This is a genomic window from Dyadobacter sp. AC419, from assembly GCF_979253085.1.
In genome coordinates this window covers 402,136-517,478 of record NZ_CEEDCD010000027.1, presented here as the reverse complement: position 1 = coordinate 517,478, position 115,343 = coordinate 402,136, and the positions used below count along the sequence as shown (strand labels likewise).

The window sequence follows — 115,343 nt, the reverse complement described above, 5'->3', positions numbered from 1 at the left end:
AACCGTTGCCACAAGCTTTTTTCCACTGCGCGATGAGATCAAACAGCAAGTAGGCGTACAAAATGTGACGGTTACCAACGCAGGGCTTTTCAAGGGCTATAATATGTGGTTTACCAAAAATCTCACAACCCAAAAGGATGTTGGCGTTGCTAACATGGTCACTGACAATCAATTCATGGAAACCCTGGGAATGCAGTGGAAAAATAAACTCGCTGCGGGTGTGATGAAAAACCGGAATCACGTGCTCATTAATGAGGCTGCGGTCAAAGAACTCGGCATACAAGGCGATCCCGTCGGACAATTGATTGGTGAAAAAGATGAGATTGCGGGCATTGTAAAAGACTTTCATTTCACCTCTTTGCAAGGCGGCATTAAGGCAATGGAATTGTTCATTGTTAGCGATACGACCAACATTCTCAACTTTCCCGGACAACGCGGCGTGCTTTACGCGCGACTCGATCCCAAAACCGACATTCAGGCGAAAGTAGCGCAGATCGGTGCAATCTTTAAAAAATATGATAAGGAAAAGCCATTCGAATATTACTTCCTGGACGATGCCTTTAACGAGACATTTAAAACGGAGATAAGGATGTCAAAAATGTTTTCCGTTTTCACCGCATTGGCCATTTTTATCGCTTGTATGGGCCTTTTCGGGCTGGTAACATTCACAGCTGAAACACGGACCAAGGAAATCGGGATTCGTAAAGTGCTTGGCGCTTCTGTCGCCGCAATCGTTGCATTGCTTTCCAAAGATTTTGTTCGGCTCGTGCTGGTTGCCATCGTGCTCGCAATGCCTGTCGCTTACTATTTTATGGAAAACTGGTTGCAGGATTTTACTTATAAAATTCAAATGCCAGTTTGGATATTCGCTGCGTCGGGCTTGATGGCCATTGTGATCGCACTGGTTACCATTAGTTTTCAAAGTGTGAAAGCAGCGTTAATGAACCCGGTTGAGTCTTTAAAAAGTGAATAGTTCAGTTTTGTGAATTTATCATAAACTAAAAGGGCTCACAGCCGATCGCTGAAAGCCATTTCTCGAACCATGTTTAAAAACCATCTCAAAATCGCTTTGCGGACCATTATGCGTTACCGCAATTATTCGATCCTGAATTTAATGGGCCTTTCGGTTGGTGTTGCGGCCTGTCTGTTGCTTTATGTGGTCTATTCGTATGAGTCCGGATTTGATAAATTTCACAGCAAATCTGATCGCATTTACCGCATTATCAGAAAAACGGATTATCCGACCGGGCAAACCGATTTTACGCCCGGCACTCCGCTTCCTTTCTACGCCGCGTTGAAAGTCGATATTCCGCAATTTGAAATAATAGTCCCCATTTACGGCACGCTGGATCCGCAGATAACAGTGCTCGGACGAGATGCCAAAAGTCAGGCTTCCGATAAGAAGTTTTATGAGGACGATGAAGGTTTGCTCACCGTTCCCGAGTTTTTCGAAATCTTCGACTTTACATTTTTAGCAGGCTCAAAAGCGGTGCTGAAAGATCCCAACGTAATCGTGCTGTCACAAAGGAAAGCTGAAAAATATTTTGGTAACTGGCAGGAAGCCGTAGGGCAGTTTGTGAAAATCAACAATAAGACGGTGATGAAAGTTGGAGGCATCCTGGTTAACCCGCCTTTAAACACCGACTTTCCAACCGACATTGTAATCTCCTATGAATCAAAAAGGCAGCAGCCAATGGCATTCGGTTTTGGAGGTTTCGAAAGCTGGGGAGGCACGAGCAGCAGCGATCAAATGTTTGTGCTTTTGCCCGATAATGTTACGCCTGCCAGCATTGATAAGCTTTTGGTCAAATTCGTTTCCAAACATTATAATAGCAAAGCAGATAATTTCAAGATAACGCATTTCCTGAGCCCGCTCGCCAATCAGCATTACGACAGCCGGCTTCCCAATTATTCGAATCACGTTATCGACAAAAAAGTGCTTTGGACATTGGTCGTAATCGGCATTCTGATCATTTCAATGGCTTGCATCAATTTTATAAACCTTGCCACGGTGCAGTCTGTACGGCGTTCCAAAGAAGTTGGCGTGCGAAAAGTGCTTGGAAGCGGTCGTGCTGAACTTATGCGGCAGTTTTTAAGTGAAACCGTCCTCATTGTTGGCTTTGCGGTGGTGATAGGCGTCGTCATCGCCATGCTAAGCATGCCGCTGTTAGGTAAAATTTCGCGTGTTCCCGCCGAACTTCCCGTTGTTCAGAATCCAAAGATCTGGTTCTTCATTGCCGGGCTTGCGATTGTGGTCAGCTTTGTAGCTGGCTTTTATCCTGCGGTTGTCATGTCAGGTTTCAGGCCCATCGAAGCCATTAAAAGTAAAATTGCAAACCGGTCATTGGCCGGAATTTCTTTGCAAAAAACGCTTATTATCGTGCAATTCGGGATTTCTCAGATCTTGGTTGTAGGCACCATTGTGACCATTATGCAGATGAAATACATTAGTAATCTGGATCTTGGTTTTGTGAAGGAAGGCGTTTATTCCGTCAATCTGGATGAAGCATATAAGAGCCGGTTCGAGACATTTCGGAATGAGATTTTGCAAAATCCGGACATCGCATCAGCAAGTTTTTCGTCCGACGCTCCGTCTTCTGATAACAACTGGTCAGGCAATTTTGCATTCGATAACAGGGGGAAAGATGAAGACTTTCAGTTGTTTAACAAATTTGCAGACGAGCATTATTTCAAAACTTACGGACTGGAATTTGCAGCCGGCGGGCCTTACGTAAAAGGTGATTCTATTGGATCTTGTGTGGTCAATGAAACATTCCTTCGCAAAGTCGGCTTGAAGAATGCGGAGGACGCCATTGGTAAAAACATCAGCATTGGCCGCGGCAAATGGCAGCCTATCGTGGGTGTGGTGAAGGATTTTAAAGCCAATTCTGCGCGTGAAGCAGCCAAGCCGATTATAATCCAGCCTATGCCGGAATATTACTGGTTTGCGGGGATCAAGATAGAGACAAAGAATGTGTCCCGGGCCGTAGCCGAAATTGAAAAAACCTATGCACGAGTTTTTCCGGAAGTGACTTTACAAGGACAATTTTTCGACCAGACTATTGAAGAGTTTTACAACCAGGAGCGCCAGCTGAGCCTGCTTTACCAGATCTTCGCCGGACTTTCGATCTTTATTGCCTGCCTCGGATTATTCGGTCTGGCCACATTTATGGCGCAGCAGCGCATGAAAGAAATCGGTGTCCGAAAAGTGCTTGGTGCTTCGGTTTCCAGCATTGTCGGCTTGTTATCGAAAGACTTTTTAATGCTCGTGTTCATTGCCATTGTGCTTGCGTCACCCGTTGCCTGGTATTTTATGGATAAATGGCTGCAAGATTTTGAATATAAAATTGCGATCAGCTGGTGGATGTTCGCCATTAGTGCGGTGCTTGCCATAGTGATTGCTTTCACAACCGTAAGTTTTCAAAGCATCAAAGCAGCATTAATGAACCCGGTGAAATCTCTGAAAAGTGAGTGATAGGCCTCGTTTGAGGGAATAATTGGTAATCAGGCATTTAGTTTGATATTTCAAAGGAAATTTTGTAATATTTGCTACTGCTTAGTTATAGTTAGTCACCTCAAACTACTATTCATATGCGCCGCAAGCTCTATTATTTCTCCGTAATGCTGTTGTCGTTGTTTGCAAATGCCTGCGTGGATCATGACCTCCCGGGCACTCCGCCTCAATTAGAAACGCTTAACATTACATCTGGTGTCTGGAAATGCAGTGTCACTTTCAATCTGGACATTAAGGATGTCGGGACGATTCCTGTGAAAGAATATGGGATGGTTTACAACATGCAGGGAACGGGAAATCCGCGCGTAGGCAACCCGGTTGTAGGAACCGATTATAAGCAAATCTTTCCAATGCCGTTCTTGCCAGGCAAAAGAACCCTGCTAAACAGCGTCAGCAATACGTGCGGGCCGTTTTTATACTACAGAGCTTATGCTATTATGGAAGACAATTCTGTCGTTTATGGCCAGGAGATCGCATTTGAAAATATTTGATTCGTTATTCTGAATGTTCAGTTAAAAAGCCAGTTGTTCGATTTCGGACAACTGGCTTTTTATTATTCGGCTGTAACTTATTGATTTAAAGGTAATTTGCTGCCCATATCGGACTTGGCATATTAGTTTTAAAATTGCCTCTGCATGCCATAGATACACGTTAACCAACAATCCTTGCAGCCTCGCCATGTTAAAAAACTATCTGAAAATTGCCATCCGCAATTTGTGGAAACACAAAATCTTTTCTTTCATCAATGTTATGGGACTGACCGTTGGGATGTCCGCATGCTTTCTGATCTCGCTATACGTTCATTTTGAGCTCAGTTACGACGCTTTTAATACAAAAGCCGACCGCATTTATAGGTTAGTAACAGACATCAAAACGCCTTCCGAAATCATCAATGCAGGCATAACTTCCTGGGCATTTGCTCCTAACATTAAAAGTGATTTTCCGGAAGTGGAAGCGTTTACGCGGGTGAGCAGCGGCAGTTTTTTGGTAAGAAAAGGTGACATCAAATTTCAGGAAGAGAAAACGCTTTTTGCTGACTCCTCACTTTTCCAGGTTTTCGACTTTAACCTAATTAAAGGAGATCCAAAAACAGCATTAAAAGATCAGTTAAGCATTGTTTTTACAGAAACGGCTGCAAAAAAATACTTTGAAAACGCCGACCCGATCGGGCAGACATTGCTTTTATCCGGCGAGGGATTACCAGCAAAAGTAACGGGAGTAATCAAGGACATTCCTGAAAATTCTCAGATCAAAGGCGATATGATCGTGTCGATGACCACCATGACGCAACGCTTCAATAAAGGCCTGGATGAGCAGTGGGGCAACTTTGGTGCCATGACTTACTTGCTTTTAAAGCCAGGCACAACCGCGGCAGGACTTGAAAAAAAGTTTCCGGCTTTTCTTGAAAGACGCGCAGGAAAAACCATGAAGGAGTCGCAAATGTTCTATACATTGTTCCTGGAACCGCTGCGCGATGTCTATCTCAGATCGACGCGCGATACGCAGGAATCGGGGAGCATGAACAACGTATATGTGTTCTCCGTTGTCGCAATTTTCATCCTGCTTATTGCCTGCATTAATTTTGTAAATCTCACCACAGCACGTTCGGTCGAGCGCGCGAAAGAAGTGGGCATAAGGAAAGTTGTGGGAGCTCCTAAAATGCTCGTAGCCAGACAATTCATCAGCGAATCCATTCTGATATGCATGATTGCATTTGTATTTGCCATTGTCCTAACAGCAGCTTTAATCCCGTTGTTCAATAATCTTTCCGGAAAAATAATCAGCACCGGCATATTTGATAACCTTCCATTTGTAGGCGGCATGTTCATTGCGGCTATATTAATCGGCATTATTGCAGGCACTTATCCCGCTTTGGTGCTGTCTTCATTTGAGCCTGTTGTGGTGTTAAAAGGCCGTTTTACAACCAGTGTGAAAGGGATTTTGTTAAGAAAATCATTGGTAACCATCCAATTCGCCATTTCTATTGCATTGATTATCGCGACGATCGTCGTTTACATTCAGATGGATTTTATGCGCAACCGCGACCTGGGTTTCAGCAAAGATCAGATGATGATCGTGAACTCGCAGGGTGATCCGAAAAAAGATGCATTTAAACAATCGCTGGCTGACATTACGGGCGTAAAATCAACTGCGGCTTCATCAAGCGTGCCCGGAAGCGGCAATCCGGGAGCTTATTCCGAAATTGAAAACAAAAGCGGTGACTTGCAAATCGCCAATCTGGACCTCTACTTTGTCGACTTCGATTTTATCCCGCAATTTGGATTGAAAATGGCTGCCGGCCGACCTTTTTCACGGGAGTTTGGCACGGATACGACGCAAGCCATGGTGGTCAATGAAGCTGCGGTGAAGCTTTTCGGTTACAGCTCACCTGAGCAAGCAATCGGGCGCAGGTTTAAGCAATGGGGTCGTGAGGGTAAAATCGTCGGTGTGATCAAAGATTTCCATTTCCGGTCATTGCAGGAAAAAATTAAACCGCTTACCATGCGCATTGAGCCCGGTGGAAGTGAGCTTGTGTCTATTAAAATTGATCGGCGGCAACATTAAGGAAGCCGTTGCAGCCATTGAGCAAAAGTGGAAAGTGATCTTACCGGAACGACCGTTCAGTTATTATTTTATGGACGAGTTTTTCGACCGCCAGTACAGAAGCGAAGAACGTTTCGAAAAGCTATTTTTTAACTTCGCAATCCTTGCCATTTTCATCTCGTGCCTCGGCCTGCTTGGACTGGCATCTTACAGCACAATGCAGCGCACGAAAGAAATTGGCGTCCGCAAAGTGATGGGTGCATCAACGGGCAGCATTGTCGGGCTTTTGTCAAAAGATTTCCTGAAACTGGTGTTAATCGCGTTCGTTATCGCTTCACCCATAGCGTATTACGGAATGTATCGCTGGCTGGATAACTTTGCTTACAAGACAGACATTTACTGGTGGATCTTCGCCGTTGCTGCATTTTTATCCGCAGCAATTGCGTTTGCAACAGTCAGTTTCCAAAGTATACGCGCTGCATTGATGAACCCGGTAAAAAGCCTCAGAAGCGAATAAAGCCCAAACTTATGTTCAGGAACAATCTCAAAATCGCGTGGCGCAGCCTTAGGAATAAAAAGGCTTTTTCGGCCATCAATATCTTTGGCCTGGCCATTGGGTTGTCGACTTGTATGCTCATTATGCTGTTTGTACAGCACGAGCTGAGTTACGATCGTTTCAATGAAAACGCGGACCGCCTCGTCAGGATGACGATGCACGGAAGTCTGGGCGGTAAGGAGCTCAACATTGCGGTTGCTCCGGCCCCGGCTGGCCCTGCACTGAAAAAGGATTATCCTGGCGTGGAAGCATTCACACGGATTTTCAGAGAGGGCACATTTGTAGTTAAATATGGCAACGAGCAGTTCAAAGAGGATGGTGTAGCATTTGTAGATTCCAATTTTTTCAAAGTCTTCACTCTTCCGTTGGTCGAAGGAAGCGTTGAGAAAGCCGTTGCTGAGCCAAGAACCGTTGTTATCACGGAAACTACTGCAAGGAAATATTTTGGCGCCACCGATCCAATCGGAAAAAGCCTGACACTGGGGACGCGCGGATTATTCCAAGTAACAGGCGTCGCGAAAGATGTTCCTTCCAATGCGCACTTTCATTTTGGTTTTTTTGCCTCGATGAGCTCCGTGCAATTGGGTGAAAAATGGCTTTCCAGTGGCGCTAACACTTATTTGTTGTTGCGGAAAGATTTTACCCCGCAACAGCTTGCCGCGAAAAGCGGTGAAATTGTAAAAAACTACATTGGCCCGGAGATCAAGGAGTTTCTGGGCATGAGTTATGAAGAATATTTGAAAAAAGGCGACAGTTTCAGCTTCCAATTCCAACCGGTTACAGACATTCATTTGCATTCTAATCTTGAAAATGAGCTGGAAGCCAATGGAAACATTAAATACGTTTACATCTTTTCAGTGATCGCAGCATTTATTCTGCTCATTGCCTGCATCAATTTTATGAATCTGTCCACAGCCGGATCCGCTGGTCGTGCCAAGGAAGTGGGCGTTCGGAAAGTGCTTGGTTCTGTGCAACAGCAGTTAGTCCGCCAATTCCTGACTGAGTCGGTGCTGCTGACTTTCTTTGCTTTCATCATCGCCCTCATTTTGGTAATGCTGATTTTACCCAACTTTAACCAGCTGGCGGGCAAGCAATTCAGCCTGGAAACAGTCCTGAACATTCGCACGGTTTCTACTGCATTTCTGGGTTGCCTTATTGTGGGTGTGCTTGCAGGAAGTTATCCTGCATTTTTCCTTTCCGCCTTCCAACCGATCGCCGTGCTGAAAGGCAAAGTGCAGAGTGTAAAAAGCGGTTGGCTTCGCAACACGTTGGTTACCATTCAGTTTGTGGTTTCCATTGCCATGATTGTCGGAACAATGGTGGTTTATCAGCAACTACAGTTTATTCAAAATAAAGAAGTTGGTTTCAAAAAAGATCAGGTTTTGATCTTGCAAGACACTTATTTGCTTGGCGACAAAGCGAAAGCATTTAAATCCGAACTGGAAGGGCTTTCGCAAGTTGGGGATGTAACAATGGCCGGTTACATGCCTGCCGGAGATTCCAATAATGGTGTCGACGGTTTTCTTCCTGAGAATGCAGACAACAGCATCACGCCGTCACGCATTAAAACTTATCAAATCGACGAAAACTATCTTAAAACGCTTGGAATCAAATTAAGTGCTGGACGCAACTTTTCGAAAACATTTGCGTCGGATAGCGTATCCGTGCTTATTAATGAAGCTGCCGTGAAGCAATTTGGCTGGACGAACCCGATTGGTCAGCGCATTGCCACAATTGGCAATGGGACGCCAGAAAGCAAACGAAAATTCACTGTGGTGGGCGTCATCAAGGATTTTCACTTTAAATCCATGCATGAGACCATTGCGCCGCTCGTGATTTACTATGGCGAGGACAATTATCAAATGGCATTGCAGATCAAAACAGCTGACATTCCCGGTTTGTTAAAAGTCATTGAAAAAAACTGGAAGGCGCAAACTGACAATCCATTTTCCTATTCATTTCTGGACGAGCGTTTTAACCAAATGTATCAGTCCGAACAGCGAGTAGGGCAGCTGTTTGGGGTTTTTGCGACATTGGCGGTCATAATCGCTTGTCTCGGACTTTTTGGCCTGGCCGCGTTCACAACCATTCAACGGACGAAAGAAATTGGTGTCAGAAAAGTGCTTGGCGCTTCTGTTTTTAGCATTGTTGCTTTGCTTTCAAAAGATTTCGTGCGCCTGATCATTGTCGCAATCCTCATCGCAACGCCACTCGCCTGGTATGGCATGAATCAATGGCTGGCCGATTTTGCTTATAAAACTGACATTCACTGGTCGGTTTTTGTGCTTGCAGGGCTTTTGGCAGTAAGTGTTGCATTGCTTACCGTTAGTTATGAAAGTGTCAAAGCAGCATTAAGGAACCCGATTAAGAGTTTGAAGACGGATTAAGGATAATCAATTGTCGGCTTTATGCTTAGAAATTACTTCAAAATCGCATTGCGGAACTTGTTGAAAAACAAGCTTTATTCGGGAATCAACATTGTTGGGCTGGGCATTGGGATGGCTGGCGCAATCATTATTTTCCAGCTGGTAAGTTATCATCTTGGCGTGGACCGGCATCACAAAAATGCGGATAAAATCTTCCGCATGGTCGTTGACCTGCATCTCGAAGACGGTTCTGTTGAGCACGAAAGAGGCTCGTCTTTTCCTTTGCACACGACGCTCAGAAAAGAGTTTGCCAATGTTACGCACGCAGCCTATCTCGCGGATCGCGAGTTGACAATCAGCATTGATCAAGCTAAGGAGTCAAAGAAGTTTTTTGAAAAATCATCAGCCGCCTTTACAGATTCCGAGTTCTTTAAAATATTCGATTATCAATTTCTTGCAGGCAATGCAGCGGTTTTGGACCTGCCCAATCAGGTGATTATCACGGAGCAATATGCGCAAAAATATTTTGGAAAGTCCAATCCCATAGGCCGTCTTATCCGGCTTAACAATGCTGAAAACGCAACCGTCGGTGGTGTGATAAAGGATATTACCGAGCAAACGGATTTCAAAAAAGATGTGTTCGTTTCGCTGCCAACATTAAAGAAACTGGTTCCTGAATATGGATATGAAGACTGGACATGGATAGACAGCAACCGCGAAACATTTGTGAGCTTGCGGACAGCCGAGGATCAGAAAGTTATTGAAAATCAGCTGATCGCTTTTGCCAAAAAAATCCACGGACCCGATAACAACATTTTTCGCTATCACCTGCAACCGCTTTCAGACATTCACTTTAACATTGCCTACGGCGGCAAGATCAAATATTATACGATCATCATGCTGGCCACAGTCGGCTTACTGCTGATTCTGATCGCGTGCTTCAATTTTATTAACATATCGACTGCGCAGTCTTTCAAGAGGAGCAAGGAAGTTGGGATAAGGAAAGTCCTGGGCGTGTCGCAATGGCAGGTTTTCTGGCTCTTCATCCACGAAGCGGCTTTGTTCACAGTTACATCATTTCTTTTATCCGTGCTGCTCGCAAAAGTGCTGGTTCCGATGCTTAGTAACTGGCTGGAAATCAACTTAGAGATAAATGCGTTTTCCGATTTTAAATTGCTTGCGTTCAGTGTGCTTTTGCTGTTCTTTGTTGTCTGCGTAGCAGGAATTTATCCCGCGTTGGTTATTTCGAATCTCAATCCGGTCAGGGCAATTAAAGGGCTTGCAATGAACAGTGAACGTGGTGCTTTTTCTGTCAGGAAAGGGCTTGTTGTCGCTCAATTCAGCATCTCCTTTGTTTTAATTGCCGTTTCAATGGTAATCATTTTGCAATCGCGTTATTTGAAGAATAAGGATTTGGGACTAAATAAGGACCTTATTTTGCACGTCAATCTGCCCGATGCTGAAACCGGAAAAATTGAGGCGCTTCGCAATGAAATCCCACGCATTAAGGAAGTCGCAAGTATTTCTTTTTTCAGAAATCCGCCATCTTCGCAGGCAGGAAATGGTGGCAGCATTAAGTTTGAAAATCGCGATTGGGAAAAGTTTGTAGCAAGATCAAGAGTTGCTGACGATAATTACGTGCGCACTTATGGGTTGAAATTGCTCGCCGGCCGCGCACCAGTGAAATCGGACACGCTTCGAGAGCTGCTCGTCAACAGCAAACTTGTAAAAGCGCTCGGCCTGAAATCACCGGATGAAGCTTTGAATAAGCGGTTAACCGTGGGCGATATGGACAATAAAACCGGCATAATCGTCGGCGTGCTTTCCGATTTTAACAATGCAGACCTTTATTCAGCCATCGAGCCTACGGTCATTTATTCCTCGCGTCGACTTTACCGCAGTGCCGGAATTAAGTTGCAAAATATCGGTTCGTCCACGATCAATGACATTATGAATGTCTGGCAAAAACAATTTCCGGAATATGTGTTCCAATATAATTTTTACGACGAAGAGATCGCAGGTTTTTATAAAAGAGAAGAGCTTGCTTCCAATCTGACCTCGTTATTTGCCCTTTTGTCTGTGTTTTTGTCCTGCCTCGGTTTGTTTGGCCTCGCCCTTTTTTCCATCGAGCAGCGCACAAAAGAGATTGGCATACGCAAAGTGTTGGGTGCATCCGTAGCAAGCATAACTGCTTTGTTATCAACAGATTTTCTGAGATTAGTTATCATAGCGATCGTGATCGCCAGCCCGGTTTCATATTATTTCATGCATCGCTGGCTGCAAGATTTTGCCTATCGCATCAGCATCGACTGGTGGATTTTCGCTGCATCCGCATTGCTGGCAATTTTCATTGCATTTCTTACCGTTGGTTACCAATCTGTTAAAGCCGCGCTGGCAAATCCTGTCAAAACGTTGCAGTAAACATTCCGCTTTGCCCGCAATCGTTTTTGAAAGCATTATACGGGCATAACAGAATCCAGCAACAAGCCTGCTAAGCGGATGTCAACCGTTTTCTAAAAATCTTTGAAATACAATAATGGGTTGAAAAAACTTTGTACAAAGGTCTTTATCTTGCACACAGATCCTTCATAAAAGTGCATTATGTTCAGGTTAAGACCGATTTTTTACATTAGTGCTTGGTTTTGTTTGCTCCTTTCCCTGTCCGTTCAGGCACAGGAGGGAAGCAGTTTGGTCTCCGATGTTCATGCTGCATTAGAAACGGGAGCTTATATTTCTTCTCCCAAAACAACTCCATTTTGGTTGCGGACCAATCAGTTTGGCATTGTTCCGGGAACCACGCCAGCCGGACAATTGCAAGCGAGCGCATGGAAACCTTACGTGTTCTTCGACACACTCACCAACCGCAGAAAAAAGACGGACTGGGGATTTGCCGTCAATCCTGTGCTGACGTATAATGGTAACGATCAGTTTAAAGTGCTGCTCCCAGAAGCGCATGTGAAGGCGCGTTATAAAATGTTGGAAATTTACGCAGGCCGTAGGAGGGAAGTGATGGGATTGGGAGACACGACGCTCTCTTCCGGATTTTATGCCGGATCAGGCAACTCACTTCCTATTCCAAAAGTGCAGATCGGGACGGTAACCTTTGTGCCGCTGAAATTTACTAAAAATTTCCTGGCCATTCACGCTGGTTTCGCGCACGGCTGGTTCAATGCTGACTACATTCAGGGAATAAGGCTGCACCAGAAATTTCTGTATTTCAGACTGGGCAAACCGCAATCAAAAAGCAAATTTTACTTTGGGCTTAACCATAATGTGCTTTGGGCGGGACATTCGGAAGAACTGAAAAAACACCCTGAGCTTGCTTTAAATGGCAAATTGCCGTCAGCCTGGAAATTTTATCCCAATGTTGTATTGGCTTACACGTCCAAAAACTGGTTTGAAAAGAATGGTTACGGCGCTTTTGACAGTTATCGGCTTGGTAACCATTTGGGCAGTTATGATTTTGCTTTTGAAACCAAACTGGATGATAAAAAGCTCTTCATCTATCATCAGCACCCATTTGAAGACGTGTCGAGTATGCTCTTCAAGAATATACCCGATGGATTGTACGGCATTAATCTGAAAATGAACCGTTTGGGAAGTGATGCGGGGTTTGTCTTTACGCACGTTACACTTGAATTTTTATCGACCAAAGACCAGTCCGGATCTACATTTTACATTCCGGGAAGCACATATCAAGGCGCGGATAACTATTTTAACCATTCTCAATATGCCGAAGGCTGGTCTTATCAGAATCGCACGGTCGGGACGCCGTTCATTGTGCCGGGCCGGGACATGGATAAGTCTAAGCCATTCAGTGGCAGATATTTTCCAAGCAATCGTGTGAACGTTTGGTATGTAGGCGCACAGGGAAAATGGCGAAATGCACTTTCTATGACTTTGCGGGCATCTTATAGCCGTAATTTTGGCATTCCGGGCGAGCCTATAATCCCTGTTCGCGGCCAATTATCGACATTACTAGGGGCGCAATACGATTTGCCATCGATTAAAAGAACCAGTTTGATCGTGCGGTTTGCTCTGGATAATGGCGACATTTTCGTCCATTCCGCAAGCGGTTATATCGGCATCAGAAAGAGCTGGTAAGCAACTGAAAATAAAGCTGTCCATAGCCGAACAAAGTTGTCCGTTTTCGGACAACTTTGTTTGTTTTTAGCCGTTTAATAAATTGACTATCAGGATGTTGTTTTTGTTGGCATAAAATTGTTAATGCTGATTTCCATCCATTCTCCATCCTGATATATGTTCAAAAACTACCTGAAAGTTGCTTTTCGCAATATCTGGAAAAACAAAGTTTTTTCCGGGATCAACATTGTCGGGCTCGCAATCGGAATGGCGTCATGCATTCTGATTATGCTTTTTGTTTTTTACGAAAAGAGCTTTGATAAAATTCACTCCAAAAACATTTACAGGCTGGATGAAGTCCAGAAATTCAAAGGCATGGTTGCGCCGCAAAAAGTAGCGCTGTCCATGTTTCCCATGGGCCCGACATTGAAAAATGAATTTCCTGAGATTAAAAATTTTGTCAGGATCCGGAATTTTGAACGCGTTCCTTTACTTTATCAAGATAAGAAAGCGGAGTTGCCAAAAGCATTGTGGGTGGATCCCAATTTCTTTCAAATGTTTGACTACGAGCTGCTGGAAGGACAAAAAGGGAGCGTTTTAAAAGATCCGAATGCAGTCGTCCTTTCTGAAAAAAGCGCTGCAAGCATCTTTGGAAAAGAAAACCCAATTGGAAAAACGGTCATACATTATGGCGAGGACACGCTGACATTTAAAGTAACCGGGATTATGCGCAATGTGCCGGCCAACTCACACCTGCAATTCGATGCGCTGTTCTCGTTCAGCACCATTACGCGGCCGGATTATATAAACAATTGGGGCGGCAACTGGCTGGTAACTTACCTCGAACTGGCGCCTGGAACCAGCACTTCGGCATTAGAAAAGAAATTTCCTGCCTATCTCGGCCGGCACATGTCCAAGGAAGGTGCGGCTAACTACGAATTGTTTCTGCAACCCCTGGGCGACGTGCACGCCAAGTCAACCGAAATCACCCACGACTATATCAATTTCCAAAAATTTGACAGAAGTTACACATACATTTTCTCTGTGATCGCAATCATTGTGCTCATCATTGCTTGTGTCAATTTTATGAACTTGTCTACGGCGCGCTCCACAGGCCGTGCAAAGGAAGTGGGCATCAGAAAAGCCATTGGTGCGCAACGGTTTCAGCTCGCCGGGCAGTTCATTGGTGAGTCCGTTTTGCTAGCGCTTATAGCGCTCATTTTGGCTGTCGCAATGGTCAAGCTGCTGCTTTCTTCCGTTAATAATTTCAGTCAGCGCGAACTCGATTTCTCGCTTTTCAGCAGACCAGGACTTCTGTTGGGAATTTTGGGCGGAACAATCATTATCGGCATATTTTCAGGTTTGTATCCGGCAGCGTTTCTGTCTGCATTTCAGCCTATTAAGGTTTTAAAAGGCGCCATTCGCACAGGCAAAAGCGGTTTTCGGAATGCGCTCGTTATTGTCCAGTTTTCCAGCGCTGTTTTTCTGATCATTGCCACAGGCTTTGCCGTTAAACAGCTGCGTTATATGGAGCAAAAAGATCCGGGTTTTGATAAGGAACAGGTTCTCATTATTCCGCTTGATTCCAAGTCAGGGCCTAAATATCAAGCAATTAAGCAAGAGCTTTTATCGAGCTCATTTGTTGCCGGCGTCACGGGATCTCAGCAGCGGTTAGGGAATAATCTGCACCAAACAGGCGTCACATTTCACGGCGACGGGCCTATTAAAGAGATTGCCTCATCTCAGGTTGTCGTTGATCCGGATTATTTGTCTTTGTATAAAATCAAAATCATCGCCGGTCGCAACTTCAGGGACGATGCGGCTGACAATGCCAAGTCCTATATCATCAATGAATCTCTGGCAAAAGAACTTTTGAAAGATCAGCCTAAAATGACCATTCAGTCATTGATCGGGAAACATTTCGGGTTTTCAGGCATGGATTCGACCGGCACCATTGTAGGCGTAGCGCAGGATTTTAATTTCAATTCCTTGCATCACAAAATCGAAACGCTTTGCCTTTTTAACCAAAAAGATTGGGGTTATGAAGAAATGTCTGTGCGCATAAAAGGCAAAGATGCCAAGCAAGCGATCGCGGCGATTCAGGGCACGTGGACTTCGCTCGTGCCGGACCAGGAATTCAAATATTCGTTTCTGGATGATCATTTTGCAACATTATACAAAGCGGACAGCCAGGTGAGCAGCATTGTTGGGATCCTTGCAGCGCTGGCCATTTTTGTGTCTTGTCTCGGCTTGTTTGGCCTTGCATCCTATTCAGCCGAAAGGAGGATCAAAGAAATTGGTGTCCGCAAGGTGATGGGTGCTTCCGTGGCGGGCATTGTTGCGCTGCTTTCCAGGGATTTTCTGAAACTCGTGCTCGCTTCTATTCTCATCGCTTCGCCCGTTGCATGGTGGGCAGTAAGCTCCTGGTTGAAAGATTTCGCTTATCGGATCGACATTGAATGGTGGGTTTTCGCGCTGGCAGGAGCATTGTCCATTGTCGTTGCATTGCTTACGATCAGTTTCCAAAGCATCAAAGCAGCATTGACCAATCCGGTTAAATCATTGCGAAGCGAGTAAGTCAAACAGCATCAATTCCCCTCATTAACCTTGCATTAAATTGACTTTTAACCCAATTATCAACCATGAGCCACATCGCCATCCCTATCCCGCCGCTTCAAGGAAAGCAGGAGATCAAAGTTGAAGTCACCATCAATGGAATTAAGCAAAATTTATTTTACCGGGTTGAGCTCTTTTATTGGGAAGATTGCTCTAACCCGGTTGCGCACCGCGCCGATTGCATCAGCGAAATGCTTTCACATCACGATCCGGAATGGACCGTTTATTACATAGGCGCACCGAATGACGATTTTGTGCCGATCACTTTTGTGAAAAAAGAAAGTCGTAACCTCATGCGCGAAGCACTGGCATAACAAATTTACAAGAACAGATTTACAAAAATCTTTATTTGCATCATTGTTGCATTATTGAATCGACTGGTTCTATATTTGCATCATTGTTGCATTTAAAGATTTTTTCATGAAAAAGCATTTATTAAAAACACTTTCCACCCTTGCACTAAGTTTCGCAATCGTATCCTGCGATAATGACAAAGAAGAAATCGTCGCGCCAGAGGCAAACAAAGAATTCCAATTCATCCGGATCCTGGTGAATGATGAAGTGACGAAGGAATTGTCGCTCGTAGATCCGGTCAAGTTGTCTGTTGAGAAATTCGAGGCGCAGTTTCCCAAGTCCGCGTTGTATGGAACGCAGGCTGGGCGTTTCGGTGCGCTGGTGAATGGTGCCAACAATTTCGTGCAGATTTTCGACACCGGTTTTGAAGGCCACGGAGATCACGTTGACGTAAAAGGGACGCCGAAATTCGGTGCATTAACCGGCACTGGCAACAAACCAACCCATTTCAAAAGCAAAGGAGAGGAGATTATCACATTCAATGATGGCGACGGAACGCTGTCAATCGCCAAAGAATCAGACTTTCATGTTGCCGGCGCCAAGATGTTAAACATTAGCACGGGCAATGTGGCGCACCACGGCGCTATGACCAAGTTCAACAACGGAACTTATGCAATCACAGAAAAGGACGGATCGGTTGCAGGCTCGTTGCCTGAGCGTGTCCGGATCATTAATGCTTCTGGAAAAACACTTTTTGCGTCCACAATCCAGACGAAAGGTATTCATGGAAATGCGACGAATGGTGCCGTGTCATTATTCGGATCGGCAAGCGGAATCCTTGTCGTGGAGCCCGGCGGTTCGCAGCGGCTTATTCCACATCCCGCCGACTTCGGTGACGCATGGTTCGGCTCGATCCTTGAAGCGAAAGGCGCAGGGAAATTTATTGGTTATACGGCTGCAAAAGGCGCTTATCTCATTGATATTGCCGCTAACATAGTAACGCCGATCATCGCAAATGCTGACATTATGCAGGCGAAAGTGGATTATGCCGGAAACAATCTTTTGGTTTTACTACACAGCGGCGAAGTGCGCATTTACGATTTGAAAACAAATGCAGTCGTGAAAACGGGCAGCATCATTCCTGCTACGACCAAAGAAGAAACGCAAAAGCCACAACTCGAAGCGACTTCGCGGTTTATTTACATTACACAACCTAAAACAGGCGAATTACTGCGCATTGATGTCGCGGATCTGTCAAGGGTTGAGCGGATTAAAGTGTCTGCGACGCCGTATCGATTGAGCGTGCTGGGCATTGAATCGGACGAAAGCCATTAATGTGCATTACTTTCCGGACGAAAGTCCGGAAAGTAATCAAAACCAAAATTGATCGGAAGCTTGCTGCGGTTTCCACTTGCTTTTCGGCTCAAAATGTTCCCAAATGATCGCGGACAATTTCCGGATCAGCACAAACCCCTCATTGCTTTGCAGCCAGGATTGATCTTGCTGGTTTTTGGTGGCAATGCAAAACACATAATCGCCGTGCGGCGCGTGGACTACATTCACTTCTGATCTTGCCTGATTCACGGCGCCAGTTTTTGACGCAATTTTCACTTGTGGAGGAACCTGCGAAATGGCTTCGCCGTCCCAGAACTGCATGCCCAGATAGCGATACATACGCTCACTTGCCGCCGGGCTAATCGCCTTTCCGTCGCGGATCATTGCAACAAGTTCAGCCATTTCTCGGGGCGTGGTTTGTCCCCAGCCGTATTTTGCTTGTCCGTCTTTCCTTCCGGGCGTTCTGGAATTGACCTTAATGTTTGAAAAACCATTGTTTTCAAGCCATGCATTGATCGCTGAGCCGCCTCCGGCCAGAGCCTGCAACCACAAACTTCCCGTGTTGTCACTCTGAGAAATCATCAGATGAACGACTTTTGGCAAGGCTATTTTGGTGCTGTCCCGAAACGAGCCAACGATGCCGTTATCATATTTTAAAGAGTCGCGGTAAATCAGTTCCTGGTCAAACTTGACCTCGCCACGATTTATTTTATCAAAAATCCCGCACATAATCGGCACCTTAACCATGCTCGCTGTTGGGAAAATGGAATCCGCAAGAACGGCTGCAATGCGGTTGGTTTTGAGATTTCGGACATAAATGCCCGCATCGCCTTTAAAGCCAGCCATCGCCGCTTCGAGTTTTTTGACCAGCTTCTGATCAACAGCGGTTTTTCCCACGGCTGCCGGCTGGGCAGGGGCAGCAGTTGTTAGCAAGATTAAGGCGAGAAATCGAATGCATTTGAACATGATAGGAGTGATTTGAGTGAGTTTTTATCGCGACATTTTTCGTTTGCCGGATCTAGGGTCGTTGAATTGCAAAAAGCCCCAATGTTCGGGAAAATGCATGTTGATAACACCCTGCGGCGACCAGACCCAATTGTATTCCGGCATTGCTTTGCCTGTTTCCGGATTCCGCTTCCGCGCATATTTGCCTTCCTCGTTAACCTCATGATTCCAGTTTACCCGAGAGAAGTTGATCCGCCATTCCGAACCGGCGGTCGGAGTAATGGCAGGCACATTTTCCGTAGAAAGTGATGCGAATGGAATGGCAATTTCAAGGGTCCACCGCTTGTCCTTGTCTTTTGAAACATTCATTGTGCCATCGATGGAAACGGCCGATCGCAGCTCTTTAATGTCCCAGCGCAGATTAGCGCGGCCTCCTTTTTTGTAGGTTTTGGGAAGAAAAAGGTCAAATGTATTGTTGGCCGCATTGATTTCCAGCTCGTAGTAATTCTCAGTATCACCATCCGGATCAATAAAGACTTCAAAGTCATTTTCCAGATATACAATCTGGTCTTTTTTAACCTGATATGCCCAGATATCCGTCTCTTCCATCACGGCCGCAATGTACAAATGAGTGTCGTCCCACAGCATTTTGGCTTGTGTATGCTGGTAAGGAAGCGGTTTTTTGTCTCCTTCAATGTCCACAAACCGCGCCGTCCAGTCCGCCTTCTTCCAGGCGCCTTCCAGCTTTCCGTCGATTTGGATCGGTTTGTCGGTTTTGTTGCAAATGTATTTTCTGGGAAGTGTTTCTGTTTGTGCAAAGCTGGTTTTTACAGCTCCGATCGTGACAAAAAGAATGAGCAGGTTCAGGGTTTTAAAGGTTGATTTTTTCAATGGGTTTAGCAGGATTAATTAAAGTTCGCGCTCAAAAAAAAGCACATTTTCAAGAGGGCTGACATTATAAGGGGTGGTTTCCTTAAAGCCAAATGACTTGTAAAGGTTGAGCGCAGCGGTCATTTCAGCAACCGTGTCAAGTTTGATCGTTTTGTAACCCAGCGCGCCGGCTTCTGCGATGATTGCTCCTAATAAGGCCTTTCCGATGCCTCTTCCCTGGTGCCCCGGACGAATGTACATGCGCTTCACTTCGCATGTTAAGTCATTTTCAATGCGCCGCAACCCGGCCGCGCCAATGAATTCGCCGTCATTTTGGACCAGAAACAATGCACCGGTTGGTGGCCCGTACATTTGCGGAAGCTGCAACAATTCGTCGTCAAAGTTTTGATAGGATAATGCAAAGCCAAGCGAGTTGGCGTATTCCTGAAACAGCGCGCCGCCAGCCTGATATTGTTCCGGCGAGGCGGCTTTAATGATTTGAAATGTCATGTAATGTTACTTTTTAGTGCCCTTCAAAAGGTCGCTGGCTTTAATCGGAGTGCTTAGCAGCTTTTCAAAAGATTGCCAGCGTTTGGCTTCGTCCGAACTAGCCTGACCTTCAATGTAATTCTTAACAATGTCCTGCCCGTAATTATAATTGATCACATAACTGCGGTATTTTCTGATAAAACGCAGATAATCGACGGCTCCTTTTTCAGACAAAAGGCAGTAGTCTGTCAGCCAGCGAAGAGCTTCTTTGTCGTCCATGGTTTTGCTAAAAAGCCCTCTTGCCACTTCATTACGGGCATAATTCAGTTGCGATCGGATTTTTAATGCATTGAAATAAATATTGAATCCAGTGGTGTCCAATCCGGCGAGCGGAATGAGCACTTGCTTGCAATATTGCTTTGGCGAATCGCCCGGGAATGCGACAGAAATGCCATAATTGGCACTTCCTTCAGCAATAAGCGACTGCGGACTGAAAAGCGGGTAAAGCGAAATTTCCTGCAAACCTCTGTCCCGGTAAATGTTTTTTTCCAAAAGCGCATTGAAAACGTGATGGCCCGGATAACCTTCATGACAAGCCAGATCGATTGCCCGTTCAATGTAAATTGGCTGACTAATGTTGATCTGGATAATGCTTTGGTAATTTCCTTTATACCAATTGTATCCCGACCAGGGCTTATCTGTCACATATTCCAACTTAAAGTTCTCACCCTCAGGCAATGTATAATGCTGCAATGTGCGTTTCCTCGCCTCCGCAATTGCAACCAGAAACACGGTGTCAATTTTGTTTTTTGGAATGATAAATCGCTTTGCGAGTTGTTGAAACCGATCCGGAAGCGCTCCTTTGCCGGGTAAAATGCTGTCCAAAGTTGCTATAAGTGATTGGAAATGTTGTTCCGGAAAAACAGGCGCAACTGCATCAAACAATTCCTTTGACTCCAAATCAAATGGAGCGTTTTCGCCTGCAAATATTTTAATGCGCCTTTCAAAAGCAGTCAGTTGCGCATTAAGCCATTCCGCACGGGCACGGGTAGAATCATTTTTTGTGGAAGTGATCAGGGAATCAAGCGCGTTTTTCAGGCCGGAAACGCGGAAAAGCAGGCTGTCTTTCGGAAAGTTAGCGGTGTCCGTGCCAGCTTTGGGTCTGAGCGAATCGGGACCATAATAAGCGTCAACGAAATCCGGATCAAACCGGCCGATGTTTAATCCAAGCGTCACATATTCCCGCCCGACCCGGTTCAGCTTTTCGGTCTCATTCAAATGCCCATTTTTCGAACGGCATGCAAACAGGAAAAAGAATAAAATCGCGATTATGGCACTTTTAAAGCTCATTTTTGTGCAGAATTTAGAAAAATCCAGTGTTCCCATATAGGGCGTAAATTACACAGATTGATGCTAAACATAAACTGGAATGGTATTAATATAAGAAGTTTGTCCAGTGCTTAACCTGGAATGAACCCCGAAAAATAGTGTAACATGACTGCCAAGTATACCTTCACTGAGCAACAGTTGATTTCGCTTCTAAAAAGTAATGACAGGGTTGCATTTGAGTATTTATATGATCATTACTCAGCTGCGTTATACGGCATCATCGTTAAAATAGTAAAGGATGAAGAACGCGCCTGCGATGTTATGCAGGATACATTTCTCAAAATCTGGAAGGGGATTTCAAGTTACAATTCTGAAAAAGGGACGCTTTTTACATGGATTCTCAACATTGCCCGCAACACAGCCATTGATAAGCTGCGGATGGAGGTTAAGAAAGAAAATGTGATTAAGCTGGATTCCTTGCATGATCGCGATCTTTCGGGTGCATCCATTTTCACACCCATTCCTGCCACTATGGACGTCCGTTCGATCGTGGAACAACTGCTTCCCGAGCGCAAGCTGCTCATTGATATGGTTTATTTTCAGGGTTACACACACGAAGAAGTGTCTGAGCGCCTGAGTCTTCCATTGGGAACAGTGAAGTCGCGGATCCGCAAAGCTTTACAGGAATTGCGCGACGTATTTTCCGTGACAACTCCCGATGCTGTCTTCGCTTAATAATTTCCGTCACAAATTTCCGATAAGATCTTGCTTTCGCTTCGCAGCCTTTCTCAAAAGATTGGCTGCTAGAATGATGCAGATCACGCGCCCGCCAATGCAGTGAAAGTCCGTTTCGGCTTTTATTCAAGTGGCGCTTATTTCAAGGTTGATGTTGCCTGCATGAGCATTTCCGGTCCTCCGCTTCCCGTTACATTGTCCGCATTTAATGTAAGCAAAGAAGGTTCGGCGGCAACATTGGCGTGGTCCACAACATCAGAAAGCAATTCGGACCGTTTTGAAGTGCAGCACAGCGTCGACGGCAAGCAATGGGACGTGCTGGCGACCATCGCGGCAAAGGGCGAAAGCAAAGAATTAGTGTCTTACAATTTCACCCATATAACTCCTTCCGCCATTAATCTTTACCGGCTCAAAATGATTGACCGCGATGAAACATTCGCATTCAGCAGCATTAAAAGTCTCAATTTTGAAGGCGATTCACAGATCAGCATTTACCCGAATCCGACGACCGATCACATTGTCGTTAGCAGTGATGCAGCCATATCAAGCGTAAAACTTTATGATCAGAAAGGGGTGCTTGTGATGAACACATTACCCGACGCATCCAATGCGGTTGACCTCAAAAGACTTGACAAGGGAATCTATTTCGTTAAAATCAATGACGGCAGCCTGACAAAGCGGATCGTGATTGTGAAGTAATTTTCAGGACATTTCAAAAGTCCTTCATTCGTAATTATCGGATGAAGGGCTTTTGTTTTATAATATGTTCATAACTTTCAGGCTCGTAATCCTGTAAAGTGCCAAAGGACTTGGATTTTAGTAAAGAAGATTTCGGAGCTGATTTTAGCTGGGGCGTCGCCACGGCAGCTTATCAGATAGAAGGTGCTGTGGATGTTGACGGTCGCGGACCTTGCATCTGGGATAAATTTGCGAGTAATAAAGGCAGGATAAAAAACGGTGATCGCGCTGACATTGCTTGCGATTTCTACAACCGTTACGAAAGTGACATTGCACACGTGCATGCACTGGGCTTCAAGGAATTCCGGTTTTCTATTTCGTGGTCAAGGATTTTTCCAAAAGGTTTTGGTGAGATCAATGAAAAGGGCATTGCGTTTTATAATAAGGTTATCGATCAATGTCTGGCGCTTGACATTGTTCCCTGGATCACGTTATATCACTGGGATTTGCCGCAGGCTTTGGAAGACCTGGGCGGATGGAAGAACCGCAAAATCATCGATTGGTTTACTGATTATGCCACGGTTTGCGCTCATGCATTTGGCGACCGTGTGAAAAAATGGGTGGTTTTGAACGAGCCAATGGCCGTAGCCGGTTTGGGTTACACGACTGGCTTGCATGCGCCGGGACGCAAGAGCATAATGAACTTTTTGCCCGTCGTTCACCATTTAGCCATGTGCCAGTCTGCGGGCGGCCGTGTGATCCGGGAGCTGGTTCCGGATGCTTACATTGGAACGGCTGTTTCCTGTTCTTACGTGCATGCTGCAAGCAGCAGCATACGCGACATGCAGGCTGCAAAACGTGCGGATGCGCTTATGAACCGGCTTTTTATAGAACCTGCATTAGGCCTCGGTTATCCATCCGACGCATTTGGTTTTTTGAATAACATTAAAAGATACATGCTGCCCGGCGATGTGGAAAAACTCCCATTCAACTTCGATTTTGTGGGTGTGCAGAATTATTTCAGCGTTGTGGTAAAGCATTCTTATCTGGCGCCCGTGGTTTGGCTAAAAGAAGTGCCTGCGAAGCTTCGGAATGTGCCGATCACCGCAATGGGATGGGAGGTGAGTGGCGATGGAATGTATCGTATTTTAAAGCAATTCGCGGCGTATGATGGCATTAGGGAAATTATTATTTCCGAAAATGGGGCCGCTTTTGAAGACACATTAACAGATAACTCCGTTCATGACGATGCCCGAAAATTGTTCTTTCAGGAATATCTTGCCGCCATATTAAAGGCGAAAAATGAATTGGGGAAAATAAAAGGTTACCTGGCCTGGACCTTGATGGACAATTTCGAATGGGCCGAAGGTTTTGCAGCCAGGTTTGGACTGATATATGTCGATTTTGAAACGCAGGAACGCACCATTAAGGATTCCGGAAAGTGGTTTGCGTCGTTTTTAAAATCCTGACTCGTCTCAAAAAAATCAAATCTCAGATCACAAATTGAGGATGTTTTTTGCTTCCTTTTCTGAGTAAAAAGGGGCTAATTCTGCTTCATCGATCATTTCCTGAACTTGCTCTTCCGATGCTGGTTCCGGTTTATTGTCGGCCTGATCGGTTGTGTCCGTAAAATCAATCATTCCTTTTTGTTTAAGGCTTCCGAGAACTTGGGTAATCAATTCCTGCTCAGATTCTTTTACTACTTCAATGTGAAAGGTTTTCATATACGTCTATTTTTTATAAATATTATTTATTCAAAAATCATACCGCCGATGCAACCTCATGTCCTGAATAAACATCATTCCTTAAAACCTAATCAAATTAGAGCATGAAAACGAAACAGTTACTATTCCTGATGCTTACGCTTTTTGTGTCTGTTGCTGCAAAAGCGCAGGACGAGGACAAGCCTTACGTAACCAAAAATTTTACAAATACTTCGCTTAAAGAACTGGAAGTTGAGACTTCCGGCGGATCCATAACGGTCACAGGCGGCCAGGGCAGCGGATTTAAGGTTGATATGTATGTCAGGCCAAACAACTGGAATGGCAAGCAGGAGCTTTCGAAAGAGGAAATTGAGGACCGTTTGGAAGACTATGACATCCTGATCGGAACAAGAGATAACCGGGTGGTGGCAACTGCAAAGCGGAAAAATAATGTGAAATGGGATAACAAAAAAAGCATTTCCATTGGCTTCAAAGTGTCGGCACCGCGTAATACAGCCACAAATCTCAAAACGAGCGGCGGAAGCATCCACATTGCCGCATTATCGGGTGAGCAGTATTTCACAACGAGCGGAGGAAGCCTGAAAATAAACGATTTGGATGGCATTATCCGCGGCAGGACTTCGGGCGGCAGCATTGATGTTGCCAATTGCAAGAAAGACGTAGAGCTTCACACCAGCGGCGGGAGCATCAAAGCAACCGAATTGAATGGTAAAATCGTCTTGGAAACTTCGGGCGGAAGCATTGCATTAAATGGCCTGGAAGGTGACATTAAAGCGCACACAAGTGGCGGAAGTGTTAAGGGTGACGGCATTACAGGTTCTCTGGATACAGGCACTTCGGGCGGATCGGTAAGACTTGCCAATGTGTCAGGAAGTTTGAGAGCGAGCACCAGTGCAGGGAGCATTGAAGTAGAAATGAACAAGTTAGGTGACTACGTGGACCTTTCGAGCTCGGCGGGAAGTGTGCGCGTGACAATGCCTATGGACAAAGGTGTTGACCTGAACCTGAAAGGCAACAAGGTGAACATTGCGCTGAAAAACTTCGACGGCCAGGCAGAGAAAGATTACGTGCGTGGTAAAATGAACGGCGGCGGCATTCCGATAACATTATCAGCCAGCAGCGGAAGCGTTTCTGTGAACCAATAATGTTTACAATTGCCTGATCAGGTCATTGAAAACAAATTTTGTTTTCAATGACCTTTTTTTGTGACCGATTCTGAAAACCTGCGTCAAAGCATAAATAATCGCTTTGTCCCATGTTTAAAAAAATCACAGAACAGCTTCAGGAATTCTTTGGCATTTCAAAAAAAGAGGCGAGAGGCGCGTTGGTGCTGATGATCATTTGCCTTTTCCTGCTTTGGGCACCATTCGTTTTTCGCAGATTTATTCTGCCCGTTTTGCCCATCGCCCGCGAACCTATCGATTTCAAAAAGTTCGACAGCATTGCCGTTGAACTTGAAAAGGAGAACCAATCTAAGTTCAAAAAGTATAAGCCTTTTCCCAAAAAAGCATATGCTAAAAAGTCGGTTAAGCCGGTCAGGCTTTTCGATTTTGATCCGAATTCCGCCTCATTAGCGGAGCTTGAAACACTGGGTATTCCTGCGTTTTTGGCCAGGCGCATTGATAAATTTCGTAGTAAAGGAGGGAGGTTCCGGAAAAAAGAAGATCTGCTGAACATCTATGATTTTCCTTCGGAGCTTTTTGTAAAGTTGGAGAAACACATTGTTTTTGCTTCTGTTTCCGGATCGTCAAATTCTCGTCCGTCATCCGATTCTCGTTCGTCGTCAACTTCTCGTTCGTCATCCAATTTTCGTGAACGTCCCGGGGTTGAAACCCCGGGGAATATTGCGTTTGATGTTAATGTTGTGGATACTTTACGACTTGTGCGATTGCGGGGAATTGGCAGTAAACTTTCTATGCGGATTCTGAAATATCGCGATGCATTGGGCGGGTTTCACTCCGCGAGTCAGTATGCCGAAATATTTGGACTGGATTCGCTGGCATTATCCGAGCTCAACCGATATGGTAAGATCAGCAGCAACATTAAGAAGATCGGCATTAATAATGTAACGGCTGAGGAGCTGGGGCGGCATCCTTATCTGAGAAACAAAAGGATCAATGCAACAGTCGTGAATTACAGAGCACAACACGGCGCATTCAAAACAATGGATGACTTGCGGAAAGTGAAGGTTTTAGATGAAGATCTGATCAAAAAAATAGAGCCTTATCTCTCGTTTGAATGAAATAAGGCTCTTCAAATTCACGCTCTAATCAGAAGTTGGGTTTCAACAGATATTTGTTGTAGAAGTTATCAATCACTTTTACAGCTTCGTCCGGCGTGTCCACAATGCTGATCAGTTTAAGATCTTCGGGGTTAATGTTTCCTTCGGTAAGCATTGTTCCTTTGATCCAGTCGATCAGTCCGGCCCAGTAACTGCTGCCGACAAGCACAATCGGGAAGCGCCCGATTTTCTTGGTCTGGATCAATGTCATCGCTTCAAACATTTCGTCCAATGTTCCAAAACCGCCCGGCATTACAATAAAGCCTTGCGAATATTTGACAAACATTACCTTGCGGACAAAGAAGAAATCGAAGTTAATGTTCTTGTCCGGATCAATATAGATGTTGCTATGCTGCTCAAAAGGCAATTTTATGTTCAAACCCACCGACTTGCCACCTTGCTCATGCGCGCCTTTGTTACCCGCTTCCATAATCCCGGGACCACCGCCGGTGATGACGCCATAACCGTGTCTTACCAGTTTTGCGGCAATGTCTTCGGCTGTTTTATAATGCGGATTGCTGGAAAGTGTCCGGGCCGATCCAAAGATGGAAACGCACGGGCCAATTTTTGCCAGCTTATCAAATCCTTCGACGAATTCGGCCATTACTTTAAAAACGACCCACGAATCCGCACTTTTTATTTCATTCCAATTTCTATCTTCAAAGGCTTCCTTAATCCGCTTTTCATCTTCGGGAACCGCGGGATTCATCAGCGAAACGTCTATTAATTCAGCGTTTGTTGGTTTCACTTCTTCACTCATATTCGGGTATTCGATTTAGTTGTTGTATGAGATAATCGTAACTTTGCGTCCGGCGTTATCAAAAAAAATAATATTAACTTTAACCATAACCGGTGCACCATTGCATGGTTACAAATAACAAAAAAGTAATGAGAAAAATTGCTATCGGTTCGGATCATGCGGGTTTTCCTTACAAGGAACCGGTCATCAACTGGTTAACAACCAATGGTTTTGAAGTAAAGGATTTTGGCACTTACAGCGCTGAATCTGCCGATTATGCAGACTTCGCGCATCCGGTTGCAAGCGGTGTTGAAAGTGGAGAATTTGAAAAAGGTGTGTTGCTATGCGGCAGTGGACAGGGCGTTTGCATTACGGCCAACAAGCACCAGGGCATCCGCGCTGCATTGGTTTGGGATTTGCCATTGGCAGCACTGGCGCGTCAGCATAATGATGCCAATGTGATTTGCCTGCCCGTCAGGTTTATTGAGCTTGAAACGGCGCTTGCCAGCATCAGCGCATTCCTGGCAACAGAATTTGAAGGCGGAAGACATCAGACACGCGTAGATAAAATTGCGTGCTAGATTTTACGCTGATAAATGCCTTTCCACTGGCTTAGCTCGTATTGTTTCTTCAATGCCGGAACGCGATAAAGTAGTTTCGGCATAATGTTGACCTTATCGATGACATAATCCGGCGGATCCTTTTTGAAGTTGTCATACACATGGATCACGCTGTCAAAATTATCCAGGTTGCGTAAATCGTAGCTTGCCAGTTCCCAGTTAAGATAGGGTGTGGCTGTATAATTATTGATATATTCTCCCGAGTGCTGCCCCAAAACAAGCACCCGCTTATTCTGGATCTGCTCAGGAAGCTCCGCTTCTTTTGCCCGCAGATTTTCCAGCTTACCCATCGAAAGTCCCGGAATAATTCCCCGCAATCCCTGATATTGGATCAAAAGGATCACTGCGCCCATGATCACAAATTGCAGCTCGTCGGCAAGGCTCTTCTTTTTAAAGCTTTGGAAATAATGCGTTGCGAAAAATGCCGCCGGCGGGATGAAGATCACAAATTGCATCGGCGCCATAAATTGCATCAGCGGAATCGTAAAAACCGCAACAATGAACCACAAAGCCATAACCTGCTGAATGCGCGTTTGATAATTGACAAAACGCAGCGTCGTGAAAATCCGCATAAAACCCATTACACCAAAACCCAGCGGCAGCAATAGTGAGGCTATTAAGGACGCAAAGTCATTCAGATTGTATTGCTTAACCTGAAAAACAGAGGTTAGCAGATTTCGGTTGAGACTTTCAATGCCATTGTTCAAATAAAAGAAGAGCACAACCATTAATAAGGGAAACACAGAGCCGAAAATGCCTAACAAATGGTGACGGACTGTGGAACCCGTGTAAAACAAGAGCGCCAAAAACGCCCAGACCATAAACAAAGACGCAGGCAGATAAAACAGCGTCGCGATCCCGATATAAAGCCCCATTTCGAAAACCTGCGGCGTCACTTCCCGTCTGACAAGGATTTTCACAATTGACCCGAATGCAAAAAGCAGGAATGTGTTGGCCATGAGCATGGGCGAAAGCGTGCCCATATCAAAGGAAATGTTCAGGAAAAGCGCATACAATGCTCCCGGCAGGAACGTGCGCTCGGGAAAAACTTCTCGTGAATGTATAACGTAATTGAAATAGAGGATCTGAACAATGGAAACGATGATCGCGGCAAGCTGATAAAACCATTGCGTGCGTCCGAAGAGTGTGTCAATGAGCCAGTAAGTGAGTCCGGAAAAAGGACTGACATTGTCCCACACATCCCGATAAAGCATAAAACCGCGGCCCATTTGCTCGCCAACCAGCATCCAGCTCAGTTCGGGGATAAGCAGCGGTGCGCCACCCAGGAAAAATGGAAGGCGAAGGAGTAAAAAAAATACCACCAAACTGATCGTCTGATACCGTGCGTTAACGCGAAAAAAACTTAGCAAGAAGTATGTGGATTATATATCTTATCAGAATAACTTTCACGAAATTACAACTCCGCATTCTACAAAAACAAAATAAGTCCGGATATTTGTACTTTTGAAACATGGAATCTAAAAGACAACAAAAAGTAGGGAGGCAGATACAGAAGGATCTTGGAGAGATATTCCAAAAGGATGCGCAACATTTGACCAATGGCTCTTTTGTGACGATTACAGCAGTCCGCGTAACGCCTGACCTGAGCATTGCAAGAGCATATTTAAGCTTTCTGCCTGATAAAAATAAATCAATTTTACTGGAAACCATTCAGGAAAACACCAAGTTCATACGCCAGAAACTGGCTGAAAGGGTGCGCCACCAGCTTCGGATCGTTCCTCATTTACAGTTCTATATGGACGACACGGCTGAGTATGCGGCGAAAATGGATCTGCTTTTCTCGGATATTGTAATTCCTCCCGCAGAGCCGGAAGAGGACGAAGATTCCAAATGATTTAAGCATTTCCCAAATGGATCTTTCGTACCGGATTGCCGTCCGCTATTTTTTCTCCCGTAACAAACGCAGTTTCATCAGCGTAATCGCACGCATTGCGATGGCTGGCGTAGCTGTGGGCACAATGGCCATGGTTGTGGTTTTATCCGTTTTTAACGGAATGGAGGACCTTAACCGCAAGATTTTTAAGACTTTTGACGCCGATATTAAGATCACGCCAGCCGAAGGCAAGCGCTTTAAGGTGGATGATGCTTTTATTCAAAAAATCAAGTCGGTTGAAGGTGTCAGGCTCATTACGCAGGTGGTTGAGGACAATGCATTGGCGCAATATGGAAATCAGCAGATAATCGTGCGGCTCAAAGGTGTGGATAGTGCTTTTGAACAACAGGCGCAGCTGGACACTGCATTGATAGAAGGCTCCCTGCATTTGTATGGCAAAAACGGAACGCCTTATGCGATCATTGCGGAAGGCATCCGGAACGCGCTTGCCATTTCATTGGAAGACATTCTCACGCCATTGCAACTTTTGTATCCCAAAACCGGCACCAAAACAATCGCAGTAAATCCTTCGGAGGCATTTAATGAATTGTCACTCAGGCCGGGGGGCGTTTTTTTTATAGAAAGCCGTTACGATGATTATGTGATTGCGCCTGTGGCTTTGGTGGAACAATTGATGGAATATCACGGCGAAAGATCATCATTGGAAGTCAGGATCTTGCCTGGATTTAAGGAAGAGCGGGTCAGCAAGGTGCTTGCACGAAAGTTAGGCACTAAATTTGTGGTGAAAGACCGCGATTCACTCAATTCAGATTTGTTGCGGGCGATCCGGCTTGAAAAACTTTTTGTAGCTATAACCTTGTCATTCATTATTTTAGTAGCTGCAATTAACATTTTCTTCTCGCTAAGCATGCTTGCAATCGAGAAAAAGAAAGACGTTTCCATGTTGTATGCATTAGGCGCAACGCCGAAACTGATCCGAAAAATTTTCCTTGCAGAAGGAGCCATTGTGGCGCTCTCGGGGGCGCTTTTCGGACTTTGCGCTGGTGTTGCACTCTGTCTGTTGCAGATCAAATACGGGTTTGTCTCGATGGGAATGGCGACATCGCTGGTGGATGCTTACCCGGTCAAATTAATATGGGCAGATATATTCTTTACAGGCATCATTGTCGTTATCATAACAATGCTGGTGTCCTATATTCCGGCCAGAAGGGCGGCTGATGCCGGACAAACATTGCCGGTCTGATATTTATTCGAATTAGCGAACAACAAAATACTAACTGAATCATTTTGACTTACTTCCACACAACCAGCTTGAAAAGATTAATTGACAGCCACAATAGAGGGCTTTTTTTGGGCCATTTCTTTTATACATTTTGCGCAGCATTATTCTTGTTGTCTTTCAGTGCAAATGCATCGGAAGTTGCTGATACACTGAGGAGAAGAAACCCGGGAACCAACTCTTCACAGGGCCCTTACCGTCCGGAAAGACAGAAAAAAAGCGACATTTTGTATACGCGTCTGGATGTTGCCTTTGACTGGGAAAAGCAGCAGGTTCCGGCCTCTGCGGTGCTGATGTTCAAATCGCATTTTTATCCTCAAAACACGCTGGAACTCGACGCAAAAGGTTTTGATATTAAAGGCATCGCATTGCTTGACACGGTGGGCGATTATGGAGTTTTATCCACTGAAGAAATTAATGGTAAAGTCAAAAAGAAGCTGGAATACACTTATGACAAGCGCAAGCTGATCATTAAATTAGGACAAAATTATTCAAGAAAAGATACTCTTTTTGTCAAAATAGATTACGTAGCGCGTCCCAATGACATTCCACGCGATAAACCGGGCGACAATGCTTCCGAAAAAGGTTTGTATTTTATCAATGCAGACGGAATGGAAGAAGGCAAGCCTAAGCAAATCTGGACGCAAGGTGAAACGGAGGGAAGCAGCTGCTGGTTTCCGACGATTGACGCACCCAATCAAAAATTTACCCAAGATATTTACATTACGGTTGACAGCACTTATAAAACATTGTCAAACGGCTTATTAATCGCTCAAAATGAGGGCAAAAAAGGCACGCGCACCGATCATTGGAAACAGTCATTGCCCCACGCGCCTTATCTGACGATGCTGGCAGTGGGCGACTTTGTCATTGCAAAGGATATGATGCCGAACGGCCTGGAACTGAGTTATTACGTTGAGCCTAAATATGGTGCCGATGCACACGCGATCTTCGGCAGAACGCCAGAAATGATGGGCTTTTTCTCCAATGTTTTTGGCATGGATTATCCCTGGGAAAAGTACGCACAGATTGCAGTAAGGGACTTTGTCGCCGGCGCGATGGAAAATACAACGGCAACGGTGCATGAAGAAGGCGTCCAGAATGATGCCCGTTCATTGGTCGATGGCAATTCGGATGCTGTGATTGCGCATGAGCTGGCGCATCATTGGTTTGGTGATTATGTGACTGCCGAAGAATGGGGCCAATTGCCTTTAAATGAATCTTTTGCCAACTATTCCGAATATTTGTGGAGCGAATATAATAATGGCAAATACGAAGCGGATTGGCAGAATTTGCAGGAATTGAAAGCCTATCTTGCCGAATCGGAGACAAAACAAGTCCCTATGATCCGCTATTTTTACAAGGATCGGGAAAATATGTTTGACAGCCATTCTTATGCAAAAGGCGGCCGGATCCTGCATATGCTGCGTAATTATGTTGGCGACGACGCATTTTTTGCTTCACTTCAAAATTATTTAAAAATCCATGCATTCGGCACCGCCGAGATTGACGATCTGCGCATGTCGTTTGAGAAAACCACAGGTGAGGATTTGAACTGGTTTTTTGACCAATGGTTTCACAAGCCCGGACATCCTGTTATCAAAATTCAGCAGGAATATGCGGCCGCTTCCGGCAAAGTGTTGTTGAAGTTGAAACAAACCCAAGACACATTGGCTTCGACTGTTTACCGTCTGCCATTGAAAGTGGATGTTTGGGTGAACGGGAAGAAAAATCAGTATAATGTGTTGGTGGACAAAGCTTCACAAACGCTAGAATTTCCTGCCGCTAAAAAGCCGGATCTGGTTGTTTTCGATGCTGATGCACAGTTACTTGCCCAGGTGGATCACGAAAAAACCCGCCGGGAAATGGAATTCCAATACGCAAACAGTGATCGTTTCCTGCATAAATATGAGGCGCTCGCTTCGCTTGAAGGCACACTGACAGACACGGTTTCAAGGGTTGTGCTGGTTAAGGCGATGACGGATGATTTCTGGAAGCTGCGTCAAATGGCGATCAGTAATTTCTCGGAATATGACGGGACAGGTTTTGCGGAAATTGAAAAGATCATTCAAAGCCGCGCCCGCATGGATCCGCATCCGCAGGTGCGTTCGGAAGCCATGATCACTTTGGCGTCGTTTGGTGATAATAACAGCGATTCCATCTTCCGCGAGGCGTTAAGCGATAGCTCATATCAGGTGGTTTCGGTCGCGACGGAAAAATATCTGATGGGCCAGCCGTCAGACGCGAATGAGATCGCTGCGATGTTCGAAAACAGTCCAAATGATGCCATTGTAACTTCGGTGGGCAACTATTATGCAGGACTTGCGCAGCCAGAAAGATTTGACTGGTTCCTGGATAAGATGAAGCACATGAAGCCGACGGAGAAATATAATTTCTTGCAGGTTTTTGGAAAATATCTGATCAAATCAAAACAGGATGTGCAGCGCAAAAGCATTCCGGTGCTTGAAGGTCTGGCGCGCGATAATCCTTCTTACTTTGTTCGTTTCGGTGCATTCCAGGCACTTGGTTTGTTAACAGACATTCAGGGCGTGGCTGCACTTCGGAAAGACATCAGGGCTAAGGAAACTGAACCGAAACTGAAAGAAATGTACAGCCAGTTTGGTGACTTGTAGTCCGAATGTCATTCGCCGGTCATTGCGGATCGAGATAATAATCGAGGTTTTCCTTTGTAATAATGTCTAAGGGAAGAAATTTGATCGGCTGAATATCCTTCTTGAAAACAAGATGATTGGCAAGCTGGTGAATGCCCCAGTAACCTTGTCCCAGCGGATTTTGATTGATCAGGAAATTAATGATTTCCTTGTTCAGATAATGCAGGTTCGGCTTTAACAAGTCGTAACCGATCAGCTTAATGTGTTCAAGTGATTTCTTTTCCAGATAGGAAGCCACTTCAAATGCTTTGGAATTGGTCACATAAACGCCCTTTAAATCAGGTTCTTCTTCCAACAATGCATCCAGCTGGTCATCCAGCGTTTCACCATCAGGAAAGTTGATTTCCCGGCTGATCACTTTCATCGCAGGGCTTTCTTCGCCATTGTTGAAGTAATCACGAAATCCGGCTTCTTTTGTGATAAGGTGGGCTGAATTTGAAATATCCTCATTTACATGCGCAACCAGCACAGTTCCAGTGGATTGCAGACCAAAGCTCAGGATCTTCGCCGCCAAACAACCGCTTCTGTACGAATCCTGGCCAATGTAGCAAAGCGGGTTAACGTGCTCTATTTGGGTGTTGAAAAGCACATAAGGAATGTTCAGTTCTGCCCATTCTTTGAAAAACGGCAACGCTTCTTTGTAAAAAACCGGTGCGATCAGAAGTCCGTCGGGATGCTCTTTTGAAACTTCCTTTGCCTTGGCAATAAACGATTGCTCTTCGTGTGAATTGAAGATAAATAAGCTAATATAAACGCCATATTGCCGCAATTCCTTTTCCGCCTTTTCCAATCCAATCTTCGGCGCTTCCCAGTATGAATCCGCATCCGGGTCTGGAATAAGGACAGCTAAATTAAATGTGCGCTGTGATTTTAATGACTGTGCAATGAAATTAGGCTCGTAGTTAAGCTCCTTAATGATGGCCAAAATGCGCTCACGCACGTCGTCTGCAACTCTTCCCCGGTTGTGCAGGACGCGGTCCACGGTTCCCTTCGATGTTTGGGCTTTCTCTGCTATATCTTTTATTCTGACTATTCTTTTTTTCACTTTCCGTCGTTATTCAGCTTTCTCATTTACAGTTCGTAAGGCGAATATCAAATTTTTATTTGATGGTTAAGCCCTTTCAAACAAACTAATGCAATCGGGACAACATTTTTCGAATTTTTATTATAATAAATTTGAGATTGTGGCAGATAGAAATTAGTTTTACTACAATTAATCACAAAGTCGCCAGGAAGATCGGGTACGAACACGATTGAGGAAATTCAGTGTGTGCTCGAACACTTTTTCGGATTTTCGTTGGATTAATCAATTTTACAATTAATTTTGTAATCAACAATTAACGTAGAATAATATTCTACATTCCTCGTCCTAAACACCTGATAGAACCTAACCTTTAACCTTTTCCAAAATAAGATTTAATTCACTGCTGATTCCTAAATCCAAAATAAAGCGTATGAAGTCAAATTCATGCGCTTTTTGCTTTTTATAGCTACGGAATGTCGACGATCACATTGTCCGAGTCAACATAAGCCGAGCAAGTCAATATCCAGCCATCTTTCAAATCCCGGTCGGTCAGCACTTCGTTGACGCTCATATGCAGGGATCCGCTTTTGCAAATGCCTGCGCACGCTGCACATCTGCCGCCTTTGCAACTATATGGAAGTTGAATTCCTGCCGACAGGGCCGCTTCCAGAATCGTGGTGTGCGCCGGAACAAACAAGTCGTGCGCTTTTCCTCTAAAATTCAGTTTAACAACATGCGGATATGAAACCGGCGGCGGAGGCGGTGCCAGCGGAATCACGAAATTCTCCTTCCTGATCTGCAAAGATGAAAAGCCCATATAATGCAATGTGATCTCCACCGAGCGCATGAGCTCATAAGGTCCGCAAATGAAAAACCGTGCATGCTGCGGTGTGAAATGCAACGATTTACTCACTAGCTGTTCTAGTCGCGTGTTATTAATGCGGCCGCGCATGCCGTTCCAGTCATCCGTTGGCTGGCTGTGAATGTGAATTGACCTAAGTCTTTCTGGAAACTTTTGCTGCCACTGGACGATCTGATCGTGAAATAGGGCGGATTTGACATTTCTGCTTGCGTAAAGCAACGTGACTTGCGTTTCAGATTCAATGGTAAGCGTTTCCTTTAAGATCGAAAATAATGGCGTGATGCCGCTTCCCGCGCCGATCATAACAATGTCCCGCGGCAATCCCAGTGACTCCTCTAATGTAAACCTTCCCGAAGGTGGCAACACGTCGAAATGGTCGCCAATCTTGACCGTATCAATCCAAAATCGGGAAATTTCACCATTGGGAACGTGTTTTACGGTGATCGCCGGAAATTCGTCGACACCCGGCGCTGAACTCATCGAGTAGGAACGCCTCACTTCATGGCCGTGCAATGGAATAAGAAATGTCAGGAATTGTCCTGCTTTATAGACGAATGGGAGCTTGTTTGTTCGCTCGAAAACAAATGTCTTTGCATCAGCGGCTTCGGAAATGATGTGCTTTACCTGCAAGGAAATTGTGGCTTCGGACATGGCAAAAGTCTGTTATTCAATGAGAACCTAACAAGAACTTTCCAAAGAGTTGTTCCAAAGCGTTTCATATTCAGCCAAAAGCGTCCAGCAGTGTGCTTCGCAAATCCAGTGCATATGAAACAACGGGCTGATGGCCAGCTTATAAAGCAGCGGATTTTCGTATGCGGTTAACAGACCTGCTATGAAAAAATAAAAGCCATGAAAATCTTGATTTGTGAAATTTTCGACTGCTATCCGCTCCGTTTTTACGTCTAATCTTATTAACGAGGAAGAAATGATCACCTTATCCATTGCGTTCGTTGACTTTTCCAGAATCGCTTTTGCATCATTAATCAATTTCTGCTTAATGGGTTGCAATGCAACCGGATCGAAGGTGGCAATGAAGCGTGCGACGTGGTAAATGATCAGTGGCGTGCGCGGATACTGGTGCGCGCAACGGAAGGGAACATCAATGTAACGATTAGTTTCAATGACAGACTTGATATAATTCAGGCTGTCATAATCATGCTCATTAAGCGGTAAATTGTAATTGAAAATGCAATACATGAGATTGCTGAGCACACAAACGTCAAACTCCACATACATGTTTTTTCCAAACCATGTGGAATACGCTTTCAGGTTTCTGTATTCTTCAAATGTGTTGCGAACATTTAGTTTCGTGCCATTGGCGTGAAGCGCCAGTTTGTCTTTAAGCGAATGCAGCTCAGCGTGATTTGTCTTTGTGGTCAGATAAATAAACGACGTGTCGTCCACATCATCGGGAATCCGGAAATGCTCAAATCGGTTGAAAATGTATCCGTTTGGGAAATGTTGTGAAGGTCTGGTTTTCCAGAAATTATAGGTTTTCAGGCCATCCTTATTCTGAAAATCCGGATAATTCTTAATGACAGCATTGCAGATCTTTTCCATCGTTTTTTGCTGTTCAGGCTCAGCATATTTTGCAATGGATTGCAGCGTAAAGCAAATAATTGTTGAAAAAAATATGGTCGTGTCAGGCCGCTTATAGCCGATCATTCCGTTTTCTCTGTGCGCGGGAAAAATGCCTTCCGGAAAATAACGCCCGCCATTGGACTGTAAACTTTCAATTTGATCCAAAAAAAATTGCAGCGGTTGCTTCATGTGCCGAAACTAACAAAAGGGCATAAAAAAAGAAACCCCGTCGCAAAGGACAGGGTTTCGTAATAAGCTTCATTTTAGACTTTTAGACACCTTCCGCAACGACTTCTTTCACATTTGGAACCATGCGGGTTAGCAAGTTTTCAATGCCGGCTTTCAATGTTAATGTAGAAGACGGGCAGCCGCTGCACGAGCCTTGCAGCAACACTTTCACAACGCCTGAATCCTCATTGAATGAATGGAAATTGATCGCGCCACCGTCTGATTCCACAGCCGGACGAACATATTGATCCAAAGCTGCTTTAATCTGTTGAACAGTGTCAGAATCTCTCGAATCAACGATTACGGTGTTTTTATCAATAGTTTGCTGAGCAAAAACGGGGCTGATTTTCCTCGAAATAAATCTTGATAAATTGCTTCGTATCAACGCAAAACATCTTCCCAAGCCGTTGCTTCATCCTTAGTAAGCGTTACGCAATTGCTTGCGATAAAAACGCGCTTTGCATGCGGAAACTGAAACAGATCTGAAGCAAGGGGAGAAGCTTTTCCTTCTTCCAAAGCAGCTTCCAGTGAAGGATAATCAAATGAAAGGCCGTCTGGCACCAATTCGAAATTGAGTACAAACTTCATCGAATTCGGGTTCGGACTTAATTCCGTATATACAAAAAACCGGGCGTGTTAGCATTTTAGTTCTTTGGTAAATTCAAAGAGGTAAATCTGTTCTACGATCCTGGGTAAAGCAATAGCAAACGGTTGTTTTGGTTTGAATGTGCCTCCGCAAGTGCATAAAAAAACCCGATGGATGTAAATCCAACGGGTTAATGTCTTCATTTTCAATCAACTGAATGACTAAGCTGCTGCAACTGCAGATTTCAGCAGGAGCTGCAACAGCGATCGGTTCAATGTGAACGAAAGATTTGTTTTCACGTGTCTTGCGGAAAACTACATGACCTTCAACCAAGGCAAATAAAGTATTGGTCACGGCCGATGCCTACGTTTTTACCAGGATTGTGTTTTGTGCCACGCTGACGAACCAGGATATTTCCTGCTTTTGGCATGCTGGCCACCGAATAATTTTACTCCAAGACGCTTGCTTTCCGATTCACGTCCGTTTCTTCGAGCTACCTACACCTTTCTTATGTGCCATGATATCTTAACTATTAATGTTAATTTCTTTATTTAAAACTGATTAAGCTACGATTTCGTCAATGCTGATCTTTGTCAAATACTGACGGTGACCATTCTTAACTTTGTAACCTTTACGTCTTTTCTTTTTGAAGACGATCACTTTTTCACCTTTAAGGTGTTCAAGGACAGTTGCTTTAACAGAAGCGCCTGCTACTGTTGGAAGACCTACCTGTACTGTGCCTGCGGTATCAACCAGAAGGACTTTGTCAAACACAAGAGCAGCGTTCACGTCACCTTCAAGCCTATGCGTGAAGATTCCGAGACCCTTTTCAACCTTAAATTGCTGACCTGCGATTTCTACGATTGCGTACATGTTAATAAATTATGTAAAACTGATTTCTAAAATGAGGTGCAAAGATAGGCAGCTGAATGCAGAATCACAACGCTTTAACGGAAATGTTACCCGATTTCCGGCCAAATATTTCGGTGCGTATAGTTAAAGTTTGACAAACCGTTACCTTTATATGATTACCGGCCTTCACGGCGTTGAATCGTTGAATTAACAAAACTTAACAATCCGATCTGTTACTTTATTCCATATTTTGTGTCTTAATGATAGCATGTGTACAAAAAACAGGAAAATGAAAATTTGGTTATGGGTTGCAATGGTTTTAGTTGTGGGATTGGCTGCCAATGCAAATGCATTTGAAGATAAGATCGCGCTCGTTGAAGTCAAACAATCCGGTGGTTATCAGGTAGGGGATGCAGCAGCAGGTTTCCGGTTGAAAAATACGGACGGCAACATGGTTTCGCTGAATGACTTTAATAATGCAAAAGGCGTCATCATCATATTTACCAGCAACCATTGTCCTTTCGCTAGGGCTTACGAAGACCGGATCATTGCATTGAACAATAAATTCGCGTCACAAGGTTATCCGGTTATTGCAATCAATCCGAGCGATCCGGGCACAAATCAGGACGATACATTTGAAAAAATGAAGGAACGGGCTGCTGCAAAAAACTACGGTTATCCCTATCTGGCCGACGAGTCGCAACAAGTTGCCAAGGCATTTGGCGCCGGCCGAACACCACAGGTTTACATTCTTCAAAAAAGCGGTGGCAAATTTACCGTGCGTTATATTGGCATGATCGACGATAATCCGCAGGATCCGGCTGGTGTAAGCAAATTGTATGCAGATGAAGCCGTTAGCAATCTTTTGAGCGGTAAACCGGTCGTTACCACTGTGACAAAACCGGTGGGCTGCGCTATCAAGTGGAAAAATTAGTGAACTTTCGATTTTCTTGTCATGAATAAATATTTCCTCCTCCTCACTTTCTGTTTTGGTTTAACATTAACCGTTTTTGCCCAAACCAAAAGCAAGAAATTCTCCACCGAAGGCGAGTTTACCAGCAACTGCGAAGGTCCGGCCGTGGACAGTGATGGCAACGTATATGCAGTCAATTTCGCGCGGGACGGGACAGTTGCAATCATGAGTAAAAAAGGAAGCGCGAGCTTTTTTGTGACTTTGCCAAAAGGGAGCACAGGAAATGGGATTCGTTTTGCAGATAAAAACACCTTTTATGTTGCTGATTTTACAGGTCATAATGTCTTGAAGGTCAACTTAATTACGAAGGATATCTCAGTTTTTGCCAACGAGCCCAAGATGAACCAGCCCAATGATCTGGCAATCACGGCGACGGGCCACGTTTTTTGCTCGGACCCAAACTGGAAAGAAGGAACGGGTCAGATCTGGCATGTTTCTCCCGACGGAAAAACGCGGCTGGTTGCTGAAAACATGGGAACGACCAATGGCATTGACATTAGTCCGGATGAAAAAAAGCTTTATGTAAATGAAAGTGTCCAACGGAATGTTTGGGTTTTTGACCTTGCTCCGGACGGCACTTTATCCAACAAAAAACTCCTGCATCAATTTGCAGATGGCGGAATGGACGGCATGCGCTGCGATATCGCGGGTAACCTGTACATTGCCAGACATGGCAAAGGAGAAGTGGCAGTGCTTTCGCCGGAAGGCAAAGTGATCCAGACCATTACGACCATTGGTAAAAAGGTTTCCAACATTTGCTTCGGCGGAAAAAATGGCAAAACCTGTTACATTACTTTGCAGGACCGCGGTTGCCTTGAAACATTCAAAGCCGAAACGGCAGGTCGGGAATGGGCGATGATGAAGGCTTACGAAGCGGGAAGCAAAAAATAATCCTATCCATTTACTGAAATTGAGTCGAGTCCATTGAAAAGACCATTCAGATTTATTTACTTTGTAATTCAAAGTACTTTAAACTAAACGGTTTTAACATTGGAAAATTTAGTACGCTACCTGCAAGGCAATCAGAAAGTCGCGCTTCTTGCGTTTGTTTCGGCCTCCGCGATGACATTACTGTTGTTCAGAATGCTCATTCACAATTGGGATTTCATTTTTCTAGCCTGGAATCTGTTCCTGGCTTGGGTGCCGCTGATCTTTATCAAGTTTGTTTGGGAAAAAGAGTCGCAAAAACAGCTGCCATTCGGTGTATTAATGGTTTTATTGATCATCTGGCTGCTTTTCTTTCCCAATGCACCTTACATTATCACAGATCTGAAACATTTGAAAGGCGCGCCAGAAAATATCATTTGGTACGACGCGCTGATGATCTTCACATTTTCCGTTGCGGGTTTTTTAACGGGCCTTTACAGCATTCGCATTGTGCACCGCATCATCACGCGCCGATGGAACGAGCGACTTGCCTGGCTGGCGATCCTGATCTCCATGGTAATGAGCGGATTCGGTATATTTCTTGGCCGTTACGGACGCTGGAACAGTTGGGACATTGTCACGCAGCCCGGTGCGCTGGCGAGGGGCATTTTTAAGAGTATGCAGGATCCAATGGCCATAAAACACACTTTGACGTTTTCGTTCGTCCTGATGTTGTTGTACTTTGCGTTCCATATTTTCGCAGAACTCAAACAAAATGAACGGACCCATAGATTTTCTTAAAGCCGCGCGCAGTTTTCGCTTTGCGGGTGTGGGTATTTACAATTTATTCCGCTACGAGAACAATGCACGGATCCACCTGATGGCCTGCATCCTGGTCATTATGGCCGGCGTCTTCTTTGATATTTCAGCAATGGAATGGTCGCTGATTATCATTCAGGTTGGGCTTGTTTGGGCTGCTGAGGCGTTTAACACGTCTATTGAAAAGCTTGCAGACCTGGTCTCGCCGGATTATCACCCGATCATCAAGATTGTAAAAGACACGGCCGCAGCAGCTGTTTTAATTCTGGCCATTTCCGCTGTTTTAGTGGGGTCCATTATTTTTATTCCAAAGCTTTTGCTCCTTTTCTCATAACGCATTTTCGCCACCATATGAATCCGAATGAGGACTCTCTGCATACATTAAATGAGATCCGCAGCCTGATGGAGCGGTCTTCCAAATTCTTATCACTAAGCGGGTTAAGCGGCGTTTTCATAGGCATTTTTGCGCTCATAGGAGCGGGAGCAGCCTATGTAAAATTCAAAACCGATTGGCTCGCCGACATTGCATCGCCAGTTGCTCCTTATGGCAATGACAGTCAGCAGGAGGTTGCCCGGTTTTTGATTCTGGACGGCTTTTGTGTGCTTTTGTTTTCACTGGCAGCAGGCATTATTCTGACTGTTCGCAAAGGAAGAAAACGAGGGCTTACCGTCTGGAACGGAAGCTCAAAAAGACTTTTGGCAGGAATGCTTGTTCCGCTTTTGACCGGTGGCATTTTTTGCCTGGCCATGCTGCTTCATCACCGCATGATCTGGATTGTATTTCCGGCGACATTGATATTTTACGGCATTGCACTGGTGAATGCCAGCAAATTCACTTATCCGGAGCTTTTTTACATGGGCATCTGTGAAATTGCGCTCGGCGGCCTAACCCTTTTTCTCACAAATTATTCGTTGCTCTTTTGGTCGCTGGGCTTTGGCGTGTTGCACATTGTTTACGGACTTGCCATGTATAACCGCTACGAACGCGAGAAGATCAGCACCAATAAAACAGTCACAAAAGGGCTTATGTGCATCGGGTTGCTAATGTTTTCGTTGGCTAGCAACGGCCAAACGGTTTCCGACAGCGCGGTGGTGATGGCTAAGAAATGGTATGACAAAGAGACGATTTACCTGCAAAGTGGAAACAGTTTTGTGAAAGGCAATGTGTTATACCGGGGACAAAAAGCGCTCAGGAACGAGTTTGTTCTTTCGCCCGGCGGAATTGAACTTTATAAAAAGTCCAGACGCACGAGAGGCGTTGCGTTTGTGTTATCCATGGCAGGCGTGATTGGCTCCGTCAATTCGCTCGTCTCGGGAAACAGGAATAGTGTCAAGACCTTTTTCTGGGTTTCGTTAGGCACCGGGTTTGTTTCAACATTGCTTACGACCCGCGCCAACAATCAACGCGATCAGGCGGTGTGGCTGCGTAACCGGGATGCCATGCTTTTTATGGAGCTCAATAAATAGAATGTTGCTGAATATGGTTAATGAGCCGGTTAAAATGGAGTGGTTAGAGAAGTTTAATAAAGTCTTTGAAAGTAAAATCAGGCTTGGGCTCATGTCTGTGCTCGTGGTGAACGACGCCCTGAGTTTCAACGAATTGAAAGAACTTCTGCAACTAACCGACGGCAACCTGGCATCACATTTAAAAGCATTGGAAGAGACAAAATACATTGAATTCCAGAAACAATTCCTCGGGAGAAAGCCATTAACAACTTATAAAGCAACCGAAGCGGGCCACAAAGCATTTACGGACCATCTGCAAGTGCTGGAAAACATGATCCGTCAGAACTTGTAGCAAAGAAAAAGGGCAATCTCCATCCGGAAATTGCCCTTTTCTTTGTGTTATTAACATTTAGAACTTCAAAGGAACCGAGAAGCCCGCTTTATCCCATTGGAAATCAAGTGACGTTGCCGTTGATTTGAAGGTAAGTTTTTCTTCTGATGTTGAATAAGTTTTGCTTGGCACAGTTACTGTCAAAACATCCTTGCCTTTATTTTTCTCGTAATCATATGCGCCGGATTGTCCCAAAACGCTGTTTAAAATGACTGTCCATTCTTTTTCACCAGGAATTGTGAAAAGGCTGTAAGTGCCTGCTTTCACAGCTTTGCCACCAAACATTCCGTCTTTTTTGAACGTAATTTCAGTGGAAGCATTAGCGCCGGTTCTCCATACTTTGCCATATTTTTCCAAGCTTTCGCTTCCTTCTTTGCCAAATAAAACCCGTCCTTTTTTGGCAGGCTGGCCATATGCAATGCTAACATTCGGGCCATCAGTTGTAACTCTCGGGCTTTGTGCTGCGGCCCATGACAATGCGATTAATGAAAGGAAAAGCGTCAAAAATGTGGTTTTCATACTACTCAAATGGATTATAGGTTGTGGATTAATTAAACTGAGGCGAAATACGCAATTCAAAAGTTGTTAACCAAGCCGCGTAGTTCCAAAATTGACATAATGCAGTGACATTAACGTTGATTAACATATCCAACAATTGTAATCATGGTTTTTTGCGATTTCAAGCTATATTTGAATAATGACTTCTGATGCAAACCCCAACGTAAAGACCCGCTTTTTTGATACTAAAATTGAGTTTCTCAAAGGCGTAGGCCCGCAAAAGGCAGCCCTGCTCAATCAGGAACTGGGCATTTTTACCTTTGGGGATCTTATCCAGCATTATCCTTTTCGACACGAAGACCGGACGGTTTTTCATAAAATCAAAGACCTGAATGAACAGCTTCCTTCGGCGCAGATCAAAGGCCGGCTAAGGGAGTGGACGCTGACAGGTGAGGGGAACAAAAAAAGGCTCGTCGCTTATTTCACGGACGGCACCGGCATGCTGGAACTCGTTTGGTTTCAGAGCATTGCATGGTATGAAAAAAATCTGCGTCCGAATACAGAATACATTGTTTTTGGAAAACCCGTTGCATTCGGTGGCCGGTGGAGCATTACGCATCCCGAGCTGGACCTAATAACGCCGGAGAATGAGCACGGCGGTTCCTGGCAACCGATTTATCCGCTTACCGAAAAGCTGCGCAGGAAATTCATAGAAAGCCGCGCGATAAGCCGGATGATGAAATCGCTGCTCGAAATAGCCCGGCCGCACATTCGCGAAACACTTCCTGAAACGCTCGTTCAAAAATACAGGCTTGTTTCGAAGGCTGATGCATTGTGGAATTTTCATCTGCCGCAAAGTGCGCAATGGCTGCATCAGGCGCAGCGCAGACTGAAATTTGAGGAGCTTTTTTATAATCAATTCCGGCTTATCAAGAATAAGCTGCTGCATAAAACGGAATATCCGGGGCTTGTTTTTGGTCATACAAATCTTGTCAAACAGTTTTATGAGCATCATTTGCCCTTCACGCTAACGAATGCGCAGAATACGCGTGCTTGCCGAAATCCATGCTGATCTTAAAACGGGGAAGCAAATGAACCGGCTGCTGCAAGGCGACGTGGGCTCCGGAAAGACGATCGTGGCGTTTATTTCAATGCTTTTTGCATTGGATAATGATGCGCAGGCTTGCTTAATGGCACCGACAGAAATCCTCGCAGATCAGCATTATCAGGGTTTGAGAAAATTTGCCGATCTGCTTGGTGTCAACATTTGTAAACTGACTGGCTCGACCAAGAGAAAAGACAGAGAGTTGATCCATAAGCAATTGCTGGACGGTTCTATGCACATTATTGTCGGAACACATGCGCTGATCGAAGACATTGTCCAGTTCAAGAATCTCGGGCTTTGCATTATTGATGAGCAGCACCGTTTCGGGGTGGCGCAGAGAGCCAAACTTTGGGCTAAAAACAGCCACATTAACCCGCATATGCTGGTAATGACAGCGACGCCGATCCCACGCACATTGGCCATGACGCTTTATGGCGATCTCGACATTTCGGCGATTAATGAGCTGCCGGCAGGACGTAAGCCGATCAAAACGGTTCATCGCTATGATGCGCACCGGTTATCAGTTTTTGGTTTTTTGAAAGATGAGATTGCCAAAGGCAGACAGATTTATATGGTGTATCCATTGATCGAAGAATCCGAAAAAATGGATTTGAAGGACTTAATGGACGGCTATGAAAGCGTGTCGAGGGCATTCCCCGATGTTCCGATCAGCATTCTGCACGGCAAAATGAAGTCTGCCGATAAGGACTTTGAAATGGCGCGTTTTGTGCGTGGAGAAACCAAAATTATGGTGGCGACAACTGTTATCGAGGTTGGTGTGAATGTGCCTAATGCCTCTGTAATGGTGATTGAAAATGCTGAAAGGTTCGGTTTATCGCAGTTGCACCAGCTGCGCGGCAGGGTAGGGCGAGGCGCTGAGCAATCTTACTGTATTCTGATCACCGATTACAAAATCAGCAAGGAGACGAAGCTGCGAATTGAAACCATGTGCAGAACCAATGATGGATTTGAAATTGCGGAAGTGGACCTTCAATTGCGCGGACCGGGAGACTTGTCAGGGACCCAGCAAAGCGGACTTCTGGACTTGTTGGTGGCGAATTTGGCGCAGGACGGCGAAATCTTAAAAGCGGCCAGGCAATCGGCGGAGGAGATTCTGAATGCAGATCCTGATCTGCTCCAACCGGTTAATCATCCCATTCGTGCGCATATTGAGCATATGGGAAAAGAAGCGACCAATTGGAGCAGGATCAGTTAGCTATTAAGGCTTGATCTCATAAATTTCTTTTGAAAACTCAAATGTCTGCGGACAGCGTCACGTGCAATGCTGCCCCCAGCGAAGTTGCGTAAGGCAGATCGGTTGCATACACACTGTGGTTCGGATAATTTGCAGCAATCAGCTTTGTGAAAATCTCGTTTCTGGCAAAACCCCCGTCAATGTAAATCGCCTGGACATCATTCACAGCGATCAGATCCAATGAAACAAACAGCAATGTTGTCAATCCCTTTAAAAGATGGTGATAAGCATGTTCTGCGGATACAAAAGCGCTGATTTGCCATTCCTGAGGGCTTGGTTCAGGAAACGGCCCGTTTCCAGTCATGCATGCTGTGTAAAATGGCGGCGTATCTGCTTTTAATATGTCCGCGTCGTAGGCAACATTTTTGTAAAAATCAGGCTCTACGCGGAAATATTCTGCAATCCTGGCGACCTGATAATCGTGTTCTCTTCCCAAAAACAGACGTGAAGCTGTAACTCCGCTCCCTTCCGGCGTAAGATAATTCATGCAATCGCGTTCCAGCTGATAAGAAGTCATCGGCTTGGAAGCGAAGGAGTTGAAATTGATACACCATGTTCCGGTCGATAGCAGCACAAATGGCTTTTTAACCGCCATACGGTAAGGAATCAACGCAGAAGAACTGTCATGCAATCCGAAACCGGACTGAATGCCTTTTTCATTATGTCTGTAAATAAATGAAGACGAAGCCAGAACGGGTGCCAGCTTTTTATGGATGCCTTCGTCCTTAACCCAATCATGATAATCCCACATTTCAAAACTCCATAGCGCAGTATGACACCCAAGCGACGTGTAATCGCTCACTTTTCGGCCCGTAAGGAGATAAAGGATGTATTGCGGTAAATGTAATGTGGATACAATCTGCTTGTAAATGTCCGGTTTCGTGTGTTTCAGCCAATATAACTGCATACCCGAGTTCAGCATGCCCATCGCAGGTGAGCCGGTCTGAAGCGAAAGCCTTGTCGGGTCGCCGTATGTGCTGTAAAACTGTCTTAAAAGATCCTCAGGGAATGGTTTCAAATAAGAATACAGAGGCGTCAAAGGCTTATTTGAAGCATCCAGATGCACTAAACTTGCTCCGTATGCGGCAACATTGACGGCCTTAATGTCGTATTGCGGATTGTCCAATAATGCAGCCCAGCGATCCTGGACCCAATTTGTTAGCAGTTCAATATCTTCGGTCGGGAACCCGTCTTCGTCGGTTGTCTCCGGAAGTGACTCTGAAAATTCATCTATAATCTGATACTTTTCGTCAAAAAGTATGTACTTTTTATTGGTCCTGCCAATGTCAAAAACCGCTGTTACCTTCATTATTTGAATGCGATATCATTTTTTTATCCGGAAATGTATTTTTCGGTTAATATAGTGACTTTACGTTAAAACCAATACCCTTACCCGTTCATTTAAAATCTTGCAATCACTACGTGTTAGCGGTTTTTTCTAAACTGCTTTTTCGAGGATTGGTTTGAAAACCTTTGTCCATCGACGGTAACCTTCTTCGTTCATATGAAGGCTGTCGCTCACGAAAATGCTGCCGTCGGGCCTGCCATTTTTGATCATAACCGGCCACACATCTATATAATGATGTTTTTTGTCTTTCTTAATGTAATCCTGGATCAGCTGATTGGCTTTTATCACATTGTCTTTTTTAGCCCATCGGGAAGGAGAAGGTTTCAAAGACACAAAATACAGCTGCACATCGGGAAACTTCGCACGCACGAGTTTGACAAACGTTACATATTCGTCTCTCACTTGTTCGGGTGACTTCGGTTTCTTGCCAAACATGTCGTTTTCACAATAAGTCACAACTGTTTTGGGATTGTATTTTAACACATTGCGCGGCGCATAATGAATAACTTCCGGGAATGTAGAACCGCCGAAGCCACGGTTGATAATGGGCAGAGGAGCCAGATCTTCGGATGCGGTTTGCCATTTGGTAAATGAGGAACTTCCCGTAAAAACGATCCCGCCCGGAGCAGGCATTTTCTCTGCATCTTTCTTTTCGAATGCTTCAATCGATGCCTCAGATCTTTTAATGTCGTAATCCGGCTGCCAGGGTTCGCCGAGGTTTGCCGTATTGGGTTTGTGACAAGCGCCTAGCCAGACGACAGAAAGAAGCAGGAAGTATTTTTTCATTCAGAATTAAAAAAGTGGATATACCAGAGAAGGCATATCCACCATATTTTTAATGTAAAAACTCGAAAAAATTAGCTTTCAGACCAATTCAGTTAGCTAAAAAATAGCGTAGTCCAAGCCCAACGCTGGGGAATGTGAAGGAAGGGGACAACTGGTAACTTACTTGATTAAATTTTGCTGTAATCTCGGACGCCACATAGTCGCTGTTCGTCTTAATATAGCCGACGGAAATTGGACTGGCGAAACCCAAAGTTGCATCAAGCCACCACTTTTCTGACAACTTATAATATATGCCTGCATTTACTCCAAGGCCCAGTGTTGTCGTATATGTCCGTTTATCAATTTCATATCCTTGTTCGCTCAACCGTTCTTTTTTGTAAAAGAAATTAACGTTTACATTAGGTCCGGCGTAGATTCCTATTTTCTCGTTAAAGTGTTTGTAAAATTGCCAAAACCTGGCAACGCCGCCGCCATATTCATTGATTCCGCTATCGGTCTCGCCCTGGCCATCGACGTAACGCAATGATTTTCCTCCTCGTAAATATCCATTCAGATTCCAGCCCGCAGCTCTGGTCTGGGTCTTGAATTTTCCAATTCCAATGTTGATATTTCCACCGAAGTTATGAGTGGCTTCTGTCATATCAGGATTGTTGTTTTGAAAATTTAAACGAATTCCGCCTGAAATAAAACGCCTTCCTTCAAGCTGGGCCATTACGGCAGTTGCCGTGCAGATCCTGAAGTAACAGAATGAGTAAAGTTAATTTTTTCATGTCGCCAATTAATTAGATTTTTGAATGTACCATGCTGCCCTCACCGTAAAATACTGCTGAATTTCAGATCTCAGCCCGGTCTGAAAGCTGACAGCGTTGTTATCGTTTAAGTTTTGATAAGAAAGGTTTAGATTAAAAACACTGACGTCCGATTCCAGCCAGAATCGCGGTGTCAGCCGATAAGCAATGCCGGGCACAATGTTAAGTCCTGCTCCATAGCCGTTCTCGTATTCAGATTCTCCATCATTGGTGACTTTTGTTCGCACATAATTCAGATTGACTCCGGAATGTACATATAGCAACCATTTTGGGCTAAGCGACTTGTATTTCCTTAGATATGGAGTCAAATTCACAGCAATGCCGTTGTATTTATATTTATTTTCTGCCCCGGACAAATTGTTTTTTCCCTTGGAAAAGCTGATGGAGGGACTGAGATCAATGCCGAACATTGTATTATCCTTAAAAAACCAGCCGGTTCTCAGGGACGGATAAATGTTTACAGAGCTGCCGTCCTGCTTGTAAGACGACTGGTAATCTTGGTTGTATTTCTCTCCATTCGAAGCGATTGTCGCACCCCAGTATCGAGTACCTTTTTGAAGCTGCGCCTGCACCGTGCCGACCAGGCACATTGTGCCTAGCGACATTAAGAGGATAGTTTTTTTCATATAGCTGATGTTTTTAGTTAGTGAAAGCAAGATAATAATCTTTATGTAACCAATTAGTTATTTAACTTTATTTAAAGGAATATTACAAAAAAAGAGGCGGTGATAAGTCACCGCCTCTTAAATATTACCGATACCAAATTTAACCTAACAATCTTTTATATCTTAAAATACACCCGTCCAGTTGCCCTGGCGGTAATATTGCAATAACCGCTGCTGCATTAAATAATCATATTTGGCCTGAATGGCATTGGCCTGCGCTTTCGCAAGATTTGCCTTGGCAAGCGAGTATTCAAAAATATTTGCAATTCCTGCATTCAACTTGCTCTCCACAACTGCGAAACTGGCTGTTAAGGATTCCACTTGCCCTTCCGCGGCGGCATGCTTATCGGCCATTGCAGCCAGGTTGAGCACCGCAAGTTCAATGGCTTGTCTCAACTGCTGATTGGTTACATCCAATGTGTTCTGCGCCTGACGTTCCTGCACTTTGGCCAGTTCAACGCGTGGCCGCGTCACCCAGCGACCCATAATTGGAATGGTAAGACTTACGCCAACGGCCCCGTTACGCGTGGCATTCAGCTGTTTGAAGTAATCGAGATTGGTGTTGGTAGAAGCGTAAAATGCTCTGATATTTGCGCCCAAACTAAGGGATGGATAATTGTCTGCTTTAATGCTTTTGACCTGATATGCAAAGCTTTGTCGGTAAAGTTCAGCGCTGCGCAGTTCTGGAAAAGTTTTTTGCGCATCTTCGTAAATGGCCACTGCGTTGTCAGCTTGTGAAACGGTTTCTTTGGGTGTTAATGGCTCAAATTCAACCTTGTCATCGGGTGTAATATTGATTCTTTGAAACAAAGCGAGCCGCGCCGTCCGGTAATTGTTCAATGCAGTCACCTGGTCAAATTTATCATTTGCAAGCTGCGCCTTAATCTCGTATAATAAATTAGATCCGATGGTTCCGGCGTCCACTTGCTTGGAAACGCGGTCAACTTGCTGAGCGGAGGATTCTACTTGTTGGTTTGCGGCTTCGAGCAATGCTTTTGTTGCCAACACATTCACATAACCCTGCATGAGTAAAACCGTTTGCGCATTCAAAACAGCAGTGCGATTTTCGGCCGCAGATTCTTTCAATAAAACACCCTGACGAATCTGATTTTGTAATTTAAAACCCTGAAAAATCGGAATGTTAACACCCGTTCCAAGCGCATTATAGCTGTAAACCTCATCTATATACGCATTGGTATATTGGTCAATGCTGCGACCGATATTTAAGCTTTGATCGGCTGTAATTGCAATTTGCGGTAAGATCTGCGAGCGTGTTTGGCGTAATTGAGCCTGTGCTGCCTCTGCTTGCAAGCTTCCCTGACGATAAGTTAGGTTGTTTTTTACCAGCAAGTCCACACATTCGGCGAGACTCAGCGTCGATTGCGCCTTTCCGAAAACGGGAAGAAGGCAAAAAAGCAAAATTAAATGTTTCATGGCTAATAAATTGTTAGGCTAACCACCCGTCTTTCAAGCGTACAACCCGGTTTCCGTAACCGGCATTGACTTCGGAGTGGGTTACCTGGACGATGGTGACTTTGTCTTCCTGGTTAAGTTTTTGAAATAATTCCATAATCTCGATGGATTGCTCCGAATGCAGGTTTCCTGTTGGTTCGTCGGCAAATATCACTTTTGGGTTATGAACAATGGCACGCGCAACGCCTACTAATTGTTGCTGTCCGCCTGAAAGCTGGTGCGGAAAAAGATCCTTTTTTGCAACCATATTGAACCGGTCCAAGCAACTCGGCAACTCTGCTTTTCCGCTCAGAACCAGATGTTCCTTTGTATAGAAGCGGAGTTTCAATGTTTTCATAAACAGTTAGTTCGTCGATCAAATGGTAAGCCTGAAATACAAAACCAATGTGGTGACGATGCAATTCTGTGCGCTTTTTTTCAGTCAATTTTTGAACAGGCTCATCTAGGAAAAGATACTCGCCTTCCGAAGGCTCTTCGAGCAAACCCAGAATATGTAATAAGGTCGATTTTCCTGAACCGGACGGCCCCATGATCGATACAAATTCTCCTTCTTTAATGTTTAAATCAATGTGGCGTAAAACATAAGTCTTGCCAAAACCTGCCGGATAATATTTGGATATCTTTTCTAACTTAATCATAGAATTTTTAGGTTTGAGATTTTTGGTATAATTACAGACTAGCTATTTTAAAAGCAAATGCCTACACCGCCGTCTCTTATGCCAATCCTATTTTAAAAAGCCTTGCCACGCGGGTAAGAACCTGGTTTACAGTTATCTTTGTTTTGTTTTAAAAGGCAATCGTCCGAATTCGTACAAAATGTGTACGGTATCGAACGATCTGGAATGACCATCAAAAATGACTGGAAACTACGACTCAGAACGGAGTGAAACGACCGGATTTTTCATCGCAGCGCGAAACGCCTGACCAGAAACGGTAACGATTGTGATCGCAAAAGCCAAGGCGCCGGCCAATGCAAACATCCACCAAGACAAGTCGATCCGGTAAGCGAATTCCTGTAACCACAAGCGCATGAAATAGGAGCTTGTAAAGCAGGCAATGGCAAAAGAGATCGAAAGAATTCAGGGCAAATTCCCGTGAAAAGAGCATTGCAATCTCGCATGCAGTGGCGCCCAAAACCTTTCGTATTGCTGTTTCCCGGGCTCTTCTTGCTGTGGATAAATGTGCCAATCCGAACAAGCCGAGACAGCAAACAAATATGGATATGGCAGCTGCAAAGGCAATGATCTTTTGCCAGCGCATATCATTTTGATATTCCAATGCATTTTGTTCATCTAAGAAGCGAAAGTCGAACACCGCACCAGGATTTACTTTCTTGAATGTGCGTTCCAATAATGCAATTGCCTCCGATTGGTTTACTGTTTGGAGCTTAACCCAAATTGCATCACCGCCATAATGTTTGCTCATCGGCATGATTATCGGCTGAATACGCTGCCTGAGCGATCCATAATGAAAGTCCTTCAGGACGCCTACGTATCGTCAGCCGATTCCCGAAATAAGAGTCTGGCTTGATCTGCATGCCAATCGGATTTTTCAAGCCTGCTGCTTTTACAAATGCCTCATTAACGAGGATGCCTGACTGCATATCGAATTGGGAATTCTCTGAGAGATTTCTGCCTTTGATAATCTTAATTTGAAGAGTGGTCAGATAATTTGCGTCAATTGTCCGGTAATACGAAAGTGTCTTCCGCCCATTCATTTCCGCGTCACGAAATCCGAATTCTCCTGCGAGTGAAACGTCTTTTACTGACGGGTTATCTTTCAGCTCAAACCTGAAATTGTCTGTAATCTGCTGCGCATTCCGCAGGCCGGAAATACTAATTTTAATCAAATGATTGGGATTGTAACCCAGATCTTTCTCATTGATAAATCGCATTTGAGTGTAGAAAACCAGCGTCGCAATGCCGAGTGAGATGGCAATGACGAATTGAAAAATGATCAAACTCCTGCCCAACGTATTTTTTTGAGGATAATGTCTGACGCTTGTAAAGTGCCTGAATGGGATCAAAGTTGGAAAGTAAATAAGCCGGATAAAGACCGGAAATCAGCGTGTTAGCAACAAAAACCAATGTTAATGACAACAACAATGAAGGTCTGGCAACTTGTAGTAATGTGAGCTGTTTGTTCGCCAATTGATTGTAAACGGGCAAAATTGCAATTGCCAAGCCAACAGCGAGGATGAGCGCAAGAAGGTTGAGCACAGCAGATTCTCCCATTAATTGCAGAATAATGCCTCCTTTTCCGCCGCCTGTTACTTTTCTAATCCCGACTTCTTTTGCGCGCTTCATTGCGTCGGCAATGCTGAGATTGATGAAGTTAATGCTCGCCATCAGCAGGATAAAGCAAGTTATGCCAAGAAAAATATAGCCGTAAATCGGTTTACTGCCATTAATGACACCGCCTTCCCGGTTTTGATTGGAAATTTCTTGTGGATTGAGGTGGATATCAGTGATCCGCTGTAAATCGTAAGTGATAGATCCTTGATTTCCTTGTGATGCGAGCAATTCCGATCCGGAATTCAGCTTATGAATCTGATTAAACTTACTTATAACGGCGTTCCGGTCCGCAAGCGGATGCAGGACTACGAATGTGCCCAGGTAAGCGTTCAGCCAGCTTTTATCTTGAAAAGAAAGTTGTAAAAACTGAAATGGTGAAATGATGTCAAACTGGATCGAAGAATTGGCAGGCGGATTTGCCACCACAGCCGAAACGACCAGTGGCTTTCCTATACGCAGAACAGATGGATCGGAGTCCATTTGCAGCGTCTTTCCCACCGCATCGGTCTGATTAAAGAGTCGGAGTGCAGTCTTTTCAGTCAGGACAACTGCATTTGCAACATTCAACGCCGTTCTCGGATCGCCATGACTGATTTTGAAAGTAAAGACGTCAAAAAATGATGAGTCTGCAAAAAGCTGCTGCACTTTCAGCGCCTTGTTTCCTGCGCGCACATCTGTATAAATGTCTCCACCCATCAAGCGAACATAGGATTGTATTTCTGGCACTTGCGACATGAACATTGGTCCCTGAACCTGACCTGTGCCACCAGTGGTTACGGTTTGCTCTTTGGTCGCATTTGTCGTTGTGATCCTGTATAAATCAGGATTATGCTGATGGAAGTCGTCATAATTCCATTCGTCGGCCATGTAAATAGTCGCCAGCAAAACGCAAGTGGTGCCGACTGCAAGTCCGGTTAAGTTGATAATGGCATAGAGTCGTGTTTGCCATAAATGGCGAAACGCAACTTTCAGGAAAGTTTTAAACATAGATCAGGAAGCAATTTCCATTTTGTAACCGACGCCGTGAACAGCAGAAATTTTGACTGCGGGTTCGTGCGCAAGGAGTTTTCGGAGCCTCGAAACAAATACATCAACACTTCGGCCAACGATCACGCCTTCATCTTCCCAAACCGATTTGAGGATGAAATCACGGTCCAGCACCTGGTTAATGTGTTTAGTAAAAAGCGCAAGCAGTTTGGTTTCACGATACGTGAGCTGGTGGAGCGAGCCGCCGGAAGCTAATGTTTGGTTGGTCACATCAAATGTTGCGTTGCCGATCAGAATATGCGGTTTGATTGGTTCCACCTTTGGCGTTTCAACTTTGGATTCAGATTGTTTGGTGTGCCTGCTTTTTTTCCAAACAATGTAGCCAAGTCCCGCCAGCAATGTTCCGAAAGGCAGCGCCCACCAGTTGTTTCCGGTAGACGCTTCCATTTTTTCAGGCAAAAAACTGATCTGCAATTCATAGCAACCTGGTTGCCGGGCGCGCCCGCGACAAGGCACGCCACCTTTCTGGTTCAGGTCGAGGAAGTTGTAACCAAGCTGTAAATCACCGCTTTTGCAACTGACAACGGCAACATTATAACCACGCTCAATCTGCTGCATTTGCAGCGACTCTTTCAGCAGTTCAGGGAGATTTTCATAGTCGAAAACATGCTCCATGCGAATTGAAAATGTATTGGCATCCAGCTGTTTAACTGGCGGGATCATTGATGTGGAGTCGCCGTTTCTGGCCAATAGCAAATGTGCCGTCCGCCTCAATGCAATGTTCGCTTTTTCTGCAAACCGGAAATTTTCATTGTTTGCAATGGCGAAATTATTGGCGAGGCAAATGGTAAAAATGATCAGTAAGAAACTGAGTTTCCTAGTCCATCTCCATTTTTCAAATTCCTGCATTTGCATGAGAATCAGCGTCATTATTGATTAAATAAATTTCTTGCAATCCAGTCAGGATCAGCAGCCACCTTTCTTTTTTATTGAAATTGAACCATATAAATTGCGGTGTAAGCTGACTGCTTTTTACGGTTATGACCCGCCGTTCGATCGGATCGTTTTTGTCAGCAGGTTCAATGATGATTTGGTCGCCTGCCTGCGCTGGTTTCAAAAGTTCGTAAATGTCCGATTCAAAAACGGGATTCTTATGGGCATAAGCCTCGCCATTCACAATTCTTCCGTCCCGTTTCAGATAAATTAAAAACGGGATCTTGGAAATTTTCTCAGTGCCTGGATTTGCTTTTATTAAAGACAATTTGCCCGCACGCGCCGACGAAAGTTCTGCCGGGCTTACTGAGCGGCCATTTAACACAAGCGGACTGCTGTAAAATCCATCCAAATATTCCTTTGGCAATGCAACCGATGGAGACAGCGAAAAAAGCAGCGTTAGCGCGGGGATGAAATTCCAGATCTTGTTTTTCATGATGCAATTGTCTTGTTTTTGATAAATTTTTGAACTGCATCAAATGTATAATAACCTGAAAATGCCTTGATTAAATGCCTGTAAAACATTGTAAATGAAATGTAAAAGTTCGAGATGTAGTCGAAAATGCTGGCCGATTGTATCCTGACAATAATTTACATCAATTTTTACCCAAAACAGAACATTATCGCGCTTCAATCGTGTTACGAAATTGAACACCACACCATTGATTTGAAAACAGTCGCTTCCCAAGATCCCTACGCAGCACTGCGCTATTCCGATTTCAGGTTTTTTATATCCAATTCCTTTCTTTTTTCTGCCTCAATTCTTATTCAGGAGGTTATCGTGGCTTATGAGCTTTACAAACTCACGCACGATCCGCTGGCGCTGGGATTGATCGGGCTCGCGCAGGTTATTCCGTTTGTGATCACGTCGATTTTTGGCGGTTATGTCGCTGATCAGAAGAATAAAATTACCATTATGCACATTAGTCTGGTGGTCATTTTGCTTGGTTCCGTAATCCTTTATATGGCGTTTCAGCCATTCATTTACGACGCACTTTCACAGACGCCGCATTTGATTGTGATATATTCAGTTTTCGCGCTAATCGGTTTTGCAAAAGGCTTTTATTCACCGGCTTCCAGTTCCTTGAAACCGTTTCTCGTGCCGAGAGCAATCTATCATAATTCGTCCACTTGGAGCAGTTCGTTCTCACAAGCCGGCTCCATTACCGGGCCAGCAATCGCCGGTTTCCTTTACGCTTACATGGGTTTGACGGACACATTACTGATTGTAATCGGGAATTTCGTTGTCTGCTGGATTTTATTGGGAATGATCAAAACGCTGTCCTGAAATGCCGAAAATTTCCGCGCCGATCATGGAAAGCCTCAAAGAAGGTTTTCGGTTTGTTTTCCGCACGAGGATCGTCCTATATGCGATTTCACTTGATCTTTTTTCCGTGCTTTTTGGCGGCGTAGTTGCTATTTTGCCAGTCTTTGCAGAAGATATTTTAAAAGTCGGTCCGGAAGGGTTAGGCTTGCTGCGCGCGGCTCCGTCCATCGGCTCGCTCGTTACATTGTTTGCAATGGCTTATTATCCGCCCACGCACAATGCCTGGCGCAATATGCTGATCGCGGTGGCAGGATTTGGGGTTTTTACGATTGTCTTTTCGTTGTCAACTAATTTTTTACTGTCTTGCGGCGCATTATTTGCAACCGGCGTTTTTGATAGCGTGAGCGTAATTGTGCGGCAAACTATCCTGCAAATTTATCCGCCTGATGAAATGCGTGGCCGGGTCGCGGCGGTCAACGGAATATTCGTGAGTTCCTCCAACGAGCTCGGCGCTTTTGAATCCGGCGCAATGGCAAAAGCCTTCGGAACAGTGCCGTCCGTCATGGCCGGCGGCATCCTCACCATCATCGTCGTCACCTACATTTATCTGCATTCCAAGGATCTGTTTTCCGTCCGGCTGAGTTAGTGAAGCATTTGTTTTTTTATTAACTTGGCCTATATATCAATTGTTATACACGGTGTCAAATTCCAAACGATCACATGAAAATAGTCGGCTGAGCAGTGTGCAAATCAGCTTATTGCGGCTTTTCGAACAGGGCATCAGCGAGTCTGAGGAGCTTGAAGTTCGTAAAATGCTCATGGATTATTTTGACCACGGGCTACAAAAAGAATTGGATCAGGTTTTAGACCAAAAAAAGTACTCAACTCAGGATTATCATAAGATGCTTTCGGATGACAATTTCAAGACCCGCCTAATCACTCGCTCCGCAAGCTCTTTACCGGGTCCATTAATGCTGCTTTTGTCGTTTGCAAACATACGAGCACGGTGATAACAATGGTGAAACCCAGTCCAACCAGGGCGAATGTTTGCCAGGTCATTTCAATGCGATATGCGTAGGTTTCGAGCCAGCGTTTCATGGCGATGAATGCTAATGGGAAGGAGATTAGCATGGCTAAAAACATGACCAGCAGGAATTCTTTCAAAAACAGCATTACAATTCCAGCTCCCGAAGCTCCCAGGACTTTCCTGATGCCCAGCTCCCGTGTTCGGCGTGCGACGCTCAGCGAAACCATTCCCAAAACACCCAACAAGACAATAACAACGGACAGCACTGTCGCAACTTGAGACGCTTTTTTCAATTGCGTTTCGGTCTGATAAAGCCTTTGCAATGTATCGTCCATGAACGAATATTCGAATGGCGCGTCCGGCATAAGCGTTCGCCATTTGTTTTCAATCGCCGACATTGATTCACCCAAATTAGAAGGATTAAGCCTGAAAGTGAGAAACCGGAATGCGTTGCCGCTTTTTACATGGAAAAAAGCGACTGGTTTAATTTCCTGATGCACCGATGCGAAGTTGAAATCCTTGCAAACGCCATCAATCGTGAGCGTCTCCGGAATGTTGTCCACCCGCACTTGGGCGCCAACCGCACTTTCAATGTTCTTGAATCCCAAGGCTTTAACCGCCGTTTCATTCAAAACAATCTTATCTGGCTGGTATGCGCTTTGTCCAGCATTGAAGAATTTGCCAGTTAACATTTTGATCTGATAAGTGTCCGCATACTTTTCGTCGGTGCTCAGAAATTGGGTGTGCACCGCCTGCGTTGAGTCCTGTCCCGACTTGTACAAACCAGCATGCCCGCCGTTGTTTCCGTTGGGGATTTCATAGGACAAACTGACATTCTTCACTTCTTTTAGCCGTGAAAATTCATCTCTGATCCCTTCCATTTTGGCCAATCCTTCGGGCGTCCAGTCGCGTGGGACGGCAATGTTCACGAGTGATTCCTTGTTGTAACCCAGATCTTTACTGAAAAAATAATCAACCTGACCGGAAATGATCATGGCGCCTGCAAAAACAAAAAGTGCAATTGCGAACTGAGAAGCAATAAGAATCCGCCTTAACCGAACATTCTCTTTGATGGATTTCAATTTACCTTTCATCGAATCGACGGACGATATGCCCGAAAGTACAAACGCCGGATAAGCTCCTGCTATCAAGCCGATTAGCAAAGCACACAACACAGGCATTGCGACTGAATAAGGAAATAAGGACAATGTTGACGCCAATGGTTTTCCCAAAACATCAGCAAAGGGCGAACGCGCCATTTCGTAAAAAACGACAGAAAGCAACATTGCAAAAAGCGCCAAAAGGACTGATTCAGCCAAAAATTGCCCTATAAGCTGCTTTTTCAAACTTCCCAACACTTTTCTCACGCCGATCTCTTTCAATCGGGAAGATGATTTGCCGATAGAAATGTTCACAAAATTGACAATCGCCATCAGCAGTATAAAGAGCGTTACGCCCGATAACGTAAGAATCATTTTGCGGACTAATCCATCATTAACCTCACGATAATAATCCACTAATGGCGTGAAATAAACTTGAAGATTAGCACGCAAGTTCGCTGATGCGTGTGTTGCGAGTGTTTGCGCGAGCGGCTTTTTGAGGTCATTAATGTCAACGCCATCTTGCAGCTCAATGTATGAGATCATGTACGGAAAATCCCAGTTGTCTTCTGCGCCTTTCCGGCCTTCCAGACTGCTTAAAGGGATAAAAACACCAACTGGTTTTGGAAGTAATCCGGTTACCGAATTGTTCGGCAAATCTTTTAATATGGCTGTAATTTCAAACTCTTGCTTGCCGCCAATGAAGTTATGAAGCGTCAATGTTTCACCAATTACGTCGCTTTTTCCAAAGTATTTTAATGCTTTCTCCTCTGTTATCGCAACGGAATTCACACGGTTTAATGCAGTGCGGGCGTCGCCATGCAAAAGTGGAAAGCCATACATGGAAAGTAAGGTCGAATCGCCCGTCTGGATCTCTTCCCGGAAATGTTTGTCGTTTTTGGAAACTGCCACAGTAATGCCATCATAGCGATAGAAGTTCGCAACAAGGTTCGGATAGTCGGTTTTCAAAGTTTCACCCAGCGGCCCGAGCGTTGCCATATCGACGCCCATATCCGGATTTTTCCATTTGCTGCGAATAATGTATTGATTTTCCGCGTTGCGCAGGTCTTTATTGACTTTCAGCTCACCCCATACATAGCTCATAATGAGGAAAGTAAAAGTCATACCGACGGAAAGGCCAAAGATCATGACGAGAGAATAGAACTTGCGTTTAAGCAGGTTGCGCCATGCGATTTTGAAGTAGTTCTGGATCATTCTCAAAACTAGGCAAAAATCTTAGCGCCAGGTTTTGAAAATGAGCCGTTTAACTATTTTTAACTAATAGGAGCCACTATTCGCCGCGCAATGAATCCACGGGATTGGCCAATGCAGCTTTTAATGCCTGGAAAATAACGGTTGCGAGCGCGATGATCATTGCGATCAAACCCGAAAGTGCAAAAATCCACCAGGATAGATTTTCCCGATATTCAAAGTTCTGAAGCCACGATTGCATGGCATATGCAGCAACAGGAACACCGATTATTATCGCAATGAGCACAAGTTTGAGGAAATCTGCGGATAGCAGCATTACTACATTCTGAACGCTTGCCCCCAGCACTTTTCTGACGCCAATTTCCTTTGTTCTCGCTTCGGCAGCATATGCCGCAAGTCCGAACAAACCAAGGCAGGCGATGATTACAGCCAGCGCTGCAAATGATAATAATATGCTTCCCTGCTTCTGTTCAGCCTGATATTGGCGGGAAAAGTTTTCATCCAGAAAGTGGAATTCCAGCTTGGCCTCGGGATCAAATTTCTTGAACGAATTACTAATGTAAGCCAACGCTTCCTTGGTTTTTTCGGGTTGAATCCGCACGTAAATGTTGTCTTTGTCCTCCGAATCAGGCATTTGTATTACAAGCGGTTCGATTTTATGCTGCAAAGAATAAGTGTGAAAATCTTTGACTACACCGATCACTTTTGCTTCCCTGGTCGTGCCTTTATCGTCAATCATATATTTTATTCTCTTGCCCAAAGGATTATTCCAGCCCTGCTTTTTCACCGTCGCTTCATTGACCAGCACTGCTTCAGACAGATCGGCTGGTGAATCTTCGCGGAAGTTCCGGCCTTCTTTTAACTTGATTTCCAGGGTTTTTAAATAATCAGCATCGGCTAAAAATCTCTGAAAAATCTGCGTTGAAGTAGGCATTTCACCACTTTCGGTTTCGGCAAACAATGCACCGCCGCCCACATTATTATTTCCCAACGGATTACTGGCCGCCGCAACGCTTTCGATAAACGGACTTTGGTTCAATTTTTCCTTAATCGCCCTGATTTGCTTTCTTGGCTCATCATTATCCACATGAAAAGTGACGACCTGATCTTTATTGAAACCCAGATCTTTATGATTCACATAATGAAGTTGCCTGTAAACAATGCCCGAGCAGGCGATCATGATAACGGTTGCCGCGAACTGGAAAACAACAAGCGATTGTCGCAATTGCACGCCGCCAATCTGTCCGCCCAGGCGTCCTTTCAAGGCCTCAACCGGCCGAAAGCCAGAGAGCATGATGGCTGGATAAACCCCACTCAGCAGCCCGATAAGAATGATGAAAAGGGCTGCTATGGAAACATTGAAGAAGCCATTTCCACTGTTAATGCTAAGCGTTTTATCCGCAAGTTCATTGAAATACGGCAAAGCTAAGACGACGATCAGTGTGGCTAGAATGCCAGCCAAAAGCGTCATCAGAAACGATTCCGTCAAAAACTGTCCCATCAACTGCGACCTCCGCGAGCCAACTGCCTTGCGCACGCCCACTTCCCGCACGCGTTTCATGGAACGGGCGGTGTAAAGGTTGATATAATCAATGCAGGCAATGATGAGGATAAGCGCGGCTACGACCGAAAAAATGTAAATCGTGTTGATGTTGCCATTGCTGCCCAACTCATATTCCAAATGCGAATGCAGGTGAATGGATGTCACGGGTTGCAGCGACATTTTGTACTCGGCGTCGCCAAATTCTTTTTTAAGATATTTTGGAAAAAAGCCAGCTAATTTCCTTTCAAGATTGTCTGGATCAGCGCCTTTTTTCAAGAGAATGTAGGTGTAAAGATTCGATTCCTGCCAGCCGGTGGTGAAATTGTCGGGTAACGAACGCAAGGCGCTAAACCGAATGTGCGAATTGGCAGGAATGTCCGCGATCACGCCTGTGACTGTGTTTGGATAGTTATTTGAAAACAAAACCGTTTTGCCCAACGCTTTCGAAGCGTCACCAAATAGTTTTTCGGCCAGCGTTTTGGTGAGAACAATTTTCTGAGAACCCTTTAAAGCGGAAGTGCGGTCGCCATATAAGATAGGGTAGGAAAAGACGTCAAAAACAGTGGCATCGGCGAAGAAAATGTCGTGTGCCTCGATTGCTTTCTCGTTAAATGTAATGGTGCCGCCGCCCTCGGGACTAATCCGCACTGTTCTTTCAATATCAGGATAATCGTTTTGCATTGCAGCCGCATACGGAGCCGAAGTCGGAGCAAGTTTAAAGCCGCCTGTCGCCCACTTAGCCTCATGCACGACCCGGTAAATGCGATCGGCTTTTTGATAAAAACGGTCATAACTAAGCTCCTCCGCAACGTACAAAACCATCAGCCAGACCGCCGCCATGCCGATAGCCAATCCAAATATATTAAGGCTGCTGAACAGCTGCTGATTGCGAAAATTTCGAAGCGCGATTTTGATGTAATTAAGGAGCATTGTATCGAAAGTTATTAGTTAGGAACGGAACAAGCATTCGACGATCATTGATAAATCACATGCCATGCCTCCTAGTTATTGATAGTCAAATGTTTACATCCGTGCTGCGCGTTACGGTCTGTTCGCAATCGAACATTGGTGTCTGGTTTTGATAAAATGTAAATTCTGCAAAAACCTACCGTTTGTACGCTCATAAGTGCCGCCAGGTAATTGCGCTTCCGTTTCCAGTTATTTCCAAAACAATGTCGAATATATTGCCAAAGAAAGTCCCGCCCCGAGATTGGCGTCGGAAGGGCGGGACGACAAGCGTTCAAATAATCTTTCACTATTTAAACCGTATGAATTTATGAAATTAATTTTAAAGCGGGCGGTTGTTATTGGGTTTTCGAGCCTTGCTTTTTTGTCCTGTAACGAACCTGATGCAGACGTAAAAGTGGCTCCGGTGACAGCAACGGAAGTTATTGCTTTCAAAGGAGAGCGAGTCGTCATTCCGGCAGATTTCCCGAAGGAGTTATTTGATCAGACACAGGAAGAGTTTGATCTTTACTATGAGCGGCTCTCGCAAGCAAAGCATGCAAAGACCTCTGGTAAATCGACCGGCATCACTTATGAAGAGTTACTGCCAATTCTGGTGAAACACAACGCCAACTATCCTGTCATCACTTCTGAGGAAGGAATTTTGGAAAAGGATTTGGAGCGGGTCTTAACAGATTTTCCCAACATTGAAACGCTGGAAGAAGCAAACGAAAAGCGAGCGATCGTCTACGATTTTTACCAAACACTATGCAAGCGCGAAGTCGTTGCTGAGGTGGTTGCTTTTGAGCGTTCAAAGGCTGAGCGTGGTAAAATTTTAGGGCCCGACTCGGGTGGCCTAACTACACCGGAAAAGAATCATCTACTCTTAAATCCCGGTTATGCCCAATGGTATGTGCAGGCAGCAAAAGACGCTGATGCCATGGCGACCGCATCTTTCGGAAGCGCAGGAGTTGGCAATAAAGGAAATGCCTTTAAGCACTCAATTTGGAATGCTTTATCCATTCGTTTCATTTTAAAGGGATCGCCAGCGAGCGAGAATCAAGCTGTTGATTTTACTCAGGATGGATGTTCCAAACATGAATTAACGAATGATGGCAATCAAATTCATGATAAAGACGCGGCCATGGATCTTCATAACAACATGTCGGCTAGGGAATGGATGTCGAACGAGACCTCATGGGGATTTGGCCCTTTCAGAAGTATGCCAAGTGTCAATGACATTCTAAACAACATGTTGAATAAAGCTAATTCCTGTGCAATGCACAGCATGACAGATATTTTGAACTGGCACGGTGGAGACAATTCAGTTACATGGAACAACCTGTATAACAATTTATATAGTCCAAACCAGCATTTGGTACATGTTGTCCCTTGATTATTGTCACTTCTTGAAATCAATTTACAGCTCATCCAATGAAAAAAAAGTCATTATATTTTTTGATATATACAGCGTTGCTTTTAGCTAGCTGTCAAAAGACACCGGATTTCGACGTTGTGTCATTGTATTTGGACGGAGATGACCGTGAGAAAGAAAGGGCTGAGGCAATTCCAAATTTGTATGAACATTACATGAATAGTAATAAAGACAGGTCGGTTTACGAGGTCATTGCGAAGGGAAATGCAAGGTTTGTCATCAATTACGTTCCGGGGCTGAAACTTTTGACCCTGTCCAGTGATCCGGGAAGTGGTTGGTCTAGTCAGTTTAGAGAGGTTGACGAGCTAACATTACAGAAGCTGGTTCATCAGAAACTACATTTTTCTGATATAGACGACATAGGAAGTATCGGAAGCAAATACGATAGTCTCTTAATTCTAAACCGCCCAATCTATGACGTGAAAACGAACAGCATTGTTGGAAATTGAACGACAGATGACACATCAATTGCCGGCAGAGCGATTTGCCGGCAATTGAGTTTTCGTTTATCCAGGTGAAGACAAGCGGCAGTCCTTCGCTGTAATTGACTTGGCAAACCTTGGAAATTCTAAAAATTGCCACCTTCCTGCCGCTTTGACGTCAAATTCCCTAATTTTGCCAATTACCTGATTTTAGTGGAATCAATTGTCGTTTTTAATCGATTTAAACAAATAGAATGAACCAAGCACCTGCTACTTCTTTACAAGACATTGTTGGGCATGCCAAGGAATACGGTTTTGTGTTTCCCTCTTCTGAAATATATGATGGATTGCAAGCTGTTTATGACTACGGTCAGAATGGTGTTGAATTGAAAAATAACCTTAAAGCGGCTTGGTGGAAGGCCATGACGCAGTTGCACGACAACATTGTCGGCATAGACGCGGCCATTTTCATGCACCCGCTGACTTGGAAAGCTTCCGGTCACGTGGATGGTTTTAATGATCCGATGATCGATAACAAGGATTCGAAGAAAAGATATCGTGCGGATCAGTTGCTGGAAGGCAAAGCTGAGCAATATGAAGCCGAAGGTCAGCCTGAAAAAGCGCAAGCATTACTGGCTGAAATGGGCCGGTTACTGAGTGCGGAAGATTTGAACGGTGTTCGAGAGCTGATCATTGCCGAAAATATAAAGTGTCCGGTTTCCGGAACAGCCAACTGGACAGAAGTGCGTCAGTTTAACCTGATGTTCAGCACGCAGGTGGGTTCTGTTGCTGAGGATTCTAACCTGATTTATTTGCGTCCGGAAACGGCCCAAGGGATTTTCGTTAACTTCTTGAATGTTCAGAAAAGCGGACGGATGAAAATCCCTTTTGGTATCGCTCAGATTGGTAAAGCATTTAGAAATGAGATCGTTGCGCGCCAGTTTACATTCCGTATGCGGGAATTTGAACAAATGGAAATGCAATTTTTCATTCGCCCTGGCACCGAAATGGCTTGGTACGAAAGCTGGAAAGAGGCCCGGATGAAGTTTCACAAGGCGATCGGTCTGCCTGCTGAAAAATTGAAATTCCATGACCATGAAAAGCTTGCGCATTATGCTAATGCAGCGGTTGATATCGAGTATCAGTTCCCATTTGGTTTCCGAGAAATGGAGGGAATCCACTCCCGGACAGATTTTGATTTGAGGAATCACCAGGAGCTTTCGAAAAAGAAGCAGCAGTATTTTGATTCGGATCTCGATGAAAATGGCAAGCCTTACGGAAATTATATTCCTTATGTTGTAGAAACTTCTGTCGGTGCGGACAGGCTTTTCCTTGCCGCTTTTTGCAATGCATATACTGTTGAAACAGTGGGTGAGGGCGATAATGTGAAAGAAAGGACTTATCTGAAATTGCATCCCGCACTGGCACCATTTAAAGTTGCTGTGCTTCCTTTGGTTAAAAAAGATGGATTAGCCGAAAAAGCGCAGACGATTGCCAATTCTTTAAAGTCATCTTTCAGAACAACTTATGATGACGGTGCGGCGATCGGAAAGCGTTACACCCGTCAGGATTTGATCGGAACGCCGTTTTGCATTGCGGTTGATTACCAGACGATGGAAGATGACACCGTTACGATCCGCCATCGTGATACAATGGAGCAGGAGCGTGTCGCGATCAGCGAATTGAAGGAAAAAATCGGATATCAGGTTGCTATTGAGCGCATTCTGGAAGCAATTTGAAAGATCATTATATAGAAGAAAGGGCTGTTTCTGTGAAGAAGCAGCCCTTTTTTGTAATTGATTCATTTGCGCATCTTACTTCGTTGTATGCAGGCGCACCAAATCTTCGGAATTTTCATTAATCAGATCAACTACATCCACACCCAAAATTTGAGCAATTTGTATCAACCGCTCTAATGTCAGGCGCGTGTAACCCAACTCTATTTTACTGTAAGCATTTTGGGAAATGCCTAGTTTCATTGCGAGATATTCCTGCGTGTAATTGCGAAACTCTCTGATCTTACGAATGTTATGAGCTACCGATCTGATTTTTGCATCGATTGTTTGTGTCATGAAGCGTTGGTTTAGTTTGCCGGTTTAATGACAGCTTTAACAAAACATACGAATTTGCAGGTCATTCCAGATCTTCAAGACTAGACATAGTCGGGATTTTTTCCTAAATAGTTGGTTCGTTAACACCAAAAAGCGCGCATGATTAACAAGTTATATGACACATCACTAAGCTTACTGACTGATCTTTACCAACTTACCATGGCTTATGGCTATTGGAAAGCAGGTAAGGCAGAGCAGGAAGCCGTCTTTAATCTTTATTTCAGGAAACATCCTTTCCAGGGCGGTTTCACCGTTGCCTGCGGTTTGAGCAGCGTAATTGACTATCTCAACGAATATCGATTTAGCGAGGCAGATCTGGAATACATTGGATCATTAACGGGCACGGATGGTTCAAAGCTTTTCGAACCTGGATTTCTGGAATATTTGCGGACCATGAAATTGGAATGCAGCATTCACGCCATTCCGGAAGGAACCGTGGTTTTTCCAAATGAGCCTTTAATACGCATTCAAGGGCCTATTTTGCAATGTCAATTGCTGGAAACGCCACTTTTAAACCTTATTAATTTTCAATCATTGATCGCCACAAAAGCAGCTCGCATGCGGCTTGTCGCAAAGGAGGATGCATTGCTGGAATTCGGTTTGCGGCGTGCACAGGGGCCGGATGGGGGAGTAACCGCCAGCCGGGCCGCTTACATTGGTGGTTTTGATGCGACTTCCAATGTTATTGCCGGCAAAGTTTACGACATTCCGGTGAAGGGCACGCATGCACACAGCTGGGTCATGTCATTTGACAGCGAACTGGAAGCATTCGAAACCTACGCTGATTTTATGCCGAATAATGTAACCTTGCTCGTGGATACATATGATTCGCTCAATGGTGTAAAAAATGCGATAAAAGTTGGGCAGCAGCTCCGGGAGCGAGGTTATGACCTTAATGGAATACGGCTCGATTCAGGAGATTTGGCCTATTTAAGCATTGAAGCCAGGAAATTGTTAGACGAGGCTGGATTCGAAAAAACGAATATCGTTGCCAGTAACGACCTGGACGAGCACATTATGGACAGCTTGAAAATTCAGGGCTCAAAAATCAATGTCTGGGGAATCGGGACGAAGCTGGTTACCGCATATGATCAGCCTGCATTGGGAGGCGTTTATAAATTGGCGGCCATCAAAACAGCATCAGGAGACTGGGATTATAAGCTCAAACTTTCCGAGCAAGCCATTAAGGTTTCCACTCCCGGCATTCAGCAGGTGCGCCGATTTCGGGATGATAAGGGTTTTGTTTCAGATATGATCTTTAACATTGAAACGCCCATCGATGCCAAACCGACAATGGTCGACCCATACGATTTTACCAGAAACAGGTCCTTTTCAGCAGAAATGCGCTTTGAGGATTTGCTTGTGCCTGTTTTTGTGAAAGGAGAGTTGGTGTATACATTGCCGTCTGTGCATGAAACACGCGCGCGCGTTCAAGAGCAACTCCGGCACTTTCACAAAGGGATCAAGCGGTTTGTCAATCCGCATACTTATCCGGTGGGACTTGAAAAAGGCCTGTTTGATATGAAAACGAACCTTATTATGCAGTTCAAGAGCTGCGAACCAATCTTAAACATTCTTTATATGCAAGAAGCCCCATTGCCGGATCCGGCATTATTGAAAGAGCTGCTTCAATACAAAATGCCTTTTGGCAAACACAAAGATATGCTGATCGCCGACTTGCCCGTGTCTTACCTGGAATGGTTTCAGCGCCAGGGATTTCCTGCCGGAAAACTAGGCATGCTCCTCAGCACAATGTATGAAATCAAGATCAATGGCTTGGAATCACTGCTATATAAACTGCGCAAAATGAGCTAAAATAAGCGACTCCCAAAAAAGCATTGCCTTTTTGGGAGTCGCTACAATTACTTTTTCTCAGGCATCAGCACCACTTTGATCATGTTGTCATCACTGAAATATTTTTCAGCAGCGGCTTTTGTGCTGGCAACCGTGATCGATTTGAGTAACTTATCTTGCAAGAAGATCTCGTTCAGGTCATCTCCCAAAAACGTGTTATCATCCAGGTAATTGAGCCAAAAACTGTTGGTTTTCAAAGCAGTTTCCATCTTACGCTGCGATTCTGCAACGAACTTCTCAATGTCTTTTGAATCAGCACCGTTCTTCTTTATTTTTTCGATTTCCTCATTTGTGCGCTTAACAAGCTTGTCCACATTCTCAGGCGCGCATCCGAAGCCTACACTAAACCGATAATGTCCTGATGGGAATTTTTCTGTTGCTTCTGAGACACTTACGCCGTAAACGCCACTTTCCTCTTCGCGCAGCGCCTCAATAAGTTTGATTTGCAGCACTTCCTGCAATGCCTCAATTTGAATGTTGTTTTCCGGGTTATATTCGTATTCTCCACTAGCAACCAACGTCACGCGACTCTTTGGTTCCAGCCCTTTATAGATCGTTTTTTCGATTTTACCTTTTGGTGGAAAAATGTTCGGATGTATAAATGTGTCGTCACGGTCTGTCGATGGAAGTCCGCCCAGATACTTTTCCAGTAACGGCTTGATTTCCTCATTTTTGAATGCGCCCACAAACGTGAACACGAAATCCGACGTGTCCGCAAACCGGTCTTTATACATTTCCACCGCTCTGTCCAGGCTTACTTTATCAATGCTTTCGGCCGTAAGAGGCTTACGCTTAGGGTTATAGCTGGTAAGAACCGCATTCAGCGAATCGGAGTAGACTTTCTCTGGTGTAAGCGTTTTCTGCATATTTTCCAGATAAGCCTTTTGATTTGCCAGAATGCCGGTTACGACATCCGCATCTTTTCTGGGCGCCGTGAAATAGGCGTAAATCAATTGTAATGTTGTTTCCAAATCCTTCGGGCTTGTGCTGCCGCCGATCCCTTCTGTAAGTTCGCTCAGATACGGCCCTGCGCTGGCTGTTTTCCCCGCAAGAAATTTTTGAAGTTGCGTCTGATTATAAGGTCCAACGCCGCCGGATTGTATCAGATAACTTGAAAAAACGCCTGTTTCGCGTTCGTCTGGGAACAAAGAATAACCGCCCTTTCCGGTTGCCTTGATGAGTATTTCGTCGTTTTTGAAGTCAGTTGGTTTCAATAGCACTTTTACGCCATTCGAAAGAGTAAGCTCTGTTACGCCCAGTTTTTCCAATGCTTTCTCACCAGTGACCTTGCCCGGTTTAGGCTCCGCAGGCAACAATGGTGCGTCCACAACATCATCGACATAAGCAGTTACATCTTTACCCGCTTCAATCAAAAGCTGACGGATTTCAGCTTCCTTAGGCAGCTCGTCCTTGCTCTTTTCGGGGCCCATAACCACCACGGCCCTGTTTTTGTCTGTAATGTATTTCTTAGCCAACCCATTAATCTCGGCTAATTTTACACGGTCCAGGTGTTTTTTGACAAACTCAAAATAGGCCTCGGGACCCATGAACGGATTTTCATGCAAGAAATGATCAAGATATTCCTGAACATGATTTGCCGATTTCGTTTTGTCCCGCTCCTTATAGTATTGCTCGATTGATGTGTAAAAGTCTTTCTTCGCCCGATCGAGTTCAGGTTGCGTGAAGCCGAATTTTTGAACCCGCACATTCTCTTCTAGCAAAGCAGTTAATGCCGTTTTCATTGAAGCCGCGTCTTTGGCCAAGGCTACGGAAGTGTAAGAATCGAGGTCTCCCAGGAAGTCGCCATATTGACTGTCACCATATAAAAACGGTGGATTGGCTTTCTGCGTCAATTCCTGCATGCGCTGAGCCATCATGGAATTGTACAAGGCCTGAGCAAAGTTGTCACGGACGTCTTTCAATGATTTTTCCTTACTATTCGGCTGCTTATAAATGAGCTGAATCAGATTTTGTGGATACTCAGGATCTGTTACAATTGCAACTTGCGTAGATCCGTCAAGCGGAATGTCATATTTAACGTGTTTTTTGGCATTAACAGGAACAGGAATTGAGCTGAATTTTTGCTTGATCGTCGCTTCGACTTTATCCACGTCAAAGTCACCCACCGCAATCACAGCCATCAAATCAGGTCTGTACCAATCTTTGTAAAATGCTTTAATCGTTTCTGGCTTAAATGTGCTCAGAATGCTGTCCTTGCCGATCGGAAGTCGCTCGGCATAGCGGGAATTGTTAAGGATTACTTTTAGGAATTTGTCACGCATCCGTTGCTGAGCACCACGTCCCATTCTGGATTCTTCCAGAACAACGCCCCGCTCTTTTTCTATTTCAGCAGGATCCAGCAATGCGCCATGAGCCCAATCTTCCAGAACTTGTAAACCTTTATCGAGCAATCCAACAGAGTCCGTTGGAATAGGAAGCATGTAAACTGTCTCGTCAAATCCGGTGTATGCATTCAAATCAGCACCAAATCGCACGCCCGTTTTTTGAAGAAAATTCACCAGCTCGTTTTTTGGGAAATTGGTTGTTCCGTTGAAGTTCATGTGTTCCATAAAATGCGCCAGTCCCTGCTGCGCATCGGTTTCCAGCACCGAACCCGCTTTTACAGCCAGCCGCAGCTCTGCTCGGTTCTTAGGTTCCGCATTCTTTTTGATATAATAAGTGATCCCGTTTTTCAGCTTTCCAATGCGGACGGATGGGTCAAGCGGGATTTTCTGTGTTGATAAATCCTGAGCAAAAACATTGCTGAGCGGGCAAATTCCTATTCCGGCAATGCACAAAGCAATAAGCGCCTTTTTCATTTGTTGTTACATTATTTAATATTCGCGACGGCGAAAGTTATTTAAAAACCTGAACTTTTCCCGGTCAATTGCAATCGACGGCTTTAAATGTCAAGCCGTTATCAAAGTTAAGTTTCGACCTGTCTTTAAAATGCATTGCACCTTGCTTTTCTTCCACGGGACCAAATCCTTCAACCCAATCATTTCCCTTTTTCAAAAATGCCGCTTCACGCGTCGATTCCACGCCTTCGGACATGAATTTATAATTGACAAGCAATGTGTCGCCAATCAATTTTCCGTCAATTGTCCCCTTATTCTTGTCTTTTTCCGCGAGTGCATAAGATAAGTCGCCAGCGACAACGCCGTCAGTTATCGTCATTTTCATGAAAGCAGAGTCACCCTTCTCTTGATATGCAAAACAGTTGGCATCGTTTTCAACATTCACGGATTCGCTTAAAGCCGTCGAATCGGCGTCCGTGTCTTGATTTTCCTCCGTTTTTTTAGCGCATGCGCTGAGCACAATTACTGCCAGGAGCATTATTTGAATTTGCTTTTTCATTCTTTTTTTGATGAGTTTAAATTCAATATGATGCTTTTTTAGGAATAAATGCACGTTCACTTCATTTCACTACCGCATTGCCGAATCCATCCTCGTAATTTCGATCACTTCGATGGTCAAAAAGCCAAACTCTTCCATAACGACGCCACGTATTTTATAAACGCCTTTTACAGCAAAATTAAATTTTGCAGCCACTTGCGGAAAATGCACTGTGTCTATAAAATGGCCTTCCTGATCCAGAAAAGTCCCGAATTGCATGGTTTCGCCTTTTGAGGTGCGCGTATTTTTTACAGCAACCAGATAACCATATTGAACAACCTCGCGGTTAATGTAATGATGCAAATCTTTGCTCATCACACTTTTCGGCAACCCGTTTTTAAGCATATCAAACGGACTGCAAAGCGCAAATCCAAGCAGTTCTATCTGATCATAAGCATCGTCAATGGGCGAAGAATGGAATGTTGGCAATTCATAATCTTTCACCTCAGTATGGAATAACTGCTTTTGAGGCACTTTTGCGGGTGTTTTGCTCAACCTGAAATGTGCTTTCCAAAGCAATGTCTTTTTATTAATGCCCGAAAACCGGAACGCATCAATGCGGATCAGGATTGTCAGCTGCTCAATAGAAATCGGCACGCGATCTATGAAATTGTTCAGAGAGGTAAATTCGCCATCCTGTGCGCGTGCAGCCAGAATTTTATGGATCGTCTTTTCTTCGATTTCATTCAAAAACTGCAATCCCAGGTAAATGTCTTTCCCTTCGATCACCGCTTGCGCATGGCTGTGGTTCACGCATGGTGCAAGGATCGTCGCACCCATCATCCGCGCTTCGTGTAAATAGAGCTCCGGACTATAAAAACCGCCGCCATTGTTCAACACCGCAACCATATATTCCAATGGATAGTACGCTTTTAAAAAAAGCGTCTGATAACTTTCAACCGCATAAGAGGCGGAATGTCCTTTGGCGAATGCATATCCGGCAAAACTTGCGATCTGGTTCCAGATTTCCTGCGTAGTCTGCGGCTCGTAACCCAGGTCTGCACAGTTTTTAAAATATTTCTTTTTAACCCGCTCGAATTCGTCACGACCACGGAATTTTCCACTCATCCCGCGGCGGATCACATCTGCCTCGCCTAGGGTGAGTTTTGCGAAAAAGTGGGCAACCTTGATCACGTCTTCCTGGTAAACCATAATGCCATAAGTTTCAGGCATCAGTTCGAGCAGTTTTGGATGCGCTTCGCTTATTTTTTCTGGATTTTGATGGCGTAAAATATATTCGCGCATCATGCCGCTTTTGGCCACGCCTGGCCTGATAATGGAACTTGCGGCGACTAACCCCAGATAATTGTCTACTTCCAGCTTGCGCAAAAGCATGCGCATGGCGGGAGATTCCACATAAAAACACCCAATGCATTGCGCCTGCTTGATGAGCTCATTAATCTTCGGATCTTTCTTGAATTTCTTAACATCATCAATGTCAATCGGTGGCTCTTCCGGGCGGTTGTAACGAATCACTTCCAGCGTTTCCTTGATTTTTGCAAGTCCTCGCTGCGCCAGAATATCATATTTATTCAGTCCCACATCCTCAGCAATCACCATGTCAAACTGGGTCGTAGGAAACCCTTTTGGAGGTAAATCCGTCGCTGTGAAATAATGTATCGGCCGCTCCGAAATCAGGATCCCACCGGCGTGAATGCTCAAATGATTCGGCTGATTATTTTCTTGGAGGTAACCCGCATATTTCACAACCAGACTGCTGATCTGATCCAGTTTTTTGGGATCAAACTTTCCATTGCTTAAAGTGTCAATTTCATAAGCTGGCAATCCGAAAACTTTGCCCAATTCACGAACCGCTGCACTATGCTGGAAAGTGCTATAAGTGGCGAGAAGCGAAGTCTGGCCGTTTTTACCGAATTTTTCGAAAATGTATCTGGTCACATCTTCGCGGTCACGCCATGAAAAATCAATGTCGAAATCGGGTGGATTTTTCCGGTGTAAATTAATGAAACGCTCAAAATAAAGATCCAGCTCAATCGGGTCCACATTGGTGATATTCAGCAAGTAAGCCACAATGCTGTTGGCGCCACTTCCCCTTCCGACGTAGTAATAACCTTGCTGGCGGGCATAACTGATAATGTCATGATTGACCAGGAAAAATGGCACGAAGTTCTGCTTCTGGATCAGATCAAGCTCCATGGCAATTCGGTCGAAAATATCATCTGTCACATGATCACCATAACGATAGCCCAATGCCTGATAACTCAAAGACGAAAGCCGCTGATAATCATCTCTTTCACTTGCCCCGTAAATCCGCAGGTTTTGATGCTCGCGCTCGTCGCCGAAATTGAATTGAATGCTGCATTCTTCCATCAATTTTTGCGTGTTGTGAATGATGAAATCAAAATCTTTTTCCTTGAAATGATATTCAAGCACTTTCAAAGGAACGATCTTGTTCGGATTCTTCGGCAAGTGTCTGTCGCGGGCAGCTTGCTCAGGAGCGTATTGCAATCAATGGAACGCAGCAACCTGTGCATGCTAAAATCACGCTTGTTGCGAAAGGTCAGCGGCTGCAAAACGACCAGCTTATTCTTTAATGCTTAAATATTGGGGGAGAAGCGAATCCTGTTTAGATCTTTGATGCCAACGCCCACGTATTCGTTAGGCAAAAGCTTTTGTCTTTTTGCCAATGACAATGTTTCAAATGGATAAATAAAGGCTACGTTTTCAAGCTCGGGAGCTTCGTCCGGAAATGCTACTTTTTGGTGAGAATGTTTTGATAAGTAAGTGTTTAACTGCTGAAAACCTGCATTATTCTTTGCCAGCCCGACAAACTGCTGGCGCGCACCATTCCTGAAATCAATCCCAACAATGGGTTTAATATCATATTTGGATGCCATCCTGATAAAATTCAGGCACCCCGACGTATTATTAATATCGGTCAGGGCGATGCAGCCGTAACCATTTTCCCTCGTTAACTGGAAGCAATTCCTGTTCCGGAATCGTCCCAAAGCGAAGGCTGAAATAAGAATGACAGTTGAGTAGCATGCGATTAAGGAAACAAACTTTTTTACTTACTTTTGACGTTACTAACGCACTACGGTATGATCTTGAATTTTTCGTCTAAAAACACTGAGAAAATATGGCTCGGGGAAACAGTCACAAAAATGCCGTTCGAAATTCAGGCGATAGGCCGCAGAAAGCTGAGAATGTTGAATAATGCTCAAAATCTGACTGATCTACGAGTTCCTCCTGCCAACCGCTTGGAAAAGCTTTCGGGCAAAACGAAAGATTTTTACAGTATAAGAATCAATGATCAGTGGCGAATCGTGTTCATATGGCTGGACGGAAATGCATCTGACGTAAGCATTGTAGACTATCATTAAAATCAGCGTAATGGAAAAACTTAGTAATATTCATCCCGGTGAAATCCTTGCCGAGGAGTTTTTAATTCCAATGGGCATTTCTGCTTATAAACTAGCCAAAGACACCGCTATTCCCCAAACCAGGATCAGCGAGATTATCAAAGGCCGCAGGAGGATAACTGCGGACACTGCACTCCGTTTCAGGTACATATTCCGGAACATCGGCCAAATTTTGGCTTGGCTTGCAAGATGACTTTGACTTGGAAGAAGAGCAGCATTTGATTTTTCAGGATTTAGAAAATATAAAAACACTTGAACAGCAGGCAGCATGAGTTGTATATTGGCAATCACGCGTTCCTGTGCGCGGGGATGATTGGGGGATCGCCGTTGAAGGGGTTTCCCATGCTGGAAATGTTTGGAATGCCGATTGTTGTGCCCCAGCTCAGGATTGCATTTCCACGTTTGTCGGTTCCGTATCTGTTTCTTATATAGTCCATTGCCTGATAAAGATTTAGCTTTTCCTCAGAATCGTCGAACATATTAATCTGGTGATTACCGGTCACCAGATCACTGAAATTTACCCCGACTCAGCCTCACCATCCATTTCTCCGGTTATGAAGCTGGTCAAATAACCGCTCGATTTGCGGGATCAGCACATGATCGGCGGAAGCGTAGGGGATTTTTACCTGTTTCGAAAATGTGTTAAAGTCGGAATAGCGGATCTTGACAGAAACACATGATGTCAATTTATTGCCATTACGCAGTTGATAAGCCAGATTTTTCCCCCATTGCCCGAAGCATTTCCCGCATTCTTTTCACGTCACCCGTATCTTTTCCAAAAGTCCGCTCATTAGAAATTGATTTTCGCTCGTGGAAGGGAATGATAGGGGAGTTGTCCAGGCCATTTGCTTTATTCCAAAGCATTATGCCGTTTTTGCCTAAAATTTCACCCATCATTTCAACGGGCATTTCCTGAATCGTTTTCACATACTTGATCCCCATGTTATAAAGGATCTTGTTTGTCTTGTCACCCACCATCGGGATCTTTTGCACATGCATAGGCGCCAAAAAGCTCTTTTCTGTTCCTGCATCCACCTTTTTGTGGTTATCAGGTTTTGCCTCGCCGGTTGCAACTTTCGATACAACCTTGCTCGTCGAAAGTCCGCAGGAGATAGGAAGTCCGCTTTCCTTTTTGATCTGCTCCCGAAGATTCGTAGCAAGCTGATAAGTCCCGAAAAACTTGTCCATCCCCGACAGATACTTGCGTAAAACTCATCAATGCTGGCTTTCTCAAACACTGGAACCGTCTGACTGATAATCTCCGACACGACTTTCGATTCCGTCGAATATAACCCTGCATCACCACGGATAATCGTTGCTTCGGGGCATAGTAGTCTGGCCATTTTCATGGACATTCCCCGAATGGACGCCGAATGGCCTGGTTTCGTAACTGCAAGCTGCCACAACGCCGCGATCGCCCGTCCCGCCAACGAGCACTGGCCTGTTATTCAGTCTGCTATCGTGCTTTCGCTCAACGGATACAAAGAATGTATCCAGGTCGAGATGTAATATTGTTCGCTCCATGATTTGGAATTTTTACAAATTTATGGATTATTTCCAAATATATGGAGCATGTCCAAAAATAAAAAGGAAATATTCCAAAAAAATTCGTATGTTTGCCATTCATAAGGAGTTAACATTTTTTTGACTTGATTAGCCGGACATGCAGATCGACGAAGAGTTCAAGCGCTTTAAGCAAATAAGGGAAGAATTGAATATGACCCAGTCTGCATTCGCAGAGGAATTGGGCATCAGCGCCACAACCGCTGACATTGAAAGGGGCAGGACGCGGATTCCAGGACAGGTTGTTAAGGAGCTTTTAAAGAAATATCACATTAACCCGCTTTGGTTCGTTCGGCGATAGTAAGCAAAAATATTTGCAGGCCGAGCAGATTTCTATGAGCCCGAAAGTGGTTACTGTGGACAACGCGGGAAAGGATAACATAGTGCTGGTGAGCGCCAAAGCCGCCGCGGGTTATCCTAATAACATCGGCGATGCGCAATGGTTTGAAACATTGCCTGCGTTCTCAATTCCTTTGCCGGAATATCGCAATGCTACGTTCCGTGGTTTTCAGGTGGATGGCGACAGTATGATGCCCGTGCTGCATTCGGGCGAATGGATTGTTGGGAAAGCGTTGGACGATTGGGAAGATCTCAATCCGAAGCAGATTTATGTCGTGGTGACGGTTGACAGTATTTTGGTTAAAAAAATACATAAGGAAGCTGAGTCAACATTCATCAATCTAATTTCGTCAAACCCTGAATACAGCCCAATCCGCCTGGATCGGAACGAGATAAAAGAAATCTGGATCGTCAATAGTAAGCTGACATTCGACCTCGAAGCCGACACAAAACAAGTTAGCTTGCTAAGCCTGCACACGGAAATGAAGGAATTGAAAGAGGAGATGAAGAAGTTGGTGAAAGCTCAGTAACCCCTAAGCCTCTTCCGCAACAAGCTGCTTTTCGTACAATTCCTTGTAAGCCTTATTGAGGGCCATGAGTTCGGTGTGGGTGCCTTGTTCTATGATTTTGCCTTCGTCTAGGACAACGATGCGGTCGGCTAGTTTGGCGGACGATACGCGGTGTGAAATGATCACGGATGTGCGTTGATCCATGATGCGTTTCATGTTGTTTAGGATAATGTTCTCTGTGTTTGTGTCGACAGCTGATAAACAGTCATCCAAAACCAGGATTTTGGGGTCGCGGGCGATGGCTCTTGAAATCGAGAGACGTTGCTTTTGACCGCCGGAAAGGGTGATGCCGCGCTCACCAAGCATGGTTTGATAACCCTGCGGGAAATCAATAATGTTGTTGTAAAGGTCCGCATCTTTAACAGCTTGCTCAATCCTTTCGAAAGGCATATCCGTTGTTCCGAAACGAACATTGTTCTCAATCGAATCAGAAAAAAGGAACACGTCCTGCGGCACATAACCAATTTGTCGGCGATAGGCGTGCACGTCATAATCACGCATTGGAATGTCATCGATCAGAATTTCCCCTTCGGTCGGATCGTAAAGTCGGCATAGCAAGTGCGCGAGGGCGCTTTCTTCCGGAACCGGTTGTTCCTAGTATGGCAACAGTTTCGCCTTGCTTTACTTCCAGATCAAAATCATGCAATGCTTTGATGCCTGAATCAGGATAAACAAATCCGACAATTCCTGAAAGTGATTTTGCCTTCAACAGGTTTTTGCAGATTCTTCACAGAAACCAATGTCGTTTTTTCATTCAAAAACTCATTAATACGCGTTTGTGACGAAGCTGCACGCTGTATTTGACTCGTGGTCCAGCCAGTGCTGGCCACCACCGGCCAGGTCAGCATATTGACATACAGAATGAATTCAGTAATATTTCCAGGCGTAAGGTTTCCGTTGATAATCTCCTGACCGCCAACATAAATAACGAGCACATTGCTGAACCCGATCAGCAGCATAATGATCGGGAAAAAGAATGCGTCCACACTCGTCAGACTGAGCGATTTGTTTTTAAAATCTTCGGCCTCTTTTTCGAAATTCGTAAATGAATGCTTTTCCTGCACAAACGATTTAATCACACGAATTCCTGAAAATGCTTCCTGCACGTAAGTTGAAAGTCCGGAAAGCTGCTTCTGTATCAGGCCTGTGAGCGTTTCATGATGCATCCTTCTTATCACCACATACACGCTGATTCGAAAGCACGGGAAGCGGCGGCAAAACAAAAATTGTGAGCTTGGTGCTTACCGAAAGCATGTAGGAAATGACGAGGAAAAACAGCACAATCAGGTTTGATTCCATACATGAGCGCAGGGCCCAGATAAATCCGCACATTGCTTACATCTTCTGAAATACGGGCCGATTAAATCTCCGGTGCTGGTGACGGCGGAAAAACTGGCGGGTAAAGTCTGATAATGTTGGTAAATGTCGTTTTTAAGCTCGAACTCAATGATGCCGCGACATTACTCTGATAATGGTCTGGCCGCACGAGGAATAGAGAAAATCCCTTCCAGAGTGCGCCATCAAGCAGGATCAGCAAGCCATAAAGCAGAATGCTGAATGCGAAAATATTGTACATCTCACTTTGCAGTGAAGCACCATTGAAGAGATAGTAAATGTCAAGCGTCTCGATCACCAGATCGAGTGCATACCGCACAAGCTGCGCTGGTATAATGCCAAAAAGGTTAGAAATAATTGTAAAAATGGTTCCGAGGATCAGATACCATTTGTATTTCCATAAGTACTGGTTCAGGTACTTTAATGCTTTCACTATATATTATTTTAGTCTGCGGATCTCCTAAGCTTGACGGGGAATAACTAACCAACATCCTATCGTTTCAAATCGTTGCAAAATTAAAAGACGGCATTTCATTTTTTCGATTCTAAACAAAATAGTCTATTTTTGCGGTCAATTTTAAACAAAAATGCAGGGTTCAGCATCAAAACAACCTTGCTAAACGCAGATCACGTTCTTTGATTTACTGTACCTTTTATCCAATTAGTGTTCCGGCTTATGCTGAATAGAAGATTATTAAGAACTAAGGCCGTTCAGGCACTTTATGCCCGTCAGCTTACTACGGATGCCAACCGTTTACTGGCCTTGGATCACATTGAAGCCGCTTTTCAACCGGACCTTAACTCAATGGAGCCGCAGAACCGGACGAAGCTTGCGGGAATGAGAAAGCTCAGGAATTGCCCTGGATGAATTTATTAAAAACGGGAAACTTAACGAAGACAAGAGGTTCCTGAGCAAGTAATTAAAGTTGCAAGAAGTGCTTTTGAAGCTTTCAGGAGACAAACGACTTCGGATGGCGAGAAAATGGTCCGTCGTGTTTTGAATGAGACGGAATCCATTTATGTGGATTTTATAAGGGTTCTTTCCATGCTGATCGAATTGTCGCATCAGGCAAAAATAGACCGTGAAAGACGTTATGATGATCCGGAAGCGCCTTTTCCAAAAGATGGCGGCTTGGATACTAACCGGGTAATCAAAGTTTTGGTTGCTGATAAAACACTTGAAGAAGAAATTATCAGGAACGGGATCAATTGGAGCAATGAAATGAACCTGGTCCGCAAAACTTACCGCGAAGCATTGCGTAAGGATGAAACATATGAAGCTTATTGTAAAAGTGCTTCACACACGCCGGAAGAAGATCAGGCCATTGTGCAGCATGTTTTGCGTCAGATAATATTGAAGCATGAAGTGCCGTTGGATTATTTTGAGCAGCGCGACCTTTACTGGGTTGATCACAGTGAGCTGATCAGAAGTCTCTGCTATCAAAACATTAAGATCAGCGGATGACGGCGCATCTTTTCAGCTGTCGCCTTTGACCAAAGATTGGGAAGAAGATCGGTTTTTCGTTGAAGAGCTTTGCCGAATCGTAGTAGAAGAAAGTGATCAATATGACGTTTATCTGGATGAGCACCTTAAAAACTGGGAGCTTGACCGGATAGCATTGGTCGATTTGATCATTCTGAAAACTGCATTGGCCTGAGCTGATCCATTTTCCGGGAATTCCAGTGAAAGTGACAATCAACGAATTCATTGAAATAGCAAAAAGGTACAGTACGCCAAAAAGCGGTAAGTTTGTGAATGGCGTCCTCGACGTGCTTTCTGTTAAGCTCGCAAAAGAAGGCGTAATCAGAAAAAGCGGCCGGGGATTGATCGACAACAAATGAGCTGCATCATAACAACAGCTAAAAACCAAATGTCATGAGTAAAACCAGCAATAGTTTAATCGCATTTTTGACAGGTTGTGTAACAGGCGCTGCCCTGGGCATTCTTTACGCACCTGATAAAGGAGAGGTCCTGCGCACACAACTGACATACAGGCTTTCCAAATACAGAGAAAAATTGAAAGACGTGATTGAAGATCTCGTTGATAAAAAAGATCAGCCTGACAATTTTACAAAGACTGAGGGAGAGCGTGTTGTAAATGACGCACGTGAAAAAGCAGAGAAATTACTTGAAGATGTAGACCGTTTAATGGCACAGATCAAAGGGCAGGCCAGCTGATTAATTGATATGAGAAGATTATCATTGGGTTTCCTGCTCGTTATTTCGGTTGCATTTGCCAGCTGTTCAAAAGGAGACAAAAAAGAAGATTCAAAACAGGCAGACTCAAAAATGCCTGTTTTTGCTTTGACTGACAGCGCTTCATTTGATTTTGGTGCAATTCAGGAAGGTGCGGTTGTAGAGCATGATTTCAAATTCCGGAATGATGGGGAATATCCGCTGATCTTGAATAACATTACTTCATCTTGCGGCTGCACAACGCCGGAATGGCCCAAAGATCCTATTGGCCCAAAACAAACAGCGAGCATTAAGGTGCGGTTCGATACAAAAAATAAAACAGGTCCGCAGGTAAAAACGATAACCGTTTATGCCAATACAGAACCTGCATACACTGAGTTGCGGCTCAAAGGCATTGTGAATTCAGCGCCTGCACCCGAAGCTACAAACTAACGTTCCTAGAAGAGCCGTGAGGCTAAATATTTACTAATCAATCCATTATAATGAAGTTTTCTATTTTAGCACAAGCAGCGTCCGGCGGTTCAGAAGCCATGATTTATCAGGTTGTGATGTGGGTTGGTATTATTGGCGTATTTTATTTTTTCATGATCCGTCCGCAGCAAAAGAAGCAGAAAGAGCAGAAAGAACTTCTTGGTAATCTTAAAAAAGGTGATCAGGTCGTTACAATAGGCGGGATCCATGCGCGGGTTTACACAGTAGAAGATGCCACAGTTACATTGGAATTGGACAAAGGTGTAAAGCTTACCGTGGACAAATCAGCCGTTGCACGCACGATTGCAGCGTAAAGTCAGGTTATGAGTAACGCACCATCAGGACAAAATAAAGTTAAGACATTTCTCGTATGCATTCTGGCAGCCTCGTTCTTCTGGTTAATGAATGTGCTGAACAAGGATAGTTATTCTATTAAGCTCAATTATCCGCTCGAAATCGAGTACGATAATGCAGCTTTTGTTCCTATGCAGCCTTTGCCAAAAAGAATTTCGGTGAATGTGTCGGGTGACGGATGGACATTGCTCCAAAAATCATGGCTTAACTTTAATGCTAATCCGGTGGTTTACAAAGTTAACAATCCTGACCAAATCAAGTTTCATCAATTCAACGACACTGACGGATCAGATCACCGAATTGTTTCCCAACCTTCATGTAAACTATGTGATCGCCGATACATTCGAGCTGAATTTTGAAAGAAAAATCAGGAAGATCATTCCGATCAGGGTGGACAGTGCAGCGATCAATTTGCGCGACGGATATGTTATTTCCAGCATTATCAATGTTTCGCCGTCGCTTATTTCCGTTGATGGGCCAATTTCGGTCATTCGCACTTATCCGGACACCATCCGCGTTTCTGTGCCAACTCCCAAGATTCAAAATAATTTCGACGAAAGCCTGCCATTCCGCTTCCGGTTTCGCCTATGGTGGAAGTCAGCCATCGGGATGTTTACATTAGTTTCGAGGTTGCCCAAATTCTCAATGCGCTTCCGCCTCAGGGTGAAGCGCCGCCTCAATAAACTCTTTCGTCTGCATTACAACCTGCTCGCGTCATGACTCAGCCGCTTCAAATTGGAATAACAGGTGGAATTGGCTCGGGAAAAAGTGTGGTTTGCCAACTGTTTTCCTGTCTGGGAATTCCTATTTATAACGCCGATAACCGCGCTAAGTGGCTGACAAACAATGATCCCGACATTAGGGAGCGTGTCATCGCTTTACTGGGAGCCGATTCTTACAAAGACGACGGTTCTTATGACACAGGTTATGTAAGCTCGATTGTTTTTAAAGATGAAAATCTGTTAACAGCGTTAAATGGCATCATTCATCCGGTGGTTATGCAAGACACGGAGCGCTGGGTAAAAACGCATTCCGATAGTCCCTATGTTTTGAAAGAAGCGGCAATAATGAACAAAGCGGGCGACCGAAATTCACTTGATTATGTGGTCGTTGTTGAAGCGCCAAAGGAACTGCGGATTAAGCGAATATTGCAGCGGGATAAGCGCAGCGAAGACCAGATTAAAGCGATTATTGAGAGACAAATCTCAGATGAAGAGCGCAGTAAAGTGGCTGATTATACAGTTACTAATGATGAAAAAACGCCTTTAATCCCGCAGATTCTCCAACTTCACGAGATTTTTAAAGTGGGCAAATAAGTAGATTAGAAGTCAACATCCAATCCCAAAGCGTGCTTCAATTCCAGCAAATAAGGGTTTTTCTCCGCCATATAATTGAACTTCTCAGCCGGCGTATAAGGAAGCCGATTTACTTCCTGCGGCGCAACGCGCGGGTTGATTTCGAGCTTAGGCGCATCGATTTTGCCTTTCAGGAAACTCAGCAAATCATATCGAACATTGTTAATTGCTTCCAGCTGGTGCGTGTTATCCAGTGCAATTTCAATCGTCGTGCCCGATAATTTGAATTCTTTGTTCAGACTGATTTCTTCCGTTGTCGAATTCCCGGCCATTCTCCTTTTTTCAGCAAATTCATACCAATGCGTTTGCAGCGTTTCAAATGTCAATGCTTCCTTGCGCGCATTAGTCGAAGTAAAAGCTGATTGCTGATCGTTCAAGTCGGGCAATGCCTCCTTAACCACCGTTTCGACTGTGGAAGTGACAGGTGCAAGCGCGATGGTGTTTTTCAGACGCGAGGGTGCAGACGGGGTAGGGGCCTGACGAACAGGCGCTTCGGTGGGTTTAGCATTCGCTAAGCTGTTGTTGGAAATGCCATTGGATGACGTTTCGGAGGGTGTCGGAGGTTCGGGATTTAATGTTCTGGGTTCAGGCTCAACTTTTTTTTTGCCGTTTCATCAACGGCTGCAAGTGAATTAAGTTGAAGAACATGCGGCAGATTAGCGAGCTTCATTAAGCAGAGCTCCACATGCAAACGCTGATTTTTAGCTGATTTATAATTGATATCGCACTGGCTGGCAATGCTAAGCGCCGACAGTAAGAAGCTCATATCCGCATTAGCCGACTGCTGCTGATATTTTCTTTCAGCCGATTCGGAAACCTGCAAGAGCGTAACCGTTTGCGGATCTTTGCAAACGAGCAGATTGCGAAAATGTTCTAAAAGTCCGACCACAAACAGGTGGCCGTCAAAGCCTTTTCTCAAAATTTCATCGAACAGAACGAGCGAGCGTGCAATGCTGCCGGACGTAAGCGCATCTGTGATCTTGAAATAATAATCGTAATCCAGAATGTGCAGATTTTCCAGAACCGCCTCATAAGTAAGCCGGTTGTCTGTGGAAAACGTCACATTCAAATCAAACATGGAAAGCGCATCGCGCAAACCGCCGTCGGCCTTTTGACCGATCAATTCCAATGCTTCTTTTTCCGTTTCAATGCCTTCTTTCTGAGCAATATCAGCCAAGTGATAGGCAATGTCTTTCGGTTGAATGCGGTTAAAATCGAAGATCTGACAACGTGAAAGAATGGTCGGTAAAATCTTATGCTTTTCGGTTGTAGCCAGGATAAAAATGGCATAACCCGGCGGCTCTTCCAATGTCTTCAAAAAAGCATTGAACGCAGCCTGTGAAAGCATGTGCACCTCATCAATAATGTAGATCTTGTATTTGCCCGTTTGAGGCGGATAGCGAACCTGATCGATCAGGTTTCGAATGTCTTCAACAGAGTTATTGGAGGCAGCATCCAGCTCGTGAATGTTGAACGATGCATTGTTTTGAAAGCTTACACAAGATTCGCACGCGCCGCATGCTTCAACGTCGTCACCAAGATTTTGGCAGTTAATGGTTTTGGCCAAAATCCGCGCGCAAGTTGTTTTTCCTACACCCCTGGGCCCGCAAAAAAGGAAGGCCTGCGCAAGGTGATTGGTGCGAATTGCATTTTTTAATGTTGTAGTGATGTGTGACTGGCCGACCACCGAATCGAAAGTGACAGGGCGATACTTTCTGGCCGAAACAACGAAATTATCCATGCTGCAAGATACTTCCATGCACTGGAATTTCAAAGCTACTTTTTCTCGACGAGCGGGTAAACACGGACGTAATCGATCTCCATTTTTTGAGGGAAAATGCTGTCATCCACACCTTTCTGTCCACCCCAATTGCCTCCGACGGCAATATTTAAAATTAAATGAAAAGGTCTGTCAAAAGGCCATTGCGGCCAGTCGTAGCCTGCTTCTTTGGTAAAAGTAAAATAGTCTTTGCCATCCAGCAGGATTTTCACCGTTTCAGGTGTCCATTCGCAGGAGTAAATGTGAAAGCCCTCAGAAACGCCTTCCACAACTACATTATTTCCTTTGTTGGTCCGGATTGAATGGTTGAAGGCCTTTGTATGAATGTTCCCATGTACTTTGTTTTGATCAAAGCCCACATGCTCCATAATATCAATTTCTCCATTGTCGGGCCAGCCTCTGTTTCCATAACCATTCTCACTTGCCAGCATCCAGATCGCCGGCCATGTGCCGCGGCCTTTCGGCAGTTTCGCCTTAATTTCAAACTTGCCATAAAGGAAATCGCCTTTTCCCTTCGAGACCAGCCGCGCAGAGCTATAATCCAGCTTTCCGGACTTTTCCTTGATCGCTTCAATGATTAAATGCCCGTTCTCAACCTTGGCATTTTTGATCTGATCCGTATAGTTCTGCAACTCATTATTCCCCCAGCCATGATCACCCAGGTTATAACTCCACTTTTTCGGATCAGGCTTGCCGGAATAGTCAAATTCATCTTGCCAGGAAGGTGTGGCAGCGAACTCGTATTTCGCTGGCTTGGCAGCAAGCGTTGAGTCCAGTGGTTGTCCACAGCCGAAAAGCACATTGATTAGCATTGCGAATTGCGGTACGATCATTCGTTTAATTTTTGTCAGTATTTGCCTTCTCTTTCCTTCTATCAGATAGTATCGATAAATCAGTGGTTCGCAACATTTCATTAACCTCTGCAAGTTTTCTCTGCACGATCGGGTGATCATGAAGATTTGCCGTTCCCTGTTTTTGTTTCTCTTTCATAGTTTCCGATTAGATAATATTTATAATTTGTATCACAGCAAAATTCCTCCAAAATGCTGTTTGCTATTCCCAAGACTCTAAACATCTTTGAAATTTCTTCTAAGTCTCGGGAAAGAGCCATTCGGTAAAGTCGGTGCCGTCGAGGGTCACTACCCGAAAATACGACATAATGAGCTGGTTTTCCTTCGAGAAAATGAATTATGATTTTGAAAACGGTGGCTAGTACAATCTTGAAGTCTCCGTTTTTGGTTTCAACAATGTCGCACAGTCTTCCGTCTTCTAAAACGTCCAGTAAGGCTAAATTATAAACGTGAATATTATCGGTCAAAGTTAAAAGAACGACCTTTATTACTTCCTTTTCTGGACTTACGCTGACAAATTCATAACGAACTTCGCGTTCTTGAAGCGTAAATGGGTAAGTTGTTTCTTGCATCAAATATAAATAAGTGTGTGTAACAATGCCCAAACATACACCTTTTTACCAATTTATGAAAAGACAAGAAATTGCCTGAAACCGGACAAAACCTTCTAATTTTGCGGCATACATTCTATTGAATTAATGAAGCAAATCAAACTCACTACGGAAGTCACAATCCCGCCTTCTGATTGGAAAATCAATCACCATTCCAAAATATTTACGATAGGATCTTGCTTCGCGGATGTGCTTGGAAGTCAGTTGACTGCGTCCAAGTTTCAGGTGCTTAACAATGCTTTTGGAACGGTGTTTAATCCACTGGCGATTGCAAAGATCCTGGACGCTTCATTGGAAGGTAAGCAGCCGAATCCAGCACTTTATATGCAGAACGCGGATAAGGTCTGGCTGCATCATGATTTCCATTCTTCATTATTCAGCAATGACCAAGCGGAGCTTCACAACCATTTAACGGTTCAATTGCAAGAAGCGAAAACATTCCTGCAGGAAACGGACATTTTGGTGATTACATACGGCACCGCATTCGCATACAGACACAAACAAACTAATCAGATCGTTGGAAATTGCCATAAAGTGCCGGCAGATCAATTTCTGAAGGAATTGCTGCATCCGGATCAGATCATGATCGCCTATGACCAGTTGATTCAGAAATTACAATCATTTAAGCGCAATTTGCGGATCATTATGACGGTGAGTCCCGTGCGGCATACACGCGATACGCTGCCGCTTAATAATGTTAGCAAGTCAACATTGCGGCTTGTCTGCCACCGCCTTTCTGAAAAATACAAGCATGTTGAATATTTCCCGTCGTACGAAATTATGACTGACGAGCTTCGGGATTACCGGTTTTATGAAGAAGATCTGATCCACCCCAACAAAACAGCGGAGGAATTCATCTTTAATGCATTTACAAAAGCCTACATGCATATTGATGCATTAAATTTCATGAAAGAATGGGAAGCCATTCGGCAAATGTTGGCGCACAGGCCTTTGCACGGCGCCACAGAAAGCCAGCGGAAATTGCTCAGATCACTGCTTTCAAAGCTTTCTGCATACGCCTCTCAAATCGACGTTTCCGCCGAGATTAAGGAAGTCGAGCATAAAATGCAGGAATTTTCGGCTGCCGGATAAACTCATTGCGGGCGAATCGTGTTGCATATTCAGATTCAAATTACAAGATAATCTAAGCATTAGGGACTCAGCTGAAAAGCTTCTCAGCAAGTCACAAACCAGTATAATGGGAGAATTTACAATCAATAAAGAGAAAGTTTTACAGGCACTCAGCACTGTCGAAGAGCCGGATTTGAAAAAAGACCTGGTGACGCTGGGTATGATCCAGGACATTGAAATCGGAATAAATCAGGTTCGGTTTACTGTTGTGCTGACAACTCCGGCCTGTCCTTTGAAAGAGCTGATCCGCAGAAATTGCGAGGCGGCAATTCACGAACATTTGAGTCCTGAAGTGGAGGTTATCATTAAACTAACTGCTAATGTTACGTCTACACGTCAGGTTGGGCCACTTATTCCAGGAGTGAAAAATGTGATCGCCGTTTCATCCGGAAAGGGTGGGGTAGGAAAGTCTACCGTGACGGCCAATCTCGCAATGGCTTTGCACCGCTCGGGTGCCAAAGTAGGCATTATTGATGCGGATATTTTTGGGCCTTCTATTCCTGTAATGTTCGGTGCGGAGGATATGCAGCCGACAATCACACCGAGAGACGGTAAAAATTACATCAATCCGATCCGCCAATACGGGATCAAAATGATTTCTATCGGATTCCTTACTCCGGCAGACAGCGCCGTGGTCTGGCGTGGTCCGATGGCCAGCCAGGCTTTGAAGCAGTTTTTTGCCGACACGGACTGGGGCGATCTTGATTATCTTTTAATAGACCTTCCTCCCGGCACAAGTGACATTCACCTGACATTGGTGCAAACGGTGCCGGTAACCGGCGCTGTGATTGTAACGACGCCGCAAAAAGTCGCATTAGCAGACGCTATCAAAGGTTTGCAAATGTTCAAGCAACCACAAATCAATGTTCCGATTTTAGGTGTGATTGAAAACATGGCATGGTTCACACCGGAAGAGCTTCCTGATCATCAGTATTACATTTTTGGAAAAGGTGGCGGTCAATCGCTTGCCGATAAATTTGATGTTCCTTTATTAGGTCAAATCCCTTTGGTACAAGGTATTAGGGAAGCCGGCGATGAAGGACGTCCCGCTGTAATGGACGTAAATCCGGTCGTTAATGATGCTTTCAGGGACGCGGCAGAGTCGTTGGCGCAGCAAGTGGCGATCAGAAATGCTTCCAAAGCGAAAACGCAGCCCGTAGAAATTCAGCTGTAAGCTGGAATTGACAAGCATTTGATTTTTTGAATATAATCTTGCATCTTAGCAAATAGATTTTTTAACAATGGATTCAAAAGAAAAAACAATAGAACTCATCGAGCAGGCACTCGATACTGTACGACCTTACTTGCATGCAGATGGTGGTGATGTGAGATTTGTGGAGTTGACTGATGATCTGGTCGTGAAATTGGAATTGCAGGGCTCTTGCCAAAGCTGCCCGATGAGTGCAATGACGTTCCGCGCAGGTCTTGAAGAATCCATCCGTAAAGCGGTCCCGCACGTTAGCAAAGTAGTTTCAGTAAATGTTCCGGAACTGGCCTGATAGGGACAGTCATTATAACAACATTAAGTAAAAGCAGCTTTTCCGAAAGGAGAGCTGCTTTTTTGTTAAAATATCAATCGCATTTTGTGCGGAAATTGATTCGTCTCAATTAGTACGTTATATTGCGGACGAGAATAAATTGATTTATCAGGAAAGTAATATATGCGTATCGGAATATTTTTCGGAGGACCGTCCCGCGAGCGGGAGATTTCATTTGCCGGTGGAAAAACTGCTTTTGAATACCTTGATAAATCACTCTTTGAGCCGATTCCAGTGTTTGTGGACAGTTTTGGGCGTTTTATTTTGCTTGAAAAAGAGCTGATGTATTCCGCTGAAATCCGGGAATTTTATCCGGCGAAAGACGCAGGACAAGACCATTATAAGGTTTATATAGAATCATTTCCCGAGCTGGCCAATGAACCCGTTCCTGCCGAAATCGGCCAACAGATTTCACCAGACCAGTTCAAACAACATTTCGACTTCGTGTTCCTCGCCATGCACGGCCCTGACTGTGAAGACGGTGCGATCCAAGGCTTGTTAGAATGGTATAAAATTCCATACAGCGGTCCCGGTCTGATGGGCTCGGCGGTTGGAATTGATAAAATATTGCAAAATGAAATGATCGCCTTGGTCAACGGACAGCAGAAAAAAAGCTGGACGCTTCGCTTCGATCAATGGATTCCGAATGAATATGTCATTCTTTTTCAGGTCCTGAAAAAACACCTTGGCCTGCCGCTTGTGATCAAAGCGCCGCATCAGGGTTCCTCGATTGGCGTTGCCATTGTGAAAGACGATTCGTTGGAAGAGTTTATTTCGGCTGTTAATCAATGCTTTTTTCAGGTTGAGCTGGATGCTGCGACCTGGAATGCATTAGGCGGCGCGGAAAGACAATCATGGGCGCAAAAAATCGCCAATCTGGACGAAGGGATAGGTTTTCCAGTTGTTCTGGCCAATAAAACAATCTATCATCCCGCAAAACTGATTGAAGCGCTAGACGCGTATTTTGCGGACGGAAATGAACGCGCATTCCTGAGCAGCTCGAATAGTGAGGATCAGGTTTTGATTGAAGAATTTATAAACGGGCAGGAATTCTCTTGTGGCTGCATTCAATTTGATGATGGAAAACCGTTGGCATTGCCGCCAAGTGAAGTGATCAAAATGGTCCAGGTTTTTGACTTTAATGCAAAATATAAGCCCGGAGCAAGCCGCAAACGCATTCCCGTTGATACAAGTCTTGAAAAAAATCAGGAAATACAAAGTGTTATAGCAACAGTTTTTGAACAATTAGGCATTAACGTCTGTGTTCGGATCGACGGCTTTTTGACACCTGATGGCACCATTGTTCTGCACGATCCCAACACCATTCCGGGCATGTCGCCGACGTCATTTATCTTTAAACAAATGGCGGAAATAGGGTTGAATGTTACGCAAGCATTGACCTATTTAGTGAGACAATCCATCCGCGAACGCATTCGTTCAGGAAAAAATACCTGGCAAATGCGGAGCCTTTTGGAAGATTTAGATCAAAAAATAATTGCCAGTAAAGCTAAAAACCGACCCGCGGAGCTCATTGTATTTGAGTCAAATGATGCGGATTATGCGGCAGCAAGATTGCAATATGGTCGCCTGAGTGCAGCAGGCGAGCTTACGCCCGTTCCTGTTTTACATGCGTCCGACGGAAAATATTATAAGTTGACAAATCCGATGATGTTCAAAGAATACGTTTCGGATGTGGAGGCGCTGCTCTCGGCAGAACGCCATCCATTATTGACAGAAACTTCGCAAAGGGCTGCTTCAACGACCGAATTTTATGCCGGAAAAGTGAATTTTGAGATCCAGGTTTACAATGCGCTCGAAGCGGTAGAAGCTTAGCGATAAATGCTGTTCCTTTTCAAAATGTGTTAGATTTACACTGATTTTCATTCCTATCGAAAAATATCAAATTTAATGGCACACGGCGCTGAAAAAGTAAGATTAAGCCTGCAAAAGGAAAACACAGGATGGAAGAAGTGGGGCCCTTACTTGTCTGAACGCCAGTGGGGAACAGTGAGAGAGGATTACAGCGGAAACGGTGACGCCTGGAATTATATTACCCACGAAATGGCGCTTTCCAAGGCCTATCGCTGGGGTGAAGACGGAATTGGCGGATTTTCAGATAATAAGCAACATATCTGCCTCTCTTTCGGCTTCTGGAATCACAATGATAAAATTCTGAAAGAAAGGATTTTCGGGCTGACAAACCGGGAGTCTAATCACGGAGAGGATGTGAAGGAAATGTACTATTATCTGGATAGCACGCCGACGCATTCGTATACAAAAATGTTGTATAAATATCCGCAGAACCCATTTCCTTACGAGAAATTGCGACAGGAAAATGGCAGGCGCGGCAAAGAAGACCCGGAATATGAAATCATGGACACCGGCGTTTTCGAAGCAGACGAATATTTCGATATTTTTATCGAGCACGCCAAAGCGGACGAAGAGGACATTATGATGAAAGTGACCGTTTTCAACCGCGGTCCCAAAGATGCTCCGATCACCGTTTTGCCCACCATTATGTTCCGGAATACGTGGTCGTGGGGATATGAGGCTTTCAATTACAAGCCGATCATGAACGGCATTTCCAATCGTTTGATCGAGGTTACGCACCGCAAACACGGAAAATATAACCTGTATCTGGACGGCGCTGACGAGCTGCTTTTTTGTGAAAACGAGACTAACTTCAAAAAGCTTTACGGAACAGCCAACAACACGGCTTATCCAAAAGACGGCATCAACGATTATATCGTAAGCAATAAAAAGAGCAACACGGTTAATCCAAACAGCATTGGAACCAAAGCTTCGGCGCGTTTTACCAAAACGATCAAGGCGGGTGAAAGTGCAACATTCAGGCTAAGATTTGTAAATCACTCTATTTCAGAACCTTTTGGTGGTTTCGAAGATCTTTTTGCGAAGCGGATTCGTGAAGCAGATGAGTTTTATGACGATTTGCAACGCGACGTTTCCGATGCAGATCTGCGCTCCATTCAGCGTCAGGCATACGCTGGGATGCTTTGGAGCAAGCAATTCTATTATTATAATGTTTACGAGTGGTTAAAAGGCGATCCTGCCCAGCCAGGCCCGAATCAGGGTCGAAAGTGGGGGCGGAATTCAGGTTGGAAACATTTATATGCGGCCAACATTATCTCCATGCCCGATAAATGGGAATATCCCTGGTTTGCAGCGTGGGATCTGGCTTTTCACTGCGTTCCGTTGGCTCGTGTGGATGCTGACTTTGCCAAAAGACAATTGGAAATCCTGCTTAGGGAATATTATATGCATCCTAACGGACAAATTCCTGCATACGAATGGAATTTTTCGGACGTTAACCCGCCTGTTCACGGCTGGGCGACCTGGAAAGTGTATGAGATTGACCGTGAACAGAATAACGGCGTAGGAGACATTGAATTTTTGGAAAAAATATTCCATAAACTGCTGCTCAACTTCACCTGGTGGGTTAATCAGAAAGACGACACGGGCAATAATATTTTCAGTGGCGGTTTCCTTGGATTGGATAATATCGGTGTTTTTGACCGGTCGACGCCGATGCCGTTTGGAGGGAAATTGCAGCAAGCGGATGCGACTGGCTGGATGGCCATGTATACATTGAATATGCTCCGCATTTCGGTAGAAATTGCATTGGTGCACCCGGTTTATCAGGATATGGCTTCCAAGTTTTTTGAGCACTTCCTGCACATTGCGGGAGCGATGGAGTCGATTGGCGGGAAAAATTCATCAATTAGTCTCTGGGACGAAGAAGATCAGTTTTATTACGACGTTATCCACATTCCGAACGGACAGAGTATCCTACTGAAAGTGAGGTCGATAGTAGGCCTTATTCCGCTTTTTGCAGTCGAAATCCTTGATCCGCAGAATTTGGATAAAATGCCTGTTTTCAAAAGGCGTGTAGAATGGGTTTTGGCAAATAGACCTGATTTGGCAAGATTGATATCGCGCTGGTTTGAGTCTGGAAAAGGCGAAAACCGCTTGCTTTCGATCCTTCGCGGCCACCGGATGAAAATGATCATGAAAAGAATGCTTGATGAAAGCGAATTCCTTTCCGATTATGGCGTCCGCGCATTATCGAAATATCACGAAGAAAATCCCTATAAATTTTACATTAACGGGGAAGTGCTCCAGGTGGATTACACACCAGCTGAGGCACTTACGGATATTATGGGTGGAAATTCCAACTGGCGCGGCCCAATTTGGTTCCCATTAAATTATCTGATTTTTGACTCATTAATGAAGTTTCACGCTTATTATGGCGAAGATTTCATGGTGGAATATCCAACGAATTCAGGCAATTTGGCGACGATTAAGGAAGCCGCTGTTGCCATTGCTTGCCGCCTGATTGACATTTTCAAGCGTGACACCGAAGGGAACCGGGCAGTTTACGGGCATGATGAAAAAATGCAAAAAGATCCGCATTTCAATGAACACGTGCTCTTTTACGAATATTTTCACGGCGATAATGGTCGCGGCTGCGGTGCAAGCCACCAAACGGGCTGGACTGGATTAGTAGCCGAATTGATTCACAAAACAGCCAAGGAAACGGTGAAACAAGCCGAAGATGAAGAGCTGGAAGTCAGTAAATAACTCAACTTATCTTAACGTATAATTTCTAATTAATTCCATTCCATCAAATTATGACTGCAAAATTGGAACCCAGTGTAATGACCAAAGTGAGCACCTGGCTCAACGGTGATTATGATATCGATACCAAACAATCCATTCAACAATTAATCGATGAAGGAAACGATACTGAACTGACAGACGCTTTCTATAAAGATCTGGAATTCGGAACGGGTGGGCTTAGGGGCCTTATCGGCATTGGTTCCAACCGCATGAACCGCTACACCGTGGGCACTGCGACGCAGGGTTTGGCAAATTATCTGAATCAGGCATTTCCTGGTGAAGAAATTAAAGTGGCGATTGCTTATGACAGCCGCATTAAATCGGACGAATTTGCAAAGATCATTGCAGACATTTTTTCAGCGAATGGGATTACAGTTTATCTTTTTGAAGCGCTTCGTCCTACGCCTGAGCTTTCATTTGCAATTCGTTTGCTCGGCTGCAAAAGTGGCGTTGTCGTAACTGCATCGCACAATCCAAAAGAATATAACGGTTATAAGGCATATTGGGACGATGGTTCGCAGGTTGTTGCACCGCATGATGTGAACATTATCACTGAGGTGAATGCGATCACTTCCATCGACGAGGTGAAATTTGACGGCGACGCTTCCAAAATTTTCAAAATCGGAGCGGATGTTGATGAAAAATACATGGATCATATTTTGTCGCTTTCCATTTCAAAAGGCGCTTTGGAAAGACAGAAAGATCTGAAAATCGTTTACACGCCATTGCATGGAACAGGTGTAACATTGGTTCCGGCACTTTTAGCCAAAATGGGTTTCGAGGCAGTTACTGTCATTGAAGAACAAGCTGAACCAAAAGGAAATGGTCAGTTCCCAACGGTTGTTTATCCAAATCCAGAGGAAGGCGAAGCAATGTCTAAGGCTGTTGAAAGAGCCAAGCAAATCGACGCAGACCTTGTTTTAGGAACGGATCCGGATGCTGACCGCGTAGGGATTGCAGTTAAAAACCACCACGGTGAAATTCAGCTTTTGAATGGTAACCAGACTGCTAGTGTGCTGATTTTTTATCTGCTGAATGCATGGAAAGATGCCGGTAAGCTGACAGGAACGCAGTTTGTTTGTAAAACCATTGTAACCACCGATCTGATTGATAAAATGGCGGCGGCTTACGATGTAAAATGTTACAACACGCTGACCGGTTTCAAATACATTGCACAGGTTATCCGCGAAAAAGAAGGCGTTGAGCAGTTTATCGGTGGCGGTGAAGAAAGTTATGGTTACCTGATCGGTGACGCCGTTCGTGACAAAGATGCAATTGCTTCCTGTGCAATGATCGCAGAATTAACGGCTTATGCAAAAGATAAAGGCCTGAGTCTGTTTGATATGTTAATGGAAATCTACAAGCAGTTTGGTTTCTATTACGAAGGATTGATTTCTTTGACTAAAAAAGGAAAATCAGGAGCAGATGAAATTCAGCAAATGATGGCCGATTTCCGTGCAAACCCACCGAAAACGCTTGCAGGTTCACCTGTAATCAGAATGGATGATTACAAGGCTCTGATTACCAAGGATTTCACTAATGATTCTTCGCAATCGATTCCTTCAGGAGAAATGGGCATTGAGCCGTCCAATGTGCTTCAATTCTTCACCGAAGACGGAACCAAGTTCACTTGCCGCCCATCCGGAACGGAGCCTAAGATTAAATTCTACGTTGGCGTTCGTGCCGCATTAGAGAAAAACGAAGATTTCGACAGCGTTTACGCAAGTCTGAAAGATAAGGTTACAGCAATCGGAGTGGAGCTTGGGTTGAAGTAATTTTTTTGCCAGTATAAATGTAAATAGCCACCTCTTCCGGGGTGGCTATTTACATTAAAGGCCGCGTCAACTGTTAGTTTTTCGTGCGAACAAGGACTGTTTTCTGACCACGAAAGTCGCGGATGATCTTCACGCCGAGAAAGTGGTCAAATGGTAATGAATTTAATTCCGTAAAAGTGGCTGCTCCATCATTCAGGTATAAAGTGGCTTCTTTGTATTCATTCCCAATCAAGAGATAGCCATCTTTGGACTTTCCAATGCCATCTTTCTGCAATATGGATGCAGCATTTGGTCCTGCAAGCAAATCTTGACTATATCCGTTTGAAGAAGAAGCGCCCATGCTCCTGATTTTTTCCATCACACTAAACTCGAAATAATCGCTTCGATTTGCCTTCGCAATGTTGAGTGCTTTCTCATAATCTTTTTCAAGCTCTTTTTCGAGTGCTTCCGGAATTCCGCCGGTGCCCATTCCGACACCTTTAATCATGTATCCTGATTCTCCTTTCATAGGAACAAACTTGTCGTCACCTGCTGTGGCAGTTGAGCTTCCTGCTTGGGTATTAATCTGAACAGTGATTTTCGCAATGAAATTTTGTAAAGGGTCATATTCAAGGCTTCTGATATTCATTTCAGCTCCATATTCTTTTATTTCTTTACGTATTGCAACAATGTCATCCAATGTTGCCAAGGGTGAAATAGCCCAATACAATGCTCCTTCTTTCTTTAAAACCCATTTAGTTGCAGAGCTATTAGCCGAATTTTCTGTTGGGGTTGCAACAGGTTCATCCAAATGCTTTGTCGTTGCAGCTTGGACAATCTCTCCATCAATCGCTTTCAATTGAGGCTCTTCATTTAACTTCAATGTTTTAGGAAAAGATTTCGGAACGGGAGATACAAGCTTCGCAATCCGGATTGTGTATGGTGCCACAAATGCGGAGGATAGATAGAGCATTGCCAGCAAAGCGCCGTATTTAGCGAAGGCAAGATAATGAGAAGGCTTTTTGTTCATCATGATGATCCGGTTTTTAAGTAAGGATTGCGCAAATGAAGTCGTTAATGGAAGTTCATCGGTTTGCAGGACGGCTTTTAACAAGCTATACTGATATTGCTTTTTCTCAAAACCACCTTTGATCACAGCACGATCTGCCAGATATTCGAGATTTGCCTGTACTAATTTCTGGTGAAACCACGCGAAAGGATTAAACCAAAGCACGATGCGCTGCAATTCTGACGCCATCAGATCGACGCTATGCCATTGCATGACGTGCTCCGTTTCATGTGCAATGATGTGCTGCAATTCTTGAGGCGTATGCTTTTCCGGGTTAATGACGATCCATCGAAAAAACGAATACGGCGAAGTCGTCTGTTTATTAGTAGCCAAAAATAGGCTTCCCGTCTTCTGAATTTCCGACTTCAACAAAGTGCGAGCCAGTTTACTCATTTGAAAAAGAAAACGTGCGGACAAAACAAATACACCGGTTGCGTAAATAACCAGCAGCCAATCCAAAATATTAAATGCTTGGAATTGCCGGCTGTTGATAATGGTCGGAGCGGGATTATAAGGCGCGATCTGACGCTTTACCACTGGCGCTGCGTTTGCTATTTTCGGGATCGTTTGATGAAATTCCGTTTGAATCCGCGTCGGTCCCCAGTTTGCCAAGGGAATCAGTGGCATCGTCCAGGCAGCCAGCACATTAAACCAAAGCAGTGCCCGGTTCAGTTTGGAATAACTTTCAAACTGAACCATCCAACGATAACCCAGTGTGAGGATGCTTAGCAGCAGACTGACTTTTAAAAGGTAAGGAAACAGCATAGTGATCAGATGTTTAGTCGCCCAGATGACTATTACAATGTTAAAACTATTTTCTTAGTTATCAAACTATTTTTCTAGTAGCAATGCTTTTTTTATTGAAACTGTCCACTGCAACATGCTATCGCTTTATCTTTGAAATAAAAAGCGCTGCGTTTAATGCATTTGATCATCAATTCAATTTTTCCAAAGACAATTGGCCGGTTATGGCTGATCGCGGTTCTTTTAGTTTGCTCGAACCAAATATTTGCGCAGCAGGGCGGCGGGGTGACGCTGATTGGAAAAGTGACGGACGAGAAAACTGGAAAGCCACTGCCTTTTGCAAATGTTTTTATCAATAATTCATCGATAGGGACTAATGCGGATGAGAATGGCAATTATAGATTAAGCAATTTGTCTATCGGCAACCTGGAAATGGCGGTTTCGTTTTTGGGTTATGAAACGGTGAAACAAACTTTGCGCTTTGAGCAGCCGGGAAACAAAACCGTTCTTTTCAAATTGCGGGAAGGCATGGAGCTGGAAGGCGTCACTGTTTATGCGAAAAAAAATAAGAAGCGTGAGAAATATTTGAAGATCATAACCCGAGAACTGCTAGGAAATAGCCGTTTCACCAAACAATGTAAGATCCTTAATCCACAGGTTTTGCGGATTTCCGAGGATGATGACAAGCATTTGACGGCACAAACAACCAAGCCGCTGATCATTGAAAACCAGGCTTTGGGCTATCGCATTCATCAGGATCTGGACGATTTTGATTATTTCAATGGCAAGGTTTATTATGGAGGCAGTACGCGTTTTGAGTTGCTGGTGCCCAAAGACAGCTTACAGAAAAAGCAGTGGCGCGCCAATCAAAAAATAGCTTACCAGGGTTCTGTGAAGCATTTATTAGCCAGTATGGTCGCGGACAGCTTGCAGGAGCAGGGGTTCAAAGTTTATCAGGCCATTCCGGATTCTATGCGGCGATTTAATACGGTTCGTGCGCAAAATGGTTACAATACAATTGCAAATCATTTACATAATCGTATTGAGGCTGTTCGGGGAATGCGGCTTGTGCGTTCTGGGGAGCTTGTTACAGAGCGCCTGGTCGTGTCCGGGACGCAGCTTGAAATATTTTTTATGAAGAAAAAAGGGCGTTCGCCGTATTCGGACATGCCTTATGCTTACACGCAAATCACTTTGCCACAAGGTTATATGGTCATTACGCCTTCGGGGTGGGTTTCAATTCCGATGGGATTTGAAATTGCCGGTGACCTGGCCAACGACCGTTTTTCATCGCTATTGCCAGCGGATTGGAAGCGAGAAGATTGACTTACAATGCCTTCTCAGTGAATGTCTTATTTTCCAGCAAAACAAAAGGCATATGCACATCCCACGTTGGTTTCAGATTTTCCAGGTTCAAAAAGCCTTTGGAATAGTTGCCTAAAACAATGTCTTCATCGCCATCGCCGTCGTAATCTTTCACATCCATGCAAATCCAGCGGCCATTTTTATAAATGGGGACAGCATGGGGTTTAAATTTCAGCGGGCTTCCTGCATTGGTTTTCTCATTTTCAAAATAAACAAATGTCTCTTCCGGCCTTTTTTCAAAGTCAGCGAAGAAAGAAATCGTCGCGATGTCGATATCGCCGTCCTTGTCAAAGTCCTTTGCGATGGCTTTGGTGCAGCCGTGGATGGGGTAAAAGTATTTTTGTTTAAACTCGAAGTTGCCCTTTCCTTCGAAAATATATAGGCCGTGATATGGTTTCAAAACGCGCGAATAGTCACTGTTATCGCCTGCCGTATAAACAATATCGGGCTCTCCGTCGCCCGTTACATCTGCATATTGGAAACTGCTCGATCCAAACACGGAGGGAAACCGAAGAATGCTCTTAGCGGCAAAACCACCCTTCTGATCGTTTAAGCAAAGCCAAATTCCCTCGTCACTGTGAGCAAACAACGCCATAATGTCGGGCCAGCCGTCCTTATTAAAGTCACGTATAATCATGTCCGTTACCCCTGGAACTTCACGCACTGCGATCTTTTCAAAAATATGATTATTCAGTTGTTTCAGAATATACAGCCCACCCCGGTTATGCCCGAATGCACACACGAGATAATCCTGCAAGCCGTCTTTATTAAAATCAATCGGCAGCGTTTTAATCGGACGCGTCAGGTCATCGGAAATCAACTTTTGCTTGCCAGTGATTGCTCCGGTTTCAGTGAAAATCTGTCCTTTGGTTACATCCAGTGCGCGCATCCCACCCATGCACGTGATGATGGTTTCCTTGTTTTTGGATGACGGAAAGCAAATGTCAATGGCCGAAGTTGGCAATTTTGTAACTAGTTTTTTGTCCGCCAAATTGTCGAACCTGTATATGCCCGGATTTTCGAGATCGCTGGTATAAATGCTGTTTTGCGCCGAGTCGATGGCGACCAGCAGCGTGCTGCTGACTGTCTGGCTGTTAGCTTCCGGTTTTTTAAGAGAAAATATGCTCCAATCCTTGATAGGAGCCGTTTTTTCAGAATCAACAAGCATTTCCGGAGCGAGTGTCTCATAATAAGTAACAAGCCGTGTCCAGTCCGCCGATGACAAAACAGACTGTTTTTGGTGCAAATAAATGTTCCCTTCAAGCACTTCAATTCCCAACTGCTCAGCCATGGCTGGTAAGACCCCATTTGTCCAGGTGGCTTTATCTAAAAGTGTAGGATCTGGCAGCAGGTGACAACCGCTGCAATGTTTCTCCGCCAATGCTTTTCCCGCAAGAACGGCTTCTGTTCTGCCTGTCTGCTTGCAAGAAGAAGCGTAAATCGTGATAAGAATGCAGATTAATAGAAAAGGGAAGTTGCGCTTCAAAATATTGGAACCGGTTAAGTGTAATGTTGGTGACAAATTGGAGTATACTAAGATTGTATAATAAAAACTTTAAGCAAAACCAGATGACAGGCACGAAATAAGCACCCGAAATCTGGATATCTATGACATTATTTTATCTTTTTATAATACTATTATTTCATTGTAAGAAAATATTAACCTGAATCGAACAATTAATTGTGTAAATAATCATAGATTTGATTGCTTAATAATTATTAACCTAACCGAGAATTATGAAAAGAATCTACAAGAACTCCGCCCGGAGTATCTTTTTCTCCTTCATGCTAAGTTTCGCAGCAATTGTTGCATTTGCACAAGAACGTAAGTTAACAGGAAAGATCACAGACCTCGCCGGCACAGGCATTCCAGGGGCAACTGTTGTCTTGAAGGGAACTCAAACGGGAACAAACACAAACAGCGATGGAGATTTTTCCATCAATGTTGGAAATGCCTCCACTTTGGTGATCAGCTTCGTTGGTTACAAAACCAAAGAGGTTCAGGTGGGAAACCAGTCAACCATTAACATTCAGATGGACGACGACATTTCGGCACTTGAAGAAGTAATCGTAACTGGTTACACCATTGACAGTCGCCGTGAAACAACGGGTGCGGTTTCAACAGTAAAGTCGAAAGATTTGACTGCAACGCCATCTGGTAACGTTGAACAGCAATTACAAGGACGTGTAGCGGGTGTTACGGTAATCACTAACGGTCAGCCTGGAACATCCAGCCAAATTCGTGTTAGGGGTTTCGGTGCATTCGGCGGTAACGAGCCATTGTATGTTGTGGACGGGGTGCCAACAGGATCAACAGATTTTCTTAACCCTGATGACATCGAAACAACAACTGTTTTGAAAGATGCTGCTGCTGCTTCTATATATGGAGCGCGTGCTGCGAATGGTGTAATCGTTTACACTACGAAGAAAGGAACGAAGAAAGCGAAAAAATTGAGCGTTACTTATGATGGACTTTTCGGGGTAACAACGCCAGGAAAAGGCCAGACAATGCTTAATCCACAAGAACAAGCGGACTGGACTTGGCAAGCAATCCGTAATGATGCATTCCAGGGTGACTCACTTCCAAAGTTTACAAACATTGCGAGTGGACAGTATGGCTCAGGTGACAAGCCGGTTTTGCCAGATTACATTAACGTAGGCGGTAAGACGGGTGTAATTGGTCAGGTTGACCTTGCAGCTGAGAAATTGAAATACAATGTGGATCCTAACCGCGGTTCTATTTATCAGGTTGTAAAAGCTAACAAGCAAGGAACTGACTGGTATGACGCGATTACACGCAATGCGCCTTTGCAGAGACACTCACTGGGCTTCTCAGGAGGCGGTGATAACAACCGTTTTTATGCAGGTTTCAGCGTTCAGGATCAAAAAGGGATCATGATCAACAACGGTTTCAAACGTTACGCTTTCCGTGTTAATACTGAATTCGATGTTTTGAAAAACCTTAGAATCGGTCAAAATGCACAGTTTACTTACCTGCAAGTGTTAGGTCAGGACGGTGGATCAGGCGGACAAGGTGTTGCGGCGAACGAAAACGACATTTTGTTTGCATTCCGTATGCCATCAATCATTCCGGTTTATGACGAATTCGGCGGATATGCAGGAACATCTTCAAAAGGTTTCAACAACCCTCAAAACCCTGTTGCACGCAGAGACGGACTTTCAAACAATGCAGGTTTTGCTGGAAATGGATTCGGTAACTTCTACATTGAATTGGACGTTATTCCTGGTTTGACATTGCGTTCGAGCATCGGTGCGCAATATAGCAACAGCGCATTCAGAGGTTTCAGCAGATTGCAATATGAAAACTCTGAAAACAACTCAGCATTTGGTTATAGCGAAGGCTCAGGACACCGTTTCAGCTGGACATTGACGAACACTGCTAACTTCAAGAAGCAATTCGGACTGCACAGTCTGGACGTGATCATTGGTCAGGAAGCATTGAACACGGGAGTTGGTAAAAATCAGAATTCATCTGGTTTGAATCCATTCTCGACGGATATCAACTACATTAACATGAATAACGTTGGTTCCAAGCAAGTTTTCAGTGATTACTACAAAGGAGTTAACTTCTACTCACTGTTTGCGCGTGCCAACTACACATTCAATGACCGCTACATTCTGACAGGGGTTGTTCGTCGCGATGGTTCTTCCCGTTTTGGAGAAAATAACCGTTATGGTGTGTTCCCGGCATTCTCGGCAGCATGGAGAATTTCTTCGGAAAACTTCATGAAGAGCGTTCCTTTTATTACAGAGCTTAAACTTAGAGGTGGTTACGGTTTGATGGGTAACTCTAACAACGTAGACCCTAACAACCAATACAGCTTATATGGTGCAAGTCTTGGGCAGTCATCTTATGACTTGAACGGAACAAATTCAAGTGCATTGGAAGGTTATTACAGAACGCGTATTGGTAACAAGAGCGCGAAATGGGAAACCAGTATTACGAAAAACATCGGTATCGACGGAACATTCTTTAAAGGCAAGCTGGACGTCATCATTGACCTTTGGCAAAAAGACACCAAGGACCTTTTGTTCCAGGTGCCGATTACTGCAACTGCTGGTTATGATGCTGCTGCTCCGTCTGTTAACGTTGGTAAAATGTCAAACAAAGGAATTGACTTGCAGGTTATTAACCGTGGCCGTATCACAAATGACCTTGGTTATGAAGTGAACTTCACTGCTGGTATTCTTAAAAACAACATCGAGTCACTTGCACCAGGTATCAATTACCTGACTGTTAACCCTGATTTCCGCGGAATTAAGCCAATCAGAAACCAGATCGGTTATGCAATCTCATCTTTCTACGGATACAAAGTAATGGGTCTGTTCAAAGACAAAGCGGAAGTTGATGCTGCACCAGCGCAGGATGGAAAAGGCCCAGGCCGCTTCCGTTATGAAGATATCAACAACGACGGCGTGATCAATGCTGACGACAGAACTTACCTTGGAAGCCCTGTTCCGAAGTTCACAGGCGGTATCAACCTGAAATTCACTTACAAAGGATTTGATGTTGAAACTTACATGTACACTTCGATCGGAAACAAAATCTTCAACCTTTCTAAATGGTTCACAGATTTCTATCCATCATTTACAGGAGCTGCTGTTAGTGACCGTGTGAAAAACTCTTGGTTGCCAACAAACACGAACACGGATACACCGATCTTCGAAAGCACTTCCAATTTCAGCACCAACACGCAATCAAACTCATTCTATGTTGAGGACGGATCATTCTTCCGTATGCAAAACATCACATTGGGTTACACGTTGCCAGGAAACATTCTTAGCAAAATCAGAATGTCCAAACTGCGTGTGTTCGCTTCTACCAACAACTTGTTCACAGTTACTAAATACAAAGGACTTGATCCAGGTGTAGGTGGTAATGCAGATACAAACTTTGGTATCGATGTAGGTAACTATCCGATCACAAGAAGCTACACATTAGGTATCAATTTAGGTTTCTAAAATCGAAAAATTCAAAGCACTTATTTCACAACATCGGTTTAGACAGATCTTGATAAAAATGAATCAAATGAAAAAACTAATATCAAAAGGAGGATTAGCACTGGCGGTTGCAATGATGCTGATCGGCTACTCCTGTAAAGAAAATTTCCTCGAAATTCCGGCAACCGGACAACTTGATGAAGCGCAGCTTTCGACCAAAAAAGGGATTGAAGGTGTGTTGGTGTCAGTTTACGGACAGCTTAACGGACGTGCAAACCGTATGGCCAGCGCGAGTAACTGGGTTTGGGGAAGTATCCGCGGTGGTGACGCCAACAAAGGAACGGATCCAGGTGACTTTTCTGACATCAACCCGATCCAGCGTTTCGAATATCAGACGACACAAGGTGTGATTTTGGACAAATGGAAAGGAAATTACGAAGGCGTTGCGCGTGCAAACCTCGTGATCAAATTGCTGGGTGTTGCACAAGCTGATGTAACTGAAGATGACAAAAAGAGAATCGGTGGAGAAGCCCGCTTCCTGAGAAGTCACTACTATTTCGAGCTGAAAAGAGGATTCAACAATGTTCCTTTTGTAGACGAAACGAAAGATTACGGAACAGGCATCGAAGCAGTTCCTAACACAGTGGATATCTGGCCTTTGATCGAAGCAGACATGAAGTTTGCTTACGAAAACCTGCCGGAAACACAAGGTGCTGCGGGTAGAGCTAACAAATGGGCGGCTGCCGCTTATCTTGCCAAAATCTACATGTATCAGAAGAAGTTCACCGAAGCAAAAGCGCTTTACGACCTGATCATTGCAAATGGTAAAACAACCAATGGCAAGAAATACGGTCTGGTTGCAAAATTCCAGGACGCATTTAAAGCTTCTAATGACAACAACTCCGAATCTGTATTCGCTATTCAGGCTGCAGCAAACACAGGAAGTGTAAACAATGCAAACCCTGAATTTGACCTTAACTGGCCTTACAACACAGGTCCAAATGGTCCTGGTAACTGCTGCTCTTTCTTCCAGCCGAGCTTCGAATTGGGTAACTCTTTCCGTACAGATGCGACAGGACTTCCTTATCTGGATGGTTCTTACAACAACGCCGGAAAAGAATTGAAAACGGATATGGGCTTGAAATCTTCTGATCCATTTACGCCAGATGCAGGTCCTGTTGATCCACGTCTTGACCACTCAATCGGTCGCCGCGGTCTTCCTTTCCTTGACTGGATCGATCACCCAGGTAACGACTGGATCCGTAACCAGCCAAATGCAGGTCCTTATACGCCTAAGAAATATGCGTATTACAAATCTGACATCGGTTCATTGCAGGATAACAGCTCCTGGACACCAGGTTACACAGCGATCAACGTGAACATTATCCGCTACGCTGACGTGCTTTTGATGGCAGCAGAAGCTGAGATCGAAGTGGGATCATTGGAAAAAGCGAGAGAATATGTAAACCTTGTTCGTACCCGTGCTGCAAATCCTGAAAGCTTTGTAAAAGCGAAAGACGGAAAAGTGGCTGCAAACTATGTGATCAGCACTTACAAAGCGGCTTTCGCAAGCAAAGATGCTGCGCGCTCTGCGGTTCGTTTCGAAAGAAAACTTGAACTTTCAGGTGAAGGCCACCGCTTCTTTGACCTTGTTCGTTGGGAAATTGCTGACTCTGCGATCAATGCTTACCTTGCCTATGAAGGTAAAAAACTAAGCGGCGCTTTGGGCGGAACGAAATTCACAGTGAAGAAAAACGAATTCCTTCCAGTTCCACAGGAGCAAATTGACTTGTTAGGTAAAGATGTACTTGTACAAAACCCTGGCTATTAATACATTTTAGCGTTTGTAATTTAAAAGGAGGTGGTATTAGTTTACCATCTCCTTTTCTTAATTTCGAGAAGTCCAATTTTTTTAAATCCAATGAATCAAATTTTGCCCTCAAAGTATTTGTTAACAGCATTTTTTGCTGCATTGCTATTTTCATCCTGCAAAAAAGAGCTTAAAACATTCACCCAGTTGGATAGTGACGAAACGGGCATTCAGTTCGCCAATCGCATTGCCGAAAATGATACGATGAACATTCTGGCGTTCGAGTATGTGTACAATGGCGGAGGTGTGGCGTTGGGAGATTTTAATAATGATAGCCTGCCGGATGTTTACTTCACCGGAAATTCTGTTGATAACAAATTATATCTGAACAAAGGTGACTTCAAGTTTGAGGACGTTACGCAAAAAGCTGGCGTGGAGGCTAAAAATAAATGGTCAACCGGCGTTGCACTCATTGACATTAATAGTGATAATCTGCTGGACATTTATGTATGCTCGTCAGTTCGGGAAGTGGCCAGCGAGCGAGAAAACCTGCTTTATGTAAATCAGGGTCTGGATAAGAACAAAGTTCCTGTTTTCAAGGAAATGGGAAAAGAGTACGGCATTGCCGACACTACGCACACAACCAACGCCGCTTTTTTAGATTACGACAACGACGGCGATCTGGATCTCTTTTTGGTCGTTAACGAAATGGACGACAATAATTTCCCCAACAGATATCACCAAAAAATCATCGACGGCTCTTCAAGACGAACCGACAGACTCTACAGAAACGACTGGAATGCGGATTTGAAGCATCCAGTTTTTACCAATGTTTCAAAAGAGGCTGGAATCCTGATCGAGGGTTATGGACTGGGCGTCAATGTGACGGATATTAATCAGGATGGCTGGAAAGATATTTACGTCACCAACGATTATCTCACCAATGACCTGCTTTACATTAATAATGGAAACGGGACTTTCACCGACAAAGCGCCGTCCACATTCAAGCACACGTCTCACTCGGCAATGGGCAATGACGTGGCCGACATCAATAATGACGGACTTGTGGACGTAATCGCAGTGGATATGATGCCGGCCACCAACCGCCGGAAAAAAATGATGACGCCCGCAAACAGTTACGTCACTTATCAGAATAACGAGCTTTTTGGCTATCAATATCAGGTGGCGAGAAATACGCTGCAATTGAACCTGGGATCGCCCGACGGGAAAAGCAAAACTCCGGTTTTCAGTGAAATTGGGTTGCTGAGCGGCGTTGCGGAAACGGATTGGAGCTGGACGCCAATGGTTACAGATTTCGACAACGACGGCATGCGGGATTTAATCATCACCAACGGTTTTCCAAAAGACATTACAGATCTGGATTTTATCGCTTATCGTAATGAAGTGTCCAGTTTGGTGGAGCCTTTGGCTATGCTGGAATACATTCCGACTGTGAAAATCGCCAACTTCGCTTTTAAAAATAAGGGCAACCTGGGTTTTGAAGACGTTACTGATCAGTGGGGCTTGGAAACAGCGAGTTTTTCAAATGGCGCTGCTTATGCGGATCTGGATAATGATGGTGATTTGGATTTCGTAGTGAACAATATCAATGATTCTGCATTTGTTTACAGGAATAACAGCATTCAGATCAAACCAGCGGAAAGCAATTATCTGAGGGTTGCGTTTAAAGGAGCGCGTTACAATAAAGCGGGGATCGGAGCCATTGCTGAAATTATGTATGCTGACACCATGCAGCAAATCTCTGAAAAACTCTCCTTACCGGGGTTATTTATCAACTATAGAGCCGGTTGTGCATTTTGGCATTGGCAAAAGCCGGAAAATCGATCATATAAAAGTGACATGGCCGGGTGGTAAAACGCAGGTGATGAGCAACATTCCTGCCAATCAATTAATCACATTCTCCGAGACCAACGCCACCGCTCCTGTGGAATCAGGTGAAAATGTTGAGACGACCGCACCGCTGTTTTCTGACATGACTGCTTCCATTAATCTGCCTTACCGGCATCAGGAAATGGACGTGATTGATTTTAATGTACAGAAACTGCTACCGCACAAACTGTCCCAATTTGGTCCGGCAATGGCGGCTGGTGACGTGAATGGCGATGGGCTGGATGACATTTTTATCGGAGGCGCAGTGAGTTTCAAAGGCAGGTTTCTAATGCAGCAGTCCAATGGGAAATTCAAGGTTTCAGATCTGCTTCCCGGGGTCGAAGGCGCGACAAAGGAAACCGAAGATATGGGTGTGCTTTTGTTTGATGCCGACAATGATAAGGACCTGGATCTCTGCATTGTGAGCGGCAGTTATGAAATCCGCGCCGGTTCTCAAGGGTTAAAAACAATGCTTTATCTGAATGATGGAAAAGGCAAATTCTCATTGGATTCGGCCGCTTTGCCTCAGTTTTTGGTAAATGGCTCTTGCATTAAAGCAGTCGATTATGATAAAGACGGCGATTTAGACCTTTTCATAGGCGGCCGTGTGGAATCCGGGGCATATCCGAAATCGGTTTCAAGCTTTGTGCTCCGCAATGATTCGCAGCAGAACGTTGCCAAGTTTTCAGATGTAACGCAGTCAGTCGCTCCTGAACTGCAAAATATTGGCATGGTTTGCGACGCATTATGGACCGATTATGACAATGATGGCTGGGTGGATTTGCTCGTTGCAGGCGAATGGATGCCGCTTACTTTTTTCAAAAATGAAAAGGAAAACTCGAAAAAAGCGACTACGGGCCTGGAAAACAAAAAAGGCTGGTGGGGAAGCATTACGGCGGCAGATTTTGATAATGATGGCGATATGGATTACATCGCAGGAAATCTCGGGCTTAATTCGCTTGCACGTGCTTCTGAAAACCGGCCTGTGAGCATGTATGCAAAGGATTTCAACAACGACGGCTATTTCGATGCAATTCCAACAGTTTATTACAGAGCCGATGACAACACATACAAAGAGTTTCCCTACAACACGCGCGATGACATGGGCAAGCAGATTATCCAGGTGCGTCAGCGTTTTCAGGAATATAAAAAGTTTGCGCAGGTAAGTTTACCCGAAATTCGAAACCCGAAGAACTCAAAGACGCATTGCACGTGACAGCCAACTGGATGAAAAGCAGTTACATTGAAAACCTGGAAATGGCAAATTTGCCCTGCGCGAACTGCCCGTTCAGGCGCAGGTTGCCCCAATTTTCGGAATGATTGCCGATGATTTCAACCAGGACGGAAATATGGATGTGCTCCTTTCCGGAAATGATTATGGCTCAGAAGTTTCCGTTGGTCGTTATGATGCTTTTTACGGACTCGTGTTAATGGGTGACGGAAAGGGGAAATTCAAACCTACAAGTCTAGCAAAAAGTGGTTATGCAGCCATGGGCAATGCAAAAGGTCTGGTCAAGTTTGCGGCCGGCGGCAACAACTGGATGACGGCAACTTCACAAAACAAGGATTCTGTGCGCTTTCACCTTAGCCACTTTGCAGTTGAGAAATATCCGTTAATGCCAACCGAAACGACTCGTCTTAGTCAAATTGAAAGGCGGGAAAACCAGACGCGAAGAGCCGGGTTACGGGTCATCATTCTTATCCCAGTCGTCTCACTTGCTGTTTTTGCCGGCCAATGCAGAAGGAGCAGTCGCTATTGATTCTAAGGGGGCCAAGCGGGTGATTAAATAGGAAATTCAAATACATAAAAAATAGCCCGAACGATTTTTCGTCCGGGCTATTTTTTATGTAAAGAAAGTAAGCTTTAAAAAATCAAATCACGGTAATTTCCTGCGCTGGCTTTTCCGAACCTGGAATAATGGGCAGGTTGAGGTGCAGGATTCCGTTGGTATATTCCGCCTTAATGTTGTCCGCGTCCACCGTTTCGTCAATTACAAAAGTTCTTTCGAAAGATGTTTTGCTGAACTCATGCCTGATCCAGTTTCTACTGGTGTCCTTTTCATTGTCGGCAACATAAGAGATCATTAACTCGTGTCCCTTAATGCTCACTTTAAAGTCGTCTTTTGCCCGGTCTGGCGCAAAAACCATCAGGTCGTAATCGTTGTCGTTTTTGATAATGTTCACTGGCACCCGGTAATTGTGGCTGCCGCCAAACTGTCTTCCTGAATATTCATGACGCATGCCATAACCACGCTGTCCAAATCTATTTCCGCACATTTTGTTTTCCATTTAGTTGTTAAAAATTGAGTTTTCCTGCTTTGGAGCATCGCGACGAGCGTCCTGTTCCCAATGGCTGCCGCAATCGCGGTAACCATAATGGCCGAACGCCCGGTGATAAAACCGGTGTCCGACGGTGAAGTGTAAGCTGGCCGCTGTGACCAATGCAACGGTCACGCCGAGCAGCATTCTTGTGCTTTTTTTCATGGCTTAGATATTTTTTGGATTTTGGTAAAATGGAGTCTTTAAGTCCTTCTTTTTCCACCATGCGGATGCTGCATTTCAGAAACCGGTCAAAATAGGAGGGGTTATAATGTCTCCACCTTCTGTATCCGCGACCGCGCGCGCCAAACAGCCGGAAAATTGATCCGATAAAGAGAAAAAGAAGAGCACTTTAATAAGCAGGAACGGGATGAGAAATAGGGCAATTCCTGCGAGTAGTCCGCTGCGGCAATGGTTTTCTGAGAATTTGATTTAACATGGCTTTTGAGTTTGCGTTCATGATGTGCACAATGGGTGTACATCATAGCAGACGGCCGGCTCAGATATAATTACTTTAAGGATTTGCTAAAAAAAATAAAAGCCCGGCTTTTCAGGCCGGGCTTTGTTGGGTTATTCATTTTCTGGCGGCTTGCCGCAGCGCCTGCGCGCATTTCCTCCCGGAACTTCTTCCGGTCTTCGTGCCGTCATGCTGCATCCATTTATTTCTCTCACGGCCCTCCGAATCCGCCGCCTTCTCCGGAAAATTTATTGCCGAAGTTTTCCTTGTTCCAGCGACCCGGCCCGCCGCCAAAATTTCCAAACAATATCCTGCACAATACAATGAGCCCCACCGATTGCCAGTAAGTGATCGGATTGACATTGAGCAGGTCAGGCAAAAATCGCGTTCCATAACCAACGCACAAAAGCGCCCAGCAACAAAGCCGCCGCCAATCCGAAAATCGGAAACATCCAAAAACGTTTCTTATATGTATGTCGCTGATTCATGATTGACAAAATTAATAATTTACAAACTCCTGATACACGTTTTCCAGTCTTTGCCGCAAGTGCTGGACCGCATAGCGCTTTCTGGAAATCAATGTTTTGATATTTTCGCCCGTCCTGTCAGCTATTTGCTGGAACGTCTGGTCTTCCAATTCATTCCAGATGAAAACCTGCCGCTGATTCTCAGGCAATTCCTGCAATGCAATGCCCAGCTGTTCCCAGAATAACTCTTTCATATAAACGGTTTCCGGTGTGCCGTCGTCCGCGAGCAGAATGTCTTTGAAATAAAATTCTCCATCCTCATCTTCATAGCCATAATCTTCTAGGGAATCCGGCCTTTGCTTGCGGTATTTGTCGATAATGCGGTTGCGTGCAACACGTAATAAAGCCAGCTTCCTATTTGTTCAATCGCCTCAATCTCAGGCACACTGCTCAGCTGGAACCATACATCCTGCAAAATGTCCTCAGCGTCCTCATCCGTATTGACGCGCTGGCGGATAAAGCCCATAAGCTGCTTGCTATACGCCGCGACAGTCTGAATCATATTTGGCCTTTTTTGTGACAAAATGAAGGTTGGAAGTTGTAATATCTGGCTAGACGTGTGACCTACGAAAATACTTTAAATGCATGAGGATTTTTTTGTGCTGGAAGAGGAAGGACTTAATGAATGGTTATTATTAGAATAGTACAAAGACGGCCGAAAAGCGTATTGTATTTTTCCTTGTCAAATTTCAAACTACTTGTTGTACTTTTGTTATAAACATATAACTATTCTAATATTATTAGATAACAACGAAAAGCAACTTTAACTAACTGAATACTTGGCTATTGCTTTCTATTCGTAATGTTATCTACATTTACATCATCAAACAACGCAAGATTAAGTAAAGCGAGGGTTTGAGAGTGATTTGAAATAATAGATTTAGTATAATATCTGAAAAGTACGAAAGAAAACTCAAACAAGACATTAACATTAGGAAAATGAAAAAGACTATTTTGACAATTCGCAGTTTTGGTGGGAGTATCAGCTGCAAACCTTTCTATCGCCGCAGACAAAGCAAAAGAAAATAACGCATCAATTGAATTGGTGTCAACAAGCGAATTGAAATTCAAACTTACGCTTGATAATGTAAAAAGAAAGATCTTCACTGGTTATCAAAGATTTCAACGGAGACATCGTTTACAGCACGATCCTTCCAAAATCTGAGAATTACTCGAAAATCTTCGACTTGTCAAACCTTGCTGATGGAAATTACAGCTTCATCGTAAACAATGGCAACGAGATTTCTTCAAAACCATTTGTAATTCAAACTGAAACTAAGCGTCTGGTAACAGCGGTTAAATAATTCACACGGACCTGCCCGTCAGAAAAAAAAATGCAGTCACAATCGTGACTGCATTTTGCATTTCTAAGCCTTCTATTTCAGAATTTTAACACTTTCTTCTCCTTACTGCTTTGAAAGGCCAGGTCGATCACACGTGTTGTGCGGATAATTTCTTCGGGCTTCACAGCCAGTTCGGCACCATCGACAATTGCGTCATAAATATTTTGGTAAAATGGCGCATAATCTCCTCGCTTCCACTTTCAACCACGCCTGAAATCCTCACTGTAAAGCTTTCCCAACGATTCTCCGGTTCAACGCCCCAGGGCTTTTCAGTTGGCAAAACGTTTTTGCGCAATGTTTCCTCCTGTGGATCCAGCCCGCCTTTTATAAATGAGCCTTTGGTTCCGTGCAGGTGATAACGCAGGAAATTTTCATAGACCATCAGGCTGGACTTTACGATAACCAGCTTATCTGTATAACCCAGCCGCACATCAAAATAATCATCGATTTCGCTATTGGCCTAACAGACCGAATTTCAGCAGTAACCGTTTCGGGTTCGCCAAAAAGCATCAGCGCCTGATCGATCAGGTGGGGGCCGAGATCAGGAAGGTTTCCACCGACCGGAACGCTCTTTTCTTTCCACGATTCTGTCTGGCAAACAACCGGATCTGAAACGGTCATAACGGCATTCGTATTCGACAATGTCTCCTAATTTATCTTCGGCAATGAGTTTTTTAATGGTTAAAAAGTCAGATCCCAGCGGCGGTTTTGGTAAGCGGTCAGGATTAATCCTTTTTCAGCTGCCACCGCAACGAGCTGGCGTGCTTCCTCTTCTGTCGCTGCAAATGGCTTCTCAATGACCACGTGCTTCCCATTTTCCAGAGCATCCATTGCATACGGAAAATGCGTTTCGTTAGGTGTGCAAATGAAAACGACGTCAATGGATTCGTCGCTTAAAAGCTCTTCTACGGACCGCGCATTGCCAATGTTAGGATCAAATTCCTGTGCTTCGTTTTTACTTCTTTCAACCACTGTTTTGATCTTGAAACCAGGATTGGTGCTAAGGAAAGGAGAATGAAAGTAACGCCCGGACAACCCAAAGCCAATCAACCCAACATTAAGAATTCTTGAAGCCATAATTTTATTTTTAGACAATAATAACAAAGGTAACTTTTGAACGGGAAGCAGCAAGGGGAGAGGGTGCCCGGCCCAGCTTCTGATATTTGAGTTTTAAATTAATGACATTATATTTGACTAAGACATAAAGCTGCTGCCATGACAACCAAGAAAAGAAAATCGATATTATTGAAAAAATCATCAGCACTGACGATGAGAACCTGATTGATATGGTTAATAATCTTCTGGATGTCAAAAAACAAAATTCGGATTTACGTAAACCGGGCTGGGGCAAAGGCATGTTTAATCACGTTTCAGCAGACTTCGACGACTTCATTCCACCCGGATTTCCCTGCTAACATTTCCATTTACAATGAATTATCTCATAGACACACACATTTTACTCTGGCATTCTGACGACAATCAAAAGCTCTGCGACTCAGTGAGCGAAGTCCTTAATTCTCCCCAAACCAGGCTCTACGTGAGTCATGCTACATATTGGGAAATGACCATTAAGAAAGGGCTTGGAAAACTTGACTTGCGAGTTCCGGTTTCACAGTTCCGGCAGATTGCAATGCTTAATTCTTTCCATTCCCTGTCATTCGACAATGAACATTATGACATCCTCGAACAGCTGCCGCAGCTGCATGCCGATCCTTTCGACAGGATGATCATTGCACAGGCAATCGCAGAGAAGCTGACCATTATTACGCAGGATAAAAAATTTGCACTCTATCAACAGCTCGTGCCGATTCTCTGGAATTAACAGAGACTACGGCAATGCAAACGCCACATATTTATCTCCCGACTTTGTGTTTAGCTTCCCACCTCCGCAGGCTATGACGATGAATTGTTTGCCGTTCACTGAATAAGTGCTGGCGGATGCGTGACCGGCTGCGGGCAGATCGGCTGTCCAAAGGATCTTTCCGGTTTCTTTGTCAAATGCCCGGATCTTTTCGTCGCGGCTGGCGGCGATGAAGATTAAGCCACTGGCCGTAATGAGCGGACCGCCGTAATTATCCGTGCCGGTTGGTGGAGTTCCCTTGTCAGTCAATGCTTTGTATTCTCCCAATGGCACTTGCCACCGTCGTTGGCCCGTATTTAGATCCACAGCCGTTAGCGTTCCCCACGGCGGCTCACTTACCGGATAGCCGTTTTTGTCATACCAGCGATTATAGCCCGTGTTGTGAAAAGGAACCTTGCCATTGTTGGTGCTGACAATCGTTTGATCCGTGTTCTTATTTGATAAAAAATCAATGATCAGACTTTTTTCAGCATCCGAAATGTGCGAAAACGACGGCATCATTCCTTTCCCTTTCTGCAAAATGGTCGTGATCTGCTCTTTTGTTAGTCGTTTTTCAACATTTACAAGAGAAGGATATGAGCCATCATGATTTCCGGTTTTATCGGCTCCGTGACATGCAGCGCAATTTAATTGATACAATTTATTCCCGTTAACCGCCTGATCACCTTGCACTTCCTTCTTTTTTAGTGTTGTGTAAACCGGAATTTCTTTGGCCGGAATGTACATGATTCCATTAGGATCAGTTGCCGCGCCGCCCCATTGCGCACCGCCATCCGTGCCGGGATAAAAAATCGTCATATCACCTGTTATAGGAATGTATGCCGTTCCAAATCGCGCCTTTTTGAGTAATCCTTCCAGTGAATCGCGACCAGCTACGAATGCATTTAAATCCTTTGCACCAAAAGTCTGTCGTGTAAAAGGAAGCGGTAATGTTGGGATTGGCTGCGTTTTACTAGGTTTTTCACCTTCCATAGCGTCCGTTCGGAAGGCTGTTTCTTTGATTGGAAACACCGGTTTTCCCGTTACGCGATCGAAGACGAAAATGTAACCTTGCTTTGTAATTTGAACGACGGCGTCGACCTGCTTTCCATTGACATTTAGCGTCACGAGATTAGGCGGACATGGCGGATCGCGGTCCCAAATGTCGTGGTGCACAAGTTGAAATATGCCACAACCGCTTACCCGTTGCCGCGTCCAGCGCAATAAGACAATTGGCAAAAAGATTATCGCCAGGCCTGTTCCCACCCCAGAAATCGAAAGCTGCCGAACCTGTCGGAATGTAGACAATGCCTCGTTTCCGGTCGATGGCCATTCCTGCCCAGGCATTTGCGCCGCCGAACTTTTGCCGTGCAGGCTGCGCAAGCCAGGTGTTATAACCAAATTCACCTTTGTCGGGAATGGTGTGGAATGTCCAAACGAGCTTTCCGGTCAATGCATTATAGGCGCGAA

103 protein-coding genes and 11 pseudogenes (2 of these 114 only partly in view) are annotated in these 115,343 nt (G+C 44.5%); 61 read left to right on the top strand and 53 right to left on the bottom strand.

Annotated features, from left to right (window positions below; all coding sequences use genetic code 11):
* The 11 genes from AC0IYG_RS27265 to AC0IYG_RS27215 form a co-directional block, all read left to right on the top strand.
* A protein-coding gene (locus AC0IYG_RS27265; protein WP_471714248.1) for an ABC transporter permease crosses the window boundary here: on the top strand, positions 1 to 973 show its end. The gene continues 1,403 nt to the left of window position 1, outside the view; only the last 973 of its 2,376 coding nucleotides appear in the window; its start codon lies off the left edge, out of view; it ends in the stop codon at positions 971 to 973.
* A 69-nt stretch (positions 974 to 1,042) separates the two neighbouring features.
* Positions 1,043 to 3,475 (top strand): ABC transporter permease, encoded by a 2,433-nt coding sequence (locus tag AC0IYG_RS27260; protein WP_471714247.1) that lies wholly within the window; start codon positions 1,043 to 1,045, stop codon positions 3,473 to 3,475.
* 116 nt (positions 3,476 to 3,591) lie between these two features.
* Positions 3,592 to 4,005, top strand: coding sequence for a hypothetical protein (locus tag AC0IYG_RS27255; RefSeq protein ID WP_471714246.1), 414 nt, complete (start codon positions 3,592 to 3,594; stop codon positions 4,003 to 4,005).
* Positions 4,006 to 4,192: 187 nt separating this feature from the next.
* Positions 4,193 to 6,079, top strand: a complete 1,887-nt coding sequence (locus tag AC0IYG_RS27250) for an ABC transporter permease (RefSeq protein WP_471714245.1) — start codon at positions 4,193 to 4,195, stop codon at positions 6,077 to 6,079.
* A complete protein-coding gene (locus AC0IYG_RS27245; protein WP_471714244.1) occupies positions 6,060 to 6,575 on the top strand; it encodes an ABC transporter permease in 516 nt (171 codons plus the stop codon). The genes AC0IYG_RS27250 and AC0IYG_RS27245 overlap by 20 nt, the downstream gene beginning before the upstream one ends.
* A gap of 11 nt (positions 6,576 to 6,586) precedes the next feature.
* A complete protein-coding gene (locus AC0IYG_RS27240) occupies positions 6,587 to 9,001 on the top strand; it encodes an ABC transporter permease (protein WP_471714243.1) in 2,415 nt (804 codons plus the stop codon).
* A 21-nt stretch (positions 9,002 to 9,022) separates the two neighbouring features.
* Positions 9,023 to 11,401, top strand: a complete 2,379-nt coding sequence (locus tag AC0IYG_RS27235) for an FtsX-like permease family protein (RefSeq protein WP_471714242.1) — start codon at positions 9,023 to 9,025, stop codon at positions 11,399 to 11,401.
* 180 nt (positions 11,402 to 11,581) lie between these two features.
* The gene (locus AC0IYG_RS27230) at positions 11,582 to 13,084 is read left to right on the top strand and encodes a capsule assembly Wzi family protein (protein WP_471714241.1); all 1,503 of its coding nucleotides are present in this window, start codon (positions 11,582 to 11,584) and stop codon (positions 13,082 to 13,084) included.
* Between the two features lie 156 nt (positions 13,085 to 13,240).
* Positions 13,241 to 15,640: an ABC transporter permease gene (locus tag AC0IYG_RS27225; protein WP_471714240.1), complete on the top strand. Its 2,400-nt coding sequence runs from the start codon at positions 13,241 to 13,243 to the stop codon at positions 15,638 to 15,640.
* Between the two features lie 65 nt (positions 15,641 to 15,705).
* Positions 15,706 to 15,993 (top strand): hypothetical protein, encoded by a 288-nt coding sequence (locus AC0IYG_RS27220; RefSeq protein WP_471714239.1) that lies wholly within the window; start codon positions 15,706 to 15,708, stop codon positions 15,991 to 15,993.
* Between the two features lie 106 nt (positions 15,994 to 16,099).
* Entirely contained in the window at positions 16,100 to 17,308 is a 1,209-nt protein-coding gene (locus AC0IYG_RS27215; RefSeq protein WP_471714238.1) for a YncE family protein, read from the top strand.
* Between the two features lie 36 nt (positions 17,309 to 17,344).
* On the opposite strand, the gene AC0IYG_RS27210 is transcribed toward AC0IYG_RS27215, so the two are convergent.
* From AC0IYG_RS27210 to AC0IYG_RS27195, 4 genes are read right to left on the bottom strand one after another with little or no spacing between them, the layout of a single operon-like run.
* Positions 17,345 to 18,274, bottom strand: coding sequence for a serine hydrolase (locus tag AC0IYG_RS27210; protein WP_471714237.1), 930 nt, complete (start codon positions 18,272 to 18,274; stop codon positions 17,345 to 17,347).
* A gap of 24 nt (positions 18,275 to 18,298) precedes the next feature.
* Positions 18,299 to 19,144 (bottom strand): carbohydrate-binding family 9-like protein, encoded by an 846-nt coding sequence (locus tag AC0IYG_RS27205; RefSeq protein WP_471714236.1) that lies wholly within the window; start codon positions 19,142 to 19,144, stop codon positions 18,299 to 18,301.
* Between the two features lie 18 nt (positions 19,145 to 19,162).
* On the bottom strand, positions 19,163 to 19,633 hold the full coding sequence (locus AC0IYG_RS27200) for a GNAT family N-acetyltransferase (RefSeq protein WP_471714235.1): 471 nt from the start codon (positions 19,631 to 19,633) through the stop codon (positions 19,163 to 19,165).
* 6 nt (positions 19,634 to 19,639) lie between these two features.
* Complete coding sequence (locus AC0IYG_RS27195; protein WP_471714234.1) at positions 19,640 to 20,962, bottom strand: hypothetical protein; 1,323 nt, start codon at positions 20,960 to 20,962, stop codon at positions 19,640 to 19,642.
* A gap of 144 nt (positions 20,963 to 21,106) precedes the next feature.
* Between AC0IYG_RS27195 and AC0IYG_RS27190 the strand changes: the two genes are divergently transcribed.
* The 3 genes from AC0IYG_RS27190 (at position 21,107) to AC0IYG_RS27180 (ending at position 23,823) form a co-directional block, all read left to right on the top strand.
* Positions 21,107 to 21,676: an RNA polymerase sigma factor gene (locus AC0IYG_RS27190; RefSeq protein WP_471714233.1), complete on the top strand. Its 570-nt coding sequence runs from the start codon at positions 21,107 to 21,109 to the stop codon at positions 21,674 to 21,676.
* A 102-nt stretch (positions 21,677 to 21,778) separates the two neighbouring features.
* On the top strand, positions 21,779 to 22,375 hold the full coding sequence (locus AC0IYG_RS27185; RefSeq protein WP_471714232.1) for a T9SS type A sorting domain-containing protein: 597 nt from the start codon (positions 21,779 to 21,781) through the stop codon (positions 22,373 to 22,375).
* Positions 22,376 to 22,473: 98 nt separating this feature from the next.
* Positions 22,474 to 23,823 (top strand): GH1 family beta-glucosidase, encoded by a 1,350-nt coding sequence (locus tag AC0IYG_RS27180; RefSeq protein WP_471714231.1) that lies wholly within the window; start codon positions 22,474 to 22,476, stop codon positions 23,821 to 23,823.
* 27 nt (positions 23,824 to 23,850) lie between these two features.
* Here AC0IYG_RS27180 and AC0IYG_RS27175 read toward each other — a convergent pair whose 3' ends face one another.
* Positions 23,851 to 24,078, bottom strand: coding sequence for a hypothetical protein (locus tag AC0IYG_RS27175; protein ID WP_471714230.1), 228 nt, complete (start codon positions 24,076 to 24,078; stop codon positions 23,851 to 23,853).
* A gap of 104 nt (positions 24,079 to 24,182) precedes the next feature.
* Between AC0IYG_RS27175 and AC0IYG_RS27170 the strand changes: the two genes are divergently transcribed.
* On the top strand, positions 24,183 to 25,223 hold the full coding sequence (locus tag AC0IYG_RS27170) for a DUF4097 family beta strand repeat-containing protein (RefSeq protein WP_471714229.1): 1,041 nt from the start codon (positions 24,183 to 24,185) through the stop codon (positions 25,221 to 25,223).
* 110 nt (positions 25,224 to 25,333) lie between these two features.
* Positions 25,334 to 26,320, top strand: a complete 987-nt coding sequence (locus tag AC0IYG_RS27165) for a ComEA family DNA-binding protein (protein WP_471714228.1) — start codon at positions 25,334 to 25,336, stop codon at positions 26,318 to 26,320.
* 28 nt (positions 26,321 to 26,348) lie between these two features.
* Here the strand turns inward: AC0IYG_RS27165 and AC0IYG_RS27160 are convergent, their stop codons facing one another.
* Positions 26,349 to 27,068 (bottom strand): LOG family protein, encoded by a 720-nt coding sequence (locus AC0IYG_RS27160; RefSeq protein WP_471714349.1) that lies wholly within the window; start codon positions 27,066 to 27,068, stop codon positions 26,349 to 26,351.
* Between the two features lie 179 nt (positions 27,069 to 27,247).
* Here AC0IYG_RS27160 and rpiB point away from each other — a divergent pair, with 179 nt between their 5' ends.
* Positions 27,248 to 27,679, top strand: coding sequence for a ribose 5-phosphate isomerase B (rpiB, locus tag AC0IYG_RS27155; RefSeq protein WP_471714227.1), 432 nt, complete (start codon positions 27,248 to 27,250; stop codon positions 27,677 to 27,679).
* On the opposite strand, the gene AC0IYG_RS27150 is transcribed toward rpiB, so the two are convergent.
* On the bottom strand, positions 27,676 to 29,088 hold the full coding sequence (locus AC0IYG_RS27150; RefSeq protein WP_471714226.1) for a hypothetical protein: 1,413 nt from the start codon (positions 29,086 to 29,088) through the stop codon (positions 27,676 to 27,678). The two genes, rpiB and AC0IYG_RS27150, sit on opposite strands and share 4 nt — an antisense overlap.
* A 101-nt stretch (positions 29,089 to 29,189) precedes the next feature.
* Here AC0IYG_RS27150 and rbfA point away from each other — a divergent pair, with 101 nt between their 5' ends.
* From rbfA to AC0IYG_RS27135, 3 genes are all read left to right on the top strand, one after another.
* Positions 29,190 to 29,573, top strand: a complete 384-nt coding sequence (gene rbfA / locus AC0IYG_RS27145) for a 30S ribosome-binding factor RbfA (RefSeq protein ID WP_471714225.1) — start codon at positions 29,190 to 29,192, stop codon at positions 29,571 to 29,573.
* A gap of 16 nt (positions 29,574 to 29,589) precedes the next feature.
* Entirely contained in the window at positions 29,590 to 30,816 is a 1,227-nt protein-coding gene (locus tag AC0IYG_RS27140) for an FtsX-like permease family protein (RefSeq protein WP_471714224.1), read from the top strand.
* A 68-nt stretch (positions 30,817 to 30,884) separates the two neighbouring features.
* A complete protein-coding gene (locus tag AC0IYG_RS27135; protein ID WP_471714223.1) occupies positions 30,885 to 33,485 on the top strand; it encodes a M1 family aminopeptidase in 2,601 nt (866 codons plus the stop codon).
* A 19-nt stretch (positions 33,486 to 33,504) separates the two neighbouring features.
* On the opposite strand, the gene AC0IYG_RS27130 is transcribed toward AC0IYG_RS27135, so the two are convergent.
* The 6 genes and pseudogenes from AC0IYG_RS27130 to rplU all read right to left on the bottom strand — a co-directional run bounded on the left by AC0IYG_RS27130 (position 33,505) and on the right by rplU (position 38,678).
* Positions 33,505 to 34,569, bottom strand: coding sequence for a LacI family DNA-binding transcriptional regulator (locus AC0IYG_RS27130; protein WP_471714222.1), 1,065 nt, complete (start codon positions 34,567 to 34,569; stop codon positions 33,505 to 33,507).
* Between the two features lie 445 nt (positions 34,570 to 35,014).
* Entirely contained in the window at positions 35,015 to 36,061 is a 1,047-nt protein-coding gene (locus tag AC0IYG_RS27125; protein WP_471714221.1) for a 2Fe-2S iron-sulfur cluster-binding protein, read from the bottom strand.
* A 27-nt stretch (positions 36,062 to 36,088) separates the two neighbouring features.
* Complete coding sequence (locus tag AC0IYG_RS27120) at positions 36,089 to 37,156, bottom strand: hypothetical protein (RefSeq protein WP_471714220.1); 1,068 nt, start codon at positions 37,154 to 37,156, stop codon at positions 36,089 to 36,091.
* Positions 37,157 to 37,262: 106 nt separating this feature from the next.
* Positions 37,263 to 37,807, bottom strand: a pseudogene (locus AC0IYG_RS27115) (NifU family protein).
* A 253-nt stretch (positions 37,808 to 38,060) separates the two neighbouring features.
* Positions 38,061 to 38,324 (bottom strand): annotated as a pseudogene (gene rpmA, locus AC0IYG_RS27110) (50S ribosomal protein L27); the annotation flags it as partial.
* Positions 38,325 to 38,366: 42 nt separating this feature from the next.
* Positions 38,367 to 38,678, bottom strand: coding sequence for a 50S ribosomal protein L21 (gene rplU / locus AC0IYG_RS27105; protein WP_471714219.1), 312 nt, complete (start codon positions 38,676 to 38,678; stop codon positions 38,367 to 38,369).
* A gap of 268 nt (positions 38,679 to 38,946) precedes the next feature.
* Here rplU and AC0IYG_RS27100 point away from each other — a divergent pair, with 268 nt between their 5' ends.
* The 6 genes from AC0IYG_RS27100 (at position 38,947) to AC0IYG_RS27075 (ending at position 43,114) form a co-directional block, all read left to right on the top strand.
* Positions 38,947 to 39,591: a thioredoxin family protein gene (locus AC0IYG_RS27100; RefSeq protein WP_471714218.1), complete on the top strand. Its 645-nt coding sequence runs from the start codon at positions 38,947 to 38,949 to the stop codon at positions 39,589 to 39,591.
* Positions 39,592 to 39,612: 21 nt separating this feature from the next.
* Positions 39,613 to 40,521 carry an SMP-30/gluconolactonase/LRE family protein gene (locus AC0IYG_RS27095; protein WP_471714217.1) on the top strand — a complete coding sequence of 303 codons (909 nt, stop codon included), beginning with the start codon at positions 39,613 to 39,615 and terminating at the stop codon, positions 40,519 to 40,521.
* Between the two features lie 99 nt (positions 40,522 to 40,620).
* Positions 40,621 to 41,298 (top strand): DUF1361 domain-containing protein, encoded by a 678-nt coding sequence (locus AC0IYG_RS27090; protein WP_471714216.1) that lies wholly within the window; start codon positions 40,621 to 40,623, stop codon positions 41,296 to 41,298.
* Positions 41,273 to 41,650, top strand: a complete 378-nt coding sequence (locus AC0IYG_RS27085) for a diacylglycerol kinase family protein (RefSeq protein WP_471714215.1) — start codon at positions 41,273 to 41,275, stop codon at positions 41,648 to 41,650. The genes AC0IYG_RS27090 and AC0IYG_RS27085 overlap by 26 nt, the downstream gene beginning before the upstream one ends.
* A gap of 17 nt (positions 41,651 to 41,667) precedes the next feature.
* Positions 41,668 to 42,783: a hypothetical protein gene (locus tag AC0IYG_RS27080; RefSeq protein WP_471714214.1), complete on the top strand. Its 1,116-nt coding sequence runs from the start codon at positions 41,668 to 41,670 to the stop codon at positions 42,781 to 42,783.
* A 34-nt stretch (positions 42,784 to 42,817) separates the two neighbouring features.
* Positions 42,818 to 43,114, top strand: coding sequence for a winged helix-turn-helix domain-containing protein (locus tag AC0IYG_RS27075; protein ID WP_471714213.1), 297 nt, complete (start codon positions 42,818 to 42,820; stop codon positions 43,112 to 43,114).
* A 57-nt stretch (positions 43,115 to 43,171) separates the two neighbouring features.
* Here AC0IYG_RS27075 and AC0IYG_RS27070 read toward each other — a convergent pair whose 3' ends face one another.
* Complete coding sequence (locus AC0IYG_RS27070; protein WP_471714212.1) at positions 43,172 to 43,672, bottom strand: DUF2911 domain-containing protein; 501 nt, start codon at positions 43,670 to 43,672, stop codon at positions 43,172 to 43,174.
* Between the two features lie 178 nt (positions 43,673 to 43,850).
* On the opposite strand from AC0IYG_RS27070, the pseudogene recG reads away from it, so the two are divergent.
* Positions 43,851 to 45,972: pseudogene (gene recG, locus AC0IYG_RS27065) on the top strand (ATP-dependent DNA helicase RecG).
* Positions 45,973 to 46,009: 37 nt separating this feature from the next.
* Here the strand turns inward: recG and AC0IYG_RS27060 are convergent.
* The 11 genes and pseudogenes from AC0IYG_RS27060 to AC0IYG_RS27010 all read right to left on the bottom strand — a co-directional run bounded on the left by AC0IYG_RS27060 (position 46,010) and on the right by AC0IYG_RS27010 (position 55,802).
* Positions 46,010 to 47,320 (bottom strand): FGGY-family carbohydrate kinase, encoded by a 1,311-nt coding sequence (locus tag AC0IYG_RS27060; protein WP_471714211.1) that lies wholly within the window; start codon positions 47,318 to 47,320, stop codon positions 46,010 to 46,012.
* Positions 47,321 to 47,449: 129 nt separating this feature from the next.
* Positions 47,450 to 48,145, bottom strand: coding sequence for a GDSL-type esterase/lipase family protein (locus AC0IYG_RS27055; protein ID WP_471714210.1), 696 nt, complete (start codon positions 48,143 to 48,145; stop codon positions 47,450 to 47,452).
* A gap of 88 nt (positions 48,146 to 48,233) precedes the next feature.
* Entirely contained in the window at positions 48,234 to 48,857 is a 624-nt protein-coding gene (locus AC0IYG_RS27050) for a hypothetical protein (RefSeq protein WP_471714209.1), read from the bottom strand.
* Positions 48,858 to 48,923: 66 nt separating this feature from the next.
* On the bottom strand, positions 48,924 to 49,580 hold the full coding sequence (locus AC0IYG_RS27045) for a hypothetical protein (RefSeq protein ID WP_471714208.1): 657 nt from the start codon (positions 49,578 to 49,580) through the stop codon (positions 48,924 to 48,926).
* Positions 49,581 to 49,742: 162 nt separating this feature from the next.
* Positions 49,743 to 51,053, bottom strand: coding sequence for a TolC family protein (locus AC0IYG_RS27040; protein ID WP_471714207.1), 1,311 nt, complete (start codon positions 51,051 to 51,053; stop codon positions 49,743 to 49,745).
* Positions 51,054 to 51,066: 13 nt separating this feature from the next.
* Positions 51,067 to 51,730, bottom strand: a pseudogene (locus tag AC0IYG_RS27035) (ABC transporter ATP-binding protein).
* Between the two features lie 235 nt (positions 51,731 to 51,965).
* Positions 51,966 to 52,517, bottom strand: a complete 552-nt coding sequence (locus tag AC0IYG_RS27030; protein WP_471714206.1) for an ABC transporter permease — start codon at positions 52,515 to 52,517, stop codon at positions 51,966 to 51,968.
* The gene (locus AC0IYG_RS27025) at positions 52,495 to 52,986 is read right to left on the bottom strand and encodes an ABC transporter permease (protein WP_471714205.1); all 492 of its coding nucleotides are present in this window, start codon (positions 52,984 to 52,986) and stop codon (positions 52,495 to 52,497) included. Before AC0IYG_RS27025 ends, AC0IYG_RS27030 begins: the two co-directional genes overlap by 23 nt.
* On the bottom strand, positions 52,970 to 54,373 hold the full coding sequence (locus AC0IYG_RS27020; protein ID WP_471714204.1) for an ABC transporter permease: 1,404 nt from the start codon (positions 54,371 to 54,373) through the stop codon (positions 52,970 to 52,972). The genes AC0IYG_RS27025 and AC0IYG_RS27020 overlap by 17 nt, the downstream gene beginning before the upstream one ends.
* Positions 54,374 to 54,376: 3 nt before the next feature.
* Positions 54,377 to 55,303 carry a winged helix-turn-helix domain-containing protein gene (locus tag AC0IYG_RS27015; protein WP_471714203.1) on the bottom strand — a complete coding sequence of 309 codons (927 nt, stop codon included), beginning with the start codon at positions 55,301 to 55,303 and terminating at the stop codon, positions 54,377 to 54,379.
* Positions 55,269 to 55,802 carry a hypothetical protein gene (locus AC0IYG_RS27010; protein WP_471714202.1) on the bottom strand — a complete coding sequence of 178 codons (534 nt, stop codon included), beginning with the start codon at positions 55,800 to 55,802 and terminating at the stop codon, positions 55,269 to 55,271. Before AC0IYG_RS27010 ends, AC0IYG_RS27015 begins: the two co-directional genes overlap by 35 nt.
* Before the next feature lie 231 nt (positions 55,803 to 56,033).
* Between AC0IYG_RS27010 and AC0IYG_RS27005 the strand changes: the two are divergent.
* Positions 56,034 to 57,279, top strand: a pseudogene (locus AC0IYG_RS27005) (MFS transporter).
* Between the two features lie 290 nt (positions 57,280 to 57,569).
* Here AC0IYG_RS27005 and AC0IYG_RS27000 read toward each other — a convergent pair.
* A complete protein-coding gene (locus AC0IYG_RS27000; protein ID WP_471714201.1) occupies positions 57,570 to 59,975 on the bottom strand; it encodes an ABC transporter permease in 2,406 nt (801 codons plus the stop codon).
* 76 nt (positions 59,976 to 60,051) lie between these two features.
* The gene (locus AC0IYG_RS26995; protein WP_471714200.1) at positions 60,052 to 62,445 is read right to left on the bottom strand and encodes an ABC transporter permease; all 2,394 of its coding nucleotides are present in this window, start codon (positions 62,443 to 62,445) and stop codon (positions 60,052 to 60,054) included.
* 346 nt (positions 62,446 to 62,791) lie between these two features.
* Between AC0IYG_RS26995 and AC0IYG_RS26990 the strand changes: the two genes are divergently transcribed.
* From AC0IYG_RS26990 to AC0IYG_RS26980, 3 genes are all read left to right on the top strand, one after another.
* On the top strand, positions 62,792 to 63,856 hold the full coding sequence (locus AC0IYG_RS26990) for a DUF6973 domain-containing protein (RefSeq protein ID WP_471714199.1): 1,065 nt from the start codon (positions 62,792 to 62,794) through the stop codon (positions 63,854 to 63,856).
* A gap of 38 nt (positions 63,857 to 63,894) precedes the next feature.
* Positions 63,895 to 64,344, top strand: a complete 450-nt coding sequence (locus AC0IYG_RS26985; protein ID WP_471714198.1) for a hypothetical protein — start codon at positions 63,895 to 63,897, stop codon at positions 64,342 to 64,344.
* 227 nt (positions 64,345 to 64,571) lie between these two features.
* Positions 64,572 to 66,056 carry a glycine--tRNA ligase gene (locus AC0IYG_RS26980; protein ID WP_471714197.1) on the top strand — a complete coding sequence of 495 codons (1,485 nt, stop codon included), beginning with the start codon at positions 64,572 to 64,574 and terminating at the stop codon, positions 66,054 to 66,056.
* Positions 66,057 to 66,131: 75 nt separating this feature from the next.
* Here the strand turns inward: AC0IYG_RS26980 and AC0IYG_RS26975 are convergent, their stop codons facing one another.
* Positions 66,132 to 66,389 carry a helix-turn-helix domain-containing protein gene (locus AC0IYG_RS26975; protein ID WP_471714196.1) on the bottom strand — a complete coding sequence of 86 codons (258 nt, stop codon included), beginning with the start codon at positions 66,387 to 66,389 and terminating at the stop codon, positions 66,132 to 66,134.
* 138 nt (positions 66,390 to 66,527) lie between these two features.
* Between AC0IYG_RS26975 and AC0IYG_RS26970 the strand changes: the two are divergent.
* Both AC0IYG_RS26970 and AC0IYG_RS26965 read left to right on the top strand, forming a co-directional pair.
* Positions 66,528 to 67,982, top strand: a pseudogene (locus AC0IYG_RS26970) (nicotinate phosphoribosyltransferase); the annotation flags it as partial.
* Positions 67,983 to 68,009: 27 nt separating this feature from the next.
* Positions 68,010 to 68,243 carry a DUF3820 family protein gene (locus AC0IYG_RS26965; RefSeq protein WP_471714348.1) on the top strand — a complete coding sequence of 78 codons (234 nt, stop codon included), beginning with the start codon at positions 68,010 to 68,012 and terminating at the stop codon, positions 68,241 to 68,243.
* Between the two features lie 47 nt (positions 68,244 to 68,290).
* Here AC0IYG_RS26965 and AC0IYG_RS26960 read toward each other — a convergent pair whose 3' ends face one another.
* The 4 genes from AC0IYG_RS26960 to AC0IYG_RS26945 all read right to left on the bottom strand — a co-directional run bounded on the left by AC0IYG_RS26960 (position 68,291) and on the right by AC0IYG_RS26945 (position 74,647).
* On the bottom strand, positions 68,291 to 71,101 hold the full coding sequence (locus AC0IYG_RS26960) for a M16 family metallopeptidase (protein ID WP_471714195.1): 2,811 nt from the start codon (positions 71,099 to 71,101) through the stop codon (positions 68,291 to 68,293).
* A gap of 64 nt (positions 71,102 to 71,165) precedes the next feature.
* Positions 71,166 to 71,639, bottom strand: coding sequence for a hypothetical protein (locus AC0IYG_RS26955; RefSeq protein WP_471714194.1), 474 nt, complete (start codon positions 71,637 to 71,639; stop codon positions 71,166 to 71,168).
* Positions 71,640 to 71,708: 69 nt separating this feature from the next.
* Positions 71,709 to 74,147: a DNA polymerase III subunit alpha gene (dnaE, locus tag AC0IYG_RS26950; RefSeq protein WP_471714193.1), complete on the bottom strand. Its 2,439-nt coding sequence runs from the start codon at positions 74,145 to 74,147 to the stop codon at positions 71,709 to 71,711.
* An 89-nt stretch (positions 74,148 to 74,236) separates the two neighbouring features.
* Positions 74,237 to 74,647, bottom strand: a complete 411-nt coding sequence (locus AC0IYG_RS26945; protein ID WP_471714192.1) for a PHP domain-containing protein — start codon at positions 74,645 to 74,647, stop codon at positions 74,237 to 74,239.
* Between the two features lie 93 nt (positions 74,648 to 74,740).
* On the opposite strand from AC0IYG_RS26945, the gene AC0IYG_RS26940 reads away from it, so the two are divergent.
* Both AC0IYG_RS26940 and AC0IYG_RS26935 read left to right on the top strand, forming a co-directional pair.
* Positions 74,741 to 75,022 carry a type II toxin-antitoxin system RelE/ParE family toxin gene (locus tag AC0IYG_RS26940; RefSeq protein ID WP_471714191.1) on the top strand — a complete coding sequence of 94 codons (282 nt, stop codon included), beginning with the start codon at positions 74,741 to 74,743 and terminating at the stop codon, positions 75,020 to 75,022.
* Positions 75,023 to 75,032: 10 nt separating this feature from the next.
* Positions 75,033 to 75,333 (top strand): annotated as a pseudogene (locus AC0IYG_RS26935) (HigA family addiction module antitoxin).
* Positions 75,334 to 75,348: 15 nt separating this feature from the next.
* Here the strand turns inward: AC0IYG_RS26935 and AC0IYG_RS26930 are convergent.
* The 5 genes and pseudogenes from AC0IYG_RS26930 to AC0IYG_RS26910 form a co-directional block, all read right to left on the bottom strand.
* Positions 75,349 to 75,540 carry a hypothetical protein gene (locus AC0IYG_RS26930; RefSeq protein ID WP_471714190.1) on the bottom strand — a complete coding sequence of 64 codons (192 nt, stop codon included), beginning with the start codon at positions 75,538 to 75,540 and terminating at the stop codon, positions 75,349 to 75,351.
* Positions 75,541 to 75,594: 54 nt separating this feature from the next.
* Positions 75,595 to 75,747, bottom strand: a complete 153-nt coding sequence (locus AC0IYG_RS26925) for a DinB/UmuC family translesion DNA polymerase (protein ID WP_471714189.1) — start codon at positions 75,745 to 75,747, stop codon at positions 75,595 to 75,597.
* Positions 75,748 to 75,757: 10 nt separating this feature from the next.
* Positions 75,758 to 76,249, bottom strand: a complete 492-nt coding sequence (locus AC0IYG_RS26920) for a DNA polymerase Y family protein (RefSeq protein ID WP_471714188.1) — start codon at positions 76,247 to 76,249, stop codon at positions 75,758 to 75,760.
* A 71-nt stretch (positions 76,250 to 76,320) separates the two neighbouring features.
* Positions 76,321 to 76,371 (bottom strand): annotated as a pseudogene (locus tag AC0IYG_RS26915) (hypothetical protein); the annotation flags it as partial.
* Positions 76,361 to 76,585 (bottom strand): Y-family DNA polymerase, encoded by a 225-nt coding sequence (locus AC0IYG_RS26910; RefSeq protein WP_471714187.1) that lies wholly within the window; start codon positions 76,583 to 76,585, stop codon positions 76,361 to 76,363. The gene AC0IYG_RS26910 and the pseudogene AC0IYG_RS26915, both read right to left, overlap by 11 nt.
* 139 nt (positions 76,586 to 76,724) lie before the next feature.
* Here AC0IYG_RS26910 and AC0IYG_RS26905 point away from each other — a divergent pair, with 139 nt between their 5' ends.
* Positions 76,725 to 76,925, top strand: coding sequence for a helix-turn-helix domain-containing protein (locus AC0IYG_RS26905; RefSeq protein WP_471714186.1), 201 nt, complete (start codon positions 76,725 to 76,727; stop codon positions 76,923 to 76,925).
* Between the two features lie 34 nt (positions 76,926 to 76,959).
* Complete coding sequence (locus AC0IYG_RS26900) at positions 76,960 to 77,493, top strand: S24 family peptidase (RefSeq protein ID WP_471714185.1); 534 nt, start codon at positions 76,960 to 76,962, stop codon at positions 77,491 to 77,493.
* Between the two features lie 3 nt (positions 77,494 to 77,496).
* On the opposite strand, the pseudogene AC0IYG_RS26895 reads toward AC0IYG_RS26900, so the two are convergent.
* Positions 77,497 to 79,300, bottom strand: a pseudogene (locus AC0IYG_RS26895) (ABC transporter ATP-binding protein).
* Positions 79,301 to 79,543: 243 nt separating this feature from the next.
* Between AC0IYG_RS26895 and AC0IYG_RS26890 the strand changes: the two are divergent.
* From AC0IYG_RS26890 to coaE, 10 genes are all read left to right on the top strand, one after another.
* Positions 79,544 to 79,735, top strand: a complete 192-nt coding sequence (locus tag AC0IYG_RS26890; RefSeq protein ID WP_471714184.1) for a hypothetical protein — start codon at positions 79,544 to 79,546, stop codon at positions 79,733 to 79,735.
* A gap of 114 nt (positions 79,736 to 79,849) precedes the next feature.
* Positions 79,850 to 80,332: a hypothetical protein gene (locus tag AC0IYG_RS26885; RefSeq protein WP_471714183.1), complete on the top strand. Its 483-nt coding sequence runs from the start codon at positions 79,850 to 79,852 to the stop codon at positions 80,330 to 80,332.
* Between the two features lie 25 nt (positions 80,333 to 80,357).
* Entirely contained in the window at positions 80,358 to 80,525 is a 168-nt protein-coding gene (locus tag AC0IYG_RS26880) for a transcription antitermination factor NusB (protein WP_471714182.1), read from the top strand.
* Between the two features lie 25 nt (positions 80,526 to 80,550).
* Positions 80,551 to 80,709: a transcription antitermination factor NusB gene (locus tag AC0IYG_RS26875; protein ID WP_471714181.1), complete on the top strand. Its 159-nt coding sequence runs from the start codon at positions 80,551 to 80,553 to the stop codon at positions 80,707 to 80,709.
* Positions 80,710 to 80,743: 34 nt separating this feature from the next.
* Positions 80,744 to 81,046, top strand: a complete 303-nt coding sequence (locus tag AC0IYG_RS26870) for a YtxH domain-containing protein (RefSeq protein ID WP_471714180.1) — start codon at positions 80,744 to 80,746, stop codon at positions 81,044 to 81,046.
* 9 nt (positions 81,047 to 81,055) lie between these two features.
* Positions 81,056 to 81,496 (top strand): DUF1573 domain-containing protein, encoded by a 441-nt coding sequence (locus tag AC0IYG_RS26865; protein WP_471714179.1) that lies wholly within the window; start codon positions 81,056 to 81,058, stop codon positions 81,494 to 81,496.
* A gap of 50 nt (positions 81,497 to 81,546) precedes the next feature.
* Positions 81,547 to 81,849 carry a preprotein translocase subunit YajC gene (yajC, locus tag AC0IYG_RS26860; RefSeq protein WP_471714178.1) on the top strand — a complete coding sequence of 101 codons (303 nt, stop codon included), beginning with the start codon at positions 81,547 to 81,549 and terminating at the stop codon, positions 81,847 to 81,849.
* 9 nt (positions 81,850 to 81,858) lie between these two features.
* The gene (locus AC0IYG_RS26855; protein ID WP_471714177.1) at positions 81,859 to 82,248 is read left to right on the top strand and encodes a hypothetical protein; all 390 of its coding nucleotides are present in this window, start codon (positions 81,859 to 81,861) and stop codon (positions 82,246 to 82,248) included.
* Entirely contained in the window at positions 82,190 to 82,609 is a 420-nt protein-coding gene (locus AC0IYG_RS26850; RefSeq protein ID WP_471714176.1) for a hypothetical protein, read from the top strand. The genes AC0IYG_RS26855 and AC0IYG_RS26850 overlap by 59 nt, the downstream gene beginning before the upstream one ends.
* The gene (gene coaE, locus AC0IYG_RS26845) at positions 82,606 to 83,205 is read left to right on the top strand and encodes a dephospho-CoA kinase (RefSeq protein WP_471714175.1); all 600 of its coding nucleotides are present in this window, start codon (positions 82,606 to 82,608) and stop codon (positions 83,203 to 83,205) included. Before AC0IYG_RS26850 ends, coaE begins: the two co-directional genes overlap by 4 nt.
* Positions 83,206 to 83,210: 5 nt before the next feature.
* On the opposite strand, the pseudogene AC0IYG_RS26840 reads toward coaE, so the two are convergent.
* The 3 genes and pseudogenes from AC0IYG_RS26840 to AC0IYG_RS26830 form a co-directional block, all read right to left on the bottom strand.
* Positions 83,211 to 84,985: pseudogene (locus AC0IYG_RS26840) on the bottom strand (DNA polymerase III subunit gamma/tau).
* A 35-nt stretch (positions 84,986 to 85,020) separates the two neighbouring features.
* Positions 85,021 to 85,857 carry a glycoside hydrolase family 16 protein gene (locus AC0IYG_RS26835; RefSeq protein ID WP_471714174.1) on the bottom strand — a complete coding sequence of 279 codons (837 nt, stop codon included), beginning with the start codon at positions 85,855 to 85,857 and terminating at the stop codon, positions 85,021 to 85,023.
* Positions 85,858 to 85,973: 116 nt separating this feature from the next.
* Positions 85,974 to 86,447: a DUF6934 family protein gene (locus AC0IYG_RS26830; protein ID WP_471714173.1), complete on the bottom strand. Its 474-nt coding sequence runs from the start codon at positions 86,445 to 86,447 to the stop codon at positions 85,974 to 85,976.
* 126 nt (positions 86,448 to 86,573) lie between these two features.
* Between AC0IYG_RS26830 and AC0IYG_RS26825 the strand changes: the two genes are divergently transcribed.
* The 6 genes from AC0IYG_RS26825 to AC0IYG_RS26800 all read left to right on the top strand — a co-directional run bounded on the left by AC0IYG_RS26825 (position 86,574) and on the right by AC0IYG_RS26800 (position 95,568).
* Positions 86,574 to 87,578, top strand: a complete 1,005-nt coding sequence (locus tag AC0IYG_RS26825; RefSeq protein WP_471714172.1) for a GSCFA domain-containing protein — start codon at positions 86,574 to 86,576, stop codon at positions 87,576 to 87,578.
* A 106-nt stretch (positions 87,579 to 87,684) separates the two neighbouring features.
* Complete coding sequence (locus AC0IYG_RS26820) at positions 87,685 to 88,791, top strand: Mrp/NBP35 family ATP-binding protein (RefSeq protein ID WP_471714171.1); 1,107 nt, start codon at positions 87,685 to 87,687, stop codon at positions 88,789 to 88,791.
* Positions 88,792 to 88,858: 67 nt separating this feature from the next.
* Positions 88,859 to 89,116, top strand: coding sequence for a NifU family protein (locus AC0IYG_RS26815; RefSeq protein ID WP_471714170.1), 258 nt, complete (start codon positions 88,859 to 88,861; stop codon positions 89,114 to 89,116).
* A 162-nt stretch (positions 89,117 to 89,278) separates the two neighbouring features.
* A complete protein-coding gene (locus tag AC0IYG_RS26810) occupies positions 89,279 to 90,988 on the top strand; it encodes a D-alanine--D-alanine ligase family protein (protein WP_471714169.1) in 1,710 nt (569 codons plus the stop codon).
* Between the two features lie 75 nt (positions 90,989 to 91,063).
* Positions 91,064 to 93,754, top strand: a complete 2,691-nt coding sequence (locus AC0IYG_RS26805; protein ID WP_471714168.1) for an MGH1-like glycoside hydrolase domain-containing protein — start codon at positions 91,064 to 91,066, stop codon at positions 93,752 to 93,754.
* 50 nt (positions 93,755 to 93,804) lie between these two features.
* Positions 93,805 to 95,568 (top strand): phospho-sugar mutase, encoded by a 1,764-nt coding sequence (locus AC0IYG_RS26800; RefSeq protein ID WP_471714167.1) that lies wholly within the window; start codon positions 93,805 to 93,807, stop codon positions 95,566 to 95,568.
* Between the two features lie 73 nt (positions 95,569 to 95,641).
* On the opposite strand, the gene AC0IYG_RS26795 is transcribed toward AC0IYG_RS26800, so the two are convergent.
* Positions 95,642 to 97,381: a M56 family metallopeptidase gene (locus AC0IYG_RS26795; protein WP_471714166.1), complete on the bottom strand. Its 1,740-nt coding sequence runs from the start codon at positions 97,379 to 97,381 to the stop codon at positions 95,642 to 95,644.
* 156 nt (positions 97,382 to 97,537) lie between these two features.
* On the opposite strand from AC0IYG_RS26795, the gene AC0IYG_RS26790 reads away from it, so the two are divergent.
* Positions 97,538 to 98,686 (top strand): carboxypeptidase-like regulatory domain-containing protein, encoded by a 1,149-nt coding sequence (locus AC0IYG_RS26790; RefSeq protein ID WP_471714165.1) that lies wholly within the window; start codon positions 97,538 to 97,540, stop codon positions 98,684 to 98,686.
* Position 98,687: 1 nt separating this feature from the next.
* On the opposite strand, the gene AC0IYG_RS26785 is transcribed toward AC0IYG_RS26790, so the two are convergent.
* Positions 98,688 to 100,247: an FG-GAP repeat domain-containing protein gene (locus tag AC0IYG_RS26785; RefSeq protein ID WP_471714164.1), complete on the bottom strand. Its 1,560-nt coding sequence runs from the start codon at positions 100,245 to 100,247 to the stop codon at positions 98,688 to 98,690.
* A gap of 215 nt (positions 100,248 to 100,462) precedes the next feature.
* On the opposite strand from AC0IYG_RS26785, the gene AC0IYG_RS26780 reads away from it, so the two are divergent.
* The 5 genes from AC0IYG_RS26780 (at position 100,463) to AC0IYG_RS26760 (ending at position 109,147) form a co-directional block, all read left to right on the top strand.
* Positions 100,463 to 103,708: a SusC/RagA family TonB-linked outer membrane protein gene (locus tag AC0IYG_RS26780; protein WP_471714163.1), complete on the top strand. Its 3,246-nt coding sequence runs from the start codon at positions 100,463 to 100,465 to the stop codon at positions 103,706 to 103,708.
* 67 nt (positions 103,709 to 103,775) lie between these two features.
* Complete coding sequence (locus AC0IYG_RS26775; RefSeq protein ID WP_471714162.1) at positions 103,776 to 105,518, top strand: RagB/SusD family nutrient uptake outer membrane protein; 1,743 nt, start codon at positions 103,776 to 103,778, stop codon at positions 105,516 to 105,518.
* Between the two features lie 90 nt (positions 105,519 to 105,608).
* Positions 105,609 to 107,372 carry an FG-GAP repeat domain-containing protein gene (locus tag AC0IYG_RS26770; protein ID WP_471714161.1) on the top strand — a complete coding sequence of 588 codons (1,764 nt, stop codon included), beginning with the start codon at positions 105,609 to 105,611 and terminating at the stop codon, positions 107,370 to 107,372.
* Positions 107,308 to 108,603 carry an FG-GAP-like repeat-containing protein gene (locus tag AC0IYG_RS26765; protein ID WP_471714160.1) on the top strand — a complete coding sequence of 432 codons (1,296 nt, stop codon included), beginning with the start codon at positions 107,308 to 107,310 and terminating at the stop codon, positions 108,601 to 108,603. Before AC0IYG_RS26770 ends, AC0IYG_RS26765 begins: the two co-directional genes overlap by 65 nt.
* A gap of 100 nt (positions 108,604 to 108,703) precedes the next feature.
* Positions 108,704 to 109,147, top strand: coding sequence for a hypothetical protein (locus AC0IYG_RS26760; protein WP_471714159.1), 444 nt, complete (start codon positions 108,704 to 108,706; stop codon positions 109,145 to 109,147).
* A gap of 112 nt (positions 109,148 to 109,259) precedes the next feature.
* Here AC0IYG_RS26760 and AC0IYG_RS26755 read toward each other — a convergent pair whose 3' ends face one another.
* From AC0IYG_RS26755 to AC0IYG_RS26715, 9 genes are all read right to left on the bottom strand, one after another.
* The gene (locus tag AC0IYG_RS26755) at positions 109,260 to 109,664 is read right to left on the bottom strand and encodes an Hsp20/alpha crystallin family protein (RefSeq protein ID WP_471714158.1); all 405 of its coding nucleotides are present in this window, start codon (positions 109,662 to 109,664) and stop codon (positions 109,260 to 109,262) included.
* 12 nt (positions 109,665 to 109,676) lie between these two features.
* Positions 109,677 to 109,871 (bottom strand): hypothetical protein, encoded by a 195-nt coding sequence (locus AC0IYG_RS26750; RefSeq protein WP_471714157.1) that lies wholly within the window; start codon positions 109,869 to 109,871, stop codon positions 109,677 to 109,679.
* A 503-nt stretch (positions 109,872 to 110,374) separates the two neighbouring features.
* Positions 110,375 to 110,569: a hypothetical protein gene (locus AC0IYG_RS26745; protein WP_471714156.1), complete on the bottom strand. Its 195-nt coding sequence runs from the start codon at positions 110,567 to 110,569 to the stop codon at positions 110,375 to 110,377.
* Between the two features lie 93 nt (positions 110,570 to 110,662).
* A complete protein-coding gene (locus AC0IYG_RS26740) occupies positions 110,663 to 111,007 on the bottom strand; it encodes a sigma factor-like helix-turn-helix DNA-binding protein (RefSeq protein WP_471714347.1) in 345 nt (114 codons plus the stop codon).
* Positions 110,971 to 111,192 carry a sigma factor gene (locus tag AC0IYG_RS26735; RefSeq protein ID WP_471714155.1) on the bottom strand — a complete coding sequence of 74 codons (222 nt, stop codon included), beginning with the start codon at positions 111,190 to 111,192 and terminating at the stop codon, positions 110,971 to 110,973. Before AC0IYG_RS26735 ends, AC0IYG_RS26740 begins: the two co-directional genes overlap by 37 nt.
* 879 nt (positions 111,193 to 112,071) lie before the next feature.
* A complete protein-coding gene (locus AC0IYG_RS26730) occupies positions 112,072 to 112,164 on the bottom strand; it encodes a hypothetical protein (protein WP_471714346.1) in 93 nt (30 codons plus the stop codon).
* Positions 112,155 to 112,463 (bottom strand): hypothetical protein, encoded by a 309-nt coding sequence (locus AC0IYG_RS26725; RefSeq protein ID WP_471714154.1) that lies wholly within the window; start codon positions 112,461 to 112,463, stop codon positions 112,155 to 112,157. Before AC0IYG_RS26725 ends, AC0IYG_RS26730 begins: the two co-directional genes overlap by 10 nt.
* Complete coding sequence (locus AC0IYG_RS26720; protein WP_471714153.1) at positions 112,427 to 112,675, bottom strand: Gfo/Idh/MocA family protein; 249 nt, start codon at positions 112,673 to 112,675, stop codon at positions 112,427 to 112,429. The genes AC0IYG_RS26725 and AC0IYG_RS26720 overlap by 37 nt, the downstream gene beginning before the upstream one ends.
* Positions 112,676 to 112,714: 39 nt before the next feature.
* Positions 112,715 to 113,110 (bottom strand): Gfo/Idh/MocA family protein, encoded by a 396-nt coding sequence (locus tag AC0IYG_RS26715; RefSeq protein WP_471714152.1) that lies wholly within the window; start codon positions 113,108 to 113,110, stop codon positions 112,715 to 112,717.
* 209 nt (positions 113,111 to 113,319) lie between these two features.
* Between AC0IYG_RS26715 and AC0IYG_RS26710 the strand changes: the two genes are divergently transcribed.
* Both AC0IYG_RS26710 and AC0IYG_RS26705 read left to right on the top strand, forming a co-directional pair.
* A complete protein-coding gene (locus tag AC0IYG_RS26710; protein ID WP_471714151.1) occupies positions 113,320 to 113,448 on the top strand; it encodes a hypothetical protein in 129 nt (42 codons plus the stop codon).
* A gap of 14 nt (positions 113,449 to 113,462) precedes the next feature.
* Positions 113,463 to 113,855 (top strand): type II toxin-antitoxin system VapC family toxin, encoded by a 393-nt coding sequence (locus AC0IYG_RS26705; RefSeq protein WP_471714150.1) that lies wholly within the window; start codon positions 113,463 to 113,465, stop codon positions 113,853 to 113,855.
* Positions 113,856 to 113,861: 6 nt separating this feature from the next.
* On the opposite strand, the pseudogene AC0IYG_RS26700 reads toward AC0IYG_RS26705, so the two are convergent.
* A pseudogene (locus tag AC0IYG_RS26700) lies at positions 113,862 to 115,343 on the bottom strand (outer membrane protein assembly factor BamB family protein); it runs 613 nt beyond the window's last position.

Bases quoted from the DNA above. Each gene is read 5' to 3' on its own strand.
- yajC (WP_471714178.1), top strand. From the start codon at position 81,547: ATGAAGTTTTCTATTTTAGCACAAGCAGCGTCCGGCGGTTCAGAAGCC.
- AC0IYG_RS26885 (WP_471714183.1), top strand. From the start codon at position 79,850: ATGGTCCGTCGTGTTTTGAATGAGACGGAATCCATTTATGTGGATTTT.
- AC0IYG_RS26980 (WP_471714197.1), top strand. From the start codon at position 64,572: ATGAACCAAGCACCTGCTACTTCTTTACAAGACATTGTTGGGCATGCC.
- AC0IYG_RS26920 (WP_471714188.1), bottom strand. From the start codon at position 76,249: ATGGACAAGTTTTTCGGGACTTATCAGCTTGCTACGAATCTTCGGGAG.
- AC0IYG_RS26930 (WP_471714190.1), bottom strand. From the start codon at position 75,540: ATGTTCGACGATTCTGAGGAAAAGCTAAATCTTTATCAGGCAATGGAC.
- AC0IYG_RS27220 (WP_471714239.1), top strand. From the start codon at position 15,706: ATGAGCCACATCGCCATCCCTATCCCGCCGCTTCAAGGAAAGCAGGAG.
- AC0IYG_RS27260 (WP_471714247.1), top strand. From the start codon at position 1,043: ATGTTTAAAAACCATCTCAAAATCGCTTTGCGGACCATTATGCGTTAC.
- AC0IYG_RS26965 (WP_471714348.1), top strand. From the start codon at position 68,010: ATGCAAGAAGCCCCATTGCCGGATCCGGCATTATTGAAAGAGCTGCTT.
- AC0IYG_RS27085 (WP_471714215.1), top strand. From the start codon at position 41,273: ATGAACGGACCCATAGATTTTCTTAAAGCCGCGCGCAGTTTTCGCTTT.
- AC0IYG_RS26790 (WP_471714165.1), top strand. From the start codon at position 97,538: ATGCATTTGATCATCAATTCAATTTTTCCAAAGACAATTGGCCGGTTA.
- AC0IYG_RS27210 (WP_471714237.1), bottom strand. From the start codon at position 18,274: ATGTTCAAATGCATTCGATTTCTCGCCTTAATCTTGCTAACAACTGCT.
- AC0IYG_RS26710 (WP_471714151.1), top strand. From the start codon at position 113,320: ATGGTTAATAATCTTCTGGATGTCAAAAAACAAAATTCGGATTTACGT.
- AC0IYG_RS27040 (WP_471714207.1), bottom strand. From the start codon at position 51,053: ATGAAACATTTAATTTTGCTTTTTTGCCTTCTTCCCGTTTTCGGAAAG.
- AC0IYG_RS27080 (WP_471714214.1), top strand. From the start codon at position 41,668: ATGAATCCGAATGAGGACTCTCTGCATACATTAAATGAGATCCGCAGC.
- AC0IYG_RS26760 (WP_471714159.1), top strand. From the start codon at position 108,704: ATGATTGCCGATGATTTCAACCAGGACGGAAATATGGATGTGCTCCTT.
- AC0IYG_RS27200 (WP_471714235.1), bottom strand. From the start codon at position 19,633: ATGACATTTCAAATCATTAAAGCCGCCTCGCCGGAACAATATCAGGCT.
- rbfA (WP_471714225.1), top strand. From the start codon at position 29,190: ATGGAATCTAAAAGACAACAAAAAGTAGGGAGGCAGATACAGAAGGAT.
- AC0IYG_RS26735 (WP_471714155.1), bottom strand. From the start codon at position 111,192: ATGATTCAGACTGTCGCGGCGTATAGCAAGCAGCTTATGGGCTTTATC.
- AC0IYG_RS26830 (WP_471714173.1), bottom strand. From the start codon at position 86,447: ATGCAAGAAACAACTTACCCATTTACGCTTCAAGAACGCGAAGTTCGT.
- AC0IYG_RS27140 (WP_471714224.1), top strand. From the start codon at position 29,590: ATGGATCTTTCGTACCGGATTGCCGTCCGCTATTTTTTCTCCCGTAAC.
- AC0IYG_RS26705 (WP_471714150.1), top strand. From the start codon at position 113,463: ATGAATTATCTCATAGACACACACATTTTACTCTGGCATTCTGACGAC.
- AC0IYG_RS26995 (WP_471714200.1), bottom strand. From the start codon at position 62,445: ATGCTCCTTAATTACATCAAAATCGCGCTTCGAAATTTTCGCAATCAG.
- AC0IYG_RS27055 (WP_471714210.1), bottom strand. From the start codon at position 48,145: ATGAAAAAATACTTCCTGCTTCTTTCTGTCGTCTGGCTAGGCGCTTGT.
- AC0IYG_RS26985 (WP_471714198.1), top strand. From the start codon at position 63,895: ATGAAAAAAAAGTCATTATATTTTTTGATATATACAGCGTTGCTTTTA.
- rplU (WP_471714219.1), bottom strand. From the start codon at position 38,678: ATGTACGCAATCGTAGAAATCGCAGGTCAGCAATTTAAGGTTGAAAAG.
- AC0IYG_RS27060 (WP_471714211.1), bottom strand. From the start codon at position 47,320: ATGAAGGTAACAGCGGTTTTTGACATTGGCAGGACCAATAAAAAGTAC.
- AC0IYG_RS26855 (WP_471714177.1), top strand. From the start codon at position 81,859: ATGAGTAACGCACCATCAGGACAAAATAAAGTTAAGACATTTCTCGTA.
- AC0IYG_RS27045 (WP_471714208.1), bottom strand. From the start codon at position 49,580: ATGAAAAAAACTATCCTCTTAATGTCGCTAGGCACAATGTGCCTGGTC.
- AC0IYG_RS27100 (WP_471714218.1), top strand. From the start codon at position 38,947: ATGAAAATTTGGTTATGGGTTGCAATGGTTTTAGTTGTGGGATTGGCT.
- AC0IYG_RS26795 (WP_471714166.1), bottom strand. From the start codon at position 97,381: ATGCTGTTTCCTTACCTTTTAAAAGTCAGTCTGCTGCTAAGCATCCTC.
- coaE (WP_471714175.1), top strand. From the start codon at position 82,606: ATGACTCAGCCGCTTCAAATTGGAATAACAGGTGGAATTGGCTCGGGA.
- AC0IYG_RS26865 (WP_471714179.1), top strand. From the start codon at position 81,056: ATGAGAAGATTATCATTGGGTTTCCTGCTCGTTATTTCGGTTGCATTT.
- AC0IYG_RS27190 (WP_471714233.1), top strand. From the start codon at position 21,107: ATGACTGCCAAGTATACCTTCACTGAGCAACAGTTGATTTCGCTTCTA.
- AC0IYG_RS27000 (WP_471714201.1), bottom strand. From the start codon at position 59,975: ATGATCCAGAACTACTTCAAAATCGCATGGCGCAACCTGCTTAAACGC.
- AC0IYG_RS27195 (WP_471714234.1), bottom strand. From the start codon at position 20,962: ATGAGCTTTAAAAGTGCCATAATCGCGATTTTATTCTTTTTCCTGTTT.
- AC0IYG_RS27015 (WP_471714203.1), bottom strand. From the start codon at position 55,303: ATGACGCTGATTCTCATGCAAATGCAGGAATTTGAAAAATGGAGATGG.
- AC0IYG_RS26900 (WP_471714185.1), top strand. From the start codon at position 76,960: ATGAGCCCGAAAGTGGTTACTGTGGACAACGCGGGAAAGGATAACATA.
- AC0IYG_RS27025 (WP_471714205.1), bottom strand. From the start codon at position 52,986: ATGCGATTTATCAATGAGAAAGATCTGGGTTACAATCCCAATCATTTG.
- AC0IYG_RS27010 (WP_471714202.1), bottom strand. From the start codon at position 55,802: ATGAAAAACAAGATCTGGAATTTCATCCCCGCGCTAACGCTGCTTTTT.
- AC0IYG_RS27170 (WP_471714229.1), top strand. From the start codon at position 24,183: ATGAAAACGAAACAGTTACTATTCCTGATGCTTACGCTTTTTGTGTCT.
- AC0IYG_RS26835 (WP_471714174.1), bottom strand. From the start codon at position 85,857: ATGATCGTACCGCAATTCGCAATGCTAATCAATGTGCTTTTCGGCTGT.
- AC0IYG_RS26890 (WP_471714184.1), top strand. From the start codon at position 79,544: ATGCTGAATAGAAGATTATTAAGAACTAAGGCCGTTCAGGCACTTTAT.
- AC0IYG_RS27235 (WP_471714242.1), top strand. From the start codon at position 9,023: ATGCTTAGAAATTACTTCAAAATCGCATTGCGGAACTTGTTGAAAAAC.
- AC0IYG_RS26780 (WP_471714163.1), top strand. From the start codon at position 100,463: ATGAAAAGAATCTACAAGAACTCCGCCCGGAGTATCTTTTTCTCCTTC.
- AC0IYG_RS27255 (WP_471714246.1), top strand. From the start codon at position 3,592: ATGCGCCGCAAGCTCTATTATTTCTCCGTAATGCTGTTGTCGTTGTTT.
- AC0IYG_RS26770 (WP_471714161.1), top strand. From the start codon at position 105,609: ATGAATCAAATTTTGCCCTCAAAGTATTTGTTAACAGCATTTTTTGCT.
- AC0IYG_RS27230 (WP_471714241.1), top strand. From the start codon at position 11,582: ATGTTCAGGTTAAGACCGATTTTTTACATTAGTGCTTGGTTTTGTTTG.
- AC0IYG_RS26870 (WP_471714180.1), top strand. From the start codon at position 80,744: ATGAGTAAAACCAGCAATAGTTTAATCGCATTTTTGACAGGTTGTGTA.
- AC0IYG_RS26775 (WP_471714162.1), top strand. From the start codon at position 103,776: ATGAAAAAACTAATATCAAAAGGAGGATTAGCACTGGCGGTTGCAATG.
- AC0IYG_RS27125 (WP_471714221.1), bottom strand. From the start codon at position 36,061: ATGTCCGAAGCCACAATTTCCTTGCAGGTAAAGCACATCATTTCCGAA.
- AC0IYG_RS26905 (WP_471714186.1), top strand. From the start codon at position 76,725: ATGCAGATCGACGAAGAGTTCAAGCGCTTTAAGCAAATAAGGGAAGAA.
- AC0IYG_RS26955 (WP_471714194.1), bottom strand. From the start codon at position 71,639: ATGAAAAAGCAAATTCAAATAATGCTCCTGGCAGTAATTGTGCTCAGC.
- AC0IYG_RS26825 (WP_471714172.1), top strand. From the start codon at position 86,574: ATGAAGCAAATCAAACTCACTACGGAAGTCACAATCCCGCCTTCTGAT.
- AC0IYG_RS27160 (WP_471714349.1), bottom strand. From the start codon at position 27,068: ATGAATCCCGCGGTTCCCGAAGATGAAAAGCGGATTAAGGAAGCCTTT.
- AC0IYG_RS27215 (WP_471714238.1), top strand. From the start codon at position 16,100: ATGAAAAAGCATTTATTAAAAACACTTTCCACCCTTGCACTAAGTTTC.
- AC0IYG_RS26715 (WP_471714152.1), bottom strand. From the start codon at position 113,110: ATGGCTTCAAGAATTCTTAATGTTGGGTTGATTGGCTTTGGGTTGTCC.
- AC0IYG_RS27050 (WP_471714209.1), bottom strand. From the start codon at position 48,857: ATGGCCCAGCTTGAAGGAAGGCGTTTTATTTCAGGCGGAATTCGTTTA.
- AC0IYG_RS26910 (WP_471714187.1), bottom strand. From the start codon at position 76,585: ATGGAGCGAACAATATTACATCTCGACCTGGATACATTCTTTGTATCC.
- AC0IYG_RS26975 (WP_471714196.1), bottom strand. From the start codon at position 66,389: ATGACACAAACAATCGATGCAAAAATCAGATCGGTAGCTCATAACATT.
- AC0IYG_RS27165 (WP_471714228.1), top strand. From the start codon at position 25,334: ATGTTTAAAAAAATCACAGAACAGCTTCAGGAATTCTTTGGCATTTCA.
- AC0IYG_RS27095 (WP_471714217.1), top strand. From the start codon at position 39,613: ATGAATAAATATTTCCTCCTCCTCACTTTCTGTTTTGGTTTAACATTA.
- AC0IYG_RS26820 (WP_471714171.1), top strand. From the start codon at position 87,685: ATGGGAGAATTTACAATCAATAAAGAGAAAGTTTTACAGGCACTCAGC.
- rpiB (WP_471714227.1), top strand. From the start codon at position 27,248: ATGAGAAAAATTGCTATCGGTTCGGATCATGCGGGTTTTCCTTACAAG.
- AC0IYG_RS27240 (WP_471714243.1), top strand. From the start codon at position 6,587: ATGTTCAGGAACAATCTCAAAATCGCGTGGCGCAGCCTTAGGAATAAA.
- AC0IYG_RS27020 (WP_471714204.1), bottom strand. From the start codon at position 54,373: ATGTTTAAAACTTTCCTGAAAGTTGCGTTTCGCCATTTATGGCAAACA.
- AC0IYG_RS26810 (WP_471714169.1), top strand. From the start codon at position 89,279: ATGCGTATCGGAATATTTTTCGGAGGACCGTCCCGCGAGCGGGAGATT.
- AC0IYG_RS26750 (WP_471714157.1), bottom strand. From the start codon at position 109,871: ATGAAAAAAAGCACAAGAATGCTGCTCGGCGTGACCGTTGCATTGGTC.
- AC0IYG_RS26805 (WP_471714168.1), top strand. From the start codon at position 91,064: ATGGCACACGGCGCTGAAAAAGTAAGATTAAGCCTGCAAAAGGAAAAC.
- AC0IYG_RS26960 (WP_471714195.1), bottom strand. From the start codon at position 71,101: ATGAAAAAGGCGCTTATTGCTTTGTGCATTGCCGGAATAGGAATTTGC.
- AC0IYG_RS26815 (WP_471714170.1), top strand. From the start codon at position 88,859: ATGGATTCAAAAGAAAAAACAATAGAACTCATCGAGCAGGCACTCGAT.
- AC0IYG_RS27070 (WP_471714212.1), bottom strand. From the start codon at position 43,672: ATGAAAACCACATTTTTGACGCTTTTCCTTTCATTAATCGCATTGTCA.
- AC0IYG_RS26800 (WP_471714167.1), top strand. From the start codon at position 93,805: ATGACTGCAAAATTGGAACCCAGTGTAATGACCAAAGTGAGCACCTGG.
- AC0IYG_RS26990 (WP_471714199.1), top strand. From the start codon at position 62,792: ATGAAATTAATTTTAAAGCGGGCGGTTGTTATTGGGTTTTCGAGCCTT.
- AC0IYG_RS27225 (WP_471714240.1), top strand. From the start codon at position 13,241: ATGTTCAAAAACTACCTGAAAGTTGCTTTTCGCAATATCTGGAAAAAC.
- AC0IYG_RS27250 (WP_471714245.1), top strand. From the start codon at position 4,193: ATGTTAAAAAACTATCTGAAAATTGCCATCCGCAATTTGTGGAAACAC.
- AC0IYG_RS27030 (WP_471714206.1), bottom strand. From the start codon at position 52,517: ATGAGCAAACATTATGGCGGTGATGCAATTTGGGTTAAGCTCCAAACA.
- AC0IYG_RS26755 (WP_471714158.1), bottom strand. From the start codon at position 109,664: ATGTGCGGAAATAGATTTGGACAGCGTGGTTATGGCATGCGTCATGAA.
- AC0IYG_RS27075 (WP_471714213.1), top strand. From the start codon at position 42,818: ATGGAGTGGTTAGAGAAGTTTAATAAAGTCTTTGAAAGTAAAATCAGG.
- AC0IYG_RS27175 (WP_471714230.1), bottom strand. From the start codon at position 24,078: ATGAAAACCTTTCACATTGAAGTAGTAAAAGAATCTGAGCAGGAATTG.
- AC0IYG_RS26940 (WP_471714191.1), top strand. From the start codon at position 74,741: ATGATCTTGAATTTTTCGTCTAAAAACACTGAGAAAATATGGCTCGGG.